Source organism: Streptococcus infantis (assembly GCF_019929665.1).
Taxonomy (GTDB): Bacteria; Bacillota; Bacilli; order Lactobacillales; family Streptococcaceae; genus Streptococcus; species Streptococcus infantis_H.
Genome location: NZ_JAHZPZ010000001.1, coordinates 1 through 115,343, shown reverse-complemented (window position 1 = coordinate 115,343; position 115,343 = coordinate 1). Strand labels below are relative to the sequence as shown.

The 115,343-nt window shown below is 41.5% G+C and carries 107 protein-coding genes, 2 tRNA genes, 1 pseudogene and 2 other annotated features (1 of these 112 running past the window's edge); of the genes and pseudogenes, 18 read left to right on the top strand and 92 right to left on the bottom strand.

All coding sequences use genetic code 11. The annotated features are described in order from the left end of the window. On the top strand, positions 1-765 hold the 3' portion of the coding sequence (locus tag K1I61_RS00555; RefSeq protein WP_223333176.1) for a DUF2974 domain-containing protein. The gene continues 312 nt to the left of window position 1, outside the view; only the last 765 of its 1,077 coding nucleotides appear in the window; its start codon lies off the left edge, out of view; its stop codon occupies positions 763-765. Positions 766-869: 104 nt separating this feature from the next. Then, positions 870-1,499 carry an MBL fold metallo-hydrolase gene (locus K1I61_RS00550; RefSeq protein WP_223332647.1) on the top strand — a complete coding sequence of 210 codons (630 nt, stop codon included), beginning with the start codon at positions 870-872 and terminating at the stop codon, positions 1,497-1,499. A 40-nt stretch (positions 1,500-1,539) separates the two neighbouring features. Here K1I61_RS00550 and K1I61_RS00545 read toward each other — a convergent pair whose 3' ends face one another. Then, on the bottom strand, positions 1,540-3,432 hold the full coding sequence (locus tag K1I61_RS00545) for a M13 family metallopeptidase (RefSeq protein ID WP_223332645.1): 1,893 nt from the start codon (positions 3,430-3,432) through the stop codon (positions 1,540-1,542). Between the two features lie 179 nt (positions 3,433-3,611). On the opposite strand from K1I61_RS00545, the gene K1I61_RS00540 reads away from it, so the two are divergent. The 5 genes from K1I61_RS00540 (at position 3,612) to K1I61_RS00520 (ending at position 7,485) form a co-directional block, all read left to right on the top strand. Beyond that, on the top strand, positions 3,612-4,334 hold the full coding sequence (locus K1I61_RS00540; RefSeq protein WP_006152594.1) for a metal ABC transporter ATP-binding protein: 723 nt from the start codon (positions 3,612-3,614) through the stop codon (positions 4,332-4,334). Beyond that, the gene (locus K1I61_RS00535) at positions 4,331-5,179 is read left to right on the top strand and encodes a metal ABC transporter permease (protein ID WP_004251242.1); all 849 of its coding nucleotides are present in this window, start codon (positions 4,331-4,333) and stop codon (positions 5,177-5,179) included. The genes K1I61_RS00540 and K1I61_RS00535 overlap by 4 nt, the downstream gene beginning before the upstream one ends. Before the next feature lie 26 nt (positions 5,180-5,205). Then, positions 5,206-6,138, top strand: a complete 933-nt coding sequence (locus K1I61_RS00530) for a metal ABC transporter substrate-binding protein (RefSeq protein ID WP_036754875.1) — start codon at positions 5,206-5,208, stop codon at positions 6,136-6,138. Between the two features lie 120 nt (positions 6,139-6,258). Next, complete coding sequence (gene tpx / locus K1I61_RS00525; RefSeq protein WP_000206542.1) at positions 6,259-6,753, top strand: thiol peroxidase; 495 nt, start codon at positions 6,259-6,261, stop codon at positions 6,751-6,753. Positions 6,754-6,834: 81 nt separating this feature from the next. Further along, entirely contained in the window at positions 6,835-7,485 is a 651-nt protein-coding gene (locus tag K1I61_RS00520) for a metal-dependent transcriptional regulator (RefSeq protein WP_223332643.1), read from the top strand. A gap of 40 nt (positions 7,486-7,525) precedes the next feature. On the opposite strand, the gene dtd is transcribed toward K1I61_RS00520, so the two are convergent. The 18 genes from dtd to K1I61_RS00430 form a co-directional block, all read right to left on the bottom strand. After that, complete coding sequence (dtd, locus tag K1I61_RS00515; protein WP_223332641.1) at positions 7,526-7,969, bottom strand: D-aminoacyl-tRNA deacylase; 444 nt, start codon at positions 7,967-7,969, stop codon at positions 7,526-7,528. A gap of 30 nt (positions 7,970-7,999) precedes the next feature. Further along, complete coding sequence (locus tag K1I61_RS00510; RefSeq protein ID WP_223332639.1) at positions 8,000-10,216, bottom strand: RelA/SpoT family protein; 2,217 nt, start codon at positions 10,214-10,216, stop codon at positions 8,000-8,002. A gap of 144 nt (positions 10,217-10,360) precedes the next feature. Further along, entirely contained in the window at positions 10,361-11,491 is a 1,131-nt protein-coding gene (locus K1I61_RS00505) for an ABC transporter ATP-binding protein (protein WP_004251267.1), read from the bottom strand. Between the two features lie 112 nt (positions 11,492-11,603). Continuing rightward, complete coding sequence (locus tag K1I61_RS00500; RefSeq protein WP_223332637.1) at positions 11,604-12,473, bottom strand: helix-turn-helix domain-containing protein; 870 nt, start codon at positions 12,471-12,473, stop codon at positions 11,604-11,606. A 3-nt stretch (positions 12,474-12,476) separates the two neighbouring features. Beyond that, positions 12,477-12,863, bottom strand: a complete 387-nt coding sequence (locus tag K1I61_RS00495) for a Mini-ribonuclease 3 (RefSeq protein ID WP_004251273.1) — start codon at positions 12,861-12,863, stop codon at positions 12,477-12,479. Next, positions 12,856-14,199 carry a cysteine--tRNA ligase gene (gene cysS / locus K1I61_RS00490; RefSeq protein ID WP_223332635.1) on the bottom strand — a complete coding sequence of 448 codons (1,344 nt, stop codon included), beginning with the start codon at positions 14,197-14,199 and terminating at the stop codon, positions 12,856-12,858. Before cysS ends, K1I61_RS00495 begins: the two co-directional genes overlap by 8 nt. 43 nt (positions 14,200-14,242) lie before the next feature. Continuing rightward, positions 14,243-15,004, bottom strand: a complete 762-nt coding sequence (locus K1I61_RS00485; protein ID WP_223332633.1) for a nucleoside phosphorylase — start codon at positions 15,002-15,004, stop codon at positions 14,243-14,245. Between the two features lie 34 nt (positions 15,005-15,038). After that, entirely contained in the window at positions 15,039-15,656 is a 618-nt protein-coding gene (gene cysE, locus K1I61_RS00480) for a serine O-acetyltransferase (RefSeq protein ID WP_004251281.1), read from the bottom strand. Positions 15,657-15,670: 14 nt separating this feature from the next. Then, positions 15,671-17,893: a polyribonucleotide nucleotidyltransferase gene (gene pnp, locus K1I61_RS00475; RefSeq protein WP_223332630.1), complete on the bottom strand. Its 2,223-nt coding sequence runs from the start codon at positions 17,891-17,893 to the stop codon at positions 15,671-15,673. A 340-nt stretch (positions 17,894-18,233) separates the two neighbouring features. Next, the gene (gene metF / locus K1I61_RS00470) at positions 18,234-19,094 is read right to left on the bottom strand and encodes a methylenetetrahydrofolate reductase [NAD(P)H] (protein ID WP_036753042.1); all 861 of its coding nucleotides are present in this window, start codon (positions 19,092-19,094) and stop codon (positions 18,234-18,236) included. Positions 19,095-19,156: 62 nt separating this feature from the next. Continuing rightward, positions 19,157-21,406 (bottom strand): 5-methyltetrahydropteroyltriglutamate--homocysteine S-methyltransferase, encoded by a 2,250-nt coding sequence (metE, locus tag K1I61_RS00465; protein ID WP_223332628.1) that lies wholly within the window; start codon positions 21,404-21,406, stop codon positions 19,157-19,159. A 243-nt stretch (positions 21,407-21,649) separates the two neighbouring features. Next, the gene (locus tag K1I61_RS00460; protein ID WP_223332626.1) at positions 21,650-22,012 is read right to left on the bottom strand and encodes a TIGR02328 family protein; all 363 of its coding nucleotides are present in this window, start codon (positions 22,010-22,012) and stop codon (positions 21,650-21,652) included. Then, positions 21,996-22,400, bottom strand: a complete 405-nt coding sequence (locus K1I61_RS00455) for a YbgA family protein (RefSeq protein ID WP_223332625.1) — start codon at positions 22,398-22,400, stop codon at positions 21,996-21,998. The genes K1I61_RS00460 and K1I61_RS00455 overlap by 17 nt, the downstream gene beginning before the upstream one ends. A gap of 68 nt (positions 22,401-22,468) precedes the next feature. Beyond that, a complete protein-coding gene (locus K1I61_RS00450) occupies positions 22,469-23,458 on the bottom strand; it encodes a Fic family protein (protein ID WP_223332623.1) in 990 nt (329 codons plus the stop codon). A gap of 186 nt (positions 23,459-23,644) precedes the next feature. Further along, on the bottom strand, positions 23,645-24,799 hold the full coding sequence (locus K1I61_RS00445) for a restriction endonuclease subunit S (RefSeq protein ID WP_223332622.1): 1,155 nt from the start codon (positions 24,797-24,799) through the stop codon (positions 23,645-23,647). Then, complete coding sequence (locus K1I61_RS00440) at positions 24,792-26,396, bottom strand: HsdM family class I SAM-dependent methyltransferase (RefSeq protein WP_223332621.1); 1,605 nt, start codon at positions 26,394-26,396, stop codon at positions 24,792-24,794. The genes K1I61_RS00445 and K1I61_RS00440 overlap by 8 nt, the downstream gene beginning before the upstream one ends. Further along, positions 26,396-29,458 (bottom strand): type I restriction endonuclease, encoded by a 3,063-nt coding sequence (locus tag K1I61_RS00435; protein ID WP_223332620.1) that lies wholly within the window; start codon positions 29,456-29,458, stop codon positions 26,396-26,398. The genes K1I61_RS00440 and K1I61_RS00435 overlap by 1 nt, the downstream gene beginning before the upstream one ends. 130 nt (positions 29,459-29,588) lie before the next feature. Then, complete coding sequence (locus tag K1I61_RS00430; protein WP_223332619.1) at positions 29,589-32,234, bottom strand: DEAD/DEAH box helicase family protein; 2,646 nt, start codon at positions 32,232-32,234, stop codon at positions 29,589-29,591. A 136-nt stretch (positions 32,235-32,370) separates the two neighbouring features. On the opposite strand from K1I61_RS00430, the gene K1I61_RS00425 reads away from it, so the two are divergent. Next, complete coding sequence (locus K1I61_RS00425) at positions 32,371-32,991, top strand: TVP38/TMEM64 family protein (protein WP_223332618.1); 621 nt, start codon at positions 32,371-32,373, stop codon at positions 32,989-32,991. A 41-nt stretch (positions 32,992-33,032) separates the two neighbouring features. Here K1I61_RS00425 and K1I61_RS00420 read toward each other — a convergent pair whose 3' ends face one another. The 14 genes from K1I61_RS00420 to K1I61_RS00350 all read right to left on the bottom strand — a co-directional run bounded on the left by K1I61_RS00420 (position 33,033) and on the right by K1I61_RS00350 (position 49,473). Further along, complete coding sequence (locus tag K1I61_RS00420; RefSeq protein WP_223332617.1) at positions 33,033-34,187, bottom strand: MFS transporter; 1,155 nt, start codon at positions 34,185-34,187, stop codon at positions 33,033-33,035. Positions 34,188-34,366: 179 nt separating this feature from the next. Continuing rightward, positions 34,367-35,293, bottom strand: coding sequence for a permease-like cell division protein FtsX (gene ftsX, locus K1I61_RS00415; protein ID WP_223332616.1), 927 nt, complete (start codon positions 35,291-35,293; stop codon positions 34,367-34,369). After that, positions 35,286-35,978, bottom strand: a complete 693-nt coding sequence (ftsE, locus tag K1I61_RS00410) for a cell division ATP-binding protein FtsE (RefSeq protein ID WP_004251332.1) — start codon at positions 35,976-35,978, stop codon at positions 35,286-35,288. Before ftsE ends, ftsX begins: the two co-directional genes overlap by 8 nt. Positions 35,979-35,993: 15 nt before the next feature. Beyond that, positions 35,994-37,089 (bottom strand): peptide chain release factor 2 gene (gene prfB, locus K1I61_RS00405; protein WP_100249482.1). Its coding sequence is split into 2 segments (ribosomal slippage): positions 35,994-37,016 and positions 37,018-37,089, totalling 1,095 coding nucleotides; the frame shifts between segments, so codons are not numbered across the junction. Between the two features lie 179 nt (positions 37,090-37,268). Beyond that, the gene (locus tag K1I61_RS00400) at positions 37,269-38,402 is read right to left on the bottom strand and encodes an amidohydrolase family protein (protein WP_223332614.1); all 1,134 of its coding nucleotides are present in this window, start codon (positions 38,400-38,402) and stop codon (positions 37,269-37,271) included. A 179-nt stretch (positions 38,403-38,581) separates the two neighbouring features. Beyond that, entirely contained in the window at positions 38,582-39,520 is a 939-nt protein-coding gene (msrB, locus tag K1I61_RS00395) for a peptide-methionine (R)-S-oxide reductase MsrB (RefSeq protein ID WP_223332613.1), read from the bottom strand. Between the two features lie 122 nt (positions 39,521-39,642). Continuing rightward, on the bottom strand, positions 39,643-40,512 hold the full coding sequence (gene thrB / locus K1I61_RS00390; RefSeq protein ID WP_223332612.1) for a homoserine kinase: 870 nt from the start codon (positions 40,510-40,512) through the stop codon (positions 39,643-39,645). 1 nt (position 40,513) lies between these two features. Further along, positions 40,514-41,800 (bottom strand): homoserine dehydrogenase, encoded by a 1,287-nt coding sequence (locus tag K1I61_RS00385; RefSeq protein WP_223332611.1) that lies wholly within the window; start codon positions 41,798-41,800, stop codon positions 40,514-40,516. A gap of 276 nt (positions 41,801-42,076) precedes the next feature. Continuing rightward, entirely contained in the window at positions 42,077-42,799 is a 723-nt protein-coding gene (gene yaaA, locus K1I61_RS00375) for a peroxide stress protein YaaA (protein ID WP_223332610.1), read from the bottom strand. A gap of 79 nt (positions 42,800-42,878) precedes the next feature. Continuing rightward, on the bottom strand, positions 42,879-43,043 hold the full coding sequence (locus K1I61_RS00370) for a DUF3953 domain-containing protein (protein WP_223333174.1): 165 nt from the start codon (positions 43,041-43,043) through the stop codon (positions 42,879-42,881). 119 nt (positions 43,044-43,162) lie between these two features. Further along, on the bottom strand, positions 43,163-43,573 hold the full coding sequence (locus K1I61_RS00365; RefSeq protein WP_006148926.1) for a peptide deformylase: 411 nt from the start codon (positions 43,571-43,573) through the stop codon (positions 43,163-43,165). 103 nt (positions 43,574-43,676) lie between these two features. Further along, positions 43,677-46,361, bottom strand: coding sequence for a cation-translocating P-type ATPase (locus K1I61_RS00360; protein WP_223332609.1), 2,685 nt, complete (start codon positions 46,359-46,361; stop codon positions 43,677-43,679). 161 nt (positions 46,362-46,522) lie between these two features. Next, positions 46,523-48,337: a DUF6020 family protein gene (locus K1I61_RS00355; protein ID WP_223332607.1), complete on the bottom strand. Its 1,815-nt coding sequence runs from the start codon at positions 48,335-48,337 to the stop codon at positions 46,523-46,525. A 68-nt stretch (positions 48,338-48,405) separates the two neighbouring features. Next, on the bottom strand, positions 48,406-49,473 hold the full coding sequence (locus K1I61_RS00350; RefSeq protein ID WP_223332605.1) for a glycosyltransferase: 1,068 nt from the start codon (positions 49,471-49,473) through the stop codon (positions 48,406-48,408). Between the two features lie 191 nt (positions 49,474-49,664). Between K1I61_RS00350 and K1I61_RS00345 the strand changes: the two genes are divergently transcribed. Beyond that, a complete protein-coding gene (locus tag K1I61_RS00345; protein WP_223332602.1) occupies positions 49,665-50,915 on the top strand; it encodes a cation diffusion facilitator family transporter in 1,251 nt (416 codons plus the stop codon). Between the two features lie 122 nt (positions 50,916-51,037). Here the strand turns inward: K1I61_RS00345 and scrK are convergent, their stop codons facing one another. Both scrK and K1I61_RS00335 read right to left on the bottom strand, forming a co-directional pair. After that, positions 51,038-51,925 carry a fructokinase ScrK gene (scrK, locus tag K1I61_RS00340; RefSeq protein WP_223332600.1) on the bottom strand — a complete coding sequence of 296 codons (888 nt, stop codon included), beginning with the start codon at positions 51,923-51,925 and terminating at the stop codon, positions 51,038-51,040. A gap of 139 nt (positions 51,926-52,064) precedes the next feature. Further along, positions 52,065-53,960 carry a sucrose-specific PTS transporter subunit IIBC gene (locus K1I61_RS00335; RefSeq protein WP_223332598.1) on the bottom strand — a complete coding sequence of 632 codons (1,896 nt, stop codon included), beginning with the start codon at positions 53,958-53,960 and terminating at the stop codon, positions 52,065-52,067. A gap of 363 nt (positions 53,961-54,323) precedes the next feature. On the opposite strand from K1I61_RS00335, the gene K1I61_RS00330 reads away from it, so the two are divergent. Both K1I61_RS00330 and K1I61_RS00325 read left to right on the top strand, forming a co-directional pair. Then, positions 54,324-55,778, top strand: a complete 1,455-nt coding sequence (locus tag K1I61_RS00330) for a sucrose-6-phosphate hydrolase (RefSeq protein ID WP_223332596.1) — start codon at positions 54,324-54,326, stop codon at positions 55,776-55,778. Then, positions 55,759-56,724, top strand: a complete 966-nt coding sequence (locus K1I61_RS00325; protein ID WP_223332594.1) for a LacI family DNA-binding transcriptional regulator — start codon at positions 55,759-55,761, stop codon at positions 56,722-56,724. The genes K1I61_RS00330 and K1I61_RS00325 overlap by 20 nt, the downstream gene beginning before the upstream one ends. Before the next feature lie 123 nt (positions 56,725-56,847). On the opposite strand, the gene K1I61_RS00320 is transcribed toward K1I61_RS00325, so the two are convergent. The 24 genes from K1I61_RS00320 to K1I61_RS00205 form a co-directional block, all read right to left on the bottom strand. Next, positions 56,848-58,122 (bottom strand): hydroxymethylglutaryl-CoA reductase, degradative, encoded by a 1,275-nt coding sequence (locus K1I61_RS00320; protein ID WP_223332592.1) that lies wholly within the window; start codon positions 58,120-58,122, stop codon positions 56,848-56,850. Next, positions 58,122-59,294, bottom strand: a complete 1,173-nt coding sequence (locus K1I61_RS00315; protein ID WP_036759237.1) for a hydroxymethylglutaryl-CoA synthase — start codon at positions 59,292-59,294, stop codon at positions 58,122-58,124. Before K1I61_RS00315 ends, K1I61_RS00320 begins: the two co-directional genes overlap by 1 nt. A gap of 162 nt (positions 59,295-59,456) precedes the next feature. After that, positions 59,457-59,906: a threonine/serine exporter family protein gene (locus K1I61_RS00310; RefSeq protein WP_006148936.1), complete on the bottom strand. Its 450-nt coding sequence runs from the start codon at positions 59,904-59,906 to the stop codon at positions 59,457-59,459. A gap of 1 nt (position 59,907) precedes the next feature. After that, the gene (locus tag K1I61_RS00305; RefSeq protein ID WP_223332591.1) at positions 59,908-60,666 is read right to left on the bottom strand and encodes a threonine/serine exporter family protein; all 759 of its coding nucleotides are present in this window, start codon (positions 60,664-60,666) and stop codon (positions 59,908-59,910) included. 102 nt (positions 60,667-60,768) lie between these two features. Then, on the bottom strand, positions 60,769-62,646 hold the full coding sequence (gene pknB / locus K1I61_RS00300) for a Stk1 family PASTA domain-containing Ser/Thr kinase (protein ID WP_223332590.1): 1,878 nt from the start codon (positions 62,644-62,646) through the stop codon (positions 60,769-60,771). Beyond that, positions 62,643-63,380 (bottom strand): Stp1/IreP family PP2C-type Ser/Thr phosphatase, encoded by a 738-nt coding sequence (locus K1I61_RS00295; protein ID WP_223332589.1) that lies wholly within the window; start codon positions 63,378-63,380, stop codon positions 62,643-62,645. The genes pknB and K1I61_RS00295 overlap by 4 nt, the downstream gene beginning before the upstream one ends. A 15-nt stretch (positions 63,381-63,395) precedes the next feature. After that, positions 63,396-64,709: a 16S rRNA (cytosine(967)-C(5))-methyltransferase RsmB gene (gene rsmB / locus K1I61_RS00290; RefSeq protein ID WP_223332588.1), complete on the bottom strand. Its 1,314-nt coding sequence runs from the start codon at positions 64,707-64,709 to the stop codon at positions 63,396-63,398. Next, positions 64,702-65,637 carry a methionyl-tRNA formyltransferase gene (fmt, locus tag K1I61_RS00285; protein WP_223332587.1) on the bottom strand — a complete coding sequence of 312 codons (936 nt, stop codon included), beginning with the start codon at positions 65,635-65,637 and terminating at the stop codon, positions 64,702-64,704. Before fmt ends, rsmB begins: the two co-directional genes overlap by 8 nt. Before the next feature lie 11 nt (positions 65,638-65,648). Next, complete coding sequence (locus K1I61_RS00280; RefSeq protein ID WP_223332586.1) at positions 65,649-68,039, bottom strand: primosomal protein N'; 2,391 nt, start codon at positions 68,037-68,039, stop codon at positions 65,649-65,651. A gap of 84 nt (positions 68,040-68,123) precedes the next feature. After that, the gene (gene rpoZ / locus K1I61_RS00275) at positions 68,124-68,438 is read right to left on the bottom strand and encodes a DNA-directed RNA polymerase subunit omega (RefSeq protein ID WP_004251389.1); all 315 of its coding nucleotides are present in this window, start codon (positions 68,436-68,438) and stop codon (positions 68,124-68,126) included. A gap of 24 nt (positions 68,439-68,462) precedes the next feature. Beyond that, entirely contained in the window at positions 68,463-69,089 is a 627-nt protein-coding gene (gmk, locus tag K1I61_RS00270) for a guanylate kinase (RefSeq protein WP_000775049.1), read from the bottom strand. Between the two features lie 136 nt (positions 69,090-69,225). Beyond that, on the bottom strand, positions 69,226-70,839 hold the full coding sequence (locus tag K1I61_RS00265; RefSeq protein ID WP_223332581.1) for a ribonuclease Y: 1,614 nt from the start codon (positions 70,837-70,839) through the stop codon (positions 69,226-69,228). A gap of 217 nt (positions 70,840-71,056) precedes the next feature. Further along, on the bottom strand, positions 71,057-72,154 hold the full coding sequence (locus K1I61_RS00260; RefSeq protein ID WP_223332578.1) for a nucleotidyltransferase: 1,098 nt from the start codon (positions 72,152-72,154) through the stop codon (positions 71,057-71,059). A gap of 14 nt (positions 72,155-72,168) precedes the next feature. Then, entirely contained in the window at positions 72,169-72,561 is a 393-nt protein-coding gene (locus tag K1I61_RS00255; RefSeq protein ID WP_223332577.1) for a hypothetical protein, read from the bottom strand. A gap of 9 nt (positions 72,562-72,570) precedes the next feature. Next, positions 72,571-73,311, bottom strand: a complete 741-nt coding sequence (locus tag K1I61_RS00250; protein WP_317627982.1) for a class I SAM-dependent DNA methyltransferase — start codon at positions 73,309-73,311, stop codon at positions 72,571-72,573. A 206-nt stretch (positions 73,312-73,517) separates the two neighbouring features. Further along, positions 73,518-73,871, bottom strand: a complete 354-nt coding sequence (rsfS, locus tag K1I61_RS00245) for a ribosome silencing factor (RefSeq protein ID WP_223332573.1) — start codon at positions 73,869-73,871, stop codon at positions 73,518-73,520. 12 nt (positions 73,872-73,883) lie between these two features. Further along, positions 73,884-74,384 (bottom strand): cysteine hydrolase family protein, encoded by a 501-nt coding sequence (locus K1I61_RS00240; protein ID WP_223332571.1) that lies wholly within the window; start codon positions 74,382-74,384, stop codon positions 73,884-73,886. Beyond that, entirely contained in the window at positions 74,385-74,978 is a 594-nt protein-coding gene (gene yqeK, locus K1I61_RS00235; protein ID WP_223332569.1) for a bis(5'-nucleosyl)-tetraphosphatase (symmetrical) YqeK, read from the bottom strand. After that, positions 74,978-75,607 (bottom strand): nicotinate-nucleotide adenylyltransferase, encoded by a 630-nt coding sequence (locus K1I61_RS00230; protein WP_004251404.1) that lies wholly within the window; start codon positions 75,605-75,607, stop codon positions 74,978-74,980. The genes yqeK and K1I61_RS00230 overlap by 1 nt, the downstream gene beginning before the upstream one ends. Positions 75,608-75,657: 50 nt before the next feature. Continuing rightward, positions 75,658-75,969 carry a ribosome assembly RNA-binding protein YhbY gene (gene yhbY / locus K1I61_RS00225; protein WP_000060171.1) on the bottom strand — a complete coding sequence of 104 codons (312 nt, stop codon included), beginning with the start codon at positions 75,967-75,969 and terminating at the stop codon, positions 75,658-75,660. Positions 75,970-76,180: 211 nt separating this feature from the next. Beyond that, positions 76,181-77,287, bottom strand: a complete 1,107-nt coding sequence (gene yqeH / locus K1I61_RS00220) for a ribosome biogenesis GTPase YqeH (RefSeq protein WP_223332567.1) — start codon at positions 77,285-77,287, stop codon at positions 76,181-76,183. Between the two features lie 2 nt (positions 77,288-77,289). Beyond that, complete coding sequence (locus K1I61_RS00215) at positions 77,290-77,817, bottom strand: YqeG family HAD IIIA-type phosphatase (RefSeq protein ID WP_223332565.1); 528 nt, start codon at positions 77,815-77,817, stop codon at positions 77,290-77,292. Positions 77,818-77,833: 16 nt separating this feature from the next. Next, positions 77,834-78,739: a magnesium transporter CorA family protein gene (locus K1I61_RS00210; RefSeq protein WP_223332563.1), complete on the bottom strand. Its 906-nt coding sequence runs from the start codon at positions 78,737-78,739 to the stop codon at positions 77,834-77,836. A gap of 51 nt (positions 78,740-78,790) precedes the next feature. Beyond that, entirely contained in the window at positions 78,791-79,357 is a 567-nt protein-coding gene (locus tag K1I61_RS00205; protein WP_223332561.1) for a mechanosensitive ion channel family protein, read from the bottom strand. A 229-nt stretch (positions 79,358-79,586) separates the two neighbouring features. Between K1I61_RS00205 and K1I61_RS00200 the strand changes: the two genes are divergently transcribed. Then, on the top strand, positions 79,587-80,555 hold the full coding sequence (locus K1I61_RS00200) for an aromatic acid exporter family protein (RefSeq protein ID WP_006152696.1): 969 nt from the start codon (positions 79,587-79,589) through the stop codon (positions 80,553-80,555). A 53-nt stretch (positions 80,556-80,608) separates the two neighbouring features. Here K1I61_RS00200 and K1I61_RS00195 read toward each other — a convergent pair whose 3' ends face one another. Continuing rightward, complete coding sequence (locus tag K1I61_RS00195) at positions 80,609-80,863, bottom strand: DUF3165 family protein (RefSeq protein WP_004251425.1); 255 nt, start codon at positions 80,861-80,863, stop codon at positions 80,609-80,611. Between the two features lie 19 nt (positions 80,864-80,882). Continuing rightward, positions 80,883-82,724 carry a translational GTPase TypA gene (typA, locus tag K1I61_RS00190; protein WP_004251427.1) on the bottom strand — a complete coding sequence of 614 codons (1,842 nt, stop codon included), beginning with the start codon at positions 82,722-82,724 and terminating at the stop codon, positions 80,883-80,885. Between the two features lie 161 nt (positions 82,725-82,885). On the opposite strand from typA, the gene K1I61_RS00185 reads away from it, so the two are divergent. Further along, positions 82,886-83,611 (top strand): 16S rRNA pseudouridine(516) synthase, encoded by a 726-nt coding sequence (locus K1I61_RS00185; protein ID WP_223332559.1) that lies wholly within the window; start codon positions 82,886-82,888, stop codon positions 83,609-83,611. A gap of 29 nt (positions 83,612-83,640) precedes the next feature. Here K1I61_RS00185 and K1I61_RS00180 read toward each other — a convergent pair whose 3' ends face one another. The 8 genes and pseudogenes from K1I61_RS00180 to K1I61_RS00145 form a co-directional block, all read right to left on the bottom strand. Further along, a complete protein-coding gene (locus K1I61_RS00180) occupies positions 83,641-83,886 on the bottom strand; it encodes a DUF4190 domain-containing protein (RefSeq protein ID WP_223332558.1) in 246 nt (81 codons plus the stop codon). A gap of 194 nt (positions 83,887-84,080) precedes the next feature. After that, on the bottom strand, positions 84,081-84,308 hold the full coding sequence (locus K1I61_RS00175) for a hypothetical protein (RefSeq protein WP_004251438.1): 228 nt from the start codon (positions 84,306-84,308) through the stop codon (positions 84,081-84,083). Positions 84,309-84,398: 90 nt separating this feature from the next. Then, positions 84,399-84,779 carry a rhodanese-like domain-containing protein gene (locus K1I61_RS00170; protein ID WP_045615282.1) on the bottom strand — a complete coding sequence of 127 codons (381 nt, stop codon included), beginning with the start codon at positions 84,777-84,779 and terminating at the stop codon, positions 84,399-84,401. Positions 84,780-84,784: 5 nt separating this feature from the next. Further along, complete coding sequence (locus K1I61_RS00165) at positions 84,785-85,009, bottom strand: YqgQ family protein (RefSeq protein ID WP_024053574.1); 225 nt, start codon at positions 85,007-85,009, stop codon at positions 84,785-84,787. Between the two features lie 56 nt (positions 85,010-85,065). Beyond that, a pseudogene (locus K1I61_RS00160) lies at positions 85,066-85,526 on the bottom strand (ECF transporter S component). Next, positions 85,504-86,277 carry a bifunctional hydroxymethylpyrimidine kinase/phosphomethylpyrimidine kinase gene (locus K1I61_RS00155; protein ID WP_223332557.1) on the bottom strand — a complete coding sequence of 258 codons (774 nt, stop codon included), beginning with the start codon at positions 86,275-86,277 and terminating at the stop codon, positions 85,504-85,506. The pseudogene K1I61_RS00160 and the gene K1I61_RS00155 overlap by 23 nt, the downstream one beginning before the upstream one ends. Continuing rightward, positions 86,267-87,016 carry a tRNA pseudouridine(38-40) synthase TruA gene (truA, locus tag K1I61_RS00150; protein WP_006148963.1) on the bottom strand — a complete coding sequence of 250 codons (750 nt, stop codon included), beginning with the start codon at positions 87,014-87,016 and terminating at the stop codon, positions 86,267-86,269. Before truA ends, K1I61_RS00155 begins: the two co-directional genes overlap by 11 nt. A gap of 85 nt (positions 87,017-87,101) precedes the next feature. After that, on the bottom strand, positions 87,102-87,557 hold the full coding sequence (locus K1I61_RS00145) for a GNAT family N-acetyltransferase (protein WP_006152739.1): 456 nt from the start codon (positions 87,555-87,557) through the stop codon (positions 87,102-87,104). Positions 87,558-87,627: 70 nt separating this feature from the next. Between K1I61_RS00145 and K1I61_RS00140 the strand changes: the two genes are divergently transcribed. Continuing rightward, positions 87,628-88,287, top strand: coding sequence for a prepilin peptidase (locus K1I61_RS00140; protein WP_223332556.1), 660 nt, complete (start codon positions 87,628-87,630; stop codon positions 88,285-88,287). Here the strand turns inward: K1I61_RS00140 and trpA are convergent. The 12 genes from trpA to K1I61_RS00080 all read right to left on the bottom strand — a co-directional run bounded on the left by trpA (position 88,259) and on the right by K1I61_RS00080 (position 101,892). After that, positions 88,259-89,041 carry a tryptophan synthase subunit alpha gene (trpA, locus tag K1I61_RS00135; RefSeq protein ID WP_223332554.1) on the bottom strand — a complete coding sequence of 261 codons (783 nt, stop codon included), beginning with the start codon at positions 89,039-89,041 and terminating at the stop codon, positions 88,259-88,261. The genes K1I61_RS00140 and trpA overlap by 29 nt on opposite strands. Further along, the gene (gene trpB, locus K1I61_RS00130) at positions 89,034-90,257 is read right to left on the bottom strand and encodes a tryptophan synthase subunit beta (protein WP_223332552.1); all 1,224 of its coding nucleotides are present in this window, start codon (positions 90,255-90,257) and stop codon (positions 89,034-89,036) included. Before trpB (K1I61_RS00130) ends, trpA begins: the two co-directional genes overlap by 8 nt. Further along, a complete protein-coding gene (locus tag K1I61_RS00125) occupies positions 90,235-90,834 on the bottom strand; it encodes a phosphoribosylanthranilate isomerase (RefSeq protein ID WP_223332550.1) in 600 nt (199 codons plus the stop codon). The genes trpB (K1I61_RS00130) and K1I61_RS00125 overlap by 23 nt, the downstream gene beginning before the upstream one ends. Beyond that, positions 90,821-91,588, bottom strand: coding sequence for an indole-3-glycerol phosphate synthase TrpC (gene trpC / locus K1I61_RS00120; protein WP_223332549.1), 768 nt, complete (start codon positions 91,586-91,588; stop codon positions 90,821-90,823). Before trpC ends, K1I61_RS00125 begins: the two co-directional genes overlap by 14 nt. After that, a complete protein-coding gene (gene trpD, locus K1I61_RS00115) occupies positions 91,585-92,589 on the bottom strand; it encodes an anthranilate phosphoribosyltransferase (protein ID WP_006146009.1) in 1,005 nt (334 codons plus the stop codon). Before trpD ends, trpC begins: the two co-directional genes overlap by 4 nt. A gap of 10 nt (positions 92,590-92,599) precedes the next feature. Beyond that, a complete protein-coding gene (locus K1I61_RS00110; protein ID WP_223332547.1) occupies positions 92,600-93,166 on the bottom strand; it encodes an aminodeoxychorismate/anthranilate synthase component II in 567 nt (188 codons plus the stop codon). After that, the gene (gene trpE, locus K1I61_RS00105) at positions 93,163-94,524 is read right to left on the bottom strand and encodes an anthranilate synthase component I (protein WP_223332546.1); all 1,362 of its coding nucleotides are present in this window, start codon (positions 94,522-94,524) and stop codon (positions 93,163-93,165) included. The genes K1I61_RS00110 and trpE overlap by 4 nt, the downstream gene beginning before the upstream one ends. Before the next feature lie 71 nt (positions 94,525-94,595). Next, positions 94,596-94,821 (bottom strand) — a binding site (T-box leader). Continuing rightward, positions 94,818-95,996 (bottom strand): tryptophan synthase subunit beta, encoded by a 1,179-nt coding sequence (trpB, locus tag K1I61_RS00100; protein WP_223332545.1) that lies wholly within the window; start codon positions 95,994-95,996, stop codon positions 94,818-94,820. (Overlaps the previous feature by 4 nt.) Before the next feature lie 63 nt (positions 95,997-96,059). Beyond that, positions 96,060-96,284, bottom strand: a binding site (T-box leader). 66 nt (positions 96,285-96,350) lie between these two features. Beyond that, a complete protein-coding gene (locus tag K1I61_RS00095; RefSeq protein ID WP_223332544.1) occupies positions 96,351-97,577 on the bottom strand; it encodes a DegT/DnrJ/EryC1/StrS family aminotransferase in 1,227 nt (408 codons plus the stop codon). A gap of 39 nt (positions 97,578-97,616) precedes the next feature. Beyond that, positions 97,617-98,309 carry a sugar transferase gene (locus tag K1I61_RS00090; RefSeq protein WP_004251491.1) on the bottom strand — a complete coding sequence of 231 codons (693 nt, stop codon included), beginning with the start codon at positions 98,307-98,309 and terminating at the stop codon, positions 97,617-97,619. Positions 98,310-98,414: 105 nt separating this feature from the next. Beyond that, positions 98,415-100,157 carry an ABC transporter ATP-binding protein gene (locus K1I61_RS00085; protein WP_223332542.1) on the bottom strand — a complete coding sequence of 581 codons (1,743 nt, stop codon included), beginning with the start codon at positions 100,155-100,157 and terminating at the stop codon, positions 98,415-98,417. Beyond that, positions 100,147-101,892, bottom strand: a complete 1,746-nt coding sequence (locus tag K1I61_RS00080; RefSeq protein ID WP_223332538.1) for an ABC transporter ATP-binding protein — start codon at positions 101,890-101,892, stop codon at positions 100,147-100,149. The genes K1I61_RS00085 and K1I61_RS00080 overlap by 11 nt, the downstream gene beginning before the upstream one ends. A 262-nt stretch (positions 101,893-102,154) precedes the next feature. On the opposite strand from K1I61_RS00080, the gene K1I61_RS00075 reads away from it, so the two are divergent. Both K1I61_RS00075 and K1I61_RS00070 read left to right on the top strand, forming a co-directional pair. After that, positions 102,155-102,982, top strand: a complete 828-nt coding sequence (locus K1I61_RS00075) for an exodeoxyribonuclease III (RefSeq protein ID WP_223332537.1) — start codon at positions 102,155-102,157, stop codon at positions 102,980-102,982. Between the two features lie 11 nt (positions 102,983-102,993). After that, positions 102,994-103,380, top strand: coding sequence for a bleomycin resistance protein (locus K1I61_RS00070; protein ID WP_223332536.1), 387 nt, complete (start codon positions 102,994-102,996; stop codon positions 103,378-103,380). Between the two features lie 62 nt (positions 103,381-103,442). On the opposite strand, the gene K1I61_RS00065 is transcribed toward K1I61_RS00070, so the two are convergent. The 4 genes from K1I61_RS00065 to K1I61_RS00050 all read right to left on the bottom strand — a co-directional run bounded on the left by K1I61_RS00065 (position 103,443) and on the right by K1I61_RS00050 (position 107,247). Continuing rightward, the gene (locus K1I61_RS00065) at positions 103,443-103,847 is read right to left on the bottom strand and encodes a PaaI family thioesterase (RefSeq protein ID WP_006152721.1); all 405 of its coding nucleotides are present in this window, start codon (positions 103,845-103,847) and stop codon (positions 103,443-103,445) included. A gap of 69 nt (positions 103,848-103,916) precedes the next feature. Beyond that, positions 103,917-105,398: a UDP-glucose--hexose-1-phosphate uridylyltransferase gene (locus K1I61_RS00060; protein ID WP_223332535.1), complete on the bottom strand. Its 1,482-nt coding sequence runs from the start codon at positions 105,396-105,398 to the stop codon at positions 103,917-103,919. Beyond that, positions 105,398-106,057: an HAD family hydrolase gene (locus K1I61_RS00055; RefSeq protein ID WP_223332534.1), complete on the bottom strand. Its 660-nt coding sequence runs from the start codon at positions 106,055-106,057 to the stop codon at positions 105,398-105,400. Before K1I61_RS00055 ends, K1I61_RS00060 begins: the two co-directional genes overlap by 1 nt. Before the next feature lie 11 nt (positions 106,058-106,068). After that, positions 106,069-107,247 (bottom strand): galactokinase, encoded by a 1,179-nt coding sequence (locus tag K1I61_RS00050; protein WP_223332533.1) that lies wholly within the window; start codon positions 107,245-107,247, stop codon positions 106,069-106,071. A gap of 168 nt (positions 107,248-107,415) precedes the next feature. Between K1I61_RS00050 and K1I61_RS00045 the strand changes: the two genes are divergently transcribed. Next, positions 107,416-108,417 carry a LacI family DNA-binding transcriptional regulator gene (locus K1I61_RS00045; protein WP_223332532.1) on the top strand — a complete coding sequence of 334 codons (1,002 nt, stop codon included), beginning with the start codon at positions 107,416-107,418 and terminating at the stop codon, positions 108,415-108,417. 221 nt (positions 108,418-108,638) lie between these two features. Here K1I61_RS00045 and K1I61_RS00040 read toward each other — a convergent pair whose 3' ends face one another. Both K1I61_RS00040 and K1I61_RS00035 read right to left on the bottom strand, forming a co-directional pair. Then, positions 108,639-109,676, bottom strand: coding sequence for a zinc-binding dehydrogenase (locus K1I61_RS00040; protein ID WP_223332531.1), 1,038 nt, complete (start codon positions 109,674-109,676; stop codon positions 108,639-108,641). 79 nt (positions 109,677-109,755) lie between these two features. Beyond that, complete coding sequence (locus tag K1I61_RS00035) at positions 109,756-110,652, bottom strand: cation diffusion facilitator family transporter (RefSeq protein WP_223332530.1); 897 nt, start codon at positions 110,650-110,652, stop codon at positions 109,756-109,758. 136 nt (positions 110,653-110,788) lie between these two features. Between K1I61_RS00035 and K1I61_RS00030 the strand changes: the two genes are divergently transcribed. Continuing rightward, complete coding sequence (locus tag K1I61_RS00030) at positions 110,789-111,340, top strand: TetR/AcrR family transcriptional regulator (RefSeq protein ID WP_223333171.1); 552 nt, start codon at positions 110,789-110,791, stop codon at positions 111,338-111,340. A gap of 145 nt (positions 111,341-111,485) precedes the next feature. Here K1I61_RS00030 and K1I61_RS00025 read toward each other — a convergent pair whose 3' ends face one another. From K1I61_RS00025 to K1I61_RS00005, 5 genes are all read right to left on the bottom strand, one after another. Beyond that, positions 111,486-113,006, bottom strand: a complete 1,521-nt coding sequence (locus tag K1I61_RS00025; RefSeq protein ID WP_223332528.1) for an ABC transporter permease/substrate-binding protein — start codon at positions 113,004-113,006, stop codon at positions 111,486-111,488. Beyond that, a complete protein-coding gene (locus K1I61_RS00020; protein WP_223332527.1) occupies positions 112,999-113,727 on the bottom strand; it encodes an ABC transporter ATP-binding protein in 729 nt (242 codons plus the stop codon). Before K1I61_RS00020 ends, K1I61_RS00025 begins: the two co-directional genes overlap by 8 nt. A 171-nt stretch (positions 113,728-113,898) precedes the next feature. Then, positions 113,899-115,044 (bottom strand): DUF4767 domain-containing protein, encoded by a 1,146-nt coding sequence (locus K1I61_RS00015; RefSeq protein WP_223332526.1) that lies wholly within the window; start codon positions 115,042-115,044, stop codon positions 113,899-113,901. Between the two features lie 130 nt (positions 115,045-115,174). Continuing rightward, positions 115,175-115,262: transfer RNA gene (locus tag K1I61_RS00010), tRNA-Ser, on the bottom strand. Between the two features lie 6 nt (positions 115,263-115,268). Next, a tRNA-Ile gene (locus K1I61_RS00005) sits at positions 115,269-115,342 on the bottom strand. Position 115,343 lies beyond the last annotated feature (1 nt).

Genomic DNA, 115,343 nt, shown 5'->3' with positions numbered 1-115,343 from the left:
TATCGTCTGAACCTAGATACCTATCTGATTGTCTTTCGTGGCACAGACGACAGTATTATTGGTTGGAAAGAAGATTTCCATATGACCTATATGAAGGAAATTCCAGCTCAAAAACATGCTCTCCAGTATTTACAGGACTTTTTTGCTCAACATCCTAACCAAAAGGTGGTCCTAGCAGGACACTCAAAAGGGGGCAATTTAGCTGTCTATGCTGCCAGTCAACTCGACCCACTTTTACAAAAAAACATTGTCGCCGTCTATACTTTTGATGCGCCTGGACTTCACAAGGAACTGACCGAAACAGCTGGCTATCAAAACATGATGGAAAGAACAAAAGTATTTGTCCCACAAGGTTCTATCATCGGGATGATGCTGGAAATCCCTGATAAGAAAATCGTCGTTCGAAGCACTGCTTTAGGCGGTCTTGCCCAGCATGACACCTTTAGTTGGCAGGTTGAAGACAAACACTTTGTCCAACTAGAGGAAATTAGTAGCGAAAGTCTCCAAATCAAAGACACTCTTAAAGAATGGGTGGACAGTGTGCCCGATGAAGAACTAGAGCTCTACTTTGATCTCTTTTTCGGAACCATCCTAGAATCTGGAATCACTTCCATCAATGATTTATCTTCTAGAAATGCTATCGACCATGTTCGACAACTTGTTTCTCAAGCCCAGACACTAGAGCCCGAGCAAGTTGAAATCTTAAAAAATCTGACACAACTCCTACTGGATGCACGTTTCCAAGCCTGGAAAAATCATTTTTAAAAAGTTAAAAGTCCCTTCCTTTATGGAGGGACTTTCTTGTTGATTCCTTATTTTATTCTTCTGTGTTATACTAGAAACTGTAAATCTATGAAAGAGGAAATCCTATGAAAATCCATAAAACTGTGAATCCTGTCGCCTATGAAAATACTTATTATCTTGAAGGGGAGCAACACCTGATTATAGTTGACCCTGGTAGCCATTGGGAGGCCATTCGCAAGACTATCGAAACCATCAATAAACCGGTCTGTGCGATTCTCCTGACCCACACCCACTACGATCATATTATGAGTCTGGACTTGGTCAGAGATACTTTTGGAAATCCTCCAGTGTATGTGGCAGAAAGTGAAGCATCTTGGCTCTATACTCCTGTTGATAATCTTTCTGGTCTTCCTCGACACGACGATATGGCAGATGTCGTATGTAAACCAGCTGAACATACCTTTGTCTTTCATGAGGAATATCAGATTGAGGACTTCCGCTTCACAGTCTTACCAACTCCAGGCCACTCTATCGGAGGAGTTTCATTTGTTTTTCCAGATGGGCACTTAGTATTAACGGGTGATGCACTCTTCCGAGAAACTATTGGACGAACAGACCTACCTACAGGTAGCATGGAACAACTCCTTCATAGTATCCAAACCCAGCTCTTCACCCTCCCTAACTACGACGTCTATCCAGGACATGGTACAGCTACGACCATTGCTCACGAAAAAACCTTTAATCCATTTTTCTAGCAAACTAAAAACCAAGGATCAAACATCCTTGGTTTTTTGATTACCAAATAATCACACGGTCTTCTGGTGAACGCCACATTCCGTCGCCTTCTTTGACATCATAAGTTGTAAAGAAATCATCAAAGTTTGGCACTTGGACATTGACACGGAGTTTAGCTGGCGCGTGCACATCGACACTGGCCATGAGTTTCATCAACTCTGGGCGGCCTTTCATACGCCAGATACGAGCAAAGTTATGGAAGAACTCTTCAGCTGAGAAATCTGGCTCTCTCTTAGCTGCTTCAAGGGCAGCAGCGATTCCTCCAAGGTCGGCAACGTTTTCGGATACAGTTAATTTACCATTAATTTTTGCACCGTAAGATTCTTGGCCATCAAACTGGTCGATAACCTTCTGTGTTTTTTCTTTAAAGGCTGCGTAGTCGCTCTCTGTCCACCAATCCTTGAGACTTCCATTTTCATCAAAGGAAGCTCCATTAGTATCAAAAGCGTGAGAAATTTCATGGGCAATAACCGCACCAATACCACCATAGTTGGCAGAAGATGACTGATGCAAGTCATAGAATGGAGCCTGTAAGATAGCAGCTGGGAAGACAATCAAGTTCTTTTGTGGATTGTAGTAGGCATTGACCATATGAGCAGGCATTCCCCACTCCTTGTAATCAACCGGCTGATTCCACTTGCTCCAACTGTGCTTAATTTCCACACGCGCAAAGGCTAGGGCATTCTCAAAGAGGCTAGCAGATTCATCTACAACCTTGTCCTTATAGCGAGCTGGCAGTTCTTCTGGATAACCGATATAAGGCTTGATGACATTGAGTTTGACGATGGCTTTTTCTCGAGTTTCAGGAGTCAGCCAGTCATTTTTAGCCAAACGTTCCTTATAAACGTCAATCATGGTCGCCACTTTTTTCTCTACGTCTGCCTTGGCTTCTGGAGAGAATTTTTCGTGGGCATACCAAAGGCCGAGAGCTTGTTTAAATGGTCCTTGAGCTAAATGGTAAGCAGCCTTGCGCTTGTCTTGAGCCTCTGGAACTCCTGAAAGAGCACGGCCATAAGCACCTGACAAGATACGAATCTCATCTGTCAAATAGCTCGTTGAAAGGTTGACCACACTCAAGATCAAGCTTGCCTTGAGCAAAGGCCAAGCTTCTTCACTATAGAATTGCTCTGCCGCTTGCCAGAAACGTTCCTCATCTACGATAACCTTATCTGGAGTTTGACCAATCACTGCTTGGAAGAAGTCATCTAGAGGTAAGGCAGGCGCAAACTTTTTGAAATCTTCATAAGCATATGGATGATAGAGTTTGGCATATTCTGAACTTTCTTCGTTAGAAAGCACCACAGCTGCGATGCGACTGTCCAATTCCAATCGTTTCTCTAGCAAGTCTTCGATTTCTTCATCTGAGAAGTTATAGGCTTTGAGGAGATTAGAAGTACTTTCTTTCCAAAGGTTCAATAATTCCTCACGCTGAGGATGGTCTTCCGCATAGTAGGTTGTATCAGGCAAAATAGTTCCTGGAGCACTAGCCCAGAGAACATTGGTTCTAGCATCCATAAAGTCTGGTGATACTCCAAATGGAAGGAAGTTTGGTTTGCCAGCTAATTCAAATGCTGCTAGTTTACTTGCGAAGTCCGCGAAGCTCTCCAAATCTTGGTATTCCTTAAGCATAAGAAGGACTGGCTTGATGCCATCAGCTTCTCGCTTGTCGAAATCTCTGACCATACGATGGTATTTGACAAAGTTTGCTAGGATGGGATCTTCAGGAACATCTTCTCCAGCCAACCACTTGTCAGTTGTTGTTAGCATCAAGTCTTCGATTTCTTCATCAAGGTCGATAAAACCACCTGTTCGCGATTTGTCAGCTGGAATGACCGCAGTCTTTTCCCACTCACCATTTATAGCATCATAAAAATCATCTTGATATCGTGTCATCTTGTTCTCGCTTTCATTTTTCACTTATTCTTAGCTTAGCAAAAATCCCTGGGGAATGCAATTAAAAATGCCGTCTCTTACTGATCGATTTCATCATTAATATTTTAAATTTTTACCAAAATTAACTTGACTTAAAAATAAAATTAAGGTATATTAAAATCCAGGAGGAATACAACTGTATGATACGTATCGAAAACCTCAGTGTCTCCTACAAAGAAACGTTGGCACTTAAGGATATTTCACTAGTGCTCCAAGGACCAACGATTACCGGAATTATTGGTCCAAACGGCGCCGGGAAATCAACATTATTAAAAGGTATGCTGGGCATTATCCCACATGAAGGACATGCTTTTATCGAAGATAAAGAAATGAAAAAATCTCTTAAGAAAGTTGCCTATGTCGAGCAAAAAATTCATATCGACTACAACTTCCCTATCAAGGTAAAAGAGTGTGTCTCTCTGGGACTCTATCCATCCATTCCACTCTTTCACACTTTAAAAGCAAACCACTGGCAAAAGGTGGCTGAAGCACTAGAAATTGTTGGACTTTCTGACTACGCAGATCGTCAGATTAGTCAACTCTCTGGTGGCCAATTCCAGCGTGTCTTGATTGCCCGTTGTCTAGTTCAAGATGCTGATTATATTCTCTTAGACGAGCCCTTTGTGGGGATTGACTCTGTCAGTGAAGAGATCATCATGAACACGCTGAGAGAACTTAAAAAAGCTGGCAAGACTGTCCTTATCGTTCACCATGACCTCGGCAAGGTTGCCCATTATTTTGACCAGGTACTCCTTCTCAACAAGGAGCTAATTGCCTTTGGTCCAACAAAGGAGACCTTCACCCAAGCCAATCTCAAACAAGCTTATGGTGACCGACTCTTTTTCAATGGAGGTGACCTATGATTGCAGAATTTATAGATGGATTGCAGAACTTCCACTTTCTCCAAAATGCCTTGATTACAGCTGTTGTGATTGGTATTGTTGCTGGAGCGGTCGGATGCTTTATCATTCTCCGTGGTATGTCCCTTATGGGAGATGCTATCTCGCACGCTGTCTTACCAGGTGTAGCTCTTTCTTTTATTTTAGGAATTGACTTCTTTATTGGTGCTATCATCTTTGGACTGCTTGCCTCTGTCATCATCACCTACATCAAGGGGAACTCTATTATCAAGAGTGACACTGCCATTGGGATTACCTTTTCATCTTTATTGGCTCTGGGCATTATCTTGATTAGTGTGGCTAAAAGCTCGACTGACCTCTTCCATATTCTCTTTGGGAATATCTTAGCTGTGCAAGACATAGACATGTATATTACCATCGGTATGGGAGCTCTCATTCTATTGATTATCGGGATTTTCTTCAAGCAACTCTTGATTACATCCTTTGATGAACTCCTAGCCAAAGCTATGGGCATGCCAGTTAATTTCTACCACTATCTACTCATGATACTCTTGACTTTGGTGTCAGTGACTGCTATGCAAAGTGTCGGAACCATCCTTATCGTAGCCATGCTGATTACTCCAGCCGCGACAGCTTATCTTTACGCCAATAGTCTAAAGACCATGATTTTTCTTTCATCAGGCTTGGGAGCTCTAGCTTCTGTCTTGGGACTTTTTATCGGTTATAGCTTTAACCTGGCTGCAGGTTCAAGTATCGTGCTGACATCTGCAAGTTTCTTTCTCATCAGTTTCTTTATCGCACCAAAACAACGTTATCTGAAGCTGAAAAATAAAAAAATCAAACAATAATGAGGGAGCCCCTCTGGAGGAATATAATGAAAAAATTAGGTACATTGCTTGTTCTTTTTCTTGCTATCATTGGATTAGCTGCCTGTGCTAGCGGAAAAAAAGACACAGCATCTACAAACCAAAAACTAAAGGTTGTAGCAACTAACTCTATCATCGCTGATATTACTAAAAATATCGCAGGAGACAAGATTGATCTTCATAGTATCGTGCCTGTAGGACAAGATCCACACGAGTACGAGCCACTACCAGAAGACGTCAAGAAAACTTCGCAAGCCGACTTAATTTTCTACAATGGTATCAACCTTGAAACAGGTGGAAATGCCTGGTTTACAAAATTAGTTGAGAATGCTAAGAAAACTGAAAACAAAGACTACTTTGCAGTTAGTGAAGGCGTTGATGTCATCTACCTAGAAGGGGAAAATGAAAAAGGGAAAGAAGACCCACACGCTTGGCTCAATCTTGAAAATGGGATCATCTATGCTCAAAATATTGCTAAGCAACTCATCGCCAAAGACCCTAGCAACAAGGAATTCTACGAAAAGAATCTCAAAGAATACACTGAAAAACTAGACAAGCTTGACAAGGAAGCCAAAGAGAAATTTAACGCTATTGATGCGGACAAGAAACTCATCGTAACCAGCGAAGGATGCTTCAAATACTTCTCTAAAGCTTACGGTGTCCCAAGTGCCTACATCTGGGAAATCAATACTGAAGAAGAAGGAACACCTGACCAAATCAAGACTTTGGTTGAAAAACTTCGCCAAATGAAAGTTCCATCACTATTTGTTGAATCCAGTGTCGATGATCGTCCAATGAAGACTGTTTCACAAGACACAAATATTCCAATTTACGCACAAATCTTTACTGACTCAATCGCTGAAGAAGGTAAAGAAGGTGACAGCTACTACAACATGATGAAATACAACCTTGAAAAGATTGCTGAAGGATTGGCAAAATAAACATTTAAAAAACGTCATTCTCCTTGTATTGGCGTTTTTTGTCTAATCAATTTTCGGTCAAACTATTGGAAAAGTCTGAACGTTTAATGTAAAATGAAAGAAAAAAGATTGGAGTAGCTTATGACTACATTCCTTGGAAATCCTGTGACATTCACAGGAAAACAACTACAAGTAGGTGATAAGGCGCTTGACTTCTCGCTCACAACGACTGACCTCTCTAAAAAAACACTGGCTGACTTTGAAGGCAAGAAAAAGATCTTGAGTGTCATCCCTTCTATCGATACAGGCATCTGCTCGCTACAGACTCGTCGCTTTAACCAAGAATTGGCTAGCTTAGACAACACTGTTGTCCTAACGGTATCTATGGACCTCCCCTTCGCTCAAAAACGCTGGTGTGGTGCTGAGGGAATTGAGAATGCCATCATGCTTTCAGACTACTTCGACCACTCCTTTGGACGCGATTACGCCCTCTTAATCAATGAATGGCATCTGCTTGCACGCGCAGTTTTTGTTCTCGATACCGATAATACCATCCGCTACGTTGAATACGTAGACAATATCAACAGCGAACCAGACTTTGAAGCCGCTATTGCTGCTGCAAAAGAACTCAACTAAGTCAAGCTCTTGTAGCAAGAAGCTAGAGAAATCTAGCTTTTTTTGGTATACTAGATGGAGATAATAAACAAGGAAATGCGAATGACACCAAATAAAGAAGACTACTTAAAATGTATTTATGAGATTGGCATGGATGTTCCTAAGATTACAAATAAGGAAATTGCTGCTCGGATGCAGGTATCTCCTCCAGCTGTAACTGAAATGATTAAGCGCATGCAGTCTGAAAATCTCATCTTAAAAGATAAGAAAAAAGGATACTTGCTAACCAATATTGGTCTAACACTTGTATCAGAACTTTATCGTAAACATCGTCTGATTGAGGTTTTTCTGGTTCACCATCTAGACTATACCAGTGACCAAATTCATGAGGAAGCTGAAGTATTAGAACATACCGTTTCAGACTTTTTTGTAGAGAGATTAGAAAGTATGCTAGGTTTCCCAAAAACTTGCCCTCACGGTGGTACCATTCCTGCTAAGGGAGAGCTTTTGGTTGAAATCAACAACCTACCACTATCAGAAACCAAAGAAGCTGGAACCTATCTCCTAACTCGGGTTCACGATAGCTTTGATCTCCTAAAATATCTGGAAAAACATGCCATCAATATCGGAGACAAACTCCAAGTTCAACAGTTTGATGATTTCTCTAATACCTTTACTTTGATTCACAAGAATGAAGAACTCTTGGTAAGTCTAGAAATCGCCAAACAGCTCTATGTTGAAAAAATGAACTAAATACGTCACAAAAAAACCAAGCTAACAAGCATGGTTTTTCTTATCTATTTTTTGTATCAAGGATGATAGTTACCGGCCCATCATTGACCAGTTGAACCTGCATATCTGCTCCAAAGGCTCCTGTCTCAACAGGAACTTCCTTGGCTAGTTCCTTGTTAAAATCTTGATAGAAGGCCTCAGCCATATCTGGTTTAGCGGCGCCTGTAAAGGCTGGACGATTGCCTTTTTTGGTATCAGCAAACAGAGTGAATTGAGAGATGGAGAGAATTTCTCCTTGGATATCCTTAACAGATAGGTTCATCTTGCCTTCGTCATCCGAAAAGATCCGCATATTGACCAGTTTTCTAACTGCATACTCCAAATCCTCTTGCTGATCCTCAGGTCCAACACCCACTAGGAGCAAGAGGCCTTGTTTGATTTGAGCATGAATCTGCCCCTCAATAGAAACCTGAGCTTGCTTGACTCGCTGAACGATGATTTTCATAGAAATCCTTTCTGACTGTATCGAGCTAACTTAACCATTGGTCCGTTTGACTGAGTAGACTTCTGGTACACTCTTAATCTTATCAACTACCGTTGTCAACATTGAAAGGTTAGAAATTCCAAAGGATACATGGATATTGGCAAATTTCATGTCCTTGGTCGGTTGGGCATTAACCGAAGAAATATTCTTAGTTGTGTTTGATAGGACTTGCAAGATATCATTCAAAAGACCAGAACGGTTGAGTCCATAGATATCGATATGAGCCATATATTCCTTGGTTGAAAATTGGTCTTCCCATTCAACATCTAGCAGACGTTGCTCATAGTTTTCCTGTGAACGAAGGTTCATACAGTCCACACGGTGGATGGCAACTCCGCGACCTTTGGTAATATAACCAACGATATCATCTCCTGGAACAGGGTTACAACATTTGGCAATCCGGACCAAGAGCCCAGAAGCACCTTGGATGACAACTCCACCCTCATGCTTCACCTTAAGCGTGTCCTTGTTCTCTACCTTGACTTCGCCACCCTTGACCAGTTCTTCTGCTTCTGCCTTAGCCTTGGCACGTTCTTCTTCACGACGTTCTTTTTCCGTCAAACGGTTGAAGACGGTAATGGCTCCGATTTCTCCAAAACCAATGGCTGCAAAAAGGGCTTCTTCTGTCTTGTAGCTGGTTTTTTGAAGGACTTCATCCATGTGGCGCTTGTCCATAAATTTATTGGCCACATAGCCGTTTTCTTGGAGCTGACTAATCAGCATTTCACGGCCTTTATTGATGGACAATTCTTTATCTTGGTTTTTAAAGAATTGACGAATTTTGTTGCGAGCCTTACTGGTCTTAACCATGTTGAGCCAGTCGCGGCTTGGTCCAAATGAATTTGGATTGGTGATGATTTCAACCTGGTCCCCTGTTTTCAGCTTGGTAGTCAAGGGTACCATACGGCCATTGACCTTGGCACCAGTTGCTTTTTCCCCGATCTTGGTATGAATCTCATAGGCAAAGTCAATCGGTCCCGAATCCTTTGGAAGAGAACGAACCGCCCCATCTGGAGTAAAGACATAAATCTCTTCTGCCAGATAGTTTTCTTTGACAGTATCTACAAATTCCTTGGCATCATCCGCCTGGTCTTGGAGCTCCATCATCTCCTTGATCCAGTTCATCCCAATCGCAGATTCTTTACTATTAACTTGGCCTTTCATTCCTTTTTTGTAGGCCCAGTGAGCCGCAACCCCGTACTCAGCAACCTCGTGCATTTCCTTGGTACGAATCTGGAACTCGATCGGTCCTTTTGGTCCATAAACAGTCGTATGGATAGACTGGTAACCATTGGCCTTACGATTGGCAATATAATCCTTGAAACGGCCTGGCATTGGTTTCCATAGCTCATGAACGTAACCCAACATGGCATAGACATCGCTTTGAGTGTCTAAAATACAGCGAATGGCAATCAGGTCATAGATTTCCTCAAATCGTTTTTTCTTGTCCTGCATTTTACGGTAAATAGAGTAGATATGCTTAGGACGACCATAGATTTTTCCTGTAAGATTGCGCTCAGATGAATACTCCTCAAGTTTTGTCACAACTTCATCGACCAAGGCTTCACGTTCTTGACGTTTCTCCTTCATCATGTGAGTTATCTTGTAAAACTCTGTCGGATTGAGGTAACGGAAGGAAAGATCCTCTAGTTCCCACTTAACACTTGAAATCCCCAGACGGTGAGCAAGTGGTGCGTAGATTTCCATAGTTTCTCGGGAAATACGTTCTTGCTTGTCCTTACGAAGATGCGTGAGGGTACGCATATTGTGCAGGCGGTCAGAGAGTTTTACCAAGATAACGCGAATATCCTCTGACATGGCCATAAGCATCTTGCGGTGATTCTCAGCCAACTGCTCTTCTATAGACTTGTATTCGACCTTACCAAGCTTGGTAACACCGTCTACAATCACTCGAACATCATGGCCAAACTCGCGCTCTAAGTCATCCAAAGTAGCATCTGTGTCCTCTACCACGTCATGCAAAAAACCACAAGCAACAGTGACAGCGTCTAGCTTGAGCTTGGCTAAAATACCTGCTACCTGAATAGGGTGGATGATGTAAGGCTCACCTGATTTACGATACTGCCCACTATGACATTCTACAGCGTAAACCAAGGCCTTGTGTACAAAAGCCACATCTTCTTTCGATAAATATTGTTGCGTTAAAGCGACGACTTCATCGCCAGAATAAATTACTTCTTTTGGCATGCATACTCTCCAGTTCTTCCTACCATTTTAACACTTTTTAGTCAATAAGAAAACTAGTAAAGTCTCCTTCTATCCGAGTTTCTGAACTTTATAAAAAAACACTACTAGAAAAACTCTAGTAGTGTTGTTTTATTCAAATCTATCTTAGTAAACTGTCTTTTCAGTTTCTACGTCAAAGAAGTGAGCTTTGTTCAAGTCAAATCCAAGTTCCACAGTTGCACCAGCTTGCAAGTAGTCACGTGCGTCAACCTTAGCAACGAATTCATCTTTACCAACTTGGCAGTATAGGTGAGATTCTGAACCAAGCAATTCTGATACAGAGATAGTTGCTTTCACAACTGATTCTGGGAATGTTTCAAGGAAAGCAGGTTCTGCGTTCACGTCTTCTGGACGGATACCGAAGATCAATTCTTTACCTTCGTAACCTTTATCGCGAAGAACTTTCAAAGCACCTTCTGGAACTTTCAAGTTAAAGGCGTCACCAACGATGTGGTCACCGATCAATTTAACGTTGATGAAGTTCATAGCTGGGCTTCCGATGAATCCTGCTACGAATTTGTTAACTGGGTTTTTGTAAACTTCTTGAGGAGTACCGATTTGTTCAACACGTCCGATAGTACCAGTACCAGCAGGGTTTTTAGTAGCTGACATGATAACGATACGGTCTGCAAGTGTCATCGCTTCTGTTTGGTCGTGAGTTACGTAGATAGTTGTAGCTCCGATACGACGGTGGATTTTAGCGATTTCAGCACGCATAGATACACGAAGTTTTGCATCCAAGTTTGACAAAGGTTCGTCCATCAAGAATACTTTTGCATCACGGACGATCGCACGACCCATGGCAACACGTTGACGTTGACCACCTGAAAGGTCAGCTGGTTTACGATCCAAGAATTCTTTCAATCCAAGAATTTCTGCTGCTTCTTGTACACGTTTGTCGATGTCTTCTTTGCTGTATTTACGCAATTTCAAACCGAAAGCCATGTTATCGTACACAGTCATGTGTGGGTAAAGAGCGTAGTTTTGGAATACCATGGCGATGTCACGGTCTTTTGGAGCTACGTCATTGACAACAACGCCGTCGATAGATGCAGTACCTTCTGTGATGTCTTCAAGACCTGCAATCATACGGAGAGTAGTTGATTTACCACATCCTGAAGGTCCTACGAAAACGATAAATTCTTTGTCTTTGATGTCCAAGTTGAAGTCTTCAACTGAGTAGTGTTCGCTGTTTGGATATTTTTTGTAAATGTTTTTAAGATTTAATTCTACCATTTCGGTGAACTCCTTTAATTTTTGATAGTTTTATTATAAATGAAAACGCTTTACATTTCTATGGCAAGGTGACCAAAAAAATAAAAAAGTTCTGTGCAACTTGCACAAAACTTTAAATAATATCTGGTAAAATCAACTGATAACACAAGGTCAAGTCAGTCAATTCTTTCAACTGAAGCCCTGTCAATTCTTCCCATTTATCAATCTTGTATTGGAGAGAATTGCGGTGTAGATAGAGTTGCTGGGCTGTTTTAGTCAGGACTGCACTGTTTTCCCATAGAGAGAGAATGATTTCCTGAATCTGATCCTGATCCAAAATCATTTGGTGTAGATATTCTTTGATAAGACCTAAATCCACCATTCTTTCACCCATACTCCAAAGGTAGAGCTGAGAAAAAGTATGGAATCCTTGGTGACCTTGACGCCACCAGTTTTTAAACAAGTCACGTTCTGCTTTGATGAGATCTGTCAAACTCTGATTTCCTGTTTGTGACCATACCTGACCAAGCATGATGGACAAACGCACCCCAAAGTCGTATTCTACAGCTTCCAAGGTATCTGTCAAGATTGAGCGAACCGAGGTATACTTGTCCTGCTGGAGAACAAAAAGGTAATCCTGAGCTCCAACCTGAAGCACTGTCTCGCAATTAGGAAAGAGGGTTCTCATCATATCCAACCAAGAAGTCAAGTTTTCCTGTTGGTAATAGGAAAGATGACAATAGACAACTTGTAGCTTTTTAAAGCTCTGCGGTGCTTGTCCCTTGCCTTCAATCAAATAGCTATACCATGGATTGAGAGAGATGGTTTGTTCCTGCTGGGTTAAGAGAGCCACCAACTGTTTCTCACGTTCACTAAGTCCAGCTTCTTCCAGTAAAACCCACTGTTGGGAGGAAACTGGTAGCGTAAGAAAACCTTCCTTATCAATTGGCTGGTCTACGATTTGAGCTTGTGGAAACCAATCTAGTAGTTCTTTTGCAATCATTTCCTAGCCCTCCACTTTTTGGATACACCAAGAAATCAAGGTTTCTAGGCGCTCCACATTTTCAGTCATATGAAGATAACCCATAACCGCTTCAAAACCTGTAGACATACGATAGGTAACTACATCTGCGTTCTTTGCCTTGGTATGACTATTGGTATTGCGACCACGTTTATAGATTTCTTCTTCCTTTTCCGTTAGGACTTCTTCTTCCAGCATGAGGGAAATCAAACGTGCCTGAGCCTTGGCCGACACATACTTGGTTGCCTCTTGGTGGAGTTTGTTGGGCTTGGTCATACCTTTAAGGATGAGGTGACGGCGAATATACATAGAGTATACTGCATCTCCTTCAAAGGCTAGAGCAATCCCGTTAATGAGATTGACATCAATCACGTGTCCACCTCACTCCATCCTTGGTATCCAGTAGCTTAATTCCTTGAGCAGCTAGTTGGTCACGGATTTGGTCAGCTGTCGCAAAATCACGATTGGCACGCGCTTCTTGACGTTTTTGAATCAAGGCTTCAATCTCTTCATCCAAAACTTCCTCGACAAAGACAATACCAAAGACCTCTAACATAGCCATAAGAGCTTCCTTAACCGATGCATCATAGTTGCCTGAATTGATCCACTTGGCCATTTCAAAGACGACTGTGATACCATTTGCTGTATTGAAATCTTCATCCATGGCAGCTACGAACTTATCTTTAAAAACTTGCAACTCCCCCGCATCTACAGTTCCAGTAAATGGTTGCTCATAAGTGTTCTTGAGATACTTGAGATTGGTCTCGGCATCACGCACAGCCTTTTCCGTAAAGTTGATAGGTTTGCGGTAATGCTGAGTCGCAAAGAAGAAACGAAGCACTTGGCCATCAATGGTCTTGAGGGCATCATGTACTGTGATGAAATTCCCCAAGGACTTAGACATCTTGACATTGTCGATATTGACAAAGCCATTGTGCATCCAGTAGTTAGCAAAGGTCTTACCTGTCTTGGCTTCTGACTGGGCAATTTCGTTGGTGTGGTGTGGAAACTCAAGGTCAGCTCCACCACCGTGAATATCGATAGTATCACCCAAAATCTCCGTTGACATAACCGAACATTCGATATGCCAGCCTGGACGACCAGGACCCCAAGGGCTTTCCCAAGAAATCTCACCTGGTTTAGCAGATTTCCAAAGAGCAAAATCTACCGGATTTTCCTTGCGAGCTGTTTCTTCGTCTGTCCGACCTGAAGCTCCTAGCTCCAAGTCTTCTAGGGTTTTATTGGCTAACTTAGCATAGTTGTGGGATTTTTCCACACGGAAGTAAACATCCCCTTGACTCTCATAGGCATAGCCTTTTTCAATCAAGTCAGAGACAAATCGGATGATATCAGCCATAAACTCGACTACACGAGGATGACGAGTCGCAGGCTTAACACCAAGAGCCGTCACGTCTTCACGGAAGGCAGCGATGTACTTATCCGCGACTTCTTGAGGTGTGATGCCTTCTTCCTTAGCACGGTTGATAATCTTATCATCCACATCCGTGAAGTTAGAAATATAGGCAACCTCATAGCTACGGTACTCAAAGTAGCGACGAATCGTGTCAAAAGCTACTGTCGAACGGGCATTCCCTACGTGAATGTAGTTGTATACAGTTGGCCCACAGACATACATCTTAACCTTGCCGTCCTCGATTGGGACAAAATCTCGCAAATCACGAGACATGGTGTCATAGATTTTAATCACTCACTGACTCCTTTCTGTGTCTTGTTTATCGTAAAGAGTTGTTTCAATCCAACTCTCTAGCAATTACTAATGCTATCTCAAAGAAAGTCATAGCATCTGCTTTTCTTTCTTCGTATCTTGCATCCCACTCATGATTATGATGGTCAACATAATCAGCTGTATAAAAAAATTGATAAACTTTTGCTTGTCGAAATTGTGCCCAAGCCATGATTGCTGAGGCTTCCATATCTACAACAGTCGCACCTGCTGCAAGTCTACGTTTGACCTTATCAGCTGTTTCACGATAGAAAGCATCTGTGGTCCAAGCCTTTGTTCGAATGTGCTCAATATCAGATTTGTTTAAAGCTTCTTCTATGGTTAAGAGTAGAGTTTCATCATAAGCTATTTCATCACTTGCAGGAGCGTAATGGTAACTTGTACCTTCATCACGTAGAGCTGAACTTGGTAGGATAATCTTATCTGCCTGAATAGACTTATCTAGAACTCCGCAAGAACCCAAAACAATAAAGTTCTTAAATCCTCTTGCTTTGAGTTCTTCTAAGAGTCCAACAACCATCGGGGCTCCAATCGTAGCTATAGCAACTGCTACCTTACTCCCATCTTTTTCATAGATATACCATGGAAATCTACCATTTAGATTGGTTAGATAGCCACCTTCGTAAACATCTTCAAACTGCTTTACTCGTTCAACGATTTCTCCATTAAAAGATAAAATAATCGTATCACAGATTTCTCCGCCACCACGAATACTTCGATCAGTTGGTTCTATAACAGCAGGTACATTTTCGAATTCTTCTAATAGCATCGGCCTAACCTCCTAATTAAAGAGTCACTTCTCATTACAAACCAGACGACCTGTGACTGGCTTCTCTAGCATGCTCAAGTTTATTGACGTAGTATTCACGTTTTTCTTCGACTTCGTGAATGGTTGGTTCATCCTTTTGCCCGTGAACTCGGACAATCTTAGCAGGAATGCCGACAACCGTCACATCACTAGGAACATCTGCTACAACAACCGCAGCGGCACCGACTTTGGCATTTTCACCGATTTCTACAGGTCCGATAACTTGGGCATGAGCAGAGATAAGAGCTCCTTTACGAACGGTCGGATGGCGTTTGCCACTATCCTTACCTGTCCCACCGAGAGTCACTCCGTGGTAGAGAAGAACACCTTTTTCAACGATAGCTGTCTCCCCAATCACAAGTCCTGCTCCATGGTCAATAAAGACACCTGATTCGATCTGAGCACCAGGGTGAATCTCTATCTGCGTCCAAAAACGCCAAAACTGGCTGTGCATACGAGCTAAAAGCTTAAAGCCATGTTTCCAGAGAAAATGAGAGAGACGGTGAGCAGCCAAGGCTTTGACACCCGGATAGGTCAGCAAGACTTCCAAGGTAGTGCGAGCCGCTGGATCATTTTCTTTTACGATATCAATGGTTTCACGCCACCATCCCATACATTTCTCCTTTCTTATTCTGAGTCTTTTGGTGTTTCTGTAGTTTCTTTCTTAGGTTTGTGGTCCTTGTGGTGGTGACGAGGACGATCGCCATGACGATGACCTTTATCCCCTTTTTCTTCTGAACGTTCAGGTTTTGGCGGACGTGGCAAGAGTGCCTTCATAGAAGCATCTACACGACCTTTTTCATCGATCTTAATAACCTTCACATCTACAAAATCACCAATTTGAACTAAATCTTCTACATTATTAGTACGAGTCCAAGCCATTTCAGAGATGTGTACGAGGGCATCTGTCTTGTCAAAGAGGTTGACAAAGGCACCAAATTTCTCGATACGAACAACTTTGGCATGGTAGACTTCGTCCACTTTGGCTTCACGAACCAAACCAGCAATGATTTCTTTAGCACGGTTGATGGCATCTTGGTCGCTAGAGTAGATAGATACGTTACCTTCTTCGTCGATATCAATCTTAACGCCCGTTTCAGCGATGATCTTATCGATGGTTTCTCCACCTTTACCGATGACAATCTTGATCTTATCCACATCAATCTTGATGGTATCAATTTTCGGTGCAGTTGGAGCCAATTCTGGACGAACTTCTGGAATAGTTGCTTCGATCACATCAAGGATTTCAAAACGAGCTTTCTTGGCTTGAGCAAGAGCTTCTGTCAAGATTTCTGCAGTAATCCCTTGAATCTTGATATCCATTTGAAGGGCTGTAATCCCATCACGAGTACCTGCAACCTTAAAGTCCATGTCTCCAAAGTGGTCTTCCAAACCTTGGATATCTGTCAATACTGTATAGTTGTTACCATCTGAGATGAGACCCATAGCAATCCCTGCTACTGGTGCCTTGATTGGCACACCACCAGCCATAAGGGCAAGAGTGCCGGCACAGATAGAGGCTTGAGATGAAGAACCGTTTGATTCCAAGACTTCTGCTACTAGGCGGATAGCGTATGGGAATTCTTCCAAGCTTGGCAATACTTGAGCAAGAGCACGCTCACCAAGAGCACCGTGACCAATTTCACGACGACCTGGTGCACCGTAACGTCCAGTTTCCCCTACAGAGTATTGTGGGAAGTTATAGTGGTGCATAAAGCGTTTCTTGTACTCTGGATCCAAACCATCGATGATTTGAGTTTCACCCATTGGCGCCAAAGTCAAGATAGAAAGAGCCTGAGTTTGTCCACGAGTAAAGAGACCTGAACCGTGCACACGGGGAACGAAGTCAACAACCGCATCCAAAGGACGGATTTCATCGACCTTACGACCATCAGGACGAACCTTGTCTTCTGTGATCAAACGGCGCACTTCTGCGTGTTCCATTTGTTCCAAGATTTCAGCCACATCACGCATGATACGGTCAAATTCTTCGTGGTCTGCATATTTTTCTTCGTAGACTGCTGTTACTTGGTCTTTTACTGCTTGAGTTGCAGCTTCACGAGCCAATTTTTCTTCTACTTGGACCGCTTTTTGAAGGTCGCTGTTGTAGGCTGCGATGATTTCAGCTTGCAAGTCAGCATCGACATGAAGCAATTCAACTTCTGCTTTTTCTTTACCAACTGCTGCAACGATTTCTTCTTGGAAGGCAATCAATTCTTTAACAGCTTCGTGTCCTTTAAGAAGAGCTTCCAACATGATTTCTTCTGATAATTCTTTGGCACCAGACTCTACCATGTTGATAGCGTGCTTAGTACCTGCTACTGTCAATTCAAGAAGCGATTGCTCTGCTTGTTCTTGAGTTGGGTTGATGATGATTTCACCATCTACATAACCTACTTGTACCCCAGCGATTGGTCCGTCAAATGGAATATCTGAGATAGACAAGGCCAATGATGAACCAAACATAGCTGCCATTGGTGCAGATGCATTTTCATCGTAAGAAAGAACTGTATTGATGACTTGTACTTCATTACGGAAACCTTCCGCAAACATGGGACGAATTGGACGGTCAATCAAACGGGCAGTCAAAGTCGCGTCTGTCGAAGGACGTCCTTCACGTTTCATAAAGCCACCTGGAAACTTCCCAGCTGCGTACATTTTTTCTTCGTAGTTAACTTGGAGTGGGAAGAAATCCCCAGTTGCCATCTTCTTAGACATAACGGCAGCAGTCAAGACAGTTGACTCACCGTAACGAACGACAACAGAGCCATTTGCTTGCTTAGCAACCTGACCAGTCTCTACGATCAACTCACGACCCGCAAAAGTCGTTTGAAACACTTGTTTTGTCATTTTAATCCCCTTTGGATTGATAAAATTATACGCCTTGCCTACAAAAATCAAGATACTAAGCCGTTAAGCAACTCAAAGGAAAATAGGAAATCGAACGACGGAGCGAATGCTCCTAGGTAGATTTATCTTTTTCCACAGAGTTGTAGGCGTGTTCAATTACTCATGATATTTTGGACATTTAGAGTTGAGTTTTTGCAACCTTAATAACCTAAATACCCTCATCTTTGTATCAAGTACGTACAGAGTCTATTTTATCATATTTTTCTTAAAAAGTACGGTCTTTTCTATAAAAAAGGAACCATTCTGCTATGAAAAGAAGAATGGTTTGCTTTTGATTATTTTAAGGTTGGTGATTGAACAAGGCATGGGTTGCTTGGTGGATGTACTGAGCAGTGTCTGCATTGTTCATGGTGTAGAGATGCACGCCTGCTACGTCTTGCGTTACCAAGTCAACGATTTGGTCTACGGCATAGGCAAGTCCTGCTGCTCTGAGTGACTCAGGGTCATTCTCATACTTGTCCAAGATAGCCTTAAATTTACGTGGGAGATGGATATTCTCACAAGTCTTCAAGAGACGAAGCGCTTGGTTACGATTGAGGATTGGCATAATCCCTGCATGAATAGGAACATCAATCCCTGCCAAGGTACACTTGTCTTGGAAATCGTAGAAACGCTCATTGTCAAAGAATAGCTGAGTGACAAGACTTGAACAGCCTGCATCCACTTTTTTCTTGAGATTTTGGATATCTGAGATTTGGTTTGGCGAATCCGGGTGCCCTTCTGGGTAACAAGCTCCAATAATATCAAAGTGTGGCGCCTGTTCAGTGATAAACTCAATCAAGTCTGTGGCGTAACGGAAATCCTTCTGTGGCTCAACACCTGGAATGATATCCCCACGAAGAGCCAAGATTTTCTGAACACCAACTTTATCCAAATCCGCAATGGTCTCAGCCACCTTATCCTTAGTCAAATAGATAGCTGGCAAGTGAGCAATGGTTGGGATCTCCAAGTCATTTTGGATATAGTCTGCCAAACGAACCGTCGTCTCTTTGATATTAAATTTATTATTACTAGCAGTTACACTGATGAAGTGTGGTGCCAAGCCCTGCATGTCTTTCAGGGCTGCAATAATTTTGTCATTGCCTACTTCTGGGTTTGGAGGGAAAACTTCAAATGAGAGGGACGGTGTTTGACGTGACATATGTATGAACCTTTTCTAGTTGATTTCTTACTGATCAACCGTGTAGAGAGAATTGTCTTTTCTTACAATTTCTCACGTGCAGCTTTCGCAGCGTCTACAAGGCGGATCAAGCTTTCTTTCGTTTCTGGGATACCACGTGTTTTCAAACCACAGTCAGGGTTGATCCATACTTTCTTGCTTGGTACTTTGGCAAGGATGGCTTCGATGGTGTGGTCGATTTCGCCTTCGTTAGGCACACGAGGAGAGTGGATATCGTAAACTCCAGGACCCACTTCTGTCTGGAAGTTTTGAGCTTTGAGTTCGTCCAAGATTTCAAGATTTGAACGGCTAGCTTCAAATGAGATAACGTCTGCATCCATGTTGTCGATAGCTGGGATGATATCTGTAAATTCTGAGTAACACATGTGAGTGTGGATTTGTGTATCTGGTGCTACTGTTGAGTGTACCAAGCGGAAGGCTGGAATAGCCCAGTCAAGGTAGTCTTCGTACCAGTCGCTACGACGGAGTGGCAATTTCTCACGAAGAGCAGCCTCGTCGATTTGGATGATTTTCACGCCTGCAGCTTCAAGGTCAAGAACTTCATCCTTGATTGCAAGAGCGATTTGAAGAGTAGAATCCTTGATAGAGATGTCTTCACGTGGGAATGACCAGTTAAGGATGGTAACAGGTCCAGTCAACATACCTTTAACAGGTTTATCAGTACGGCTTTGTGCATAGCTAGACCATTTTACAGTGATTGGGTTGAGACGAGTCACATCTCCCCAGATGATTGGTGGTTTAACCCCACGCATACCGTATGATTGTACCCAACCATTCTTAGAGAAGAGGTAACCTGACAAGTTTTGACCGAAGTACTCAACCATGTCATTACGTTCGAATTCACCGTGTACAAGCACGTCAAATCCAACTTCTTCTTGCCATTTGATCCATTCGTCGATAGTTTCAGCAAGGAAGGCATCGTATTCTTCTTGTGACAATTCAGCCTTACGGAAGGCCAAACGTTTAGCACGAACTTCCTTAGTTTGAGGGAATGAACCGATTGTTGTTGTTGGAAGAGCTGGAAGTTTGAAGGCATCTTCTTGGATAGCTTCACGTTCAGCAAAGGCTGGCAAACGAGTGTAGTCTGCGTCTGTCAATCCAGCGATACGAGCACGAAGTTCAGCATTTTTACCAACACGTTCAGTCGCAAAGAGTTCTTTGTTTGCTGCAAGAGCTTCTGCCCCTTGACCGTTGCGGATAGCATCCAAGTCACGGATTTCATCCAATTTTTCAACTGCAAATGCAAAATGGTTCAAGATAGCTGGTTCAAATTCTTCGTTAGCAGTTGTAAATGGCACATGAAGAAGTGAGCATGAGCTTGTCAAAACAATGTTTTCAGCAGGGATTTGCTCAAGAACAGCCAAGCTCTTTTCGTAGTTGTTACGCCAGATGTTCTTACCATTGACAATACCTGCATAAAGAGTCTTGTCAGCTGGGAATCCACCTTTAACGAGTTCAAGAGTTTTCTTACCTTCAACGAAGTCAAGACCGATCGCATCTACTGGCAATTTCACAAGGTCAGCGTAAACGTCACGAACGTCACCGAAGTATGTTTGAAGCAAGACTTCAAGGCCTTTCTTGTCAGCCAACAATTTGTTGTAAAGGTTCAAGAAGAGAGCTTTTTCTTCTTCTGTCAAATCTTTGACAAGAGCAGCTTCATCGAGTTGGATACGAGTTGCACCAAGTTCAGCCAATTTAGCAAAAACATCTTGGTAAGCAGCTACTAAGCTATCTACGAAGTCTTCTGCTTTCACGCCTTCTTCATAGTCTGACAATTGAAGGAAAGTGAATGGACCTACAAGGACAGGACGAGTGTTAAGACCAAGTTCTTTAGCTTCTTGGAACTCATCAAAGATCTTGTGACCTGCTAATTTTACTTGAGTGTCTTTTTCAAATTTAGGAACGATGTAGTGATAGTTGGTGTTGAACCATTTCTTCATCGGAAGGGCACGAACATCCCCTTTTTCCCCTTGGTAACCACGTCCTAATGCAAAGTAACGTTCAAGATCAGACAATTCCAAGTTTTGAACAGATGCAGGAACTACGTTGAAAAGGAAAGCAGCATCTAGGAAGTTGTCATAGTGAGAAAAGTCATTTGATGGGATTTCAGTGATGCCTTTTTCTTTGACGATATTCCAGTGTTTAGCGCGCAATTCTTTAGCAGCAGCCAAGAGTTCTTCTTCTGAGATTTCTTTTCTAAAGTATTTTTCAGTTGTAAATTTTAATTCGCGGAATTCACCCAAACGAGGGAAACCGATAATTGTAGTTGACATGTTTTGTCCTCCAAAAATTGTTGTTGAAACTATCTTAACAGAAAAGAAACTGTCTGTATAATTGTAAAAAATTAGGCTTTGATATAGTTTGAAACTATATCTCGATTTAAAAGACAAAAAAAGATTTGGAGAAGATTCCCCAAATCCTTTGATAGATAAAGATTAGTAGGCTTTCAAGGTTGCTGTGTTCTGCGCAAAAAAATATTGAATTGAAAGCTACCTATGGCTTGGTATTAGAAAAGACTATAGGTTGATCCCCTTTTCACGGAGATTAGCCAGACACTCCTCATAGTAGGCATGGTCATGCTCGCTATAGATAGGACTGTTCAGCTTTTCCTCTGCTAAGTCTTGATAAGGAGGGCAGGTCTTGCCCCGGTAGTTCTTGTCCAGCCACTCCGGACTGACATTGTAGCCACGACGCTCCATCTCCCCCATGATCAAGTCATGATAGGCATAGAGACGATAGGGCGAGTGGGTAAAAACATAGTCCACCGTCGCATGTTTTCTGCCCCAACCATTGCCACGAAGGGCACAGCACTCTCGATGCTGCCCCAAGAGCTGAGGACGGGGAAGCTGTGAAATCAAAGCCTCATGCCAAAGTCTCATGGGAGTCTCCTTCCAGCAAGGTAGAATGTTGCAGATATGCATTTGGGTATCGTTCAAGCAAATCTTTCGTCTGAGCAATCAAGTCTTCCTTGGAAGCTTGACCAAAGCGGTAGCGATCCAACAAGAGCATATAATCTCTGCGCTCGTTAAGGCTGGCTTGCTTTTTAAAATAGCCCCAAATATGCTGAAAAGCGTTGCAAACCTGACCCCTGTGTTCTGGAATCTGGCAGGCACGGTCAATCATCTCTTGAACCTGACTCAGCTCCACCACTTCTTGCTTGAGATACTGGCGAATGTCCTTGTAAATATTGCTGGAATGGCTCAAAACAAGGTACTTATTTTCCGCCCAGAGTTGCTGACAAAGGGCACGTTGGCTGTTGTTTTCCATATTTCTCCTAACTTTCTACTAGTTCCCAGGAAATACGGAAACAAAGTTATATCTATAAAATGAGCGAATTATGAGCGGAATATGAGCGAATAAATAGTGTTTTTTGTAGTTCCTGATTTTTCTAATAAACCTTGATTTACAAATAGTTGGAGATAACGACGCATGGTTGCCGCACTTAAACCTGTTAGTTCTTGTGCAATTGCATTTGTTATCTGATAATGCTCTATAAGATAAGACTCTATTTTTTCAAAAATAGCTAACTCACGTGGTTTCAAAAGCACTTTAACCGACTTGTTCCTACTATCAATTTTTTGCTGACCATAATCAAGCAAGGTTTCTAAAATCGCTTCAAGCATAAATTGGATAAATCTAGTAGAATCATTGGCTTCATTACTCTCTGTTAAGGCTTGGTAATATCCTGACTGATGTCGGTAAATAACAGACTCGACAGGAAGCCACTCAAATAACGGATTCCATCTACTCAAAATTAGGCTTTGCCACATCCGACCCATACGACCGTTCCCATCCTCAAAAGGATGAATAATTTCTAACTCAAAATGCACGATACAAGATTTGACAATATCAGATATATGGCTGGACTCAGCCCAAGCAAATAAATCCGATACCAGATTAGGAACAAACTGGGGTCTCGCTCCAAGGTGAACAACTTTCCCTGCTCCATCAAAAACACCAACATCTCCTAATCGAAATTGTCCTGGATGCTTGACCAAATCCTGGGTCAACAATCGATGAGCTAATAAAAAATCATCTATACTATATGGATTTAAGCGAAAAACCTTCTCATAAGCTTCATAAGCATTTTGGACCTCATGGATATCCTTAAGAGGGCCTAAAACTCTTTTTCCCTCTATAACATCTGTCACCTGCTCCAAAGAAAGACTATTATTCTCAATGGCAAGGGAAGACTGGATGGAGCGAATCCGATTTTCCTTGCGTAGGTGTAATTCCCTCGTTTCGAAAGAAAGCTGAGTCGCCAACTCAGAAATCTTCTGCACGAGATTCAATATTTCTTCTGTTATTTTATAGTTGGGGGTCATGCTCTTCCTTTCTAAGTAAATCTTCAAGTAAAATCTTTACATTCTATCTATTCTACCACATTAAACTAGTTAGGATTCCCTGTCAATTGTCGTTTCTTACAAAGCTATAAAACCTGTTGGAATAGATATAGACTCTAGCAGAAATTTATTTTCCAAACATGCAAATCTCTTTTAGTTTAGATTCCTCTACTCCACCTTCACCTGTCCATTCATCAGCATTGGCAAGAGCCAATCGCGCAGTTGGGTGAGTTCTTGGTTTTGTTGTTGATTGATGATTATATTCTTTAATATATTTTCAAACCTTTCAAAAATTGGAGATAAATACTTCTCTTTAGGTAGAATAACATTGATTGCTTTTAAGTCTTTATCACTTAAATGACCTACTGTTGTTCTTGAGACTGATTTTTCTCTCAATTTGATAAAAGGTTCAATCTGATATTTAAGTACCATATTAGGTAATTTATCACTATTTACTTTTACAACTCGTTGATTAAGATAACAATCCTCTTTAATCCAATAATTCATATGGAAATTCCCATCCATACCAATTAAAACATCACCAACATTAATTTTATATTTATCTTCTACTTCTTCTGTAGAATAATTAGTGGTATCATTTCCAAGAATGTCTCTAATTCTAATCACCGGAACACCTTCGCCGGTACTATTAAAATAATCAGTACTAAAAGGATAGCCATACTGAACTTCTGCGACATTAAAAAGATTCTCAACTCCCCACCCCTCTGGGATTTCGCGTTTGAGTTCTGGGTTATAGACCATCTTTCCGCCTGATGATTTGTAGGGTTTGCCATTCTGGTCTGGGAAATCAAACTGCACAAACCAGTAGTCATAGAGGGTCTTTGCCATGGCTTCCAACTCTTGGTTGATTTGGTTGTTGATTTGGATTTTTTGGTCAATATTTTTTAAAACAGATGATATCTTAATTTGATTATCTAAACTAATATTCTTAATTACAAAATCATTAAGAATTTTCATTGTAAGAAATTTTGTCTGCGAACCCTGAGCCTTTTTTGAAAAAGATAAAAGATTCATTTTTAAATAATAATAGATATAATCTATATTAAAGTTATTTTTTGCTGTAATGACATAAGTTCGTTGATAAGCATCAAATTTCCCTGTATATCTTTGACAGTGAAACTTTCCAGAGGCATTATTACCAGCAAGAAGAATAACATCATCATCAAAACTGTAAGTATTGATAGATAAGGGATTAGGTGCACAAGTAAAAAATGGATACTTTCCCCCATTAACCATCGCATTCGAATCTAATTTCCCAGTCGTAATTTCACAAGTCTTTAATAAACTAACAAACTCACTCATACTTAATCCCCTTCATTTGCTCTTCAATCTCCTGCTCCAGTGCATGCGATTGCTGGAAGAGGTCAGAGAGTTTGTTTTGAAAGGCGGTCATTTTGGCGTCAAACTCTTCTGCTGTGATATCTACATAGTCAATCTTGATGTCAAAGTATTGGCCTGCGCTGAGAGAGTAGTTTTTCTCCTTGATGTCCTCATAAGAGACGGTGACAGAAAAGTCCTCGACGGCTTCTTTCTTGATAAAGGTCTCGACGATCTTCTGCTCTTCTTCAGGAGAAAGGACAGTCTTTTGGTTCTTGCCTTCCTTGACCTTAGTTCCGAGGTTTGAGGCGTCGATCAGGACGACATCCCCCTTGTTTTTCTTATCGATAAAGAGAATAGAGACGTTGGTACCTGTCGTCGCAAAGATATTGGACGGCATGGAAACGACACCTGCCAGCATTTGGTTGTCCACCAAGTGTTGGCGGATGGTCTTGTCAATCCCTGACTGGGCTGTGATAAAACCTGTCGGCAAGACAACAGCTGCTTGACCATCTGGCTTCAAGGAGTAGATGATATGCTGGACAAAGAGCTCATAAATCGCCATCTTGTCCTTAGACTTAGCTGGAACCTTTGGCACACCTGCAAAGAAGCGTTCACTAGCCTCTGGCAAGGTCTCCACTTGGTCACGCCACTCTGAAAAGTCCAGCTTGAAAGGAGGGTTGGACACGATATAGTCCATCTTTTCAGAATGACGGTTGGCGATGATAGTATTTCCCTGTACGATATTGTGAATGGAGTGTTGAAGGCCATTCAAGATCAGATTGAGACGGAGGAGATTCGATGATTTTTGCGAGATATCCTGACTATAGACAGTGGTCTTGTCTACACCGATACGACTAGCCAAGTTCATAAGCAAGGTTCCAGAACCAGCTGATGGGTCATAGATGCGCACGTTTTGAGGCTTATCATCTCCCACCAAGATATCCGCGATAATCTTAGCCACAGAGTGAGGCGTGTAGTACTCAGCATACTTGCCACCACCATCTTTGTTGTAGTCCTTGATCATGTACTCAAAGAGGGTTGAGAAAAAGTCAAAACCTTGTGAAAAAATGCTCTCATCAAACTTAACGCGTGCAAGAAGATTGATGATGGCCTTTGCGACTTCATTACGCTTACTGCTATCTGAGATGGTATCCGTAATCAAACGTTCATCAAAAAGACGAATGGCAGTATCCCCATCCGTATGCACTGAGAAGATATCGTTATTGTCAATAGCGATTTGGTTGAGTGTGTTCTCAAAAGTTTCGTAGAAACTCGACTCATTTTGCTGACGGTGGAGGGTCTCGATCAACTGGTTAGGCTTGAGCCAAGCCGTGCTAGTACCAATATCCTCCAAAAGCCAGTCATAATCTTCCTCACTCATAGCCAACAAGTTTTCATAGGTGTTGGATTCATCTAGGACCTTGGCTTGATACAAAAACTTGTCGTTTAAAAATTTGTAGAGGAAGGACTGGGTGAGGAGTTTGTATTCACCCGCTTCTCCTCCTAATCCCGCGTGGGTAAAGACGGCTTTCAAATCATCTACCAAGCCTTGGACTTGGACTTTGTATGTTTCATTCATTAGTGTTGGTATTCCTCTTCATATCCTTCAAATAGTGACTCGACGATATAATTAAAATCCTCTCTTGTCAAACTACTTGCAGATTGGTTGGTTTTCATTTCAATCCGAGCTTCTTCTCGAATCATCTTCTTAAGAAAGTCCTCATTATCGAGCACTCCTTGGTTTTGACCGATTTTACGGTCTAGTCTGACTTTAGAACCCTTGATGACATGGTAAATAGCAGGAAACTCGCTGACCATAGTCGAGTTAGTCACGTGTTTGTAGGAACGAGCTGCCATCTCATCTCCATTAAAGTTCATGGTTAGGCGTCTCATACGAGTATGATAGTCCTCCACGGACTTAAAGAGTTCTTCATAGTCTTTTTGGGTTTCTTTGATATTCTCCATGGTGAAGCCTTCTTGGCCATGGATCAGGTGTTTTTTCATGATGCGCTGGAATTCTTCGTAGAGAGAGACCCACTCAGGATCTTTCTCATCACGTTGGTTCTTAATACCACTTGCAACTCGACGTTTCAAGTCTTCCAGGTCATTGGCTGCTAGACGAAGTTCTTCTTCTGCAATCTTGACAAAGCTAAAGCTAGTTTCAGACATGGCAAGATTTAAGAGAGTCCTACTGGAGAAATCGTCTGGTTTATCGATCAGAGATAGCGTCAGCATCCGTCTAGAGAGGACATTGAGCAGGGTTGCAATCTGAGCAATGTCAATCTGCTGGAGTAGGTGTTGGTAGCCGAGGAGACGGGCGATATTATAGTACTGCTTGATAGACTCCAAGGCCTTACGAAGATCGATTAACTGCTTCTTATCCTTGATGTCGTTGATGGCTTGGGAGAAGTACTCTAGATTGTCCGTTGGATAGTCGATGAGGATATGCTCGGTCTTGCTCAACTCTTGCGAAATCTCATCTGCTGACACAAAGAGAGAACCAAAAACATCCTCGCCATTTTCTCCTGTTAGCGCCGTATCATATTCTTGATTGAGCTCTTCCAGATAGGCACGATTGGTCTTGTCAAACTCCTTGGAAATATCCGCAAAGTCAATGACATAGCCAAAGAGGTAGTCCTTGTAAGGACGATTGACACGGGTTAGTGTTTGCAAAAGATTGTGAGCCTTGATCTTGCGCCCTAGGTAGAGGCGTTTTAGACGAGGTGCATCAAAACCTGTCAGGAGCATAGAGTAGACGATGATAAGGTCAATCTTACCTTCCTTGTAGGCATCTACCTTGTCCTTCTTCTCTTCCTTGTCTCCCTCATCATGGAGGATGAGAGCGGAAGTCAAGGTGGTTGAGCCTGCTTGACGTCGTTCTTCTAATTGCTTTTCAAGCTCACGCGCCTGCTTGGACGAATCACAGACAATCATACCACCGATGGTCTGATCATCAAAGACCAGATCACGAGCACGATTAAAGTCCTCGATGATAAAGTCCAACATAGGCTCAACATAATGCGGATGGGCAAAGATATCTTCCTTGGACAAGCCTCCACGTTGAATTTCTTCGTTGATAGATCTAAGATTATCTTTATACGAAGTCTCGATATCTTCTCGCATCAAGCGAAGGGTAAAGCCGTCATCGATAGACTGGTTGTAGTAATATTTGTGGATATAGTCCCCAAAGATATCACGTGTAGTCGCATGACTTTCCTTGGTCTTGCCATCTTTCTTATAGGTGATCAATGGCGTTCCAGTCAAGGCAATCTTAATAGCTTTGGTATCTGCCTGATAGAGATTTGGCAGGTAGGAACCACGTTCATTGTATGAACGGTGGGCTTCATCGATAAAGTAAATATTTTGACGATTGAGATCATAGCCAGAACGGTCGGTCAGGTCTGAATCATCCTTAAACTTCTGGATATTAACAACAGCCACATCATATCCGTCTTGTTTTTGATTGAGTTCTTGAGGATTGTTGATGCGCTTAACCTTGAGACCACGTTTGGTAAATTCCTTAAAGGCTTGGTCTGCCAAGTCCAGACGATCGACGACAAAGTAAAACTGAGGGACGATTCCCTGTTTTGAGAAATAGTCGGTCAGATAGCGGATATTGAAGAAAGCCAAGGCAGTCTTACCTGAACCTTGGGTATGCCAGATAACCCCTTTCTTAACACCTTTTGCAATTGTTTCTTCGATAGCACGTGTTGCAAAATACTGAGGATAGCGCATGACGTGCTTCTGCAGTTGCATCTGACCGTCCTTACTCTCTTCTTCTACATAGACAAGACCAAAACGAAGCATAAAGAGCAAGCGTTCCTTCTGGTACAAAGAAGACAAAAAGGTATTGCAAGGTGTATCAGGTTTTAGGTTTGTTGTAAACTCTGGCTGGGACTTGAGGGCAAAGCGCTTCATGTCTTCTAGGACAAAGTCGATTTGGTCCTCGGTTAGAGGGGAAAGGGAATGAAGGAAATCTTCTTCTCTTTCTTCCTTGAAAGCATTAAATTTAGTTTTTGAATAGGCGTTTGAACCGTAATAAGAACCCTGTTTTTGCTGACCTTGTCCACTGATATACGCTAAGTTATCAGATAAGGATATCAACTGGGTGATATTGTTAAAACGACGGAACTTACGATTTTCAAAACGGTATCTGGTTCTGTCCTGCTCTGACTGAATTCCAGTCTTGCCATCACGAATCGCATTTGGCTGTTTCACTTCGATATAAGAAAGAGGCAGACCATTGACAAAAATAACGATATCCGGACGAAATTCATCCTGACCATTTTGACAAGTAACTTCAAGCGCCAGATGGAAGGTATTAGCTTCAGGATGCTCCCAGTCAATATAAATGGCATCTTCCTGACCTTGCAGACTTTTAAAGAAAGAACGCCCCAAGTCGTTTTGATCCAGTTCCAACTTGATATTGGCCAGTTCTCTCTCAAAGTCATACTCTGTCAAGTAGTTGTTAAATTTTAAAAATTGCTCCTTAAAAACAGATACAAGTATGTTGGTATCTGGATCTCTTTCTGCAATCTCCTTCCCATTGCGAGGAAGATAGGTATAGCCCATACGCATGAGATGCAAGGCTGCTGGGATTTGAACCCTGGTTAGTTCAGAAAAATCTTTTCTCTTTGCCATAAAACTTCCTTTTGCTAGTCAGAACTGTCTATTTTTACTAACAATATCTTTCAGACTATCTCTCCAATTTATCGAATTCTTAATTATCTATTATTATATCATATCCCAGACAGAAAACGCTCACTTCCTTCTATTTCAAAGCACTTTTAACCTTTTTCTTAGTGATGATGCGGTCGTTTTTGTTGGCTAGGGATTTGAGTCTGGCTTCAAGCAGGATTTTTCGGCCTGCTTCGTTGCGGGTGTAGACGAGTTGGTAGTTGCCTATGTGCGGTGCGACGGCATTTTGGAAGAGCTGGGCATCTTCCTTGCGTTTTTCAAAGAGGCTAGGCACTACAAAATACTTGGACTGACCTGCTGGTGCTTTTTGAGCGACTAAGAGGTAGCGTTGATTGTCCACTGGGGCAAAGAATTCTCCTAAGACCTTGGAAAAAAGTTCCTTGTCTCGCATACTGCCACCTTTTAGATAGGCAAAGACGTTAAAGCTTTCCTTGTCCTCATCGACCTGCACGCGCGACTGATCATCAGACAAATGCCCTGCAGTCACCATAACCTTACGAATAGCTTCACCAATCTGGCGCAAGCGTTTATAAGGACTCTTGTAGCTGTAATAGCGAAAGGCTGTGATAGCTAGGAAGAGGACACAAAGAGCTGTCAACCATGGCAAGGCAAATAAGGTTAGTCTAAAGACATAGGTTAGGAGACTAATGGCAAATACCATCAGAGCATAGCGAAGCCACTTTTCAGCATCTGCTAGGGCAAGCAGAGGGATTCGTTTGCTGTCTGTCGCCACTTCATTGACAATCTCAATCTTGTCAGCAACGATGAGAGATTCCTGCCATTTTTTACGAAGGGAAGCGCGATCCTTGGATAGTTCCATGATCTTCGCGTTATAGTCCTCGAGTTTCTTTTTCTTAAATGGGAACTCAGGAAAGTTCAAGCGATCCAGACCTGTTTCGATGGTATCTTCCTTATAGGACAAGCCAAGGAAATGGTCCATCCGACGGGCAAGGGTTTGCAGGTCCTGATATGGATTGAGGTCTTGTTCTTCTTGATTTTCATTTGAAAAGGCTGGATTTTTGTATGGTTTGATGGCTACTAGGTGCCAGATATTGCTGGTCTTATCTGGATGTCCTGGCCAGATACGGATAGCACGGCCCCGCATCTGATTACTCAGCATAAAGCTTCCGACAAAACTTCCTAGGATGAGAGAGTTGACGCAAGGCGCATCCCATCCTTCTCCCAAGAGTGACTTGGTTCCGACCAAGACCTGGATAGAACCACGTTGGAAGAGCTCGGTCACTGCTGCGACCATCCCCTTAAAGCTGGATGGGAAGCCTACTTGGAGATAAGAACCTTGGTCGAGTTTTCCGATGGCAGAGAAGCTTAAGCTAGTATTTGGGATGAGTGCTTCGAGTTCTGCCTTGACACTGGCAGGTATGATCACGACACTACCAGAAAGGACTGCTATGGGGACAGACAAGCCTTGCTTTTGTGCACTTCTGCGAATAGTTTCAAAATAAGGGAGGACACCTAATTGCGTGATTGGGGCTTGGTCATCTCCCAGATAACTGGCAAAGTCCTTACGGATATAGTCCGCCAAGACCAACTGCCTCAAGTCCTTTCCTAGACTGGCATACTCGGTTTCAAAAATAGATGCGATGCCAGCCAATTTTCCTAGAGATTGGTTGAGGATTTGGTCATTGGCCTTGGATTTGACCAAGAAAACCTGACGTTTTTCGATTAGCCCTCTTGATTTCAGTTCTGCTTCTATCTTTTTCTTTGTCTCCTGCGGATCCTCATACCAGTCAGGAGTCTGATAGAGAAGGCCTTGCAAGAGAACTTCTAGCCAGTAGTAATTAAGAGAAGGCAAGCCTTCAGCACCTAGTAAATCTCGTAGATACTTGGGGATTTCCAGCTTTTGAGCCTGTAGATAAATGAGGAGTGCTGAGAGGTACTTGGGATCCTCAAGGAGCATATCCGCAGAGATTTCCCCTTTGAGAACTTTGGAACTCCGAATCAAGTCTTGGAAGTCAGGATCAACGACTAGTTGGCTGACATACTGCCACTTGGTATCCTCAAACTCTTCCAAGCGCTTGTCCTCTTCCTTAGTCGGAAAACAGATATAGACAAAGTCCTGATGAGGGCAAAGAGTGTCTTCCTTGACCAGTTCCGGCACCGTGATTTCTTGGTCAATCTCGCCACACATCTGGAGATAGCGATCCCAGAGTTCTGGTTCACTGTCATAAGGCGGTGTCGCAGTGAGAGAGATGACTTGCAGTTGCGGATAGTTTTTACGGAAGTCTTCTAAGCTTTTCCACCATTCATTTCTCAAGTGATGGCATTCGTCCAGACAGAGGGTTTCCACACCCCTATCCTTGAGTCTGGCAAGTAGGTCAAAGCCTACAAAGTCCTCAACCTCGCCGTTATCTTCTTGAGATTGTACCTGTTGCATAGCACTGTGAAAAGCTTGGTAGGTGGCGATGGTGATTTGCTTCATGTCCTTGAGATTTTGAGACACGAGACTTGTGACCTGGTTCTCATCCTCTAAAAAGGCTTGGCGAATCCTATCCACCCATTGTTCCCGGATGGTCACCGTCGGTACCAAAACGAGGGCAGGCCTATCAAAGCGAGCAATCAACTCGATTCCTATGGTTGTTTTCCCTGAACCTGGCGCTGCAACCAAGTGGACATGACCATCTGCTTGGTATTCTTGGAAATTGTCCAATACCTGTTTTTGGTAGTTGCGCCAAGTGCCATTAAACTTCAATCCTAACATGATTTTCCTCATTCTAAGCTGTCATTTTCTTATTCCCATTTTACCATACTTGAGGCAAAGTCACACGAAGTATCCCATGTAGTCTTTCTCTCTAAAATATGGTATAGTAGAATCATACTATTCGCGAGGAGTTTACATGTCATCCGATAAACAAATGAAAGCTGTCTCTCCCCTGCTGCAGCAAGTTATCAATATTTCATCTATAGCAGGCGGTGTCGGTACTTTGATTTTCTGTATCTGGGCCTATCAGGCGGGAATCTTGCAATCAAAAGAGACCCTATCTGAATTTATCCAACAGGCTGGTATCTGGGGGCCACCACTCTTTATCTTTTTACAGATTTTGCAGACGGTTGTTCCTATCATTCCAGGAGCTCTAACCTCCGTTGCAGGTGTCTTTATCTACGGGCATATCATCGGGACCATTTACAACTATATCGGTATTGTCATTGGTTGTGCTATTATCTTTTATCTGGTGCGTCTCTACGGAGCACCCTTTGTCCAATCCATGGTCAGCAAGCGCACCTATGACAAGTATATCGGTTGGCTGGATGAGGGCAATCGCTTTGATCGATTCTTTATCTTTATGATGATTTGGCCAGTTAGTCCAGCTGATTTTCTCTGCATGTTGGCTGCTTTGACCAAGATGAGCTTCAAGCGGTATATGACCATTATCATCCTGACCAAACCCTTTACCCTGGTCGTTTACACTTATGGCTTGACCTATATCATCGATTACTTTTGGCAGATGTTTGGCTAATACACAAAAAACTCAAGGATTCATCCTTGAGTTTTTCTTTGTTAGGCTTCTTTTTTCAATAAAAGGGAAACAAGCACTGATGTAGCAATCATCCATGCTCCTAGAATGATGAAGGTCATTCGACCATCTGTAGTCACCAAGCCAATCCCTGAAAGAACGAAGGGTGTTAATGATGCTCCAAAAGAACATCCCAAAACAGCATAGGAAGTTGCTTTGTTGAGGAGTTTTGCAGGAATTCGTTCAGATATCAACTGAAAGACTGTCGTCAGAGCGATACTGTAGGCAAATCCTCCCAGGATAGAACCTGCAACCACCACCCAGAGTGATGGGGAAAGAGCAATGATGATTTGCCCGATACCAAAAGTGACACCAGCGACCAATAGAAGTCTTTCCTTGAAGGTCGAAATCAAGAAAGAAAAGCTGATTCCAGCTAGAATCCCAATCAACTGCATGGCACTAAGTACCAAACTGGACAACTGAGCATCTCCAAACCCTGCCTCAATCATAAGACTAGGGATGCGGAAGGTGATAGCAGTATTGGTACATACAATCACTGCGGCTGCAATAGCAAGGAAGAAAATCAATTGGAGCATGGAACGAGTCAGTTTCGTTGCTTCTTCTGTCTGATGCTTGGACTCGTGAATTTCTTCCTTGTTGTAAGGGACAAAGAGAAGGAAGAGTACGAGAACTACTAGACCAGCTGCATAGGCTAGGAAGGTTGCTGTCCAGCCAAAGGCTAAGAGCTGACCAACTGCCAAAGTCAAGATGGATGCTCCTACGACTTCGGCAGACCCACGAAAACCAAGCATTTGGATACGAGTTTTGCCGTGGTAACGTTCACTGATGATTGAAATAGCCTTGGCATTGAGCATTCCTACTCCAAGCCCAAATAGCAAGCGTGTCGCAAAGACAAAGTAATAGCCCTGATACCAGAAAGGTGCAGTTCCACTGATGGATAAAATCAAGAGTCCCAAGGTCAACTGGAGACGTTCAGGAAAAATACGCTCTAGAACTCCGTTTAATAAAAGCATGGCCATAATCCCAAAGGATGGGAGGCTGACCAAGAGTTCGACCTGACCAGTCGAATAGCCCTGATAATAGTCAAACATGGCGGGTAGGGCACTAGAAATTGAAAACGATGTGATCAATACTAACGATAGGGATAGTATGCTCACTTTTTCCAAAAATTGTTTCATCTTTTCCTCATTCATTGTTCATTTTTCATATTAGTAAAAAGGTCCTTCCCTATCATACACTCTTTAGCCAAAATTGGCAAGCGACTGAGCACCAAGACCAAAAGAAAAAGCGGGGCATCAAGAGCTGTGAAGTCTTGATGACATCCCACTTTTTTATGTGTTTTATCCAGTTATGTGACTTAGATTTTCAAGAATCGACGCATTGAGATTCCTGAACCTAGTGAACCGATACAGATTCCGATGAGGAACAAGAGACCAATCATCAATGGAATAAAGGTATTCGGTGTAATCAAAGATAGGTTTTGACCAACCAAGGATGGGTTGACAGATTGGAACACTCGGTTATAGATAAAGTAAACCAATGCTGATGGAAGAGCTGCTCCCAACAATCCGATAAAGGCACCTTCTAGCAAGAATGGGCCACGGATATAACCGTTTTTTGCACCAACCAAACGCATGATTTGGATTTCACGGCTACGTGAAATGATAGTAATACGGATGGTATTTGAAATCAAGAAGACTGCGATGAAGATCAAGAGTCCTGCGATGACCAATCCCCATACACGGATGAAGGAAGCCAACTTGAAGAGACGTTCGGTATTGGCACCACCGTCTTGAACTTCAGAGACACCTTCGATTTTCTTAGCTTCTTCAGCTACAGGTTTTACATCACTTGGTGAATTGGTATCTACGATGTAGGCATCATGAAGAGGGTTTGCATCTCCTTCAAATACCTTCCACTCATCACCCATCGTTTCAGTCAGCTTTTGGTACTGCTCTTCTTTACTTGAGAAAGTTACATTTTTTACAGCTGGCAGAGCTTTAAGGGCGTTATAGACCTTGTGGTAGTCATTGTTCGTGACTGTTTGGCCTTCTTTTACAATGGTTTCACTGTTGTCTTCAACGTCTTTACGAACATAAACCATGACGCGGACGTTGTTTTCAATATCAGTTGCTAATTTCGCAGTGTTAAAAATAACTGAAGCAAAGATAGCAACCAAGGTCAAGGTAATCATTACTGAACTGATGGCAGCAATGGTCATCCATCCATTACGCTTTAAACTCTTTAAAGCTTCGAACAGATGGCGGAAAAATCTACTAATCATCGTATCCGTACTCTCCTTTCGCTTCATCACGTACCACGCGACCATTCTCGATGGCAATAACGCGGTGGCGCAAGGTATTTACGATTTGGCTGTTGTGGGTCGCCATCAAAACAGTTGTTCCTTGAAGATTGATACGTTCCAAGAGGTTCATGATTTCCCATGAGTTATCTGGGTCCAAGTTTCCTGTTGGTTCGTCGGCAATCAAAACCTTAGGATTGTTTACGATAGCACGCGCAATGGCGATACGTTGTTGCTCACCACCTGAAAGTTCATTCGGGAATGAACGAACCTTGTGCTTCAAACCGACAAGGTCCAAGACTTCCATAACACGTTTTTTGATGTTGCGACGACTTTCACCAACAACCTCCATGGCGTAAGCAATGTTCTCATAAACGGTTTTCTTTGGCAAAAGTTTGTAATCCTGAAAGACTACTCCAACGTTTCTACGCAAGAACGGAATATCTTTCTTTTTAATCTTAACGAGGTTATAACCTGCAACTTGCAAGCTTCCTTTGTCGATTTTGACCTCACGATACAAGGCACGGATAAAAGTTGATTTACCAGCACCTGAAGGTCCTACGATGTAGGCAAATTCTCCTGCATCGATATTTACAGTGATGCCACGTAGGGCTGTTGTCCCGTTGTCGTATTTTTTGACAACATCTCTCATTTCAATGATTGACATGTGACTTCCTTTCTTTTAACTGATACGCCATTTCAGATAAGCATCGATGAAACCATCTAGGTCTCCATCCATTACCTTATCTACTTGCGCTACTTCAAAGTTGGTACGATGGTCTTTTACCATTGTATAAGGCGTAAATACATAGGAGCGGATTTGGCTTCCCCATGTAATTTCCTTTTTCTCACCCTTGAGCGAGTCTACCTCAGCAGCTTTCTTTTCCTGCTCCATCTGGTAGAGTTTTGCCTGAAGCATCTTCATAGCACGGTCACGGTTTCCGTACTGAGTACGGTCGACGGTTGATGCTACGACGATTCCTGTCGGAATGTGAGTCAAGCGGACACCTGTTGAAACCTTGTTGACGTTTTGTCCACCTGCTCCACCTGAACGGAAGGTATCCATCTTGATATCATCCTCACGGATGTCAACTTCGATGGTATCATCCAACTCTGGCATAACTTCTACAGAAGTAAATGAGGTGTGGCGACGTTTAGCAGAGTCAAATGGTGAAATACGGACCAAACGGTGAACTCCCATCTCTGACTTGAGAAGACCATAGGCATTTGGTCCTTCAAAAGACAAGGTTACTGACTTGATTCCTGCCTCATCACCTGCTTGGTAGTCCAAGACCTCAACCTTGAAGCCTTTGGCATTTCCATAGCGAGTATACATACGAAGGAGCATATCGCCCCAGTCTTGAGCCTCTGTCCCCCCAGAACCAGGATGGATTTCAAGGATGGCGTTGTTGTGATCGTAAGGCTCTGACAAGAGAAGGGTCATTTCGTAGCTAGTCATCATCTGATCTAACTCATCGAGTTTTTCAACCAACTCATCCTTAACGGATTCATCCTCTGCCAAAAAGTCCAATAAAATCTCAACTTCATCCTGCAACTCATCCATCTTGTGGAAGGTATTATAGGTATTTTTGAGTTCGTTTAATTCTTGCGACGTTTTTTGGGCCGCAATATTATCGTTCCAAAAATCAGGTTCTGTCATTTTGTTTTCCAAAATGGCAATCTCTTCCTCTAAACCTTCGAGGTCAAAGAGACCCCCTGAAAGAAGCTAATTTTTCACGATTTGCGTCAATTTTTTGACGAATTTCTGAAATGTCCATAGATACTCCTTTTTTTGCATTTTATTATTATACCATAATTTTTTTTATTTATCTAATCGGTGTTTTTCTAATTTAGTATCAATATATTTCTGCAAGACATCTACTCGCCTGATTTCTAGCAAAATTTTAAAAATCTCACAAGAAATTTCTCATGAGATTGTGATTGTTTATGCTTATTTTTACAGTGTAACTGTCAAAACTTGTCCGTCCTTGACGACTTGTTCCCCTCCGATATAGACATCATTAACATCACTGGATTTGACGGCATAAACGAGGTGAGATAGCATGTTTTCTTGGGGTTGGAGATGGATTTTGCCTTGGGGCTGAATAACGAGAAAATCAGCTTGCTTGCCAACTTCTAGACTACCAATCTCATCTTCCATTCCTAACACCTTGGCTCCTTCAATGGTCAGGGCCTTGAGGGCAGTTTCGATTGGAAATTGGCTAGCATCACCACTCTTCATTTTCTGTAAGAGTGCTGCAGTCCGCCCTTCCTCAAACATATCCAGGTTATTGTTAGAAGCAACTGAGTCCGTCGCAATACCAACTGCTACTCCTGCCTTTTGAAGTTGGACGACTGGTGCAATTCCTGAGGCTAGTTTGAGGTTGCTGATAGGATTGTGAGCGATAGCGACTTGCGAATCTGCCAAGCGGGTAATTTCTGCAACATGGATATGAAGAGGAATGTTTTCTTCTTTTGCTAGCTCAAGACTTGCCTCCAACAAATCTCGACTACAACTGTAGGGCGAATGAGGAGCCACCATCACCTTGAAATTTGGGTCTTGATATCCTCTGATTGTCTCGATAACCGCTCGAGTTCTGGCTATAGTTTCAGCCGTCGTCTCCACATCTGAAGAAAAGAGGGTTGGAGAAAAATAGCACCGCATCTTGGACTCCTTGACTGCCTCATAAATCTCAGCTATATCCACTCCATTAGGATTGTACATATCATTGAAAGTTGTCGTTCCTGACTGGAGCATCTCTGTTAGTGCCTCTTTGACGGCCTTTGTAGTCATCTCTGGTGTGAATTCTGCTTCTGCTGGCCAGATATAGTCCTCTAGCCATTCGTGGAGATTGCTATCATCACGAATGCCTCTCAAGCCTGTCATGGCAGAGTGAGTATGGCAGTTAACCAAGCCAGGCATAATCCAGGCACCATGATAGTCTATGATTTGATCTGCTTGTTTAAGAATCTCTTGATTTTCCTGACCGACATAGACGATTTGGGATTCTTTGACAGCCAAAATCCCATCTAGATAGACGTGGAAATCTTGGTCACAAGTCACGATATTTACATGCTGAAAGACTTTCATCCCTAGGCTCCTTTTCTATATAAGTATTCATACGGGATAATTTTTCTAGCTATTGTAACAAAAAAGTCACCCGAAGGCAACTTTTCTTATTGTTTATGGGGTTTAAAGTAAGAAAGTAAGTATTTCATAAGCCCCTTCTATTTCCAAAATGAAGAAGGTGGAAAAACCACCATCTTTTTTTATTTGTTCAAATATGGAAGTAGGTAGCCATAACCAGACTCTTCCATTTCATCCTTAGCAATGAATCGTAAGGATGCAGAATTGATACAGTAACGGAGACCACCTAGTTCACGAGGGCCGTCTGTAAAGACATGTCCCAAGTGAGCATTCCCTGAACGTGAACGAACTTCGATACGCTCCATACCGTGACTCAAGTCCTGGTAATAATGAATAAGTTCCTTGGAAATAGGACGGATAAAACTTGGCCAACCACAGCCTGAGGCAAACTTATCCTTGGCAAAGAAGAGAGGCTCACCAGTCGTGATATCGACATAAATTCCTTCCTCAAAAGTTTGGTCATAAGCATTGCTAAAGGGAGCTTCCGTCGCTGCCTCTTGCGTTACTCTATAGGACTCTTCAGACAGTTGTTCTCGTAAAACTGCCTGACTCGGTTTTTCATAGTTAGCGGCATCTATCAGTGGTTTCTCAGCATCTCTCACATCAATGTGGCAATAGCCTCCAGGATTTTTCTTGAGGTAGTCTTGGTGATAGTCTTCAGCCAAGATATAGTGGCGAAGCTTCTCCACTTCCACTGCAATTTTACGACCGATGAGTAGTTCTTGTTCGCGAACTACTGTATTGATAGTCGGTAAATCCTCTTCATCTTTGTAATAAATCCCTGTGCGGTATTGACGACCACGGTCATTCCCTTGTTGGTTGACAGATAGTGGATCAATGACACGGAAATAATAGAGCAAGATCTCACGAAACGATACCACCTTTTCATCGTAGACGACTTGCACTGTCTCTGCGTGATCTGTTTCTTTGATTAATTGATAATTGGTAGTTTCAACTTGACCATTGGCATAACCAACACTTGTTTGCAGCACTCCAGAAATACGTGAAAAGTATTCTTCCAAGCCCCAAAAACAACCACCTGCTAAATATATTTCTGCCATTTCATCCTCCTTGACCGTCCAGCGGCCGACAAAACTGGGAATCATTTCATATCCCATGTTTCATTTTCAAAAAAAGGACAGGAAGCCCTCTAATAGAGAGTTTCCCAATCCTATTGTTCTGTTTATTTTGCTTCGACGCGAACGCCTTGTGTATCTACTTGCAAATCATGAAGCTTGCCTTTGAAAGGTTGCTTTTCAAGCTCAGCCTTAATCTTAGGCATCTTGTCAGGATCAGCCAAGACCATAACAGTCGGACCAGCACCAGACAGATAGGTCGCATAAGCACCATTTCTCTTGGCAACTTTCTTGATCGTCGCAAATTCTCTCACCAGTTCTTGACGGTAACGCTCATGGAAGAGATCGTTCTCGATGGCTTGGCCTGCTTTGACCATGTCTCCAGTCAGTAGGGCTGCGATAGCCACATTGGCGATAGAACTTGCCGCAACAGCTTCCTTGTAGGAGAGTTTCTTAGGCAAGACACCACGACTATCTCGAGTACGCAATTCATAGTTTGGAATATAAGCTAGAAAAGCACACTCTGGGAAAGGCGCCACAACAGCAGAAACCTGACCTTCTACCGAACTAGCAATGACGAGATTTCCATAGATAGCAGGTGCAACATTATCAGGGTGTCCCTCAATCTTAGTCGCCAACTGTAATTTTTCATGTTTGCTTAGCTTCAAGTTTCCTAGTTGATTTGCCAGCTCAATCCCTGCAACGATGACTGAACTAGAAGAACCTAGTCCACGTGCAAGCGGAATATCACTGACCATTTTCAGACGTCTTGGTTGTAAATCTGGAACAATTTGTAGAGCAATCTTCAGCAAAAGATTACGTTCATCACGTGGAATCCATTTGCCTAATTGGTGCTCAATCATCCATTCTTCACGTTCCTCACAAACCTGAATTTCTAGATACTTAGTTACAGCTACACCAACAGAGTCAAAACCTGGACCCACATTAGCACTTGTAGCAGGTACAATAATCTTCATCTTAGTCTCCTAAAACCTTGAAGGTGTTGAGAAGTTCAAATTCAGCTACACCTTTCAAAGCGTATGTAATATTTTCAAGTTGCGCCTTGTTGATTTTATGAGTGATGATGACAACACGAGCCTTGCCTTCTTGCTTACCATCTTGAAGGATTTGCTTGAAGGAAATATCTTCTGCGTTAAAGAGTTCAGCCAATTTCAAGACTTGCCCTTTTGAGTCTGGAGCCAAGATTGAGAAATAGTAGTTGGCTTTGACGTCTTCTGGTTTAGCCAAGACCACTGGACGGCTGTATTCATTAAAGGCTTTTCCAATTGTTCCGTCATTCAAACGACGAACGATGCGGGCAATATCAGCCACAACACTTGTTGCAGTTGGTTTTTGACCAGCACCTGGTCCATAGTACATAGACTCGCCAATACCGATAGACTCCACAAAGACAGCATTCATAACACCGTTAACACTTGCAAGTGGGTGAGCTTTAGGAAGGAAGGTTGGCGTAACCTCAGCAGCGATTCCAGAAGCTGTTTCTTCGATAGAACCAACTAGTTTTACAACATAACCAAGTTCTTGAGCTACTGCCACATCTTCTGGAGTGATGTTGCGAATTCCTTGGTGACCCACATCTTCAAACTTGACATTCATCCCAAAAGCGAACTGACTGAGGATGACCATCTTGTAGGCCGCATCAATCCCATCAACGTCATTGGTAGGGTCGCTTTCAGCAAAGCCGAGTCGTTGGGCTTCTGCCAAAGCATCTTCATAAGACCAGCCTTCTGTAACCATTTTGGTCATCATGAAGTTAGATGTTCCGTTCACAACACCAAGAACACGTGTGATTTTGTCTGATGCAAGTGAGTTGACCAAGGTACGAAGGATTGGGATTCCTCCTGCAACAGCTGCTTCATAGTATAGGGCAACATTGTGAGCTTTGGCTACCTCAAGCAATTCTTCACCATGGACTGCCAAAAGATCCTTGTTAGCTGTCACGACGTGTTTCCCTGCTTCTAAAGCACGAGTGATAAAGGTTTTAGCAGGTTCGATACGTCCCATCAACTCGACAATGATCGTAATGTCTTTGTCTGACAAAATTTCATCGATATTTGTTACAAAATTAAAATCATTTCCTGCTTCAAGCAAGCGGTCTTTCTCTTGATCGTCTTTGACCAAAACTTTAGCTACTTCAATTTCTGACTGGGCTGCTTGAACAATTTTTTCTCTATTTTCCTTTAGCAAGAATGGCACACCACTGGCTACTGTACCAAATCCAAGTAAAGCAATCTTAACTGACATGTTTGTCTCCTCGAAATTTTCTAATAGTCCTATTATACCAAAATTGTGAGAAAATTCCTACCATTCTAAACTAAAAATAGGAGCACCAAATCACAAAAAAAGGGCTGGGACAAAAGTCCTAGCCTCTCATTTGTCTATGGATTGTCGAGCAAGACGCAGTGGTTGAGTGGGCTCCACTACGCTGATTTCATCAGCTTTTACAGCCCTACTCAACTGTGCGGAGGTGGGACGACGAAATCGAATTCTAACGAATTACCGATTTCTGTCCCACTCTCTCTATTTTACAAAAGCCAATTCCTTGTCACTAGACAAGTCTTCTCGATAATTGAAACCCGCAAAGTTAAGCTTTTTAATCTCTTCAACCGAAGTTACCTGACCTTCCATCAAGGCTGTCAAAAAGGCTCCTCGGGATTTTTTTGAAATGATTGAATGGATTTTTAGTTTACCATCTCGCTCTTCCATAAACTTAAAGGTCACCATTTTCTCACGGATTTCTTTAGGGAAGACAGTTTCAAACTCCGAAGACAAGAGAGAAAAGATTAACTCCTGGTCTTTCATTGACTCCTCATAGGCCACCTTCCAATGACTTTTCAAGCTTTTTCCAGCGACTTTGAGTTTCATCAAAAAGTCCAGTCTGTGAGGCGCAATCGGTTCAAAGGCTGGAATCACACCATAGAGAGCTGACGTTATCATGAGGTGTTTCTCCAGATAGGTTTGCTCCTCTTTGGTGAGATCGTCCCGTTTGATGTTGCGATACATGAGTCCATCAAAGAGGTGCAAGGCTGGATAGTTTGTCGCAGTTTCATTTTTCAAGGCCTGGATATGGTCATACTCCTCTTGCGCTTTTTCGGCAGATATTTTGTAAAAACTCTCCAGCTCTTGGGCAGAATATCTAGCCAATTCATCCAGCACTTCCTGACTTTCAGGACACAAGGGTTTAGCCTCTAAACTAGGGATTTCGGTGTTCATTTCTTTTGCGGTTGGGATTAGAATTTTCATAGTGTTAGTGTAGCATATTTTTTTAGGACTACCAAGGATTTGAGCCTAAAAACCTCGGTGAATACCGAGGCTTCTTTCCTTATTTTGGCGATCCTAACCAGATTGCAAAGAGAACTAGTGCTGTCCCAAGGCAGCTTGCCAAGATAGATGACAGATTAAACTTTTTCTCCTTTAGATGAGAAAATCCTATCTTCAAAGCGAAAAGACCAAGCAACATCGAACCAATCATCAGATAAAACCCCATTTGACTGTCCTCCATTTATTATTCTTTCATTTATTATCACAAATTTCAAACAAGAGTGCAAGAAAAACGAGGTTGTTTCCTTAAGCTTAAAGGATGTACCCTGATCTGGGATACAAGGCCTATATGATAATCCCTTCCAAATGATCCAATTCGTGTTGACAAATCTGAGCCGGAAAACCTGTCAGGGTAATGGTCTGCTCTTGCCAATGGATATCTCTGTAGCTTACTGTAATCTTCTCATACCTAGTTGTCGGTCTTACACCCGTCAAAGACAAACAACCTTCCTCTGTCTCGTATGATCCTTCAAAAGATTGGAGAACTGGATTAAACATAACCATGGGAATCATTCCGATATTAAAAATAATGACGCGTTTTTGTACCCCAATCATATTGGCCGCTAGTCCAACACAGCTTTCTCGGTTAGCCAATAGGGTATCCTGCAAATCCTTTGCTAGGGGTAAATCTTCCTGACTAGCAGGCTGAGATACCTGCGACAAAAACAAGATATCTTTTACAATTTTCTTTTCCAACTACTATTCCTCCATCTTTTTCTCAACTTGATTATAGCATAAAATCTATCTCTGTTTACCATATATAAAAGCAAAAAGCCATCCGAAGATGACTTTTCAATGCTTAAATAGCGTTTTTATCTTTTCCAAGTGCTCGTTGAACTGCTTTGACAATTTCAACAAGGACTACAATCATAAGTGCTCCTACAGCGACCACCATCCATTGAGTCAAGCTCAAGTTTGAAACGTGGAAGAGATTATTAAATCCAGGAACCAAAATTGTCACCACAAAGAGGACGAAGGCAACTGGGATAGACCAGTTAAAGGTCTTGTTCGTAAAGAGTCCCACTTTAAAGATTGATTGGTAAACTGACTTAACGTTAAAGGCATGGAGCAATTGGATCAGACCGAGAGTTGCAAAAGCCATGGTAAGGGCATCCGCATGGATTTCAGTATGACCTTGGTGCTCTGGGAAGAGAAGAGCCCAACCATAAACACCCAAAACTAGCATGGTTTGGAAGATCCCTTGATAAATGATTGCTCCGAAGACACCACCATCAAAGAAGTTAGACTTACGCCCACGAGGTTTGTGAGTCATGACGCCTGGCTCAGCTGGTTCCACACCAAGGGCGATGGCTGGTAGCGTATCTGTTACCAGGTTAATCCAGAGAAGATGCACTGGTTGAAGCACATCCCAACCTAACAATGTTGCAAAGAAGATGGTGAAAACTTCAGCCATATTAGCAGACAAGAGGTATTGGATTGATTTTTGGATATTTGAGAAGACCTTACGTCCTTCTTCTACCGCTACGATAATGGTTGCAAAGTTATCATCAGCAAGGACCATATCAGAAGCTCCTTTAGAAACTTCTGTACCTGTAATTCCCATACCGATACCAATATCAGCTGTCTTAAGTGAAGGCGCATCGTTGACCCCATCACCCGTCATAGCGACAACCTTACCTTCATTTTGCCAAGCTTTAACGATACGAACCTTGTGCTCAGGTGATACACGTGCATAAACAGAGTATTGCTTAAAGACTTTTTGGAATTCTTCATCAGTGAGTTCATTCAACTCAGCACCAGTGAAGACATGGTCTTCTGTGTCATTTGGATCGATGATTCCGAGACGTTTGGCAATAGCTTCCGCTGTATCTTGGTGGTCACCAGTGATCATAATCGGACGGATACCTGCTTCTTTAGCGACACGTACAGCTTCTGCAGCTTCTGGACGTTCAGGGTCAATCATTCCGACCAAACCAGAGAAGATGAGGTCAGACTCAACGATTTCAGATTCCAAGGTTGGGATTTCGTTGCTTGTCTTATAAGCCATCATCAAAACACGAAGGGCTTGTTTAGCCAAATCTTTGTTGGTTGCAAGGATGGCATTTTTATCCTCTTCTGTGATTGGGCGAACTTCCCCATTGACTTCAATACGAGTCACACGCTTGAGCAATTGATCAGGTGCACCCTTGACAGCGATAAAGTAAGAACCGTCAGATCCCTTATGGATAGTCGACATAAGCTTACGGTCTGAGTCAAATGGTAATTCAGCAACACGTGGCTCATCCTTCAAGACTTCACGAACATCAAAGTTGTGGTCCAAACCAAACTGTACAAGAGCTGTCTCCGTTGGATCACCAATCAGCTTGCCAGATGGGTCCACCTTGGTGTCATTGGCAAAGTTCATGATACGTAGGGTATTGTTGCTAGCAGCAATTTCAGATGCCGAGCTTTGCAATTGACCGTTGGTATAAACCTTTTCAACAGTCATTTGGTTCATAGTCAAGGTACCTGTTTTATCAGATGCAATGATTTCTGTTGAACCGAGAGTCTCAACCGCTGGCAATTTACGGACGATTGAATTCCGTTTTGCAAGGGTTGTAGTTCCCAATGATAGAACGATGGTTACAATGGCAGGGAGACCTTCTGGAATCGCAGCAACCGCAAGAGCAACCGCCACCATCAAGCCTTCCAACGGATGTTCACCACGAACGAATACACCAACCAAGAAAGTAATAACGGCAATCACAATAATCAAGTAAGTCAAGGCCTTAGATAATTGTTCCAAGCTTTGCTTCAATGGTGTCTCTGTCTCGTCAGCATTAGCCAACATATCTGCAATCTTACCAACTTCTGTATACATACCAGTGTTGGTCACGACACCAATACCACGACCGTATGTTACGTTTGAGTTTTGGTAACCCATGTTAACACGATCTCCGATACCAGCATCTGCTTCTACCATTTGAGTAATATCCTTTTCAACCGGTACAGACTCACCAGTAAGAGCAGCTTCTTCGATTTTAAGAGACGCCGCTTCAAGCAAACGCATATCGGCAGGCACCACATCTCCCGCTTCAAGCAAGACGATATCTCCAGGCACCAATTCTTTTGAGTCAATTTCAATAACATGACCATCACGACGAACCCGAGCCATCGGGCTAGACATATTTTTCAGAGCTTCAATGGCTGCTTCTGCTTGCCCTTCTTGGTAAACCCCAAAGGCAGCATTCAAGACAACAACGGCCAAGATGATAATGGCATCTGTTAAACCATCCATCCCTTCTGTAACCACAGAAAGTGCCGCTGCCGCGAGCAAGATGATAATCATCAAATCCTTAAATTGATCAAGGAATTTAGCTAATAGGCTACGTTTCTCTCCCTCTTCTAACTCATTTCGACCATAAGTCGCTAAGCGTTCTTGAGCTTGGGCAGTTGACAAACCTTCGATCGATGAGTCCAAGTTCTTTAGGACTTCTTCTGAGGTTTGTGTGTAAAACAAGTCTTTATTTTGTTCTTTTGACAAAACAGTCTCCTCCTTTTTGGCCTCTTTTTACAAAAAAGAGACCTGTTTTTTAAAAAAACAAGTCTCGCTGTTTAATATAGTGCCGGAAATAATTCGTAATGACGACACTATCGCGGTAAACCGCCAGCTACTCCCTTGAGTAGTTCTATTATATCAGAATTTCAAAAGTTTTCAAAGAACAAACCATCATTTTCATCCTGCAATTCCTCAGAATTTTTTAAAAACAATAAAGGTAATAGTAACGGAATAATCATCATATAAGCATAAGAATATCTAAAATAATTTACAACTGGTGAATAAATGCATGTTAAAATAATAGATAAAACAAAAAATACTATTGGCAAAAGTCTTCTATCTCGTTTTAAGATAGCTAGCATTAGTATCAGTAGTAATACGATTGTGTATAAACCTGCTCTATAAAACATACCAAAAACTGCCAGTTTACCAAAGTTCCAATGTACTTCATAAGCATTGTCATAGAATTTACTATTTGTACTATCTGATAGTGGCAAAGAAAATCCTTTATCATATATAGTTTTATCCCCAAACCAGTTGTACTTTCCTTTGTACATATTATGGTAGTAATTCGATATATAGGCTCTGTCTGGTGTATCATATATATACCAATAGGAAACTGATAAGTTTAATATTGCATCAATATATGTTTTAGGATGAGTTTTATAGCCTTTCCACCAGATTTTAAAGAACTCCTTTTCTTTTCCCTGAAATTGTTCGTTTTTCATCAAATCTTTTATAGGATCAGCTTCATAATACAAAAAATTTTTATTGTTCTCCAATCCTAGGGTTGAATCATAAAATTCCAATTCGTCTTTAGTAAAACTATCAGGATGATAGTAAACCGCTGCTGCTAATTGCTGAAACCGTGATGATAAGTAGTCGTACTTCTTCTTTGATGCTTCTGGTCTTAATGCGAATGTTCCCAATGCATTGAATAGCAAAGTTACCAAAATTGAAATAATTACATATTTTGCAATTTGTTTCTTATACAATTTACTATATAAAAAAAGTACAATAACACCTACTAATACGTAAATAACTGCTTTTCTATGTAACATATAAACCCCTAAAAAGGATAATACAAATAAGGGTAAACTATAAATACTGGAGAAAAAGCGACCAGGCAAATAGATTATAAAAACCATTGATATGAAAAACAGGAGCAAAAAATCAACTAAATAAACATCTTTATATAAAGTAAAACTTATTACAATAAAATTAGAGAAAAAAGCATAAAAAATAAATAATCCAATTTTTAAATACTTATTGATATTGAAGATTTCGAAAAATTTATAAAGAACAAAAACTACAATAATAGATGTCACAACTAATGTGAGAAAGTTAAAGATTGAAATTCCTATTCCTACGCTTCCAAATAGCTTAATACCTAATTTTGAAAATAAACTTACGATCCATGTATATATATATGGGTGTGAGTTCGTTAATGGCCAGTATCCTAACCCTTCCTTAATAATATACATACTATCCCAAGTCGTAGAGCCTGGAAAAAAAATAAAGAAAAATAGTACACGTATCGCTACAAATGGTAAAAACATTAACAGATATCGTTTTTTTCTAAAACCTGTCTGCTTCATATTAGTTGAATTTAATTCTTGGTGATGAAACCAATTCACTAATATCTTTAATAAGGTATTAATTGCAAAAAACGAAATTCCCACTAATATCAAAAAAGCTACAATCGAAAATTTATTTACTGCCCCTCTTAACGTAGATTGCGTGTATGTAACATCGCTCCCAACGATATGAAGAATCGAGAGGAACAATCCAAATACACTCACTATTCTATTTTCTCTTGTTTTTAATTTTGGTATCTTTATTTTTGAGAAAAAATATAATGAAAATATAAATATTGTTACAGAAATTGTTGCATCTGTTTGAAATAACTCCAAAAACGTTTTTAAGCTAGTAATGGGGATAGTTCTATTAAAAGTTAACATTAGAGTTAAGCAATATGCATTGATTAGACTTAAAAACAAATCACTATGATTCTTGAATATTTTTAACACTATTTAAACACCCATCTTCTCTGAATTTGATAACTAGCAAGGAACAAAATTGTATCAACTACTATTTTTATGGCAGTTTCAGATCCTGATAACATATTCCAAATAGCTGCCACCATTGCTGCGGATAACAACATTTGAAAAGCAGCCAAACTATAATATTTCATAATCGTTCTCTGAATTCTTTTTTCACCATTAAAGACAAAGTTCTTATTCATTGTAAAATTAAAATAAGATGATATTACTCTTGCCAAAATAGTCGATAGTAAGATTAATAATGCTCCTCTATGAATTCCTACAGCTAAAGAACTCCAAAGGAAGAACTGAAATAATCCAATATCTAAAAGAAATGAAGAAAGAGAAGATAATAAATACTTAAAAAATGAAGCAAAGATTACTTTGTAAATTCTCAAAGAATCTTTAATAGGATTAAAATGAGTTTCTGCATTACCGTCAAAATAAATTGTTTCAATCGTTATTTCTTGTATCGGAATAGCTTTATCAAACGTATGAATGAGCATTTTAGTTTCATATTCAAAGCGTTCACCTTGAATTTCCAACATTTCATTTATGATCGCTTTGGGAAAGCCTCGTAATCCTGTTTGAGTATCTGTTATTTTTCTCCCATAGAGCAGTTTAAATACTAATTTAGTAAGTTTATTCCCAAATTTACTTTTTGGTGGAACATTTTCAGAATCAAAATCCCGACAACCTAGAATTAAAGAATCAGGATAATTAGAAATCGTATCTACCATAGATAAGACATCCTCAACTCTATGTTGACCATCTGAATCTGCAGTAACAATTCCATTAAACTCTTCTACATCTGGCATGGTCAGGAAATAGTTAAAGGCATTTTTTAGTGCGCGACCTTTACCTAAATTTTTTGCATGAGTTAATATCCTACAATTTTGTTCATCTCTTAACTGTTCAAAAATATATTTAAACTCTCTCCTACTTCCATCATCTACTATTAAAATGTTTTCTAATCCTGCTTCTCTCAGTTTAACTATATAATTACACAAGTCTGAAGGTGGATTGAGTGCTGGTATAACAACTAATGTTTTCATGGAATCTCCTTTATTACCTACTAATATCCCCTAATAAAAAGCACAAACTTCCGAATAACATTTTATCATTTTTCTTAATAAAAAAAAAGCATTTTCTGATTTGTATCCCCTCTATAACAACCCCTCCATTTGAATTTTCCTTGGAAAACCAGTATAATGAAAGAATACTAAAATGCTAGAAGGGGAGTTAGATGAATCAATCGGTTTCAAACTTAAAATTAGCTGAGCGTGGTGCCATTATCAGCATCTTGACCTATCTATTCTTGTCTGCAGCTAAGCTAGCGACCGGACACCTCCTCCATTCATCCAGTTTGGTGGCAGATGGTTTTAACAACGTTTCAGATATCGTTGGAAATGTAGCCCTTCTCATCGGGATTCGTTTGGCTCGCCAACCGGCAGATAGAGATCATCGCTTCGGCCACTGGAAAATAGAGGATTTGGCAAGTCTCATCACTTCCATCATCATGTTTTACGTTGGCTTTGATGTTCTACGTGACACCATTCAAAAGATACTCAGCCGAGAACAAACGGTCATTGACCCACTTGGTGCGACTCTGGGAGTCATCTCTGCTATCATCATGTTTGCCGTTTATCTCTACAATACCCATCTGAGTAAGCAAGCTAAATCAAAGGCTCTCAAGGCAGCCGCTAAGGATAATTTATCAGATGCCGTGACATCTCTTGGAACTTCTATTGCTATCCTGGCTAGCAGCTTCAACTATCCAATCGTGGATAAGTTAGTCGCGATTATCATTACCTTCTTTATCCTTAAAACAGCTTATGACATCTTTATCGAGTCATCCTTCAGCCTTTCTGATGGTTTTGACGAACACTTGCTAGAAGATTATCAAAAAGCTATCATGGAAATTCCTAAGATTAGCAAGGTTAAATCACAACGCGGTCGTACCTACGGAAGCAATATTTATCTGGATATCACACTTGAGATGAACCCAGACCTGTCTGTTTTTGAAAGTCACGAAATTGCAGACCAAGTCGAATCCATGTTATCAGAACGATTTGGTGTCTTTGATACAGACATTCATATCGAACCAGCACCAATCCCTGAGGATGAAATCCTAGATAATGTATATAAAAAATTGCTCATGAGAGAGCAACTGATTGACCAAGGAAATCAACTGGAGGAATTACTTGCAGAAGATTTCATTTATATCCGCCAGGACGGACAAGAACTGGACAAGGGTGCCTATAAGGCTGAAAAAGAACTAACCTCTGCTATCAAGGAGCTTCATTTAACTTCTATCAGTCAAAAGACTAAACTCATCCGCTACCAAGTCGGTGATACCATTCATACCAGCATCTGGCGTCGCCACGAAACTTGGCAAAATATTTTCCATCAGGAAACGAAAATAGAAAAAGAGAGTGGGACAGAAATCGGTAATTCGTTAGAATTCGATTTCGTCGTCCCACCTCCGCACAGTTGAGTAGGGCTGTAAAAGTAGATGAAATCAGCGTAGTAGAGCCCACTCAACCACTGCGTCTTGCTCGACAATCCAACATCAAAAAGAGGCTAGGACTTTTTGTCCCAGCCTCTAATTTTATATTCTTATTTTGCAACGCTCTTAGCAAGAACGAAGTTTCCTAGTGTAGCTGAACCATTGCCAGCAACAGCTGGAGTCACGATATAGTCACGTACATCTGGAACTGGGAGGTAGCCATTGAGTAGGGCTGTGAATTTCTCACGTACACGGTCAAGCATATGTTGTTGAGCCATAACCCCACCACCAAAGACGATGACATCTGGACGGAAAGTTACAGTCGCATTCACTGCGGCTTGAGCAATGTAATAGGCTTGAACATCCCAAACAGAGTTGTTGAGTTCAATGTTTTCCCCACGAACACCTGTACGAGCTTCCAAACTTGGACCAGCCGCATAACCTTCCAAACATCCATTATGGAAAGGACAAACACCTTTAAATTCTTTTTCAATATCCATTGGGTGTCTAGCCACATAATAATGGCCCATCTCAGGGTGACCAACACCGCCAATAAACTCGCCACGTTGGATAACACCTGCACCGATACCTGTACCGATTGTGTAATAAATCAAGTTTTCGATACGACCGCCGGCATTATTACGAGCAACCACTTCACCGTAGGCAGAACTGTTTACGTCTGTCGTGAAATACATAGGCACGTTTAGAGCGCGACGAAGAGCACCAAGCAAGTCTACATTTGCCCAGTTAGGTTTTGGAGTTGTTGTGATAAATCCGTAAGTTTTTGAGTTTTTATCGATATCGATTGGACCAAATGAACCAATGGCAAGTCCTGCAAGATTCTCAAATTTTGAGAAGAACTCAATGGTTTTATCGATTGTTTCAATAGGTGTTGTTGTAGGAAATTGTACCTTTTCTACAACGTTATAGTTTTCATCTCCGACAGCACAGACAAATTTTGTACCGCCCGCTTCCAAACTTCCGTATAGTTTTGTCATGATAAACCTCTTGTATTTATTTTCTCTATTATAGCATATTTCCAGACTGAAACTTGCTCAATATTTTAGATTTTCCTCTGTAAATTTTACCATTCAAGCAAAAACGAACAAACATGACATTTGTTCGTTTTTTGATTTATTAAGCTTTAACTTCAATGACTGCGTCACCCTTAGCAACTGATCCAGAAGCAACTGGATTTACTGAAGCAAAGTCTGCAGTGTTTGTTACGATAACCATAGTTGTGTTATCCAGACCTGCAGCAGCAATCTTAGCTGAGTCAAATGTTCCAAGAACATCTCCAGCTTTAACCTTGTCACCTTGAGCAACTTTATGGTTGAAGCCTTCACCGTTCATTGAAACAGTATCGATACCAACGTGAATTAAGATTTCAGCACCGTTAGCTGTTCTCAATCCATAAGCATGGCCAGTTGGGAAGACGATTGTTACTTCAGCATCAGCTGGTGCATAAACAACATCTTGACTAGGTTTCACGGCGATACCTTGTCCCATAGCTCCACTTGAGAAGACTGGATCATTCACATTTGAAAGAGCAACGACATCACCAACGATTGGTGTTTGGATAACACCTTCGCTAGGTGAAACCACAGTACCAGTTACTGCTTCTTCTGTTAAACGGTCAGTTTCAGCTTCAGAAATTGCTCCTGAAACTTCTTCTACTTCATCTTCGTAACCAAACATGTAAGTAAGAGCAAAACCAAGTACAAATGATACAGCTACCATAAGAAGGTATTGTAGAAGTTGTCCGTTACCAATGTAAAGCATTGTACCAGGGATGACTGTGATACCATTACCAGTACCAGCAAGTCCAAGGATAGATGCCAATCCACCACCGATTGCACCAGCAATCAATGAAAGGAAGAATGGTTTACGGAAACGCAAGTTAACCCCGAAGATAGCAGGCTCAGTAATACCTAGGAAGGCAGAAAGAGCAGCTGGGAAAGCAAGAGTTTTAAGTTTAGGATTTTTAGTTTTCACACCAACGGCAACAGTTGCAGCACCTTGAGCAGTCATAGCTGCAGTAATGATAGCGTTGAATGGGTTAGCGTGGTCAGCAGCAAGCAATTGAACTTCAAGCAAGTTGAAGATGTGGTGAACACCTGATACGACGATTAATTGGTGAACTCCACCAATCAAGAAACCACCAAGTCCGAATGGCAAGTTAAGAATAGCTTTTGTTCCAATGAGAATGTAGTTTTCAACAACGTGAAAGACTGGTCCGATAACAAACAATCCAAGGATTGACATTACAAGGAGTGTTACAAACGGTGTTACCAAGAGGTCAAGTACATCTGGAACAACCTTACGAACTGCTTTTTCAAACTTAGCTCCGACAACCCCGATGATGAAGGCTGGAAGAACTGAACCTTGCAAACCTACAACTGGGATAAATCCGAAGAACTGCATTGCAGTTACTTCACCACCAGACGCAACAGCCCAGGCATTTGGAAGTGAATCAGATACGAGCATCATACCAAGAACGATACCAACAGCTGGGTTACCACCGAATACACGGAAAGTTGACCAAACAACCAAACCTGGCAAGATAATAAAGGCAGTGTCTGTCAAGATCTGAGTATAAGTTGTCACATCTTCTGGAAGTGTCATTCCAAGAGCAGTCAAGAGACCACGAACACCCATGAAGAGACCAGTTGCTACGATAACTGGAATGATTGGAACGAAGACGTCACCGAAAGTACGGATGGCACGTTGGAACCAATTTCCTTGTTTAGCAGCTTCTGCTTTCATTTCAGATTTTGTAGAAGTTGGCAAACCAAGAGCTACGACTTCATCGTACATCTTGTTTACTGTACCAGTACCAAAGATGATTTGGTATTGACCTGAGTTAAAGAAAGCACCTTGAACTTTTTCCAAGTTCTCGATAGCATCTTTGTTAATTTTCGCTTCATCTTTAACCATCACACGGAGGCGAGTCGCACAGTGCGCAACACTGTTAACGTTCTCACGTCCACCTAAGGCTTCGATGACTTTTTTTGCAATTTCTGTATTCGTCATTTGCAAAAATCTCCTTATAAAAAAATTTGTTCTTGTTTGAAAGCGATTTTACTCGCCTCACGAATATTATTCTATCACGTTTAAAAAATATGTCAAGCGTTTTGCAGAAAAAATTTTAGCATTTTGATTTTTTTGATTGTTTTTGATGTTTTTTAAATAAAACAAGCAATATTTTACCTATTATTGTGAGGTTTTTAAAGATTTTTTGCAAATTCTTTCATTTTTTCATTTATTTTCATAAATTTCTTCAAACTGTTTCTGCCAATCGTTTGACATTTTTTTCTTAATTTTATGATAAAAGACTTGCTTTTTTATAAGGAAACGTTTACTATAAAGATAGTAGAATTTATGGAGGGAATATAAATGGAATGGACTACCGAGCGTCGTTATAGACGCTACGAAGATTGGACACAAGAAGAAAGAAAAGAAATCCAAGAAAAGATGGCACAGTCACCATGGCATGTTGCCTATCACGTCGAACCAAAGCAAGGACTCCTTAATGATCCAAATGGCTTTTCTTATTTTGATGGCAAGTGGATTCTCTTTTATCAGAACTTTCCCTTTGGTGCAGCTCATGGTTTAAAATCTTGGGTTCAACTTGAAAGTGACGATTTGGTTCACTTTACTGAAACTGGTGTTAAAATCTTACCTGATACTCCACTTGATAGCCACGGCGCTTACTCTGGATCTGCTATGCAGTTTGGCGATCAACTGTTCTTATTTTATACAGGAAATGTTCGTGACGAAAATTGGGTACGTCACCCTTATCAAATCGGTGCTTTGATGGATACGGATGGAAAAATCGAAAAGATTGATAAAATCTTGATTGATCAACCAGCTGATGCTACTGACCACTTCCGTGATCCACAAATTTTTAACTTTAAAGGACAATACTATGCTATCGTCGGCGGTCAGGACTTGGAGAAAAAAGGATTTGTCCGTCTCTACAAAGCGGTCGATAACGATTATACAAACTGGCAAGCAGTCGGAGACCTTGACTTCAACAATGACCGTACTGCCTATATGATGGAGTGCCCGAATCTTGTCTTTGTCGGAGAACACCCTGTCCTTCTCTACTGCCCACAAGGTTTGGATAAAAAGGTTCTTGACTATGACAATATCTATCCAAATATGTATAAAATTGGTGCTTCCTTCGATCCTGAAAATGCACGTATGGTAGATGTGTCTGAACTACACAATCTAGACTATGGTTTCGAAGCCTATGCCACTCAGGCCTTCAATGCTCCTGATGGACGTGCCTTAGCAGTAAGTTGGCTTGGTTTACCAGATGTTTCTTATCCATCTGATCGCTTTGATCACCAAGGAACTTTCTCATTGGTCAAAGAATTAACCATTAAAGATGGCAAACTCTATCAGTATCCTGTAGCTGCTATCCAGGACCTCCGAGCTTCAAAAGAGGAATTTTCAAATCGTTCTGAAACTAAGAACACCTACGAACTTGAACTAAACTTAGAGGCTAATAGCCAAAGTGAAATCATCCTTCTTGCTGATAAAGACGGCAAGGGGCTCTCTATTAACTTTGACCTTGTCAATGGCCAAGTAACCGTTGATCGTAGTCAAGCAGGTGAGCAATATGCTCAAGAATTTGGAACTACTCGCTCTTGCTCAGTTACTAATCAAGCAACTACTGTCAATATCTTCATCGACAATTCAGTCTTTGAAATTTTCATCAATAAAGGAGAAAAGGTATTTTCTGGTCGTGTCTTCCCTCACAAAGATCAAAATGGAATCCTCATTAAATCTGGAAACCCAACTGGAACATACTACGAATTAGAATATGGTCGCAAAACTAACTGATGTCGCAAAATTAGCTGGCGTCAGCCCTACTACTGTTTCACGTGTCATCAACAAAAAGGGTTATCTGTCAGAAAAAACCATTCAAAAGGTTAATGATGCTATGCGTGAGCTGGGCTATAAACCCAACAACCTAGCTCGAAGTCTTCAAGGAAAATCAGCCAAGTTAATCGGTTTGATCTTCCCTAAAATCAGCCATGTTTTCTATGCTGAATTGATTGATAAATTGGAACACGAACTCTTCAAAAAAGGTTACAAGACCATCATCTGTAATAGTGAGCATGATTCAGAAAAAGAACGCGAATACATCGAAATGCTAGAAGCCAACCAGGTGGACGGCATCATTTCGGGAAGTCATAACCTTGGGATTGAGGATTACAATCGCGTAACCGCTCCGATCATTTCATTTGACCGTAACCTATCACCAGACATACCTGTCGTTTCTTCTGACAACTATGCTGGTGGTGTCCTAGCCGCTCAGACTCTGGCTAAAACTGGAGCCAAATCTATTATCATGATTACAGGAAATGACAACTCCAATTCACCAACTGGACTTCGTCATGCTGGTTTTGCTTCTATCTTACCAAAGGCTCCTATTATCAATGTTTCCAGTGATTTTTCACCCCTTCGAAAAGAAATGGAAATCAAAAATATCTTGACTAAGCAAAAACCAGATGCTATTTTCGCTTCTGATGATTTGACTGCTATTTTGGTTATTAAGATTGCCCAGGAGCTTGGTCTCTCTGTTCCTGAACAACTCAAGGTGATCGGATATGACGGGACTTATTTCATTGAAAATTACTACCCTCACCTCACTACCATTAAACAACCCTTGGAAGAGATTGCTCGCCTAACAGTTGATTTGCTCTTAAAAAAAATTGAAGGCAAAGAGGTTGCTACCACTGGTTATTTCTTGCCAGTCTCCCTTTTACCAGGTAAAAGTATTTAATACTCTTCGAAAATCTCTTCAAAACACTGTTTTGAGTAACCTATGGCTAGCTTCCTAGTTTGTTCTTTGATTTTCATTGAATATAAACAAAAAAACTCGGACTGAATCAGTCTGAGTTTTTTCTTATGATCTAAATTTTTTCAAGAGTGTTTGGGCTTTTTCTAAGTTAAAGGTTTTTTCAGCAATCAAGCTTTCTACCAACTTAGGCACTTCAGCCTCTGTGGCTCCTGCAAGGAGGGCTAGTGATTTCGCTTGAAGTTTCATGTGTCCATGCTGAATTCCTGTGCTAACAAGAGCTTTAAGAGCTGCAAAGTTTTGTGCAAGACCAATTGACACGATAATTTGAGCCAATTCCTTAGCTGATGGATGACCTAGCAACTCATGGCTGAGAACTACACGAGGATTAAGACCAATTGATCCACCCTTGGTAGCAACTGGCATCGGCATAGTTAGCTCTCCTATTAGCTCTTCTGTTTCCAAATCCATAGTCCAACGACTGAGACCTCGATAAGCACCATCATGACTGGCATAGGCATGCGCTCCTGCTTCGATGGCCCGCCAATCATTTCCAGTAGCAATCAAGAGAGCATCGATTCCATTAAAGATTCCCTTATTGTGAGTAGCTGCTCGATAAGGATCTGCTTGAGCAAACTGGCTGGCTAAAACCATTTTTTCTGCTAGTTCACGCGCTTCATCCTTCTGGCGACTCAAATAACGAAAGGCAATCCGACAAGTTGCAGTTACTAGAGAATCTGTTGCGTAGTTGGATAGAATTCCCATTAAACTTTGCCCTTGACTTAGAGCCTCTAGACTTGGTTTTAAAGCTTCAAGCATGGTATTGAGCATATTAGCTCCCATGGCTTCCTGAGTATCGACATGGAGATAAACCACTAAAAAGTCAGCCTCACCAGAAATTTTCTCAACTGTTAGCTCTCTGGCTCCACCACCACGTTTGACAATAGATGGATAGGCTTGGTTTGCTTGTTCGAGTAGCTCTGCCTTCTGACTCAAAATAGCCTGACATGCTTTATCCCTATCTGGAACCTGATAAAGAGCTACCTGACCAATCATTTGGCGTTGATGAACCTGAGCAGTAAAACCACCCGCACGTTTGATAATCTTACTAGCAAAACTAGCCGCAGCAACGACGGATGGTTCTTCTGTTACATAAGGAACTGTGTACTCTTGACCATTTACCAACACTTCTGGAACTACTGAGTATGGAAGTGAGAAGGTCCCCACTACATTTTCACTCAGTTGGTCCGCAACTGCTATACTAAGATTTTCATTTTGCTCAAGACTTTCTTGGGCTTCCATAGAAGTAAGCGCCTGAGACTTAACGAACTCAAGGCGCTCTTGAATTGATTTTTTAGCAAATCCATTCCAATTTTTTTTCATTATTTTTCAACCTTGCTGTAGCGACGTTGGTGTTCTACAATCTCAACCAGAGCATAGTCCTGTCCTTCATAGCCTGACATGGTTGCAGAACCTGACTCATCCAAGTTTGCTTCCTCAAAGAAGATTCGTTCATAATCAGCTACGCTCAATGCTTGACGCTGGTCTAGCAATTCTAAGCGATTTTTCTGCAATTGCTGTTCATAGCCTTCAACCAATTCCACACTGAAGAACTCAGATACAGCACCACTTCCGTAGCTATAGAGAGCTAGCTTGTCCCCTGCTTTGAGACTATCAGAATTTTCAAGAAGAGACAAGAGTCCTAAAAAGAGTGAACCTGTATAGATATTCCCAACCTTTTGGCTGTAAATAATGGACTCATCAAAGTGTTTTTGAAGTAAATCCTTTTTCTCTTGAAGTAGAGATTTATCAAGAATTTTTTTCAATCCCTTGAGAGCTAGCTTTGGATATGGCAAATGGAAACAAATAGCTTCAAAATCATTCAAGTCGCAATCATAACGCTTTTGGTACTCTTCCCAAGTCGTTTTTAAGCTATCCAAATACTGCTGTGTTGAGTAGACTCCATTTACAAATGGGGTCGTTGAATAATTTGGACGCCAAAAGTCCATGATATCACGAGTCTGCGCAACGTTATCGTTGTTGAAGACCATAACACGTGGATTTTGACTAATCAACATGGCAACACAACCTGCTCCTTGAGTTGGTTCCCCAGGAGTTTCGACACCATATTTTGCAATATCACTAGCTAGTACCAAAACTTTTGATTTAGGAGAATTTTCTACGTGTAACTTAGCATAGTGAAGGGCCGCAGTTGCACCATAGCAAGCTTCTTTGATTTCAAAACTACGAGCAAAAGGTTGAATTCCAAGTAGACCGTGTACAAAAACCGCAGCCGCCTTACTTTGATCGACTCCAGATTCTGTCGCTACGATAACCATATCAATCTCTTGCTTCTCTTCTTCAGTCAGGATAGAATTTCCTGCACTGGCAGCCAAGGTAACAATATCCTCTGTTAAAGGAGCGATACTCAATTCTTTTAAAAGGAGTCCTTTACTCAATTTTTCAGGATCAGTCCCTCGAGCTTCTGCTAAATCTTGTAATTTCAAAACGTATTGACTGGTCGCAAAACCAATCTTATCAATACCGATTGTCATATTTACCTCTATTTTTATCATTCATTGTAAAAATTCGTTCACCTCTATTTTATCATAATTGAGGTCAAATGAGCGAAAAAAGACTTGATTCCCCAAATCAAGTTCATTTCTATCGTCGTTCTCATGTTCTTTCAGCCACTCTACCCACGAAAAAATCGAGACTTAGCTAGCTCGATTCTTTTTGAGATAGTGATACAACTTCAGTACAACTGTCCCACTTGCCATTCCTATAGAGATAACAAGGGCCAACATCATCACCAACATTGCACTGGCAATGGCGTTTCTATAGTCGCCTGTCACAAAAAATGAAGTCGTTCGATAAGAGAGATAACCTGGTACCAGCGGAGCCAAGATGGCCAAAGCAAACACAACGGCTGGTGTTTTGTAGAGAATACTCATAATCTGGCTGATACAAGAACCAATTACAGCGGCAATAAAGGTCGCCAAAATAACATTAGTTGGCTCCTTGAGTATTAGATAGAGGAGCCATATTGACATTCCCAAAACTCCACCAGGAATCAGCATGGAACGTTGGACGTTTAAAACGATTAAAAAAGTGATAATTGCTAGCAGACTAGCTAGAGCCTGCAATAAAAATGTTGTTAGAGTCATATTAGTTCATGAGTACGAGGGCGACAGAGGTGCCTGCCCCTAAGGCAAGGGTAACCAGCAAAGATTCAAACATCTTGCTCATACCAGAGTTAATGTGATTGGTCATGATATCTCTAACAGCATTAGTCAGGGCAATTCCTGGTACAAATGGCATGACCGCACCTGCAATGACCAAATCAGCTGTAGAGGGTAATCCAGAATAGCGCGCCCAAAATTGTGCAATCAAGCCAAAAACAAGAGCACCTGCAAAAGCTGTCATAAAGGGAATTCGAATAAATTTTTCTACGTAAAGGGAAAAGGTGAAAGCGAATATGGTCGCTACTCCTGCACCAATGGCATCGTAGACATTCCCCCCGAACATGATAGAGAAGAAGGGAGCACTAAGGGTCGCTGCAGCGGTTAGCTGAACATTGGTGTAGGGAGATGCCTTGACATTTAATTGCTTGAGTTGAATAAAGGCTGTCTCCAAATCAAGCTGTCCTGATACAAGCTGCCGTGAAATCTGATTGACATCACACACCTTCTCAATATTATAAGCAGAGGAGGTTACTCGTTTCATTCGAGAGATATTTGTATTTTCAATGGAGAAAAAAATAGCTGCAGGCATGGCCAAAACATTACAATCCATAATGCCTTGTGAATGAGCAATTCGAATCATGGTGTCTTCGACACGATAGATTTCAGATCCATTGCGAAGCAGAATTGTTCCTGCTAACATAATGACATCAATGACTGCATTCAGTTTTTTTGATTCGTCCATGTTCCCCTCCTTTTTAAACTCCTTTTATTTTATCATAAATTTGAAGGAAAAAAAATCTTTGTCACAAAAACTGTGACAAAGATTGGATTATGTATATGGAGTCTATTGATTTCGTTGACTTCCATTTCCATCTTGTGTAGGTGTTGTTGGATGATTGTCTTGTGTTGAGCTTGTAGTATCAGTTTGACCAGAATTATGTTCTGACGAAGGTTGACTAATTGATGGTGAAGTTTTTTTAGGTTTATAAATATATAGTTTAACTATCGGATTGCTTAAATCTAGTTTTTCATCTGGTGCAGGACTTTGTTTCGCAATCTCACCTTCTTTAATTCCTTCTTGTGCTATCTCCACCTCTTTAATTTCAATTCTATCTTCATTAATACCTAAACTTTTAAGATTATTTTTTGCAAATTCAAGAGTATATCCAGCATAGTTTGGCATGGTCACAGTTGTCACCTTTTTCTTTTTAGCAACTGTCAAAACGATAGAAGTGGCCTTAGTAAGATCATAGGTCGTACCTTCTGAAAGGCTCTGTTTCAAAACCACACCGGGTTCCCATTCACTAGACTCTTCTTCCTCAATCTTAATAAGATTTCCAGGAACTTTTTTCCCTTTCAACTCTGCAATGACGTCTGTAGAATTGCGTCCAATATAATTTCCAATCTTAAATGATTGCTGACCTGAAGAGATAATAAGATTAACTTTTGTTCCTTCTTTTCGTGCCGAGCCAGCATCTGGATCTGTTCGAATCACTCGACCTTCTTCGACAGTATCACTAGCTTCGGTCTTCTCCTCACCAATCTCAAAATTCGCTTTTTTAAGGTTTTCCTTAGCTTCAGCTACAGTTTGACCTGCAACTTTTGGAATCTCAACAGTAGCTGGTGTTTTGGATACTATCCAAAAGAGAGAAGCCAAAACAAGTATAAAGCTAGCTAGAAGCACCAAATACCTTGCTTTGAAACGGCGTTTCTTGACTGGTTTTGCAACAGTTTCTTTACTAGTTGCCTTTTGGACCGGCTTTTGGCTCTGAGGACTTTCTTCCTTTGGTTGCACCTTAGGAATCGCTGTTAAAGTAGATTGTGAAATTTTCGGTAAGGTTTTTGTGTCAACTTTACTTGTATCTTCAAATACCAGCTTTGGTTCATTGCGACGGTTATAAGAAAGACTGCTCAATAAGTCAACATACATCTCTGAAACCGTTTGGTAACGGTCTGTTAACTTTTTAGCTGTCGCTTTTATAACCACGTTTTCCAAGGATTGTGGCACAAATGGGTTTTCTGCAATGACCGAAGGAAGTGGTTTTTGGAAATGCTGAAGTGCAATCGTAACAGCACTATCTCCATCATATGGAATATGACCCGTCAACATTTCAAAGAAAATAATTCCCATTGCATAAATATCACTCTGTATGGTCGCCTTAGAACCACGCGCCTGCTCAGGTGATAGATAGTGAACAGAACCCAACATGGAGTTGGTCTGTGTCAAACTGGTTTCTGCAAAGGCCACTGCAATCCCAAAGTCAGTAACTTTTGCGGTTCCATCAGGAGTCAAGAGTATATTTTGAGGTTTTAAATCACGGTGAATAATCCCCTTCGCATGCGCCAAACGCATAGCCAAGAGAATTTGACCCATGATACGAACAGCTTCCTCGTTTGATAGAGGGTGGTGTTCTTTAATATAACGTTTGAGGTCAAGCCCAGCTACATATTCCATAGCTAGATATTGTTGACCGTCTTCTTCACCGATATCCGTAATTCGAACGATATGAGGATGATCTAGGTCCGCCATCGCACGTGCTTCACGCTGAAAACGTGCAACAGCGATTGGGTCCGTTTGGTAGTTGGTCCTCAGAACCTTCACCGCTACCTCTTCCCCATCCAGAATCAAATCTTTGGCCAGGTAGACATCTGCCATCCCACCACGGCCAATTTGTTTGATAATCCGATATCGTCCGGCAAATATCTTGCCGATCTGGATCATTTTGATTCCTCCTCAATCGCAATCAAGGCAACAGTAATGTTGTCAAGCCCTCCGGCATTGTTTGCAAATCGCACTAAGGTTGCCGCCTTGTCTTCAAGTGAAATATCACTTGTCACGATGTCATAGATTTCACTTCCTGAAATCATATTCGTGAGACCATCACTGTTCATAACGATATAGTCACCAGGTTCCAAGCTTACAATCCCTAAATCAGGTTGAATCTCATCTTTTTGTCCAATAGACTGGGTAATGATATTTTTTTGTGGATGCGCTTCAGCTTCTTCAGGTGTTAATTGACCTGCCTTGAGTAACTCATTGACTAATGAATGATCACTCGTTAATTGGTGGTACTCTTCTCCACGAACTAAGCCGATACGAGAATCCCCAATATGAGCATAGATGGCTTGGTTATCAATGATTGCAAGGGCTTCTAGAGTTGTACCCATTCCTTTATATGCTTCATCACGCCCCAATTGATAAATCTTTTGATTTTCAATTTCTAGGTGTTCTGCAAACCATTCACGAACTTCATTCACGGTATCGATCTGAGTATCTACCCAGGAAACACCTAAATCCGTTACTGCCATCTCACTGGCAATATTACCTGCTCGGTGTCCTCCCATCCCGTCAGCCAAGATAATCATCGTACGACCGGCACGGTTGACAAAAAGATTGACATAGTCTTGATTATTTGTACGTTTCTGACCCACATCTGTTAATAATGAAATCTCCATTGTGTCAGTTCCTTCCTAATTGGATATCTTACGAAATTGGCTGATAAAGAATCCATCACTTCCGTACAATTCTGGAGTAATGAGGATGCAGCCATCTTTTAGGATATCCTTGCATTCGTGTTCTAGTTTAACCTGCTCGAACTCTGGATGACTTTCTAAAAATGCTTGAACAACTTGAAAGTTCTCCTCGGAGACAATAGTGCAGGTACTATAAGTTATTATACCACCTTTACGTAGCGTTTGACAAACACTACCTAATATTTCCAACTGAATTTCCTGTAATGACGCGAAATCAGCAGTGTCTTTGTTATATTTGATATCTGGTTTCCGACGTAAAAGTCCAATCCCTGAACAAGGGGCATCGACTAGAATCTTATCAAATTGATTCTTGCCAAAAAACTCATGCACTTTTCGAGCATCCAGTTTTTGCGTTTGCACACAATCTGCTACACCTAGACGCTCCGCATTTTCTCGAATCAAAGTGAGTTTATGGTCGTAGAAATCCAGAGCTGTTACCTGACCTGTCGTTAGATAAGACGCCATATGGGCTGTCTTGCCACCAGGAGCCGCACAGGCATCCAGGACCTGTTCATCACCTTGTAGATCAAGAGTCGGAGCAACCAATTGACTGGACTCGTCTTGGATGGTTATAGCCCCTTCTGCGAACAAATCATGTCCTGCAAAGTGGCCTTGCTCCTTGACCAGACCAGTATTTGATAAAACAGAATCACTTGCTCCAAGCAATTTTTTGATTTCTTCTTTTCGACTTAAATCGGTCACTCGAATACTGGCTTTGTTACGCTTGAGTAGACTTTCAAAAATCGCTTGCGCTCTCTCTTCTCCGTACTCTTCCTTTATCTTAGAAACCAACCACACTGGTAAAGAGTATGCGATGGAATCACGCTTGTTCTTACGCTTGATACTGGCAATATCTGGCAAACCTTCTCGCAAGATACGGCGAAGGACTGCATTGACCAATTTTTCGCTACCCTTTTTACGAAGTTTTGCAATTTCTACCGCTTCATTGACCACTGCATGATCAGGAAGCTTATCCAAGTATTGGAGTTGATAGACGCTCATGAGAAGCAAAACATAGAGCCAGCTGTCTAGCTTGTCTCTATCCTCAATAAAGTGAGACAAATACCATTCCAAAGTTAGTTTACGAGCTACGGTTCCATAAACAAGCTCTGTCACCAAACCTTTGTCAGTTGCTGACAGTTGACTTCCCTTGAGGTGTTTATTTAAGGCGATATTGGAGTAGGCTTGATTGACAAAGACATCCTCTAGCACCTTTAAGGCTGAGTTTCTAGCCGTTTCTACTTTAGTCACCAAATCGTTCTCCTACAGCCAAACTTCGTCCAACACCGTTGAGGAAGGAAGCAATGTCCATTTTAGGTTTTCCTGCTGGTTGAACCTGTTTGAGAGATAGAGCTCCTTCTGCTGTTGCGACAATCAATTCTTTCTTTCCGATGGAGAGTATCTCACCCGGATTCCCCTGACCTTCTACAGGTAGGGCTTCATAGATTTTGAAGCGTTCTCCCTTGAGGAAGGTATGAGCAACTGGCCATGGATTCATCCCACGGATTTGGTTGAAAAGTTGACGGTTGGTCTTGTTCCAGTCCAGTTTCTCCTCCTCTGGTTTGATATTTGGTGAGAAAGTTACTTGGCTTGGGTCTTGCGGTTGAGGCTGAATTTCACCAGCTATATAAGCAGGTAGAGTTTCCAAAAGCAAATCACGCCCAACAATGGCCAATTTTTCAAACAAAGTTCCTACATTGTCCTCATCAGTAATGGGAATACTGCGACGGGAAATCATGTCCCCTGCATCCAATTCCTTGACCATTTCCATAATGGTTACTCCTGCTTCTTCATCACCTTGAATCAAGGCATAATGGATAGGAGCTCCACCACGGTGTTTGGGAAGGAGGGAGGCGTGAACATTGACTGCAAAATCCATGCTATCAAGGAGTTTACTTGGGAGAAATTGTCCAAAAGCTGCAGTCACAATGCCGTCAGCTCCCAAATTCATGATAGCTTCCATCTCTGGACTACCCGATAATTTTTCTGGTTGGTAGATAGGCAGACCTGCCTCTTTGGCAGCTTGTTTCACTGGGGTCTCCTGGATAACTTTTTTACGGCCGACCGCACGATCTGGCTGAGTTACAACCGCTACAATCTCGTAGCGGTCATCTGACAAAAGCCCCTTTAAAACAGTTGCTGAAAAATTGGGAGTTCCCATAAAGATTAGTTTTGTCATCTTTTCTCCTTCTATAAAAATTGTTGCGGTTCGTTGTCAATACTGAGACGAAGTTCGCTATTTTCACGTTCTTGAGTTAGGGCTAAGACCTGATTAAGGGTTGAAGCTAACTCATCTTCTAAACGGTATTTAATCAAAATTTGGTAATGATAGAGGTTATGAGTACGAGCGATAGGTTTTGGCGTTGGTCCAAGGATAATACTAGCATCCGACAAACCTGACCGCAAAATATCCATGACTTGATAAGCACGTCTAAGAACCTCTTCTTCTTTTTTATGAGATAAGGTGATTCCAATAGTGAAATAATAAGGTGGATAACCCAACTGACGTCTGATACCCATTTCATAGGTATAGAAACCTTCGTAGTCCTGATCCTTGGCAAATCGAATGGCATAGTGTTGTGGATTATAGGACTGAATCAAGACCTGACCTGCCTTTTCAGCACGACCGGCGCGACCTGCCACCTGGGTCAAGAGTTGGAAGGTTCTCTCAGAAGAACGAAAATCAGGCAGGTTCAAGGCTGTGTCCGCATTGAGAACACCAACCAAGGTCACATTTGGAAAATCCAAGCCCTTGGCAATCATCTGGGTTCCTAGCAATATGTCCGCTTCACCATTGCCAAATTGTTCAAGTAAAGCTTGGTGACTGCCTTTTTTACGAGTGGTATCCACATCCATGCGTAGAATGCGTGCCTCTGGAAAGAGTTCCGCTAGCTCATCGTAAGCCTTCTGTGTCCCCGTTCCATAATAGCGAATACTACGACTCTGACAGTTAGGACAGACATGGGGGATTTCTTTAGAAAATCCACAATAATGACAGTTCATAGTCTTAGTATCCATATGTAGCGTCAAGGAAATATCGCAGTTTGGACAGGTATCAACAGTCCCACATTCTCGGCACATGACAAAGCTAGAATAACCACGACGATTGAGCATGAGAACAACCTGCTCTTTTTTATCCAGTCGATCTTGAATGGCCTCAATCAGTGGTGGTGTAAAGTTTGATGTTTCATTCTGCCCAATGTAATCACGGAAGTCAATGAGTTGAACTTCAGGAATACTTGCTAAAGGATTGGCACGTTGAGTCAGACGTAGATGTTGATAAACACCCTTACCAGCACGCGCACGGCTTTCTAGACTCGGTGTTGCAGAACCAAGGACTAGGGCAGCTTGATTGTACTGGGCACGTAAAAGAGCCACATCTCTAGCATGGTAGCGAGGATTGCTATCTTGCTTATAACTAGCCTCATGCTCTTCATCAATAATGATAACACCTAAATTTTTCAAAGGTGCAAAAATAGCAGACCTGGCCCCAACAACTACCTGAGCATCTCCACGCTCCACCTTGCGCCACTCATCATACTTTTCACCATTGGACAACCCAGAGTGGAGGATGGCGACTTTATCGCCAAACCGAGCAATAAAGCGCTCTGTCATTTGAGGTGTCAGAGAGATTTCCGGAACTAGAACAATCGCTGTTTTTCCCATATCCAAGGCACCTTGGATAATCTGTAGGTAAACCTCGGTTTTCCCACTTCCTGTGATTCCTTGAAGGAGAAATGGAGGGTGTTTCTTCCCAATCGCTCCAACAACCGCCTCACAGGCTAGTTTTTGCTCTGGGTTTAACTCTAAGGCTTGATTTGACTCGATTCCTTCAAAGTAGGCAGCTGAACGTTGTACTTCTTTTTGAAGGATCGTCAAAGCACCCTGTTCCACAAAGAAATTGATTTGTTGCCGAGAGTAATGTTCTAACAAAGCAGCCAAAGGAGTACTTTCTGGATGTGCTAATAAATAATCTCGCAGTTCCAATTTCTTCTTGGCACGGTTTGAGATTTCTAGCTTTTCTAATTTGTCAAGATTCACTTGAATCCAAGACTGTGTTTTAACCTTCTTCTGGTCTATAGCCTGATACTCGAGTTTCAAGAGCCCTTTGCGAGTCAATCGCATCATCTCCGCCTGCTTTTTCAAATCAAGTGATGAAAATGCTAAGGACTCTTGCGAACCGAATAAGCGTTCCTTTTCCTCCTGACTCAAGCCTTCCAGAGGATAGAGGATTTTATCATAGCTAGAATTCAAAAATCCTGGAAGCATAGCTTTTAGAATAGAAATCTTGTATGAAAAAACTGACTTACGTAGTTCTTCGGCTAGCCAGAGTTGTTCCTCCGTTAAGACAGGAGAAAAGTCCAGCACCTCAGCAATTTCTTTCAAGTCCTCATCTGCCATTTCCGATTCTTGTTCCATTCCAAGAACAATCCCTTGAATCAAGCGATTGGCCTTCCCAAAAGGCACATGAACTCGCATACCAACTTCCAGCATTCCTTCAAATTCCTCTGGAATCTTGTAGCTATAGGGCTGGTCTGTCTGCATCAAAGGAACATCCACAATGATTTTTGCAATAGCCATATCCTCACCTCCTTCTTTACTTAAATCGTTTTAATTGATTGAGTATTCTTGCAATAGAAAAAATAAGATTGAGTCCCCCCAACCTTAAATTTTTTCACCTTCTTCTTTTTCTTTCGCGATTTGCTCTTTAATTTTCTTTTCTTCTTCTTCTCTCAATCGTCTTTCTTCTTCGATACGACGACGAACAGCTTCGCGTTTTCCTTCTGGATCTGGGTGGATGGTTACATTCCCTGATTCAATTTCTTCCAAGGCACGAAGTGTAGATTTTTCAGATTTGAATTCTTGTGTTGGAGTTGCTCCAGCTTCTAATTCGTGAGCACGTTTTGCTTCCAAGATGACGAGTGAATATTTTGATGGTACCTTGTCAAGCAAGGTATCAATAGAGGGTTTAAGCATCATTTGTTTGTACCTGTTTTCTATAGTTTATCGAATAGTCGGAGACTTTGGTAGCATATCCTGGTAGTGACCGATGACACGATCGACGCGGAAATGTTCTGCTTCAATCACACGTTTGACACGTTCTGCGGCAAGAGGAACATGATCATTGACAATAGCATAGTCGTACTCACGCATCAAAGCAATTTCTTCTTTGGCTTTTTCGATACGCTGGGCGATCACTTCTGCACTATCGGTACCACGGCCTACGAGACGATCTTGCAATTCTTCCAAATCTGGTGGTGTCAAAAAGATAAAGACCGCATCTGGAACTTTTTTCTTGACCTGAAGAGCTCCCTGCACTTCAATTTCAAGGAAGACGTCAATCCCCTTATCAAGGGTTTCATTGACATAGGTCAGAGGAGTTCCGTAGTAGTTACCTACATACTCTGCATACTCTAACATCTGTCCTTGACGGATCAATTCTTCAAATTCTTCACGCGTACGGAAGAAATAGTCAACTCCGTCTACTTCACCTGGACGTTGCGCCCGCGTTGTCATAGATACAGAATATTGGAATTGGTTTTCAGAACTCTCAAAAATTTCTCGTCTAACCGTTCCTTTCCCAACTCCCGAAGGACCTGAAAAAACGATTAGTAAGCCACGGTCTGCCATGATGTCTCCTTTGGATAGTTTGTGAAATGCCTTGAAAATTCATTCAGAATTCTCTTTGTGAAGGCATTTCTGCTTACTACAATCTTTCTATCTAGTGTAACAAAAAAGCAGTAATTTTTCAACTGCTCTTTCTTATTTATTTTGCATAATCAACTGCTCGAAGTTCACGAATCACGGTTACCTTGATATTTCCTGGGTAATCGAGATTGTTTTCGATTTTCTCACGAACTTTGTGAGCTAAGATTGTGACCTTATCGTCCTTGATTTGACCTGGATTTACCATGATTCGGATTTCACGACCTGCTTGAAGGGCAAAGCTATTTTGAACTCCTTCAAAGCTATTAGCGATTTCTTCTAAATCATGGAGACGTTTGATGTAGCTTTCAAGTGATTCGCTACGAGCTCCTGGACGGGCTGCACTTAAGGCATCCGCTGCAGCAACGAGAACTGCAATCACACTTTCAGGCTCTACATCTCCGTGGTGACTAGCAATCGTGTTAATCACAACTGGATGCTCTTTGTACTTGCGAGCTAATTCAGTACCAATCTCAACGTGACTACCTTCTACTTCTCGGTCAATGGCTTTACCAATATCGTGAAGGAATCCTGCACGGCGGGCAAGAGCTGCATTTTCACCAAGTTCGCTAGCCATGATACCAGCTAACTTAGCCACTTCGATTGAGTGTCGCAAGACATTTTGTCCGTATGAAGTACGGAACTGCAAGCGACCCATGATCTTCATCAAGTCTGGGTGAAGGTTTGGTGCACCGATTTCATAGGCTGCAGCTTCACCATATTCACGAATTCTGTTATCAATTTCTTGACGGTTTTTCTCAACCAACTCTTCGATACGAGCTGGGTGAATTCGTCCATCCTTAAGCAAGGTTTCCATCGTCATACGGGCAATCTCACGTCGGATAGGATCGAAACCTGACAAGGTTACCACTTCTGGCGTATCATCAATGATGACATCAACCCCTGTCAAACTTTCAAAAGTACGGATATTGCGACCTTCACGACCAATGATACGACCTTTCATAGTATCATCAGGCAGATGAACTGTCGAGTTGGTAGACTCAGCTACATACTCACCAGCAATTCTCTGCATCGCTTGGGATAAAATATCCTTAGCAAGCTTATCTGAACGTTCCTTGACTTCTTGCTCCGCCTCACGAATGCGGCTAGCAATTTCCTTGGTCAAGTCTTCTTCTGTTTGAGCTAAGATAATATCTTTTGCCTCTGACTGAGTCAGACTTCCGACACGCTCAAGTTCAGCTTGCTTTTGCTTTTCAATTTCCTCTAGTTGCTCTTCACGTGCATCAAGGTTTTTTGCTCTATCAGAAATACTTTGTTCTTTTTGTTCAAGTGTTTTTTCTTTGTTCGTCAAATTATCGTCTTTACGGTCAAGGCTCGTAGCTCTCTCCGTCAAACGACTTTCGATTTGCTTGAGTTCTTGACGCTCCGACTTAAATTCAGCGTCCACTTCTTCGCGGTATTTTCTGGCTTCCTCTTTAGCCTCCAATAGTGCTTCTTTTTTAAGGGATTTGCTTTCGCTCTTGGCTTCATTTAGTAATAAATCCGCTTCGCGCTCAGCTTGTCCTCGTAAATTAGTTGCTTCTTGTTCAGCATTTAAAAGCATCAACTCTGCAGCCTCTTGTGATGATTTCATCTTGACTGAGATGCTGACATATCCAATGACTAAACCAATGATGACGGCAAAAACAACTATAACAATTGTCATAATTTCCATGTTTTTACCTCAATTTATTTGTTTATCTGAATGACATGCATTCTTATACATTTTACCACAAAAAAATATTTTTAACAAACCTTAAATAGAAGTTGTTTTAGTTATTTTTAGGAGCATTATCTTCATTTTCCTTAGTAAAATAAGCTTCTTAAACCTAACTATTTTTTAAAAGAATTTTTTTGCAAAAAATAAGAAAAAAGTCCACCTCAAAGTAGACTTAGTTCGATTCGATTCTGATTGGCACTCGGCCGAAATTCTGTTCTGCTATACTAGGGTGTCCCAGTTGATAGATTTGGTCTGCCTTTTGGGTTATGGCATCCCAAGGTTCTTTACCGATTCGGCTAACTAGATTGACCTGCTCCTTGAAAGCTTTAAGGTGTTGTCTACCTTTTTCGGTAAAACCTAGGACATGAATGGCTTCTGGCAAGTCACTTTCTCTAGCCTGGACCAAGATATAGGTCAAGAGGCGTCGCACACGCGCCTTGGTGTAGCGTTTGGTAGCCACTAACTCAACCAATTCCTCAATAGATTTTGCTATTTTGATGGCTTCCTTAATACGTACAGCCATCTCTTGATTGACCTGATAAATAGTACTTAAATCTGGATTTGACAAGATTTGATAGCGTAAAAGTGAAAAATAATCTTCCCAGCTCACCTTACTAGCATTTTCAAAGAGATTAACAGAAGGCATAAAGCGTTCTAAGAAATCTGAGTCTGATTGATGCTGACGGATGGCTGTCGCCGAAGCAAAGTCCACATCCTTGTCCACAGAATGATATCCTGCTCCCTGACGTTGAATTGGATGAAGTTTGATATTTCTTCCAGCAACTGCCTTGGCGTAGGCAAGAGCTAAGACATGATTGGGCGTATCACCCGAAAAATCAAGACCTGCAAATTCCTTCCACATGGCTTGGGTTTTCTGAGGGTAGGAGAGGGAATCAGGTAGATTGTCCACAAAATTCTCCATCTCTTGACTACGCTCTGCATATAAGTTAGCAATTTTCTGGTAATCTAGAACTTCCTCTGTCCCAAAGGAAAGGGTATCTATGCCCAAACGAGCCAAAACAGCCACTGCACCTTGACCGAAAAAATCCGCCGCTTGAACACTGACTAAAAATGGCAATTCTACTACCAAGTCTGCTCCATTCTCTAGTGCCATCTGGGCCCGAGTCCACTTGTCCACGATAGCAGGCTCTCCACGCTGCATGAAATTCCCAGACATGGCAACGATTTTCAGCCCATCCGCCTGTTCTAGCAGGTATTTATGGCCATTATGAAAAGGATTGAACTCCGCTATAATACCTGTAATGGTCATGATGTTCTCCCTTTCTAATGACGAAATCTACGATACCACTCAGGCAATCTCCCTCTCCAGTTAAGCCATTGTTTTTCTCCTACTGGAAGGATTTCTGCTAGTTGTTCATTACTATAATTCTTTTGCAGTTCAGGATAAGCTATCAACATCGTTGGTCTATGGCATCCGGCAACCGTCATTGGCCATGTTCCATACATTAGCATATGTCGGATATCATCCTCCGATTTTATTTCATTTACTAACATATCAAAAAGTTTCTTAGACATATCGTAAACAACTAACTCTGAAAATACGGTTCCTTCTTCCTGAACATAAAAATATTGCCCATCTTTTTCCCAAAGCGTTCCATTTTGACGGATACGATTAAACTGCGATACTTCTTCCCAAGAATATTTTGATCGAACCATATCAACCTCCTACTTCTGTGCCACAAAAAACCAACGAGTACTGGTTTCTGTAGGCTCCTTATCCTCAAAGTCAGCATAAATCTTGAAGGACTTAAAACCAGCTTGTTCTAGCAGAATATCATAGGTCAAGACCTCATAAGTCCGCTCCTCATGAACTTCGTCGTGACGACTAAAGGAACCATCCGCTTCCTTGATAAAAAAGGTCAACTCATGCACGATAGAATGTAGCGCTGCATCCTCGTAGGTATCCCAAAGCATGGCAAAGTCTTCTGCATTTTCATGGTAAGAATAGCCTGGAAAAACCTCATCTGTCTGGTAGGTCGAATGCACATCAAAGATGAAGACCCCATCTTCATTAAGGGCATTATAAACTTCCTTAAAGACATCCCCTACTTCCACCTCATCCTGCATGTAGCAGATTGAGTCCGAGTAACATGTGACAAAATCGAATTTCCCTGCCTTGGATAAATCCAGCATATTGCCTTCCATAAAATCAATCTTTTGCTTGGCTGATGCCGCTCTCTTCTCAGCAATCTTCAACATGTCCGCGCTCAAGTCCAGTCCAGTCACATCAAAACCTGCTTGAGAAAAGCGAACGGACTGGATTCCTGTACCACAAGCCAGCTCCAAGAGTTTCTTTCTCTCCTTAGTCTTGGGCAAATGCCGGAGGGAAAAATCCGTCCATTTATCGTATAAACTATCATCCATGACTGCATCATAAACAGCCGCAAAAGTCTCGTATGTTGCCATTATTAAGATACAAAGAGCGTTTAAAACGAAGAGAAAATAGGTATCTTTCTGCCGTATCATCAGATACAAAGGAAGTAATTCTCTTTCTCTCAGTTTTTAGCTCGTGTTCAGTTTCAACATTACCAAACACGACGCCCTTACCTTTCTAACGATTTTCTTCTAAAATAAGCAAATAAAACCCAGTTGATTACAACTGAGTTCATCTACTAGGCTAAAGCTTCAGATAAATCTACTGAATTTGCCTCATGCCATAGTTTTTCTAGGTTATAGTGGGCACGCATTTCTTCTGAGAAGATATGCACAACGATTCCACCAAGGTCTAGCAAGACCCAGCCTCCAGCTGCATCGCCTTCAACATGGCTACCTTTAAAGCCAGCTTGAGCTACTTTTTCACGGATATTTTCAGCGATAGCATCCAACTGACGGCTATTCATTGAGCTCGTGATAACAAAATAGTCTGTCACACTGGTCAATTCTTGTACGTCAAGTGCGAGGATATCCTCCGCACGTTTCTCATCAGCCGCTTTCACGACTAGTTCTAGTAATTCTTTTTCGTTCATTTATTCCTCTTTCTAGAAAATATGTTTGTAATCTACGACATCTGCAAAGCGCCCCTCCCAAATGCCCTCATAAAATTCATTTATCGTTTCTGCTGGAATATCTTTCCCATCAAACGTTGTGCAAGTTTCTTCTGGAATAATAAGCTTATAGCCATATTCAAAAGCAACCTTGACAGAGGTATCCACACAATATTCTGTCTGCATACCACATAAAACTAATTTTTTAATCCCCTGTTTATCCAAGTATTCTTTTAAACCAGTTTCTTTGAAAATACTATTATACTTCTTCTGAAAGACCTTTTCATCAGGTTTTCGATTTAAAAGAGCAGATAACTGCCAATCTTCTGATGCTTGGGCTTCAGGGTTCTCAATATGTTGAACATAGATAATTTCGATATTCTTACTTCTAGCTTGGTTTTGTAAATAAGAAATTTTTTCCAATAGACCTTTTGTCTGAAACCCCGTTTCCACTAAAATATTTTGTACATCAATAATGATAAAAGCCGTCTTCATTTAGTCCTCTTTCAAATAGTGCACATAGGCGTTATAGGTTTCAAGGGTTTGGGGATAGATAGGAAATCCCTGGTGAGCCAAATGCTCTACAGTACGAGCTGTTTCATAGGCTACTGCCTTATTGAGTGACAAACTTGCAATCTCACGCGCCTGGTCCACCCCTGGAAAGGCACGATTATGCTCGATGTAGTCTGCGACGTAGATAACCTTATCAAGGTCCGTCATCTGACCAGCTCCAACTGTATGAATTTCTATTGCACGCAAAATTTCAGGATCTTTCAAATCCAAATCTTCCTGAATCTTGTAGATACCGACCATGCCATGCCAGACATTATTGCCCCAGTTTTTAAGATCAGGGTCCAGTTGATAACGGTCTATCAAATCTAAAAATTCTTGATCTGATAGCTTTTTAGCATAGTCATGAAGGAGACCTGCCAAACCAGCTTTCTCAACATCCACACCAAAGCGCTGAGCTAATTCTATGGCTGCACGCTCTACACCCAAACAATGGGTTAGACGTTTTTCAGGTAGGAGCTCTGTCATTTTTTCCAACAATTGTTCACGCGAACAGTTGATATAGTCTTGGTATGCCATCAGTAAAGCCCTTCTTTCTCGATATAGTCTAGCACTGGTTTTGGCAAGAGAAAGTTAGGTGTACGACCTTGGGCAATAAAATCACGTACCATACTGGATGAAATATCCATGAGAGGCACATCCACCCAGATGACTGGATAAGAAGTCCCAGCCTTGTATCGTGGTCGCTGAACTCCTACAAACTGAACGAGGTCGACCAGTTCGTCAATTCTATACCATTTAGGTAAATAGTCTACCATGTCAGCGCCGATGATAAAGTAATAATCTGTATCTGGATTCTTCTCTGTCAAAATCTTCATGGTGTCGTAGGTGTAGGAAATGCCCTTGCGCTCTAGCTCAATGGTCTCAATAGCTAAACCTTCGATTCCATCGATAGCCAATTCAAGCATCTTGAGGCGGTGGTGTTCAGAAATGGTTTCCTTTTTGTCTACGTGAGGTGGTTGGTATTCAGGCATGAGCAGAACTTGATCCAATCCCAACTGTTGGCGCACTTGGTCTGCCACGATAAGGTGGGCGTTGTGAACAGGGTTAAAATTTCCCCCTAAGATTCCAACTTGCTTACGTTTTTTATCCTTGATTTCTGGCTCTAACTCCACTTTTGTAAAGGGAGTTAACAGTTCGATTGCCATAGGCTAATCTCCTTTAGTCTTCTGTAAAAACAGTTTTTGGAGTATCATTCTTAGATTTCTTTAACTTTTTTAGAAATCTTGCGATTTTCCTTCTTGCTTGATTGTTTATACAAAATCAAGATACGTCCGATTTTTTGGACTGTATCCACGCCGATTTCTTCTTCCAAGATTTCAGCTACTTCGTGGATATTCTCATCTGTGTTTTGTAAGAGAGTAACCTTGATCAATTCACGAGCGTCAAGAGCCTGACGAACACTTGTTTTGATTTGGTCGTTGAGACCATTTTTCCCGATTTGGATGATGGGTTTGAGGGTATGTGCCTGGCTGTTTAGGAAGGCACGTTGTTTCGATGTTAATGACATATTCTTTCTTCCTTTTTTGATAGTTATTTTAGGTGGTGAGGGACGGTCGGAACTAATTTTCCAAAGATATCATCTTTGAAAAATGGATTTCCTGACCTCACAATTGAGCCTAAGTCTCAATTGTGCCCCTTGCCAATCTATGGATTGGCAATCACACCACGGCAATAACTATCTTTTTATGAGCTCACTTTGTTCGCTCGGTGATTTTATTTTATATAATGGCTTTTCGTGTGACGACGGCGACGCCTTCTGGTGCCCAAACGGCGACTTTAGCAGCCCCTGTTACACGAATCCAGCCTAGTCCTGAAATAACTAGGTCTGTCTTGTCTTTGATAGTAAAGACATGTTGGACCAGTTTTGGAAAATCTTCTTTTTCCTTGCTATTTGGCGGTGTGAGGAGAGTTCCCAGGTGCTTGTCGTAAAAGGCACTGGCTCCTTCTAGCTTGGTGCGGTGAAGTTTGAGTTCATTGTCAAAGAAAGCTGTGAAACCTTGCTTTTCTCCTGCAATAAAGTCAAAGCGTCCCAGTCCACCTAAAAACAAGGTTTGTTCAGGATTGAGCTGGTATGTTTTAGGTTTGATTTCCTTTTTAGGGCTGACATACTTGAGGTTTTTAGCAGTCAAGTAGTGAGCCATCTGGTGACGGTGGATAATCCCCGGTGTATCATAGATATAAGATCCGTCATCAAGCGGAATCTCAATCTTGTCCAAGGTTGTTCCTGGGAAACGTGAAGTAGTGATGACATTTTGATCACCCGTGATTTCCTGGATGATGGCATTGATAAGGGTTGATTTCCCAACATTGGTCACGCCGACCACATAGACGTCACGTCCCTTACGGTAGTGCTCAATCTTGTCGATTACTTCTCTGATGGCATGCTTGTTTTGTGCTGAAGTCAAGACGACATCAACAGGACGCAAACCTTCCTCGTGAGCGCGCTCCATCAGCCAGTGGGTTACCTTGCTATCCTTAACAGACTTAGGCAAGATGTCTTTTTTATTTCCAACCAAAAGCACATCATTACCTGAGACAAAGCGTGGCAAACCTGGGATAACAGAGCCATTGAAGTCAAAAATATCAATGACATTGACCACCAAGGCATCACTATCTCCTACCTCGTGCAAGAGTTTGAGGAAATCATCATCCGTCAACTGCACATCTGTAATTTCATTATAATGACGAAGACGGAAACAACGTTGGCAATATACTTCTCCAGTTTCCAAACCTTTTTCCAATGCTGACTGAGGTGTAAAACCCAACCCAGTCTTATCTTCCGTCTGAATGGTTGCTCCACAACCAATACAGAGAATTTCTTCCATAGTTAAATTCCTTTTTTATAAGTAATAGGTCCGTACTTCTCAGTGATTTGCTTCATAACACGACGTTCACGAGCTCGGTTGATTTGCGTTTTGATGGAATCGTGCTGCACCAAGGGTTTAACCAAAATCGAGCGAATTCCTGCACGGTGAGCTGCACGAATATCTGTCATGAGCTGATCCCCAACCATGACCACTTCATTTTTCTCATAGTGGAATTCTTTCATCGCTCGATCAATCCCGAAAGTAAAAGGCTTCAAAGCCCAGTAAACATAATCAATTCCAAATTTTTCAACTGCTCGTTGAACACGTTTTTTAGAATTGTTTGAGACTACGATAATGCGAATCCCTGCATCACGAAGATCATGCAACCATCGTTTCATCTCTGGAGTCCCGTCAGGGTTATTCCAAGCAATGAGAGTGTTATCTAAATCTACCAAAACAGCTTTTATTCCCTGTTTTTGCAGGCTTTCTACTGTCAAATCATAAACTGCTTCCACAGCAAAATCTGGCATGTAATGTTCAATCGCCATTCTGGCTCCTTCTCTTTTATTTCCTAGTAATTTTCTTCAGCCATTGAGATAAGGCTGCCCATAAAATCAAGCTAGCCATTAAGATATAAATCCAAGCATTTGGCTCTTCTGTAAATGGTAGAGGAACATTCATTCCGAAGAAACCTGTAATAACCGCAAGTACTGCTAGTAAGACGGAGATAATGGTCAAAATTGTCAAACTATCATTCAGGTTATTGTTTAGGATGTTGTTGTAAGAAGCGGAGAGTTGTTGCAAGACTTGAGAAATCAAATCTGTCATAGACACCAACTGATGGGCTTCAATCATCGCATCATCAAACTGCTCTCGTTCGACATCGTTAAATCTCCGATAAAGAGCATGACCTTGGATATGTTCCAATAAAAGTCGATTTTGTTTTGCCGCTGCTGTTAAGTAAACCATACCAGTCTCCAAGTCAGAGAGGGCGAAGAGATTTTTCTTTGTTGTTCTCTGACGAAGTAAGCTGTTGACTTCATCTTTACTCTTATCCATCTTTTCAATGATTGGATAATAGGCGTTACTAATGATTTCTAGACTAGCAAAAAGAAATTTGTAAATAGAAAGCAACTCATGGCTATCCAGATAAGCTAACATCTGATCAATGACATAAGCATTCTTATGGTTGCTGATGGTAATCATTCGTTTGTTTTCAACGATAAAGGTCATGGGAATCGCTTCATAGTAATCCTTGTCCTTTTCTAAGTCCAGAACATTGTAGATAAAGGTCACAGTCCCATTCTCACGGTTGTAATCCATATGGGCACGTTCGTTTTTATCCAGCGCATATTCGATGGTTTCCTTATCCAATCCGTAGATTTCAGATAAATCTTCAAGATTTTTAATTTTTTCTACATCTAGATTGATCCAAACACAACCATTTCCTAATTGCTCATCTAAAAACATCGTTTCTCCTTTACCAAACTCTTTCTATTGTACCATAAAAGAGGTAAAATTTCAGTTCTCTTCTTTCCTTGAAAAATTGCTAACCACAGTAATATTACGGTTGGGAACAAAGTGGAGAGCCTGGTCTTCACCTCTTAGTTGAGTGGTTCGAATTCCGACACTAACTACTTTTCCCGATACAGTAATGGGACCATTTGTCAAAATAACTTCATCTCCTACATCCAACTGGCGTTCAAAGAGAATAAAGAAGCCATTGATAACATCTGATAAGAAGCCCTGCGCCCCCATACCAATTGCAACTCCGGCAATCCCAGCACCAGCTAGTAAACTGGATACAGGAAGTCCTAGGATAGACAAAATGCAGTAAACTAAAAAGAAATAAAGGGTGTAATTAAAAATATTTTCTAATAAACGCGATATTGTCTTTTGTCGTCCTGCATCACGATTTGAATACTTAAGTGAAGGCTTGACAATTTTCTTGACAGCTGCGTGGAGAAGCTGTTTAGCTATGTAAAATAGCACAAATAAAATTAAAAGAGAAATCACTTTCGTTAAAAGATTCTCAAATACCGTTGTTAAATCTAGCTTATTAAAATAACTTTTAAAAAATTCTTGCATGTAAAACTCCTTTCTAATTATTATACCACAAAACGAAGTTGTGTCTGGCTTCATAAATATTCATTCTGCCTATACTATTATTAGATTCACTTGATTTCAAAACATATTTATACTATAATCAAACCACTACATGGAGAACAAATTATTTTCTCAATAACTCTCTTGGAATAGACCTTTCTACCTTACCTACTACTAAAACTTTAAAGCATTTATCTCAAGGAAGTATCCTATGTCTATCACACAACGCACTCTTAAACTAGTCCTGGCAACCTGTTTTGCTTGTTTACTAGCCTACTTTTTTGATTTGTCATCAGCTGTTTCAGCTGGTATCATTGCTATCTTGAGTCTTTCTGATACTCGAAGAAGCACGATCAAGCTAGCCCGCAATAGACTTTTTTCAACTCTTCTAGCTCTCTTAGTTGGTGTTATTGCCTTTCAACTAACTGGTTATCATATCTGGAGCTTTGGACTTTACTTAGCAATCTATGTTCCTCTAGCCTATAAACTGGGTTGGGAAATTGGAATCACTCCTAGTAGCGTTCTGGTCAGCCATCTCTTAATCCAACAATCAACAACACCAGCACTTTTACTGAATGAGCTCTTACTCTTCCTAATCGGTACTGGATTTGCACTTCTGGTCAATCTCTACATGCCTTCACGTGAAAAAGAAATTCAACATTATCATACGCTTGTTGAAGAAAAACTCAGAGATGTTCTTCTACGGCTTTCTTACTATCTGAAAAGAGGAGATGGCCGTAATCAGGCTCAACTTGTAAATGAACTTGATCAACTGCTTGAGGATGCTCTTAAGCTAGTTTACCTCGATCACTCTGACCATCTCTTTCACCAGACAGATTATCATATCCACTACTTTGAGATGCGGCAAAGACAAACGCGTATCTTAAGAAATATGGCTCAACAGATTAACACATGCCAACTAGCCGCTAGTGAGAGTTTGATTGTCGCTCAGCTCTTTTCAAAAACAGCTAGCCAACTGAGTCAAACCAATCCAGCCTACGACTTATTGAATGATATCGAGAGCTACCTAGAGGTGTTTCGCAATCGATCTCTCCCTAAAACTAGAGAAGAGTTTGAGACACGGGCTACGCTTCTACAACTCTTTCGTGAATTAGAACATTTTATCCAGATAAAAGTAGATTTCTACAACCGTTATTCTGACAAAAACAGTAACAAATAAAAACTTCTATCGGCAACTGAGTTGCTGATAGAAGTTTTTTGTTATGAATAGATTTAATTTTCGCGCTTCTTTCGAATCGACATGAGACTGATATCTCTCAAACTAAAGTAAGTAAGAGCCAGCATTCCCAATGTAATAAAGATTTCTGCTGGAAGTTGGAAAATCTGTAGGGCAGACAAGAGCAACAAGATTACGAGGGCAACAAGTCCAAAGACTAATATTACAACGTTGACCGTCCCCTTGATACTTTGAGGTGTCGCAAATACATAGAGTAGTAATAAGAGTATCCCTATGATTAAATAGACCATCTTTATCTCTTTCTAGCTCTTATTCAGCTGATTTTTTCTTTTTGTTTGCTTTCTCACGCTCTGCCTTGTTGAGGATTTGCTTACGCAAACGAATCGATTCAGGCGTTACTTCCATGTACTCATCGTCGTTCAAGAACTCAAGTGATTCTTCAAGTGTCAAGATACGAGGAGTTTTGATAACCGCTGTTTGGTCCTTAGTAGCAGAACGAACGTTAGTCATTTGTTTTGCCTTCGTGATATTAACAGTCAAGTCATTTTCACGAGAGTTTTCACCGATGATCATTCCTTCGTAAACCTCAGTACCTGGGTTGACAAAGATAGTACCACGTTCTTCGATAGACATGATAGAGTAGGTTGTAGCCTTACCAGCATCGATCGAAACAAGGGCACCACGGTGACGTCCGCCAATTTCCCCTGGAATCAATGGCAAGTATTGGTCGAAGGTATGGTTCATGATCCCGTAACCACGAGTCATTGACAAGAACTCAGTTGAATATCCAATCAAACCACGCGCAGGAACTAGGAAGACCAAACGAGTTTGACCATTACCAGTTGAAATCATATCCAACATTTCACCCTTACGTTCAGAAAGGCTTTGGATAACAGATCCTTGGTATTCTTCTGGAGTATCGATTTGCACGCGCTCAAATGGCTCACACTTCACACCATCGATTTCTTTGACGATAACTTCTGGACGAGATACTTGAAGCTCATAACCTTCACGACGCATAGTCTCGATGAGGATTGACAAGTGCAATTCCCCACGTCCTGAAACTGTCCATTTATCTGGTGAGTCTGTTGGATCTACACGAAGAGATACGTCTGTTTGCAATTCTGCTTGAAGACGCTCTTCAACCTTACGAGAAGTGACCCATTTACCTTCACGACCAGCAAATGGTGAGTTGTTAACCAAGAAGGTCATTTGAAGAGTAGGTTCGTCGATGTGAAGAACTGGAAGAGCTTCAACTGCATCTGTTGGAGTGATTGTTTCCCCAACGAAGATGTCTTCCATACCTGATACGGCAATCAAGTCACCAGCCTTAGCTTCTTGGATTTCACGACGTTCCAAACCAAAGAAACCAAAGAGTTTTGTAACACGGAAGTTCTTGGTTGTACCATCAAGTTTAGAAAGAGTAACTTGGTCTCCGACCTTAACAGTACCACGGAAGACACGTCCGATACCGATACGACCAACGAAATCATTGTAGTCCAAGAGTGACACTTGGAATTGAAGTGGCTCATCTGAGTTATCGATTGGAGCTGGAATGTGGTCAATAATGGTATCAAAGATTGGCGCCATAGTCTTTTCTTGGTCTGCTGGATCATCTGACAATGAAGATGTTCCGTTGATTGCTGAAGCATAGACTACTGGGAAGTCAAGCTGATCATCATCTGCACCAAGCTCGATGAAGAGTTCCAAAACTTCATCCACTACTTCTGCTGGACGAGCTGATGGTTTGTCAATTTTATTGATAACAACGATTGGGACAAGGTCTTGTTCCAAAGCTTTTTTCAATACGAAACGAGTTTGAGGCATAGTACCTTCGTAAGAATCCACTACCAAGACTACACCGTCAACCATTTTCATGATACGTTCAACTTCTCCACCGAAGTCCGCGTGTCCTGGTGTGTCCATGATATTGATACGAGTTCCGTTGTAGGCAACTGCTGTATTCTTCGCAAGGATGGTAATTCCACGCTCTTTTTCAATATCGTTTGAATCCATTGCACGTTCAGCTAATTCTGTACGCGCATCAAGAGTTTCAGATTGTTTTAATAATTCGTCAACGAGGGTTGTTTTACCGTGGTCGACGTGGGCGATAATCGCGATATTACGGATATCTTCTCTTAATTTTGTCATGATTTCCTCTGTTATATTCAAAATTTTATTTTCTAACTGAGCAATTATACCACAATTTTAAGCAAATGACTTAACTCAAGTAAGTGTAAATGTTTTCAAAAGAAAATTCATGACTTATCTTTTCTTTTCAAAAATCCCGACTTGTGATAAGATAGGCTGGTATGCGTTTAGATAATTTATTAGCCAAGAAAAAAATCAGTCGAAAAACCATGAAACAGGCTCTCCTAAAAAAAGAAATCTTAGTAGATGGACAAGTTGCAATTTCCCTTGCACAGAATGTTGATACGGGATTGCAAGAGTTGATTTTTCAGGGTAGAAAAATCCAAGGATATGAGCACACCTATCTCATGCTTCACAAACCAAGTGGTGTCGTGACAGCAAGCAAGGACAAGAAGCTCCCAACGGTTATGGACTTACTACCTCAACACCTCCAATCAGACCAACACTATGCTATCGGTCGGCTAGATCGAGATACGACAGGGCTCCTCCTCTTAACGGACAATGGCCCTCTAGGTTTTCAACTTCTCCACCCTCAATATCATGTCGATAAAACTTATCAAGTTGAGGTGAACGGCTTGCTCACACCAGATCACATCCAGCAGTTCAAAAACGGGATTGTCTTTCTTGATGGAACTATTTGTAAACCTGCTCAGCTTGAGATTCTATCTTCAAGCCCTAGTCTCAGCCGAGGCACCATCACCATCTCTGAAGGGAAATTTCATCAGGTCAAGAAAATGTTCCTCTCAGTTGGTGTCAAGGTCACTGCCCTCAAACGAGTTCAGTTCGGAGATTTTCTATTAGATCCTGATCTAGCAGAAGGTCAATACCGACCCTTGAATAAAGAGGAGTTGAAAATTATTAAAAACTACTTAGAGAAAAGTGGATAAAACAAAAAAGCTTTAAAACTAAAGCTTTTTTAGATTCTTGCTAAGCTATAAAATAAAGCGATGTCCAAAATCCAGCTAAGGACAGAAACTACGATCCCCACGATACTTAGGATTCTTTCTCTTTTAAAGTCTAGACCAGATTCTTTTTGACTTGAATTAGCTATGACTAGTCCAACGATACCTAGAATCAGTCCTACTATTGGAGATGGCAATCCAAGGACGATAGATAGGATACCTAAAACAAGTGATGCTTTTTTCTTTTGCTGCGCATTCATTTTATAAAAACTCCTTAATTTTGATACTCATTAATAATACCATAAAAACCGGCTTTATCTATTAGGTAACAAGTTTTAGAACTATACAAACCTGTCCCTGAGCCAGAAAGAATTGAAAATCATTAAAAACCACTTAACGAAAAGTGAATCAAACAAAAAAAGCTTTAAACATAAAGCTTTTTTTTGTTTTTTGATTAGCCAAAAATCATTACGAGGGCTGCAATCCAGTTAAGTACAGAGATGACAATACCTACGATATTGAGAATTTTTTCTGTTTTATACACTAGTCCAGATTGTTTTTCGTGCGAATTAGCCAAGACAAGACCAATGATACCCAAAATAAGACCTACGATTGGAGATAACAAACCAAGGACGATAGATAGGATACCTAAAACAAGCGATGCTTTTTTCTTTTCTTGCATAATAAAAACTCCTTAAAATTTATATTACTATTATACCATAAAAAATCGGTTTTCTATATTAAACATATGTGACAAGTTTTTTTCACATTGTTAATTAGATTTCACCTTCCCTGTCCAAGAATCCAATCCGTAAGAAAGGATATAGATTTCTGAGAAACCTTGTTTTTTCAAAAACAGTGCTGCATTTGTAACACGTTGCGCACGTTGGTTTTCATATAGAAGGACAGGTTTATCCTTGCGAAGAGCTGCAAGACTTGTCTTCAATTGATTAGAAGGAATATTACGAGCTCCGAGGATATGTTTTCTGTGGAAGTCAGCTGGATCACGCAAGTCAATCAACTGACCTATACGAATCAAAGACTCAAACTCTGCATTGTCTACGATTTTCGCTGCTCGACGAATGCGAAGATAGTTGTACCCCATCCATGCCAACATTGCTACGACAAGTCCCCATAATACCCAAGTTACCATAATACTTAATCTCCATTTTTTTCTAAATAGTCTAATTCTAGTTTGTGCTCTCTACGAAGAACAGCTTCCGCTTCTAGATAATCCAGCTTGTCCATCAAGCCTGCATCATAGATTCGAGAAAGTTCAATCTTCATCAGTTCAATGTCATAGAGACGTTTACCCATATAGACAAGAATACCGAACTGTTTGAGAAATTGTTGCACATCGTAGAGTGTTTTCATAGCTTTCATTTTAGCAAATAATCAGAGTTTTTTCAATAGTTCCCTTAAGGATTCCTTTTTCACTATTATCTGAATCTCTTCACACTATGACAAAGGAGAAAGCCTAGAGTCATTCCAACGATATTTTGCAAGAGATTTGGGATGATTTCCGGTATGGCTGCTCCCCAACCATTCATCCAAGCTGATGCCAAGGCATAACCAGCTACCATGAAAATAGTCGCCAAGACTAATCCTAGCCATTGCCATTTCCCTTTAACACCTGCCAAATATCCCTGCGAACCATGGAAAATCAAGCTGAAAACATCCACTGAGGATAACCTGAAATGAGGTCAATTAAGAATCCTGCTAAACCTCCGACAACGGCTCCTTCACGGCTACCAAAGTAAAAGGCTGTAAAGAAGACTCCAACGTCCAAAAGTGTAAAAATTCCGGTTGGGGTCGGGATTTTAATAAAATAACCTAATACAACCGAACTGGCTGCTAAGATGGATACTAGGGCGATTTTAGTTGTTTTGGTTTGCTTCATATTGTCTCACTCCATATTGATCTGCTTGTGCAATAGCTCGGTAAACAAAGGCTTTGGAACTTTCAATTGCTGGTAAGAGTTCCTCTCCCTTGACTAACTGGCTGGCAATGCTTGACGCAAAGGTACATCCTGCACCAGCATTTTGTCCTTGAATGACTGGATTTTCAAGAATGGTAAAATTCTCTCCATCATAAAAGACATCCACAGCCTTATCCTGACTGAGACGATTTCCACCCTTGATAATCACTGCTGGCGCACCCAAATCATGAAGTTTTTTGGCTGCATTTTTCATATCTTCCAGACTTTCAATCTTTTGATCTGCAAGCAACTCTGCCTCAGGAAGATTAGGTGTAATCACAGTCACATAAGGGAAAAAGCGAATCAACTCTTGACAAAGCTCGCTGACAGCAACATCATGAGTCTCCTTACAAACGAGAACAGGGTCCAAGACAACAGGAACACCTGTGCGCTCCTTGATAAAGTTGAGGGCTTTTTCAGCAACACCGACCGTTGGTAATAGACCAATCTTAATCCCTCCAAAGTCTACACTCTTGAGGCTATCCAACTGTTGTTGGAAAATAGTCTCATCAGTTGGAAAGACTTCAAAGCCATTTTCTGTCAAAGCAGTCAAGCAAGTCATGGTTACAAATCCATGCAAACCATTCAAAGTATAGGTCGCAAGGTCAGCAGCTAATCCACCACCACTAAAAATATCATTTCCTGAAAGTGCTAAAATACGATTATTCTTCATAACGAATCTCCTTCAAATACAAACCATTGGGTGCTGCAGTTGGACCTGCCAACTGTCTGTCTTTTTTCTCCAAAATCAGGTCAATCTGCTCAATTGGCATACGATTGTTGCCAATTTTCAGCAAGGTCCCAACCATATTTCGAATCTGCTTATAGAGGAAACCATTGCCTGAGAATGTAAAGGTCAAAAACTGACCTGTTTCGTCAACCCTAAGACTGGCTTCCGTGATCGTTCTTACCTTGTCCTCCACACTTGTTCCGGCAGCAGTAAAACCGGTGAAATCATGGGTTCCTTCTAATTTCTTCACAGCCTTTTGCATGCGTTCCACATCAAGTGGATAGGGATAGTGGGTGGCATAATGACGTCTCATAGGATTTTTAGGACGACCCCTATCCACGATAAACTCGTAGGTCTTGCTATGCTTGGCATAACGGCAATGAAAATCATCAGCCACTACCTCAATCGAAATGACATCTATATCTTCAGGACTTTGAGTATCGAGAGCAAAGCGAAGCTTTTCCTCATCCATCTGATAGGGAAGATCAAAGTGGATAACCTGCCCTAGCGCATGAACACCACTATCCGTTCGCCCTGCACCATGGATGGTAATGGCCTGCCCTTTATTTAATTTGGTTAAAGTTTTTTCAATTTCCTCTTGGACACTACGCGCGTGTGGTTGCCGTTGAAAGCCAGCAAAGGCGTAGCCATCATAGGAAATGATTGCTTTATATCTAGTCATGTATCTATTTTATCAAGAAAATTTCTCTGCAACAAGTTTGAAAACCAAAAATTGTACGGGTGCAGTTTTAGATATCAACTAGTCCTTACCTCGATTTTCTCATTATATATTTTCGTACAGGTACTTCAACCATTTGAACGATTTCAAATCCTTCTTTTTGGTAAAGATTGTAAGCTGTTTGATTTGCCTCGTAGACATTTAGAGAAATAGTATCTATGTCTTCATTTTCAAAGGCCAAACTAACAAATTTCCTTAAAGCCTGGCTACCTAATCCCTGCCCCTGTTTCTGAGGATTGATAAAAAATCTCCCGATATGAAGATTCCTGTCTTCTAGCCTGATTTTCTGGATAAGCCCCACAAACTCTTGTCCTTCAAATATTGAAAAAATTCCTTCCAGTTTTTGTAAGGATTGGACAATCAAGGGATAAGAAATTTTGGGTCCCATCCATTGCTTCTGAAAACTCTCTCCCAAAGCATTAGACCAGCGACAAATGAGTTGGGCATTTTCTATCTGAAGTCCTTTTTCAAAGTGAATTTTCATATTTGCTCCTAAAATTTCTCCTTTATCCAACTATTATACTCTTTCTCTTATTTTTTCCGAATTAATAAGTATGATTCATCTTTACTTTTTTCTTGTTGGAGCTATTCTTGCTTCCTTTCTAGGCTTAGTCATTGATCGTTTCCCTGAGCAATCCATTGTTTTCCCTGCTAGTCACTGTGATTCTTGTCAGACTCGCTTGAGACCACTGGATTTGATTCCATTTCTCTCACAGGTATTCAATCGCTTTCGCTGTCGCTATTGCAAGTCAAGCTATCCTGTCTGGTATGCTTTCTTTGAGTTGTCCTTGGGACTGCTCTTTCTAGCTGAGTCTGTGGGATTTTTAACTTTGGGGCAAGTCATCTTGATAACTGCCGGCTTGACTTTGGGCATCTACGACGTTCGTCATCAGGAATATCCCTTGATCGTCTGGCTAATTTTTCACTTAATCCTCATGTTTTTCTGTAGTTGGAATCTGGTTATGATTTTCTTTCTTATCTTGGGAATTTTGGCTCACTTCATCGATATCCGCATAGGTGCAGGGGATTTTCTCTTTCTGGCCTCTTGTGCACTTATTTTTAGCCTAACTGAAATGCTGATTTTAATTCAATTTTCTTCCACAACTGGCATTCTAGCCTTTCTCCTACTAAAGAAAAAGGAAAGACTACCTTTTGTACCTTTCCTCTTGCTTGCTGCTTGTATGATTATTTTTGGTAAGCTACTGCTTGCATGATAAAGTCAGCGATTTCTGCTACTTGTCCTTCATGTAGAGCCTTAACAATCTTGGATCCGACGATGACGCCGTCTGATACTGCATTAAAGCGTTCTACATCATCCTGTGTAGATACACCAAATCCTGTCAAGACTGGAATATCTGCTACTTGATGCAGTTGAGCCAAGTGCTTGTCCAAATCATCTCGGTAGTTTCCTGATTTCCCTGTGATCCCATTGATAGCAACGGCATAGACAAAACCTTCAGCTCCCTCAATGAGTTCCTTTTGACGCTCCATTCCTGTCGTCAAGCTGACAAGTGGAATCAGAGCAATGTCTGTACCTGCCAAGAAGGGCTTTACAAAATTAGCATGTTCATGAGGTAGGTCTGGAATAATCAAACCTTTAACCGCTGTATCAGAAAGGTCTTTAACCAATTTCTCCACACCGTACTGAAAGAGGGGGTTAAAATAGGTCATGATAACAAGTGGAACTTCTGTTTCAATAGTCTTCAAAGTTTCAACCAAAGCCTGGGTAGAGGTTCCGCAAGCTAGACTGCGCAAGCCTGCTTCTTCGATAACTGGACCGTCTGCAACAGGGTCTGAAAAGGGAACTCCTATCTCAATGGCAGACACACCCAAGTCTTCTAAAAAGTGGATTGTTTCAGCAAGTCCATTTAATCCTTTTTCATGGTCTCCAGCCATGATATAGGGAACAAAAATTCCCTTTTTTGCTGCTTTAAGAGTTGTCAATTTTTCGGTTAAGGTCTTAGGCATGAGCTTCTCCCTTCTTTGCTGCATCTGCTTCCAAGCGGTCTTTGACTTGAACCACATCCTTGTCTCCACGACCTGATAGACAGACGATCATAGACTTATCTGGTCCAAGTTCTTTGGCTAATTTCACCGCAAAGGCGATGGCATGGCTAGATTCCAAAGCAGGGATAATTCCTTCTACACGAGACAAGAGTTGGAATCCTTCCAAGGCCTCTTCATCTGTCACTGGTACATAGGTCGCACGTTTGATATCGTGGTAATGAGAATGTTCTGGACCGATACCAGGATAGTCCAAACCTGCTGAGATTGAGAAAGCTTCTAAGATTTGACCATGAGCATCTTGGAGCACATCCATAAGCGAACCGTGAAGAACACCTGGACGACCCTTGGTCAAGGTAGCTGCGTGGTGCTCTGTATCCACACCGAGTCCTGCTGCTTCAGCACCATACATAGCTACTGTCTCATCTTCCACAAATGGATGGAAGAGCCCGATAGCATTCGAACCACCACCAACACAGGCTACTAGGGCATCTGGCAGATTTTCACCTGTCAAATCACGGTACTGTTGCTTGGCTTCTCGACCGATAACACTTTGGAAGTCACGAACAATTTCTGGGAAAGGATGAGGCCCCAAGGCAGAACCAAGGATATAGTGGGTATCATCGATATTTGCAACCCAAGAACGAAGGGCTGCATTGACCGCATCCTTGAGCACGCGAGATCCATCTGTCACAGCCTCTACCTTAGCTCCTAAAAGCTCCATGCGGAAAACGTTGAGGGCTTGGCGTTTGACATCTTCCTCGCCCATGTAGATGGTACATTCCATGTTAAAGAGTGCCGCAGCTGTTGCAGTTGCCACACCATGCTGACCGGCTCCTGTTTCAGCGATAATTTTCTTCTTGCCCATGCGTTTAGCCAGTAAAACTTGTCCTAAGGCATTGTTAATCTTGTGGGCGCCTGTATGGTTGAGGTCTTCACGTTTAAGGTAAATCTTGGCTCCGCCGATATGCTGGGTCAAGTTTTTTGCGTAGTAAAGAGGAGTTTCACGACCTACATACTGGCGCAAAAGTTGGTTTAACTCCTCTTGAAAACTTGGATCTGCCTGACTTTCACGATAAGCCTCTTCCAATTCCAATACTGCTGTCATCAACGTTTCTGGGACAAAACGTCCACCGAATTTTCCGTAAAATCCATCTTTATTTGGTTCTTGATATGCCATTATTTACCCTCTCTATAAATCTTCTAATCTTTTCATGATCTTTTTGTCCGTTTGTTTCTACTCCGCTTGATACATCTACTGCAAAGGGAGAGAAATGCTGAATTGCTCTTGCTACATTGTCCTCATTTAGCCCGCCTGCGATGAAGAAAGGTTGGGCTAGTTCTGTCGTATCCAGTCGACCCCAGTCAAATGTTTGTCCACTCCCTGCGACAGGTGCATCAAAGAGTAGATAATCTGCCTGAGAATTGGGTACATGCCCCCTTTCATCGACCTGAACAGCCTGAATGCTGCCACAAGGTAAATTTTCAAATAGTTTATCTACTACCTGACCATGAACCTGCACCAAGTCTAAGCCAACCTTTTCAATCGCTTCTAGTAAGTCCTCCCGACTGGGTGAAACAAATACACCAACTTTATTCACATTTGTAGGAATGATCTTAGCCAGCTCTGCTGCTTGTTCCAAGGTCACCTGTCTTTTGCTAGGAGCAAAGACAAAACCAATGTAGTCTGCTCCAGCTGAAACAGCTGTTTTTACGGCTTCTTTGGTCGATAGTCCACAAATCTTAACCTTTGTCAATCTGCAACTCCTTGATTCTCTGGGCTACATCTTCTGCTTGCATGAGGGCTGTTCCTACTAAAATTCCGTTAAAGTATGGTGCTACTCGTTTTGCATCCTCCTCTGTAAAAATAGCAGATTCGGAAATGTAGAAGCAATCATCCTTAAAGTGTTTGGCCAACTCTACGCTGGTCTGCAAGTCGACTTCAAAGGTTGTTAAATTGCGATTGTTAACACCAATAATTTGAGCTCCAAGTCTATGAGCCACTTCCAGTTCAGCAAGATTATGAGTTTCCACCAAAACTTCTAGACCAAGATCTGTCGCGTAGTCGTAAAGCTCCTTGAGTCGTTTTTCAGATAAGGCCGCTACGATGAGTAAGATAACTGTTGCACCTGCATTGCGAGCACGGATGATTTGCTTTTCATCGATGATAAAGTCCTTGTTGAGCGTCGGAATCTCTACCTGACTGGAAATTTCCCGCAAATAATCCAAATGCCCTTTAAAGAAAACCTCATCTGTCAGAACAGAAATCATAACCGCGCCGTTAGCCTCGTAAGTCAGGGCCTGTTGTACGATATCCACATCAAGATTGATATCACCTAGACTTGGGCTTGCCTTTTTGACCTCAGCAATGATTTGCAAACGGTCTTGATGATTTTTTAAATATTCACTCAATCGATAAGTTTGACGCAAGGATTGAAGCTCCTCTCGCTCCATCTTTTCAACTTCACGCGCCTTTTGCTCTAGGATACGTGATAAAAATTCCTGACTCATCTTTGATACTCCTGTAATAGTCTGAGTTTTTCAAGGGCCTTACCACTGGCAATCACTTGACGTGCCAATTCAACTCCGTCCTTGATACTATCTGCTTTACCATTGGCGTAGAATCCTAGACCTGCATTTAAGACTGTTGTTTCCAAGAATGGACTTGGTTCGTTATTAAGAACACTGACAAGGATGGCTGCATTCTCATGCGCATTTCCCCCACGAATGTCCTCAATGGCAATACGTTCCATTCCCAAATCTTCTGGGGTAAAGGTTGACAAAGTGATTTCACCATTTTCAAGAAGGGCAATGCTGGTAGTACCATTCAAACCAGCTTCATCCAATCCTTCTGGACCAGCTACTACGATAGCACGTTTGCGGCCCATGTTTTTCAAAACCTGAGCTGTACTTTCTAGAAGTTCTGGACGACTAATTCCTAGAAGCTGTGTTTCCAAGACCATTGGGTGAATGAGTGGACCTGTCAAATTCATGATGGTTGGAATTCCCAATTCCAAGCGTGCTGGCATGATATATTTCATAGCTGGGTGCATGTTTTTGGCAAAGAGAAAGACGATTCCTGTTTGGTCAAATACCTTACCTAATTGTGCTGGTTTGAGGTCAATATTGATTCCCAAAGCTTGCAAGACATCTGCTGAACCAGATTTAGAAGAGATAGAACGATTTCCATGTTTGGCCATGTGGATGCCACCACCTGCTAAGACAAAGGCTGCAGTTGTTGAGATGTTAAAGCTAAATGACTTATCTCCACCCGTACCACAGTTATCCATAGCATCTTGAATGTTGGTTGGAATGTGTTGAGCATGTCCTCTCATAACTTGGGCGAGGGCTGTTCTTTCCTCAGGTGTTTCTCCCTTCATCTTGAGGGCTAAAAGGAGTGAAGCGATTTGTGCTTCTGTCACTCGCCCTGTTACGATGCGTTCGATCACATCTGTCATCTCAACACTTGATAAATCTTCAAAGTTCGCTAATTTTTCAATAATCTCTTTCATCCTAGTTTCCTCACTTTACAACCTTCTCGATAAAATTCCGAATAGAAGACAAGCCATCTGGCGTTCCGATACTTTCTGGATGGTACTGGAAGCCATAAATCGGCAGGCTTTTGTGTTGAATTCCCATAATAGCTTGGTCATCAGTCGAACGAGCTGTCACTTCAAACTCTTCTGGCATTTCTTCAATCAAAATGCTGTGATAGCGCATGACTGGACGACCATCCTCAATGCCTTGATAGAGAACAGATGGCGCTTCAAAGCTGATATGGCTCTGTTTCCCATGCATGACTTTTGGAGCCAAGCCTAGCTTCCCACCAAAGACTTCTGCGATAGCTTGGTGACCCAAACAAATCCCAAGAATTGGCTTCTTACCTGCAAAATCACGAATCATGTCTTCCATCTTTCCGGCATCCACTGGCCAACCAGGACCGGGAGAAAAGACCAGACCGTCTGCTTTTTCAGCTTCTTCATACAGCTTGGAATCATCATTTCTCAAAACCTGCACTTCTGCGAAATTCCCAATGTATTGAGCCAAGTTATAGGTAAAAGAATCATAGTTGTCAATCAATAAAATCATGGTCTTAGTTCTCCAATTCTAGTCATAGATTTAGCCTTGTTAATGGTTTCTTGGTATTCATTTTGAGCAATGGAATCATAAACAATCCCTGCACCAGCCTGTACGTAGGCTTTTTTATTTTTAAGAATCATGGTTCGAATTGCAATAGCGAAATCCATGTCTCCAGTTGCTGATAGGTAACCGATAGCCCCTGCATAGACGCCTCGTTTCTCTGTTTCTAATTCATAGATGCGTTTCATGGCCCGAATCTTTGGTGCCCCCGATACTGTTCCTGCAGGAAGAGTCGCCTTCAAGGCATCCATGGCAGTCAGTTCTGGTAACAAACGTCCTTTAACTACGCTGGTCAAATGCATGACATATCGGAAAAGTTCGACTTCCATATACTTGGTTACTTGGACACTTGCTGTTTCAGCAATTCTACCAATATCATTACGTCCCAAGTCTACTAGCATTCGGTGTTCTGCCGTTTCCTTTTCATCAGAAAGTAGGTCATTTGCTAAAGCTGCATCATCTTCATCATTGGCACCTCTAGGTCGCGTACCTGCAATCGGATTTGTTGTTACAATGCCGTTTTTTACGGAAACCAAACTCTCAGGACTGGCACCGATGATTTGATAATCTCCAAAGTTATAAAAGTAGAGGTAATTTGATGGATTTGTTACTCGGAGATTTCTGTAGAAGTCAAAAGGATTTCCAGTTACTTCTGCTGAGAAACGCTGACTGAGCACACATTGGAACATATCTCCATTGCGAATCAAGTCGCGCGCTGTTTCTACCATTTCTTCAAATTTCTGAGGTGCAATATGTGATCTAAACTGAAGTGGAGAAACGTCCAAGTCTTCAAATTCATTTGGAGCAGGGATTTTTAAATCCTCTAAAACCTGATCTAAAGCAACTTCTAGCTCATCATTGCTACGATTACTGTAGAGAGCATCCTCGATGATATGAATTTTTTCTTTCTTGTGGTCAAAAACTATGTAACTCTCATATACGAAGAAATGCATATCTGGTGTCCCAATCGTATCCTCCGGAAGCTGGCCAATTTCTTCATAGAGAGAAATCATATCATAGCCAACAAAGCCGATGGCTCCACCACCAAAAGGTAGGTCTGAATGGTGCTGGCTCTTATGAGTCACCTCATAGAGGAAATCCAAGGGTTCACGATCAATCACTTGACCATTTTGATAAAGAACTCCATTCTCAAACTTAATTTCAAAAACTGGGTTGTAGGCTAAGATAGAAAATCGAGCATTTTCCTTTTCTCTTGGGATACTTTCAAGTATGACCTTGTGTTCTCCGTTCAAGCGCATATACGCCAAGATTGGTGATAAAACATCTCCGTGAATGATTCGTTCCATTGTAATTTCCCTTTCAGTTCTTCTTAAATCCCGTGTTTATTCTACAAAAAATCCCCACGCAAAATAACTTGCGTGAGGACGAAATTCGCGGTGCCACCTCAATTATAGGATTTCTCCTATCTCTCATTCCTGTCTCAGAACCTTCTTGTAACAGGCTGTGCGATAAAGGGCACTCCCTTGAGAATCATGTTTTCTTCTCTCATTTCAGACGGACCCAACCTTACAGCTTTCTCTGCTTGTTTTCAGCAACCACAAGCTCTCTGTGAGAGAAATCTCTGTATCTTTTCCATCTTTTATTTTTTATCTTCAAGGTAGTCTGCAATAGCAGCTACGTCCTTGTCTCCACGACCAGAGACATTAATGACGATAATCTCGTCTTTACTTAGTTTTGGTGCTCGTTTGACTGCTTCTGCGATAGCATGGGAGCTTTCAATAGCTGGGATAATTCCTTCAGTCTTGCTAAGTAGAAGCAAGGCTTGGACAGCCTCTTCATCAGTCGCTGCAACATACTCTACACGACCAGAGTCTTTAAAGAAGGCGTGTTCTGGTCCAACCCCTGGATAGTCTAAACCAGCAGAGATAGAGTAAACAGGTGCAACATTTCCATCTTCGCCAAAGACTGCATAGGTTTTCATTCCATCGACAATTCCTACACTACCCTTGGTCATTGTTGCCGCGTGTTTGTCGGTATCTAAACCGTGACCAGCAGCTTCTACCCCAACCAATTTAACTTCTTCATCAGCTACATACTGCGAGAAGGCACCGATGGCATTAGAACCACCACCCACACAGGCAATGACGTAGTCTGGCAAACGTCCTTCTTTTTCCAAGATCTGACGTCGAGACTCTTCACTAATAACTTTTTGGAATTCATGAACAATCGTTGGATAAGGGTGAGGTCCTACAGCTGAACCTAAAACGTAGAAAGCTTCAAGGTCATTCATCCACGCACCAAAGGCTGCATCGACCGCATCCTTCAGAGTACGTGTTCCCGTTTCAACTGCATGAACAGTTGCTCCCATCATCTCCATACGGAAGACGTTAAGACGTTGACGTTCCACATCTTCTGCCCCCATGTAGACATCACAGGCCATACCAAATTTGGCTGCAGCTGCAGCTGTCGCAACACCGTGCTGGCCAGCTCCTGTCTCTGCAATCACACGTTTTTTACCCATGCGTTTGGCAAGAAGGATCTGCCCTAAAACGTTGTTAAGCTTGTGAGAACCCAGGTGGTTAAGGTCTTCGCGCTTGAGATAAATCTTAGCGCCACCTAAGTAATCTGTCAAACTCTCCGCAAAATAAAGCGGTGTTTCACGACCTGAATAATCCTTCAAGTAATGGCGAAATTCTGCCAAAAATTCTGGATCATCCTTGTATTTATCAAAAGTCACTTCCAACTCATCTAATAAAGCCTGAATTGGTTCTGGTACAAAACTACCACCAAACTGTCCAAAATAACCTTTAGTTGTCATAAATTTTTCCTCTTTTCCATTGTTCCAAAATATGAAAAAGCCCACACACGGAATTTACTTCCATGTGAGGGCGTTTGTAACGCGGTACCACCTCATTTGTAAAGAGAATATCTCCTTTACATCTCTGCCTTGTCTAACAACAAGTTGCACTGTAAGGTGTGCCTACCGAATTTTCATTGTTTCAAATTCACTTTTAAAATCAGCCCAATTTCACTAGTTTCAAACACCTGTTCACAGTAACCACAGGCTCCCTGAAGATCAAAAATAACTACTTTTCTGATTTGTTGAGTTAATTATATGTTATTGTTTTTTCTTTGTCAATCGTTTTCATTCATTTTTTACTAATTTTTTTAATTATTTTTGTGAAGTACCTAGAATTTCTTCAGAAACTCTGACAAAAGTCTCAATGATATAATCTACTTCTTCGTCCGTTAATTTCGTGTGAAGTGGTAGTGTAATCTCGTTTACAAAGAAGGCATAAGCTCGCGGATAATCTGCCATATCAAAGCCAAGATTCTTATAGGCTGTCAAAAGCGGAAGTGGTTTGTAGTGGACGTTACTTGCGATTCCTGCCTTGGCTAATTCTTGAATAATTTGGTTGCGTTGTTCGAGATTTGCTCCTTCTACATGGGTGATGTAGAGGTGACGACAAGATTCAACTGCATCTGTCTCATGAGCCAATGGGTGAATCCGAGTTCCTGTAAATCCACGGTCATAGCGAGTTACGATTTCTTTACGACGTTGAAGCAAGTCAGGATAACGATCCAATTGTACCAAACCAATTGAAGCCATGATATCCGTCATGTTGCACTTGTAGGCAGGAGTTACGATATCGTATTCCCATGAACCTAGTTGCATCTTAGCTAGCGCATCCTTCGTTTGACCATGAAGAGATAAGATTTGGAATTCCTTGTACATTTCTTCATCATCAATAGCTAGATTAGCTTTCCAAGTAGCACTTCCTCCTTCAGCAGTTGTAAAGTTCTTGACAGCGTGGAAAGAGAATGACGTAAAGTCTGCAATAGAACCAGCTGGTTGTCCCTTGTAGGTTGAACCTAAAGCATGGGCACTATCAGAGACAATCACAATACGGTTAAAGGCCTTTTGCCACTTGCTAGCCGCTGTAAAGAGGTCGCGTTTCTTTTCTACAACTTGGAACAAACGGTCATAGTCACAGATAATCCCTGCTAGTTCTACCGGGATGATGACTTTAGTCTTCTGAGTAATAGCTTGCTCAAGCTTGTCATAGTCCATTTCAAAGGTATCACCTTGGATATCAACCATAACTGGTGTCGCACCTACGTGAGTGATAACGCTACATGATGCTGTATAAGTCATAGCTGGAACGATAACTTCATCACCAGGCCCCACTTCAAGCACGCGCAAAATCAATTCAAGAGCTGCTGTTGCAGAGTTGAGGCAGACTGTCTTAGGCGTTTGAGTATAGACGGACAGACGACGCTCTAGTTCTTTTGTCTTTGGACCTGTTGTGATCCAACCAGAACGAAGGGTATCGGCTACTTCAGCAATTTCAGCTTCGGTAATATCGGGTGGTGAAAATGGAATATTATACTTTGTCATTGATTTACTCCTTTTACTGTATTCACTCTTGTGACTACTTTATTTTAAAACTTCAACTACAGTCTGGAACATGATCTTGATATCTCCGAAGAAATTAAAATCACGTAGGTAGGCTAGGTTAAAGTGCATTTTCTCTGGAAGGACTCTTTCCACATAAGCCTGGTCAACTGTCATACCTTTTGCAGTCATTTGACTGATGATGGCATCCTCATCCTTATAGTTAATGCTGGCAAGCGATGTAATCCCCGCAGGTAAGAGCAAGGTAGCCATCATTTCAGGGCTATACTGCTCTGTGTAGCGTGGTACTTCTGGGCGTGTTCCTACAAAAGACATCTCTCCTTTGAGGACATTGACCAATTGCGGCAATTCATCCAAACGAACACGTCGAATGAAATTTCCAACTTTTGTAATACGACTGTCATTTGCAGAAGTTACTAAACTTCCTTTCTTGTCCGCATCGGTTACCATAGTCCGGAATTTCCAAATTTTGAAATGACGGTTGTACTGGGTTACCCGCACTTGCTTGTAAATAACTGGACCCTTGCTATCTAGCTTGATCCAGATGCTTAGAATAAGAAATAAGGGGGAGGTCAAGATTAACAAGACTACGGCTAGAAACAAATCTAGACAACGCTTGAAAATCAGTGAGCCTTTTCTTCTAGACACAAGCTGGTAGTATGGTTTTACCTCGCTCAATTGCATTTCTTGAGGTAGTTCATCCCATTTCAGCATGCACATTCTCCTCTGTTTTTATATATAATCTTTATTAACATTCTACATTATACCACAAAATGAAAGAGGCAGTGCAAGAAATCTGTGTTTTAAAGGAATTCTTCCCTAGGAAAGAGCCCCTGCCTGCAAACTATACATCTTGTGATAGGTTCCACCTAATGCTAGGAGTTCCTCGTGGGTTCCACTTTCGATGATACGTCCCTTATCAAGAACATAGATACAATTAGCATCTTGAATGGTAGAAAGGCGATGGGCGATGGCAATGGTTGTCCGACCTTGTCTCATCTTGGCTAGTGAATTTTGGACCAGAGCTTCTGTTTCAGAGTCGATATTGGCTGTCGCTTCATCCAAAATCAGAATTTTAGGTTGACTGGCAACAGTTCTAGCAAAGGCAAGAAGCTGACGTTGACCACTTGAAAAACTCGAACCACGCTCAGATACAGGGGCATCATAACCTAAAGGAAGATCCTGAATGAAGGAATCTGCATCAACAAATTCTGCTGCAGCCTTGACTTGGTCATCGCTGATATCTTGGTACATAGCGATATTGGACTTAATGGTCCCATGATAGAGGAAGGGCTCCTGTAGAACCAAACCGATGTTTTTTCTCAGCTCATCTTGACTATACTCTCGAATATCCACACCATCTAGTAGTACCCGACCTGACTGGAATTCATAAAAGCGCATCAGAACATTGATAATAGAAGATTTTCCCGATCCCGTATGACCGACAAAAGCAATGGTTTCTCCTTTATTGACGGTAAAGGAAATATCATCTAGAATTTGGTGTTGCCCATCATAAGAGAAGGACACATGCTCAAAGCGAATATTTCCTTCTTGAATCTCGGCTTGTCCATTTTCTTGGACCGGTTCATAGTTTGACTCATCAATCAGCGCAAAAACACGTCCTGCTGACACCATGGAGGTCTGAAGAGTAGAAAAGTTTTGCGTTACCTCGATGAGAGGATCAAAGAGACGGTTGATGTACTGGATAAAGGCATACATAGTTCCTGCCGTTATTCCTAGATAAAGACCGCGATAGCCAAAGTAAGCCATCAAAACTGCATATCCCAACAGCTTCAACAAACTCATAGCTGGACGTAAAAAGAGAGAATCCAAGGCTACTGAACGATTAGCGTAGACTAGGTGTTCCTGGTTTATCTCATCAAACTCATCTTGCAGGCGTTTTTCTTGGTTAAAGGCTTGAATAATACGAATTCCTTCGATATTTTCGGTCAGCTTACTGTTAATATCTGACAGTAGACTTCTGGTTTTTTCAATGACCTTGACAGATTTTTTACGGTAGAGATTGACCAAAAGGAAAATCAAAGGCAGAAAGAGCAAGACTAAAGCAGTCAGACGATAGTCCAGAACTAACATGGTATAAAGGGTCGTCACGAATATAAAGACTGCCGAGATAAAGCTAGATAAGATCCCTGAGAACATATCACTGATAGTCTCGGTGTCATTTGTCAAACGAGAGACAATAGAGCCTGCAGGCGTTTTATCAAAGTAAGACATGCCTAGCTTCTCCATATTGTCAAAGGCATCACGTCGGATATCTCTAACGATGCTGTAGGACACGCGCGCAAAAAGGAGATTCCCCACATATTGGACAATAGTTTGAAGAATGTAGAGACCATAGTAAACTAGCAAAACTGTAACAGCAAGCTGATTAAGGTTGTTTAGATACTGGTCGATAAAGTGCGAAGCTACCAGGGGGATAATACTCTTAACAACAGTCGTCGCAAGGAGAAAAGCTAAGGCTAAAAAGGTGAGGAGCCCATAAGGCTTAAGATAAGACAACAAACGCTTTAATACAGCCCATTGTTCTTGTTTATTCCGCATCTTCTTCTCCTTTCATTTCTAACTGTTGAGACTGGTAGGTTTGGGCATACCAACCATCCAAGGCTAGTAAGTCCTCATGAGTCCCACGTTCGATAATCTGTCCATTTTGCATAACCAAGATCAAATCAGCATGAACAACTGCACTGAGACGATGGGCAGTGATGATAGTCGTTTTATCTTTGCGAGTTTCCTTGAGATTATCGATGATCGCGAACTCTGTCTTAGCATCCACAGCTGACAAGGAATCATCTAAAATCAAGATATCAGGATTTAAAATCATAGCCCGACTCATAGCCAGACGTTGCTTTTGCCCACCAGATAGACTGACACCTTTTTCCCCGATAACTGTATCAAACCCCTCAGGCATGGCTTGAATGTCTTGATAGACTTGAGCCAACTGAGTCGCTTCTTCTACTGCTGAGAAAGGTAGATCAGGATTCCCAAAACAAATATTCTCTAAGATAGAACTAGCAAAGAGAAATTGGTCCTGTGGGACGTATCCCATCAAACTTCGTAAGTCAGCTAGTCGATAGTCACGAATGTCATGACCATTTAGATAAATAGCTCCTTGGTCAACGTCATACTCACGTAGGAGCAATTTAATCAAAGCTGTTTTCCCTGAACCAGTCTGTCCAACCAAGCCCAAGGTTTGCCCTTTTTCGAGACTAAAATGTATATCTCTCAGCGTCTCTTCGTCTTCAAAGGCAAAACGATCAATGGCATAGTCTAAGCGCCCATTTTCAATCCCGTCAAGTGGAGATTCTGGGTCCTTGACAGGTGACTCTTGGGACAAAAGACTCTCGATTCGTTGATAAGAAACCTTCCCTCTTTGAGTAATATTAAAGAGAAAACCAATCGCCATCAAAGGCCATACCAACATATCCAAGTAAGAGATAAAGGTGACCAGATTACCAACGGTTACTTGTCCTGCTTGCACCATAAAGGCACCCACTAAGAGAGTTAAGGCATAGGAAGAACCAACAAAGAGTAGAACCATGGGGTCAAAGAGACTATCATATTTCATGGTTTGCAGATTCTTTTGGAAGGTCAAATCATTGACCTCCTGGAAAGATGCCAATTCATCAGACTGATAGCCAAAGGACTTGGTTACCTTGATACCTGATACAGATTCTTGAACCTTATTGTTGAGTTCAGAAAAGGCTGCTTGTGATTCTCCGAAAGCTTTATGGGTCTTTCTCCCCAGACGACTAGTCGCATAGGCCATAAATGGCAAAGGTAGAATGGCAACCAAGGTCATCTGCCACGAGATGCTAAAGAGCATGGTCAAGAGAGTCACTAAGGCCGTGATAGAGGCATCCACCGCCGACATGACACCACCACCTGCTAGACGAGTCAGAGCATTGATATCATTGGTTGCGTGAGCCATCAAATCCCCAGTTCGATAATTCTGGTAAAAAGCAGGCGACATTTTTGTAAAATGCTCAAATAGTCTTGAACGCATAATTTGTCCAAGTCGGTAGGAGGTCCCTAGGATATACATGCGCCAAACATAACGCAGGTAGTACATCCCGAAAGCTGCCAGCAGGAGATAAAAGAGATGAAGCAGGAGCTCATCTTGTGTTAATCGTCCCGAAGTAATGGCATCGATCACGCGCCCCATGACCATAGGTGGGATGAGGTTTAGTACAGAAACCAAAACCAAAGCTACGATTCCGATGAGGTAACGGCGTTTTTCTAATTTAAAAAACCACCAGAGTTTTTGGATGATGGACATAAAATTCCTTTCTAATGACAAATGGAAACCTGAGGCGACTGCCTCAGGTTTTTCCTATTCTTAGGTGATGACACTAACTTAAACTTTGTCATATTCAGCGATAAAGATACTCAAAGGAGTAACATTTCATTTATTTTCAATCTTTTACATAAATCATTCTTTATTATATAGGAATGACCTGGATTTTTCAAACCATACGCTGGGGAAATACTTCTTTTTCTGGTATAATATTGTCTATAATCTGAATGAAAAGGTACACACTATGAAACTTATCTCATGGAATATTGATTCCCTAAACGCTGCACTCACGAGTGACTCTGCGCGTGCGAAATTGTCACAAGACGTCCTCCAAACATTGGTAGCCGAAGATGCTGATATCATCGCTATCCAGGAAACCAAGCTTTCAGCTACAGGGCCTACTAAAAAACATCTCGAGGTGTTAGAAGAACTCTTCCCTGGATATGAAAATACTTGGCGTTCCTCTCAAGAACCTGCTCGTAAAGGCTATGCTGGAACTATGTTTCTCTATAAGAAAGAACTGACTCCAACTATTAGCTTCCCAGAAATCGGTGCCCCTTCTACTATGGACTCGGAAGGACGCATCATTACCCTAGAATTTGATACATTTTTCGTGACTCAAGTTTACACTCCTAATGCTGGAGATGGCCTCAAACGCTTGGAAGAACGTCAAGTCTGGGATGTCAAATATGCTGAATACTTGGCTGAATTAGATAAGCAAAAACCTGTCCTTGCTACAGGTGACTATAACGTTGCCCACAAGGAAATTGACCTTGCCAACCCAGCCAGCAACCGCCGTTCACCAGGATTTACAGACGAAGAACGTGAAGGATTTACAAACCTTTTAGCCAAAGGATTTACAGACACCTTCCGTCATGTCCATGGAGATGTGCCAGAACGCTATACTTGGTGGGCACAACGCAGCAAGACTTCAAAAATCAACAACACAGGCTGGAGAATCGACTACTGGCTCACAAGTAACCGTGTAGCAGACAAAGTTACCAAGTCAGACATGATTGACTCAGGCGCACGCCAAGACCATACACCGATTGTCTTGGAGATTGATTTCTAAGGAGAAAACGAATGGACTATCAAGCTGTCATCCCTGAATTTGTCGTATCGGATATCGAGAAATCGCGTCACTTCTACTGCGACTTATTGGGATTCTCTGTCGAATACGAGCGTCCAGAGGAAAAATTTCTCTTCCTTTCGCTTGAAAACTGCCAACTTATGCTAGAAGAAGGCAACGCAGAAGAATTATCCCAACTGACTTATCCTTTCGGGCGTGGTGTCAATATTTCCTTTGGTATCAAGGATGTCCCTAGGCTCCATCAGAAATTGTTAGAATCCAACTATCCTATTCATCGTCCTTTGACTAAAAGAGAATTTCGTGTTGGTGAACAATATATCTACCCTCATGAATTTGCAGTTTTAGACCCAGATGGCTATTTTTTAAGATTTAGCGAATAGAATGATAAATCATTAGAGTGGAAAAGTAATAAAAAAGAGGCATGTGCCTCTTTTTTTGTTTCCTATATCCTCACCTGTCTATCTTCAGATCGTTGTCCTGTGACAAACATGGTGAAGGTTGCCTTGCAGACATTTCGGCCATCTTGGTTGATGATGTCAACATCGACGACACAAGTGGTACGTCCTTGATGGACACATTCTCCTTTGATAGTGAGAACATCTCCTAGATTTCCAGCTTTCAGATAGTTGATGGAAGACTGGAGTGTCACCCCGTCTAATCCTAGCGAAATCACCACAAGTCCACTGATTTGGTCACATAGGGTAAAGAGATAGCCTCCATGAGCATTTCCATAGTAGTTGAGTGAAGAGTCCACTACTTTTGTTGTCACCACAACGTGACCGTCTCTCATTTTTTCAATTTCGTAATTTTCAAAGGCAGATATAGCGTCAAAGTGAAAATCTTTCATACGTTCCTCCTGATATTTCAAACGACACTATGATACTACTTTTCAAGACTCTACGCAAGAGACAAGCACTTATTCGGGCAAAATACCAACCTGCTCCACAAAGCGCATAAAGGCTGCTTGTCCTTCTTCGGTTTGCTTATAAACTCCTGCATCTTCCAACACCCGAGTAAAGATTTCACCCACAGATTCTTGGACAATTTCGAGAGCTTGGTCTTTATCAGTCAATCCAGGATGACTTCCCTTCAACTCATCTGCCCATTCTTGGTGATAATCCGCAATAGAAACATCCTCTCCGACTAGGTAAGCTGCTACTTGCTCCACTTCTTCCTTCAAGCGTGGTGGCAAGATAGCCAATCCCATAACCTCTATCAAGCCGATATTTTCCTTCTTGATATGTTGGACATCCTTGTGGGGATGATAGATACCATCTGGATGCTCTGGGGATGTTTGATTATCCCTCAAGACCAAATCCAACTCAAACTGTCCATCTCGTTTACGGGCTATTGGAGTAATGGTATGGTGCGGTGTTCCATCACTTTCTGCCAAGACCTGTACACTTGGATCAGAGTATTGACGCCAAGCTAGTAAGATTTTATCCGCTAGTTCTGTCAAATCCTCTTTAGAATCTGAAGTTAGTCGAATGACGGACATAGGCCATTGAACAATCCCTGCTTTAACCGTTTTAAAACCTACAAAGGTAACGCTTTTCTGAATAGGAGCCACTTCCATTGGGAATACATGGCGCCCACCTTGATAATGATCATGGGTCAGGATGGAGCCACCCACGATTGGCAAATCAGCATTTGAACCAGCAAAGTAGCCTGGAAACTGCTCCACAATTGCTAACAAACGCTCGAAGCTTTGGCGACTAATAGCCATAGGACGATGCTTGCTGTCTAGGAAAATACAGTGCTCATTAAAGTAAGCGTAAGGCGAATACTGGAAGCCCCACTCCTGCCCAGAAATATCAAAACGAATGATGCGATGATTGCTTCTAGCAGGATGATTGACACGACCATGGTAGCCTTCATTTTCCATACAAAGCTGACATTGAGGATAGTTACTAGATTTGACTAACTTGGCTGCCGCAATCTCCTTTGGATCCTTTTCAGGCTTAGAGAGATTGATGGTAATCTCCAGTTCACCGTAGTCAGACGGTACACGATAAGCAATATTCTTTGCGATGGCCTTTAGTTTGATGTAGTCATTCTTCTGACTGAGTTGGTAGAAGTCCGCAATTGCCTGCTCTGGTGACTGGGCATAAGTAGCCCAAAAATCACGATTAACCTGACTTGGACACGGCGTTACCAAGTCCATGAGGTCAGCTCCAAGAATTTCACGCGCAGCCAGACTATCTTCAATCTTCCCTAATCGAACGGCTTCCTCGACAAGCTGATCTTTAAGGTCAATCAACTTATCTTGGTCAGTCTTGACTTCGAGAACTTCATCTCCAACCAAAGCCAAGACACGATTGGTCAGATATATACGATCCAACTCTTCAAAGGTGCTTTCTGCAATGACTTTGGTAACAAATTTTTCTACTAAGGTCACTAGAAAACCTCCTTCTGACTTTCTAAATAGTCTCTAACAGCATCCAAATCCTGAAAAACTTGTTCTGTTTTATTTAAGAAAGACTGTGCTGGTATTTTTAAATCTGGAATACAAATAACTGGAATCCCAGCTCTAGATGCCGCTTCAATCCCTGCTTCACTATCCTCTAGTACCAAGCAATTCTCTGGTAAAACGTTCAAATCACTGCAGCCCTTTAAAAATATATCAGGGTATGGTTTACTTCGCTTCACATCTTTTGCAAAAACTAGATGGTCAAATAGGGATAGTATACCATTACTATCCAAGATCATTCTAGCTCGAGATTCAACACTTGATGTTGCTAAAGCGATTGGAACGCCTTCTCTTTGCAAATAAGTAAGCAAATTTTTAGCACCTTTTTTTAAATTTACACCTTGAGCTAAGATTTGAGCTTCCAGTTCATAAACTTTAGCCAAGGTTTGGTCAAAGTTCCAGGGTAAATCATAGGTATCCAAAAATCGTTGAACATTCTCCTCTTCCCTATGTCCACTGTAGTCTCTAGAATAAGTTTCTTCTGTGAAAGGAATTCCAAAATCTCTAAGCAATTCTTGATAAACTTTTAGAGAAATGATTTCAGTATCGGCTAATAAGCCATCTAAATCAAATATTACAGCTTCCATATCCTTCTCTCCTAATCTAAGACGCGAGTCCCACCTGCAACTTCAGCGATATAGAAGTTTGGTGCATAGCCAACAATTTCTTCGTAGTGCTTACCAACAGCTTCTTTAAAGGCCTCAACCACATCTTTTTGAACCAGGGCAATGGCACAACCACCAAAACCTGCTCCTGTCATACGAGCACCAAGAACACCTTCTTGAGCCCAAGCCGTATGAACAAGGGTATCCAATTCCAAACCAGTCACTTCGTAGTCATGTTCCAAAGAAACGTGAGACGCATTCATCAAACGACCAAACTTATCCAAATCTCCCGCTTGAAGTGCTGCTTGCGCTTTAAGGGTACGTTGGTTTTCAAGAACTGCGTGGCGAGCACGTTTCAAACGATTTTCGTCTTTGATCAGGTAGCTATATTCATCAAAAGCCCACTCGTCCAATTCACCTAAAGTCTGGATATCCAAGGCAACTTGAAGTTCTTCCACTGCTTTTTCACACTCAGCACGGCGTTCATTGTACTTAGAATCTGCTAGCTCACGGCGTTTGTTGGTATTCATAATCACAACGACATTGTCCTTCAAATCAAGAGGAACCAAGTCGTATTCTAGAGTGTTAGTATCTAGGTAAATAGCACGTTGGTCTGCACCCATACCGATAGCAAATTGGTCCATGATACCAGAGTTAACACCGATAAAGTTATTTTCTGTCAATTTTCCGATTTTAACTAAGTCTAGACGGTCCAATTTTAGGTCAAAGAGGTATTCTGCCACGACACCTGTCAAAAGCTCCAAGGATGCAGAAGAAGACAAGCCCGCACCATTTGGGATATTCCCAAAGACATAGAAATCAAAACCTTTGTCAATCACATGCCCAGCTTCTTGCAAGAAATGAAGGACACCTTTTGGATAGTTGGTCCAGTTGTGCTCTTTCTCAAACTTAAGGTCAGCTAGAGGAACTTCGATAATTCCTTTATCCTCAAAGTTTGCTGAGTAGAAACGCAAGACTTGGTCATCACGCTTGCGTGCGGCCCCATAAGTTCCTAGTGAGATAGCTGCTGGGAAAACATGGCCACCGTTATAGTCAGTATGTTCCCCGATCAAGTTGATGCGCCCTGGTGAGAAGAAGGTTTGGTCTGCTTCTTGACCAAAAACAGCAAGAAAATCCTTGCGAAGTGCATCAGCAGTAAGATGTTGTGTCATATGAATTCTCCTTTGACAATTTGTTAGGTAAAAAAGTTTACCTTGTAATCGTTTTCTTCTATTGTACCCAAGGGTTTTGCTTTGGTCAACATTTTTACCGATATTTTACTAAACTATGAGTAAAAAGTAAGAAAAATATGCTATAATAACCTAAAAAGGAGGGGAATTATGGCTACACTCAAAGATATCGCTCAGCTAGCCTCTGTTTCAATCGCAACTGTATCCCGTGTCCTCAATCGCGATCAGAGTCTATCTGTCACAGAAGAAACCCGACATCGTATTTTAACTGTCGCCGAAGAACTAGGCTACACCAAACATCTCAAAACAGGTGAATCACATAAACTCAAACAGAAAATCGCCATAATCCAATGGGTCAGTGAACAAGGAGAGTTAGAAGACCTCTACTACTATCAGATTCGACTAGGAATCGAAAATAGAGCCCAAGAGTTAGATTACGAAATCTTGCGTTATTTCAACGATCAACCTTTCACGCTTAGCGAAGAAGTCATTGGAATTCTTTGTATTGGAAAATTCAGCCAAGCACAGATTGCCTCATTTGAGGAATATCACAAACCCCTAGTATTTTTAGATAGTAATACAATTGCCCTTGGCCATACCTGTGTCATTACAGATTTTAATAATGCTGTTAGACAGGTGGTTGATTACTTTACAGACCACGGGATTAAGAAGATTGGTATCTTATCCGGTCTTGAAACTACTACTGACCAAGAAGAAGTCATCGCAGACAAACGCTTAGGTTACTTTAAATCCTATACACAAGAAAAAGGAATTTATAACGATAAATTCATTTTCCAAGGACTATTTACTGCCCAATCTGGATATGACTTGATGAAAGAGGCTATCGAAAAATTAGGAGATAAACTTCCACAAGCCTTTTTTGCAGCCAGTGATAGTTTGGCAATCGGTGCTCTTCGCGCCCTTCAAGAAGCCAGCATCAGCATCCCAGAGCGCGTCAGCATTATTTCCTTTAATGATACTATTCTAACCAAGCAAGTGTTCCCACCCCTTTCCAGTATCTCAGTCTACACCGAAGAAATGGGACGCACAGGAATGGATATTTTGAACAGAGAAGTTCTTCATGGGCGTAAAATTCCAAGTCTCACTATGCTTGGAACCAAACTGACGTTAAGAGAAAGCACCTTGCATTAAGCACAACACTTGAACATAAAAAAACCTAATAGAGATTCTCAAATCCTATTAGGTTTTTCTTTTTATACTCAATGAAAATCAAAGAGCAAACTAGGAAGCTAGCCGCAGGTTGCTCAAAGCACTGCTTTGAGGTTGTGGATAAGACTGACGAAGTCAGCTCAAAACACTGTTTTGAGGTTGCAGATAGAGTTGACGTGGTTTGAAGAGATTTTCGAAGAGTATTAATCCATCACAATCATAGACTTGATAGTCTTGCGTTCATCCATAGCCTTATAAGCTTGGTCGATATCTTTCAGTTTATAGCTTGAAGTAAAGACACGGCCTGGATTGATATCTCCATCAAGAACAGCTTTGAGCAAGAATTGCTTATTGTATGTTGTTGCAGAAGCTGCTCCACCCGCAACAGAAATATTCTGAGCAAAGGTCGAACCAAGGGCACGGTTATTATAGTGAGGCACACCAACAATTCCCATACGACCGCCATTATGAAGGACACCCAGAGCCTGTTCAACAGCCGCCTCAGTACCAACACACTCAAGTGATGCATCTGCTCCTCCTCCGAGGATTTCACGCACCTTTGCAATGCCCTCTTCACCACGTTCGGCCACAACAGCTGTCGCTCCTGACTCCAAGGCCATTTGTTGTCGATCTTCGTGACGACTCATAAGGATAATTTGTGAAGCTCCACGCATCTTAGCCGCAATGACAGCACATTGGCCAACAGCCCCATCCCCAATAACGACAACCTTGTCGCCTTTTTGCACATTAGCCACACGCGCTGCATGATAGCCAGTCGGCATGACATCAGCCAGAGTCAAGAGGGATTTAAGCATCCCTTCTGTATAATCGGACGGTTGTCCAGGGATTTTTACAAGTGCCCAATTGGCAAAATGGAAACGGATATACTCAGCCTGGACACCACCTGACCAGTTGGTGCCAATATGGCGGTCACAAGTCCCATCATAACCAGCACGACAGGCATCACACTCTCCACAACCATGAGTGAAAGGCGCGATGACAAAGTCACCTGGCTTGACCGTTGTGATGGCTTCTCCAGTTTCTTCAACGATTCCAATCGCTTCGTGTCCACTATTTTTATGTCCCGCTTTAATATCTGGATTTCGGTAACTCCATAAGTCTGAACCACATACGCAGGCACGAACCACACGGATAATCACATCATCCGCTTCTTGAATGCTTGGACGTTTGATTACCTCAATGCCAACCTGACCTGCTTTTGTGTAAACTGCTGATTTCATAAACATTTACCTCTCTGTATCTAACTTACTTCAAGTATACACTTTTTATGAATCTTTTGCTCACTTATACTACGCCTCATCAATGATGATGATCGTGATCATAGCTTCCTTCTAGCTCTGCCATATTGCGCTTATGGATTTGGTGACTTGCTAAGTCTGCATCTACCTCAATGGTAATATTTTGAAAACCACAATCTTTGAGTAAGTCTCGAATGGATTCTTTACAAACTTCCATATGTTTGACATTCTCGAGACAAACATGGATAATGGCATTTTTCTCCAAACCATCCATAGTCCAGAGATTGAGCTGATTGACACTAGCAACATATTCCAATTGCTCTAGGCGACTCTTGACTTGCTTGATATCTACTCCTTCTGGCACAGCATCCAAGAAAATCTTGAGAGTAGACCAAAAACGTGGAATGGCTTTTGATAGAATAAAGAAAGAAATGACAAGAGATAAGAGCGGATCTAAAATATACCAGTCTGTAAATCGGAGAATAATTGCCATCAGGATAACAGCCAGCCAGCCCAGAGTATCTTCTAGAAAATGCAGGCTAAGAATAGATTCATTCTTTGTTTTTCCTTTACGAACCACTAAACTTGCTAACACATTTATAGTAACCGCAATGATTCCAAGCCAGAGGATGCCCTTATCATTAACAGGTTGTGGATGAAACATTTTTGTGATATTTTCCAAAATGACAAGTACAGATCCTGTCATAAGAATCACAGCCGTTATCAAAGCTCCTAGGAGGCTAAATCGTTTGTAGCCCAAGGTGTAATGACTATCCTCTTCACGATTGGAGATTGTTTCTAGAAAGGCTGATAGCCCAATTGCGATTGCATCTCCCAAGTCATGAACAGAGTCAGCAAGAACAGCACTCGAACCAAATACTCCACCTGCGATAAATTCAACAATGGCAAAGCTTAGATTTAAGAAAAAAGCCAGCCAAACAGCACGATTTGTTGTCATTTTTTTATTCTCCTTTGGTATAATAGTAGTAGTATAATTATTATCTTTACTAGTATTATCTCTCATTCCAAAAAGAAAGGATAGGGGCTAACTGTTCGCTATGTACGTTACTGAACAGTTTGTTCAAATTGTCCATATGAGTACTCAAGATCGTCGCATTACCAAGACTCGAAAAGCCATCTATGCTGCTTTTTTGCAATTACTAAATCAAAAAAACTTTGAAACAATCACCGTTCAGGAGATAATAGACCTAGCAGATGTTGGTCGTTCCACCTTTTATAGCCATTATGAAAGTAAAGAATTACTCCTAGACGAGCTTTGCCGCTATCTCTTTCACCATCTTTTTGAACGCGAGGAAAATATTAACATCGAAGCATATTTGACACATATTTTTTTGCATTTTAAGAAAAATCAAGACCACGTGACCAGTCTTCTTTTCTCAAAAAATGACTACTTCCTCCGTCAATTACAGAAAGAACTGGAACACCATGTTTACCCTATGGTAGCAGAGGACTTGCAAGTTTCCTATCCTAACATTCCATCCTCCTTTCTCAAGCACTTTGTTGTAACTAACTTTATCGAGACATTGACCTGGTGGCTGAAAAAGGGGAAATCTTATAAAGAAGACCAAGTAGTGAGATTTTACTTAGACGTCATGGAAATGAAGTCTGAAAAAAAACTACTCTAGTTCTTACACTTTTAATTCTATTAGATTAGCTAATTGTATTTATTTCTTGACTTAAACTTACACAAAAACCCATCCTGCACAAAAGCAAGATGGGTTTATCATTCTAACTTATTTGAACAAGTTCGTAGCTAAAGCTAACTAGAGTTTACTTCTTCAACAATCCTTCCTGGACTAGAAAATCACGCGCCACTTCTTCAGCTGATTTACCTTCCACACCAACCTGATAGTTCATCTGACTCATCTGGCTCTCGGTGATTTTACCAGCTAGTTTATTAAGAATAACTTCCAACTCAGGATGTTTTTCGAGTAATTTAGCTTTCATGAGTGGAGCGCCCTGGTATGGAGGGAAGAGTTGTTTATCATCCTCCAAAACCACTAAATCATAGCGAGCAATTTCAGCATCTGTTGAGTAAGCATCTGTAATTTGAATGTCCCCTGACTGGATGGCTTGGTAGCGAAGAGCTGGCTCCATGGTTGCCACATTGAGATTCAATCCATAAACAGACTGCAAGCCCTTGTTTCCATCCTCACGGTCATTAAACTCTAGAGTGAATCCCGCCTTGAGCTGTCCTTCTACTTTTTTCAAGTCTGAAATCGTCTTAAGCCCATATTCTTGCGCAATTTTTTTGGGAACTGCTATAGCATAAGTATTTTGATAAGCCATGGGTTTAAGAAAGGCTAGTTGATCCTGTTTGGCAATGCCATCACGAGCCACCTCGTAAACCTTTTCTGGGTCATGCCCAATTTGTGGAGATGGTTGGAGGAGACTCTCTGTCACTGTTCCAGAAAATTCTGGATAGATATCGATATCGCCCTTTTTCAGCGCTTGATAAAGGAAATCTGTCTTCCCAAAGTTAGGCTTGACCGTCACCGTCATATCCGTATTTTCCTCGATGAGAAGTTTATACATATTCATAAGAATTTCTGGCTCAGGTCCCAACTTCCCAGCAATGACTAGATTTTCTTTTTCTTTCTGAGGAATCATGCTTGGAGCATAACTTGCTCCCAAACCAAGCACCATAACAGCAAAGGCTGCAACAATTGTACGCAACTTTGCCTTTTCCAACCATTTGAGAACAACATTAAAGAGAATGGCCAAAATAGCTGATGAGATTGCACCGATTAAAATCAGACTAGCATTCCGACGATCAATTCCCAAAAGGATAAATGAGCCCAATCCTCCAGCTCCCACAAGAGCGGCTAAAGTTGCTGTCCCAATGATCATAACAGTTGCTGTACGAACTCCCGATACAATGACAGGCATGGCAAGTGGAATTTCAAACTTCTTGAGTCGCTCCAACTTAGTCATTCCAAAAGCAATCCCTGCCTCCTCAAGACTAGGATCAATGCCGTTCAAGGCTGTAATCGTATTTTCTAAAATCGGAAAAATAGCGTAAATAACAAGGGCTGTGAGGGCTGGTAAGGTTCCAATTCCCATGAAAGGAATAAAGAGACCCAATAAAGCCATTGAGGGTATGGTCTGGAAGATACCCGCAACTTGTAGCACCCAATTCGCTACTTTTTTGTGACTATTTAGATAAACCGCAAGTGGGATGGTCAGAAAAATAGCGACCAATAAGGTCAAAAGAGATAATTGTAAGTGTTGTCCCAGAGCTATTACCCATTCACTAAATCGCTCCTGAAAGGTTGAAATGAAATTAGACATGAAGGCCACCTCCAAACAAGTTTGCTACAAAGTCTGTCGCAGGTGCTTGTAAAATTGTTTCAGGGTCAGCGACCTGGCAAATCTCCCCATCCTGTAAAACAGCAATTCGATCGCCTAATTTTAAGGCCTCGTCCGTATCATGAGTCACGAAAATAGTCGTCATACCAAACTCTTTGTGCAAGTCTTTGGTAAGAGACTGTAGCTGTTTGCGAGAAATAGCATCGAGAGCAGAGAAAGGCTCATCCATCAGTAAGATTTTTGGCTCTGCAATGATGGCCCGCACAATGCCAATCCGTTGTTGCTCCCCACCTGATAACTCACTAGGCATGCGCTCTGCATACTCTGCAGCAGGCAGACCCACCTTGTCCAAGAGTTCTTCTGTTTTAGAGGCTATTTGTTCCTTACTCCAGCCCTTCATCTCAGGAATCAATGCTATATTTTCAGCAACAGTCAAGTTAGGAAAGAGAGCAATGGCCTGCAAAACATAACCAGTAGAAAGACGTAATTCTCGTTCATCATAGTCCTTGATGCGTTTCCCATCCATATAAATATTGCCATCTGTCGGCTCCAAAAGACGGTTAATCATCTTGATCATGGTGGTCTTTCCAGACCCTGAAGGACCCACTAGCACCATGAATTCTCCATTTTCAATGCGGAGATTGACATCTTTTAAAATGTCCTTATCCGTGTAGCGCAAGGCTACATGTTTATATTCAATCATATTCTTCCTCACCATCTCCTTAAAAGCTAAGATCCTTATCTCACTTTTTATAAGAGTGTAATCGTTATCATAATATTGTAATACTAGAAATTACATCTGTCAACAATTTTGATTTGAAATCATATATAAGAAAAAGAGTTTGGCTAAGGCCAAACTCTCCATTATGATTGATTATTCTTCTTCCACCAAACGTTTAAACTCTGCTTGTATTTCTGTATTTTCGGTTGGTTTCAAGTACATAATCCCACCATTAGTTGTCGGTGAATGAAAAACAATCGCTTCTCCTGTATTGGTTATCGCAAAGAAGTAGCTGTGCACATCCGGATATTTATCCCAGTTACTATAGCGCTCCACGATTCTGTACTTAGCGTTCCCTAAACCTGTATCCGTGTATACAACATCCATTTTTTCGCTTGGTCCATTTCCAAAGGTATAGAGATTATCCGCACCAACATCTCCTCCTGAAATTCCCTTTTTGTAATTGGGTTGCCCAAGTCTTTCTCCCCATCCTTTAATAAAGGCTTCCAATTTCGCAGATTTATTGGTATTCCAAGGAGCCTTTTGTTTCTCACCAGAAATAGTCCTGCTAGTAGAAGTTTCGAATTTCTGCCAGTCAAGTTGCTTGAAATTCATTAAATCTGCCTCTGCTTTACCAAAGTCAGAATGCAAACTTTTGTTACCTGGTACACGAATGTCCTGTTCCTGGACTTTACTTGCTGCTTGCTGGCTAGAATTCAGATGATAAAGTACTCCCCTACCTTCACCTGTACCAGATGACCAGCTTAATTCTAAGATATCTCCATCCTTATAGATATTCATAGAATTTCTTGCCCCACCATGACCAGCTACAAATCCTTCTGCTAAAAGTATCGGTTTCTCATTTACGAGATAATAAAGACCGGAAATAAAATAATCACCATTAGATTGCTCAACGCCTATTAACAATTCCTCTACACCATCTTTATTAAGATCCGCATAAGCAAAACTCATCTTATCAGCTTGATAAACCGCATTTTCAACTGACCAACTATTGATCGGGCGTTCACCGCCTTGTAAAGTCTTATAGAGTTCAGCGATTGCATTTACATCCTTCGGTGTAGAAAGTATTTTTTGATAATTATCAAAAACTGGCTTGTAGAATTCTTTAAAATTTTTCTTAGCCTCTACGGATGTTTGTTCACTAGTATTTGATTGACTAACAGTTGTTGATAAACTAAGTCCCTGATTAGAATTTTCGGAACTATGATTACTACAAGCAAACATAAAAAGGCTTATAAATAGAACTAGTAAACCTCCTAAAATACTCTTTACTTCCATAACAAACTCCTTTATCGTTATCTAACTATTCTAGTAATGTCACTTACATTATATCAAATGTTTAAGAGTTATAAAAAGAATAATATAAGACTAAGGCAATAAAAAAAAGAGCTATAAAGCTCTTTAATTACGGAGAATAAGGGATTCGAACCCTTGCGCCGGTTACCCGACCTAACGATTTAGCAAACCGTCCTCTTCAGCCTCTTGAGTAATTCTCCTATTAATGGGCACGAGTGGACTCGAACCACCGACCTCACGCTTATCAGGCGTGCGCTCTAACCACCTGAGCTACGCGCCCA

Coding starts and splice junctions, on each gene's coding strand:
- K1I61_RS00550 (WP_223332647.1), top strand. CDS start 870: ATGAAAATCCATAAAACTGTGAATCCTGTCGCCTATGAAAATACTTAT.
- K1I61_RS00545 (WP_223332645.1), bottom strand. CDS start 3,432: ATGACACGATATCAAGATGATTTTTATGATGCTATAAATGGTGAGTGG.
- K1I61_RS00540 (WP_006152594.1), top strand. CDS start 3,612: ATGATACGTATCGAAAACCTCAGTGTCTCCTACAAAGAAACGTTGGCA.
- K1I61_RS00535 (WP_004251242.1), top strand. CDS start 4,331: ATGATTGCAGAATTTATAGATGGATTGCAGAACTTCCACTTTCTCCAA.
- K1I61_RS00530 (WP_036754875.1), top strand. CDS start 5,206: ATGAAAAAATTAGGTACATTGCTTGTTCTTTTTCTTGCTATCATTGGA.
- tpx (WP_000206542.1), top strand. CDS start 6,259: ATGACTACATTCCTTGGAAATCCTGTGACATTCACAGGAAAACAACTA.
- K1I61_RS00520 (WP_223332643.1), top strand. CDS start 6,835: ATGACACCAAATAAAGAAGACTACTTAAAATGTATTTATGAGATTGGC.
- dtd (WP_223332641.1), bottom strand. CDS start 7,969: ATGAAAATCATCGTTCAGCGAGTCAAGCAAGCTCAGGTTTCTATTGAG.
- K1I61_RS00510 (WP_223332639.1), bottom strand. CDS start 10,216: ATGCCAAAAGAAGTAATTTATTCTGGCGATGAAGTCGTCGCTTTAACG.
- K1I61_RS00505 (WP_004251267.1), bottom strand. CDS start 11,491: ATGGTAGAATTAAATCTTAAAAACATTTACAAAAAATATCCAAACAGC.
- K1I61_RS00500 (WP_223332637.1), bottom strand. CDS start 12,473: ATGATTGCAAAAGAACTACTAGATTGGTTTCCACAAGCTCAAATCGTA.
- K1I61_RS00485 (WP_223332633.1), bottom strand. CDS start 15,004: ATGCTATTAGAAGAATTCGAAAATGTACCTGCTGTTATAGAACCAACT.
- cysE (WP_004251281.1), bottom strand. CDS start 15,656: ATGGGATGGTGGCGTGAAACCATTGATATCGTAAAAGAAAATGATCCA.
- pnp (WP_223332630.1), bottom strand. CDS start 17,893: ATGACAAAACAAGTGTTTCAAACGACTTTTGCGGGTCGTGAGTTGATC.
- metF (WP_036753042.1), bottom strand. CDS start 19,094: ATGTCACGTCAAACACCGTCCCTCTCATTTGAAGTTTTCCCTCCAAAC.
- metE (WP_223332628.1), bottom strand. CDS start 21,406: ATGTCAACTACAATTATCGGTTTCCCTCGTTTGGGTGAATTCCGCGAA.
- K1I61_RS00460 (WP_223332626.1), bottom strand. CDS start 22,012: ATGAGACTTTGGCATGAGGCTTTGATTTCACAGCTTCCCCGTCCTCAG.
- K1I61_RS00455 (WP_223332625.1), bottom strand. CDS start 22,400: ATGGAAAACAACAGCCAACGTGCCCTTTGTCAGCAACTCTGGGCGGAA.
- K1I61_RS00450 (WP_223332623.1), bottom strand. CDS start 23,458: ATGACCCCCAACTATAAAATAACAGAAGAAATATTGAATCTCGTGCAG.
- K1I61_RS00445 (WP_223332622.1), bottom strand. CDS start 24,799: ATGAGTGAGTTTGTTAGTTTATTAAAGACTTGTGAAATTACGACTGGG.
- K1I61_RS00440 (WP_223332621.1), bottom strand. CDS start 26,396: ATGAATGAAACATACAAAGTCCAAGTCCAAGGCTTGGTAGATGATTTG.
- K1I61_RS00435 (WP_223332620.1), bottom strand. CDS start 29,458: ATGGCAAAGAGAAAAGATTTTTCTGAACTAACCAGGGTTCAAATCCCA.
- K1I61_RS00430 (WP_223332619.1), bottom strand. CDS start 32,234: ATGTTAGGATTGAAGTTTAATGGCACTTGGCGCAACTACCAAAAACAG.
- K1I61_RS00425 (WP_223332618.1), top strand. CDS start 32,371: ATGTCATCCGATAAACAAATGAAAGCTGTCTCTCCCCTGCTGCAGCAA.
- K1I61_RS00420 (WP_223332617.1), bottom strand. CDS start 34,187: ATGAAACAATTTTTGGAAAAAGTGAGCATACTATCCCTATCGTTAGTA.
- ftsX (WP_223332616.1), bottom strand. CDS start 35,293: ATGATTAGTAGATTTTTCCGCCATCTGTTCGAAGCTTTAAAGAGTTTA.
- ftsE (WP_004251332.1), bottom strand. CDS start 35,978: ATGTCAATCATTGAAATGAGAGATGTTGTCAAAAAATACGACAACGGG.
- K1I61_RS00400 (WP_223332614.1), bottom strand. CDS start 38,402: ATGAAAGTCTTTCAGCATGTAAATATCGTGACTTGTGACCAAGATTTC.
- msrB (WP_223332613.1), bottom strand. CDS start 39,520: ATGGCAGAAATATATTTAGCAGGTGGTTGTTTTTGGGGCTTGGAAGAA.
- thrB (WP_223332612.1), bottom strand. CDS start 40,512: ATGAAGATTATTGTACCTGCTACAAGTGCTAATGTGGGTCCAGGTTTT.
- K1I61_RS00385 (WP_223332611.1), bottom strand. CDS start 41,800: ATGTCAGTTAAGATTGCTTTACTTGGATTTGGTACAGTAGCCAGTGGT.
- yaaA (WP_223332610.1), bottom strand. CDS start 42,799: ATGAAAATTCTAATCCCAACCGCAAAAGAAATGAACACCGAAATCCCT.
- K1I61_RS00370 (WP_223333174.1), bottom strand. CDS start 43,043: ATGGGGTTTTATCTGATGATTGGTTCGATGTTGCTTGGTCTTTTCGCT.
- K1I61_RS00355 (WP_223332607.1), bottom strand. CDS start 48,337: ATGTTAACTTTTAATAGAACTATCCCCATTACTAGCTTAAAAACGTTT.
- K1I61_RS00350 (WP_223332605.1), bottom strand. CDS start 49,473: ATGAAAACATTAGTTGTTATACCAGCACTCAATCCACCTTCAGACTTG.
- K1I61_RS00345 (WP_223332602.1), top strand. CDS start 49,665: ATGAATCAATCGGTTTCAAACTTAAAATTAGCTGAGCGTGGTGCCATT.
- scrK (WP_223332600.1), bottom strand. CDS start 51,925: ATGACAAAACTATACGGAAGTTTGGAAGCGGGCGGTACAAAATTTGTC.
- K1I61_RS00335 (WP_223332598.1), bottom strand. CDS start 53,960: ATGACGAATACAGAAATTGCAAAAAAAGTCATCGAAGCCTTAGGTGGA.
- K1I61_RS00330 (WP_223332596.1), top strand. CDS start 54,324: ATGGAATGGACTACCGAGCGTCGTTATAGACGCTACGAAGATTGGACA.
- K1I61_RS00325 (WP_223332594.1), top strand. CDS start 55,759: ATGGTCGCAAAACTAACTGATGTCGCAAAATTAGCTGGCGTCAGCCCT.
- K1I61_RS00320 (WP_223332592.1), bottom strand. CDS start 58,122: ATGAAAAAAAATTGGAATGGATTTGCTAAAAAATCAATTCAAGAGCGC.
- K1I61_RS00315 (WP_036759237.1), bottom strand. CDS start 59,294: ATGACAATCGGTATTGATAAGATTGGTTTTGCGACCAGTCAATACGTT.
- K1I61_RS00310 (WP_006148936.1), bottom strand. CDS start 59,906: ATGACTCTAACAACATTTTTATTGCAGGCTCTAGCTAGTCTGCTAGCA.
- K1I61_RS00305 (WP_223332591.1), bottom strand. CDS start 60,666: ATGGACGAATCAAAAAAACTGAATGCAGTCATTGATGTCATTATGTTA.
- pknB (WP_223332590.1), bottom strand. CDS start 62,646: ATGATCCAGATCGGCAAGATATTTGCCGGACGATATCGGATTATCAAA.
- K1I61_RS00295 (WP_223332589.1), bottom strand. CDS start 63,380: ATGGAGATTTCATTATTAACAGATGTGGGTCAGAAACGTACAAATAAT.
- fmt (WP_223332587.1), bottom strand. CDS start 65,637: ATGACAAAACTAATCTTTATGGGAACTCCCAATTTTTCAGCAACTGTT.
- K1I61_RS00280 (WP_223332586.1), bottom strand. CDS start 68,039: ATGGCTATTGCAAAAATCATTGTGGATGTTCCTTTGATGCAGACAGAC.
- rpoZ (WP_004251389.1), bottom strand. CDS start 68,438: ATGATGCTTAAACCCTCTATTGATACCTTGCTTGACAAGGTACCATCA.
- gmk (WP_000775049.1), bottom strand. CDS start 69,089: ATGGCAGACCGTGGCTTACTAATCGTTTTTTCAGGTCCTTCGGGAGTT.
- K1I61_RS00265 (WP_223332581.1), bottom strand. CDS start 70,839: ATGGAAATTATGACAATTGTTATAGTTGTTTTTGCCGTCATCATTGGT.
- K1I61_RS00260 (WP_223332578.1), bottom strand. CDS start 72,154: ATGACCATTACAGGTATTATAGCGGAGTTCAATCCTTTTCATAATGGC.
- K1I61_RS00255 (WP_223332577.1), bottom strand. CDS start 72,561: ATGGTTCGATCAAAATATTCTTGGGAAGAAGTATCGCAGTTTAATCGT.
- K1I61_RS00250 (WP_317627982.1), bottom strand. CDS start 73,311: ATGGCAACATACGAGACTTTTGCGGCTGTTTATGATGCAGTCATGGAT.
- rsfS (WP_223332573.1), bottom strand. CDS start 73,871: ATGAACGAAAAAGAATTACTAGAACTAGTCGTGAAAGCGGCTGATGAG.
- K1I61_RS00240 (WP_223332571.1), bottom strand. CDS start 74,384: ATGAAGACGGCTTTTATCATTATTGATGTACAAAATATTTTAGTGGAA.
- yqeK (WP_223332569.1), bottom strand. CDS start 74,978: ATGGCATACCAAGACTATATCAACTGTTCGCGTGAACAATTGTTGGAA.
- K1I61_RS00230 (WP_004251404.1), bottom strand. CDS start 75,607: ATGGCAATCGAACTGTTAACTCCCTTTACAAAAGTGGAGTTAGAGCCA.
- yhbY (WP_000060171.1), bottom strand. CDS start 75,969: ATGTCATTAACATCGAAACAACGTGCCTTCCTAAACAGCCAGGCACAT.
- yqeH (WP_223332567.1), bottom strand. CDS start 77,287: ATGGAAGAAATTCTCTGTATTGGTTGTGGAGCAACCATTCAGACGGAA.
- K1I61_RS00215 (WP_223332565.1), bottom strand. CDS start 77,817: ATGGCGATTGAACATTACATGCCAGATTTTGCTGTGGAAGCAGTTTAT.
- K1I61_RS00210 (WP_223332563.1), bottom strand. CDS start 78,739: ATGTTTTTAGATGAGCAATTAGGAAATGGTTGTGTTTGGATCAATCTA.
- K1I61_RS00205 (WP_223332561.1), bottom strand. CDS start 79,357: ATGCAAGAATTTTTTAAAAGTTATTTTAATAAGCTAGATTTAACAACG.
- K1I61_RS00200 (WP_006152696.1), top strand. CDS start 79,587: ATGTCTATCACACAACGCACTCTTAAACTAGTCCTGGCAACCTGTTTT.
- K1I61_RS00195 (WP_004251425.1), bottom strand. CDS start 80,863: ATGGTCTATTTAATCATAGGGATACTCTTATTACTACTCTATGTATTT.
- typA (WP_004251427.1), bottom strand. CDS start 82,724: ATGACAAAATTAAGAGAAGATATCCGTAATATCGCGATTATCGCCCAC.
- K1I61_RS00185 (WP_223332559.1), top strand. CDS start 82,886: ATGCGTTTAGATAATTTATTAGCCAAGAAAAAAATCAGTCGAAAAACC.
- K1I61_RS00180 (WP_223332558.1), bottom strand. CDS start 83,886: ATGAATGCGCAGCAAAAGAAAAAAGCATCACTTGTTTTAGGTATCCTA.
- K1I61_RS00175 (WP_004251438.1), bottom strand. CDS start 84,308: ATGCAAGAAAAGAAAAAAGCATCGCTTGTTTTAGGTATCCTATCTATC.
- K1I61_RS00170 (WP_045615282.1), bottom strand. CDS start 84,779: ATGGTAACTTGGGTATTATGGGGACTTGTCGTAGCAATGTTGGCATGG.
- K1I61_RS00165 (WP_024053574.1), bottom strand. CDS start 85,009: ATGAAAGCTATGAAAACACTCTACGATGTGCAACAATTTCTCAAACAG.
- K1I61_RS00155 (WP_223332557.1), bottom strand. CDS start 86,277: ATGAAGAATAATCGTATTTTAGCACTTTCAGGAAATGATATTTTTAGT.
- truA (WP_006148963.1), bottom strand. CDS start 87,016: ATGACTAGATATAAAGCAATCATTTCCTATGATGGCTACGCCTTTGCT.
- K1I61_RS00145 (WP_006152739.1), bottom strand. CDS start 87,557: ATGAAAATTCACTTTGAAAAAGGACTTCAGATAGAAAATGCCCAACTC.
- K1I61_RS00140 (WP_223332556.1), top strand. CDS start 87,628: ATGATTCATCTTTACTTTTTTCTTGTTGGAGCTATTCTTGCTTCCTTT.
- trpA (WP_223332554.1), bottom strand. CDS start 89,041: ATGCCTAAGACCTTAACCGAAAAATTGACAACTCTTAAAGCAGCAAAA.
- trpB (WP_223332552.1), bottom strand. CDS start 90,257: ATGGCATATCAAGAACCAAATAAAGATGGATTTTACGGAAAATTCGGT.
- trpC (WP_223332549.1), bottom strand. CDS start 91,588: ATGAGTCAGGAATTTTTATCACGTATCCTAGAGCAAAAGGCGCGTGAA.
- trpD (WP_006146009.1), bottom strand. CDS start 92,589: ATGAAAGAGATTATTGAAAAATTAGCGAACTTTGAAGATTTATCAAGT.
- K1I61_RS00110 (WP_223332547.1), bottom strand. CDS start 93,166: ATGATTTTATTGATTGACAACTATGATTCTTTTACCTATAACTTGGCT.
- trpE (WP_223332546.1), bottom strand. CDS start 94,524: ATGGAACGAATCATTCACGGAGATGTTTTATCACCAATCTTGGCGTAT.
- trpB (WP_223332545.1), bottom strand. CDS start 95,996: ATGACAACTAAAGGTTATTTTGGACAGTTTGGTGGTAGTTTTGTACCA.
- K1I61_RS00095 (WP_223332544.1), bottom strand. CDS start 97,577: ATGACAAAGTATAATATTCCATTTTCACCACCCGATATTACCGAAGCT.
- K1I61_RS00090 (WP_004251491.1), bottom strand. CDS start 98,309: ATGCTGAAATGGGATGAACTACCTCAAGAAATGCAATTGAGCGAGGTA.
- K1I61_RS00085 (WP_223332542.1), bottom strand. CDS start 100,157: ATGCGGAATAAACAAGAACAATGGGCTGTATTAAAGCGTTTGTTGTCT.
- K1I61_RS00080 (WP_223332538.1), bottom strand. CDS start 101,892: ATGTCCATCATCCAAAAACTCTGGTGGTTTTTTAAATTAGAAAAACGC.
- K1I61_RS00075 (WP_223332537.1), top strand. CDS start 102,155: ATGAAACTTATCTCATGGAATATTGATTCCCTAAACGCTGCACTCACG.
- K1I61_RS00070 (WP_223332536.1), top strand. CDS start 102,994: ATGGACTATCAAGCTGTCATCCCTGAATTTGTCGTATCGGATATCGAG.
- K1I61_RS00065 (WP_006152721.1), bottom strand. CDS start 103,847: ATGAAAGATTTTCACTTTGACGCTATATCTGCCTTTGAAAATTACGAA.
- K1I61_RS00055 (WP_223332534.1), bottom strand. CDS start 106,057: ATGGAAGCTGTAATATTTGATTTAGATGGCTTATTAGCCGATACTGAA.
- K1I61_RS00050 (WP_223332533.1), bottom strand. CDS start 107,247: ATGACACAACATCTTACTGCTGATGCACTTCGCAAGGATTTTCTTGCT.
- K1I61_RS00045 (WP_223332532.1), top strand. CDS start 107,416: ATGGCTACACTCAAAGATATCGCTCAGCTAGCCTCTGTTTCAATCGCA.
- K1I61_RS00040 (WP_223332531.1), bottom strand. CDS start 109,676: ATGAAATCAGCAGTTTACACAAAAGCAGGTCAGGTTGGCATTGAGGTA.
- K1I61_RS00035 (WP_223332530.1), bottom strand. CDS start 110,652: ATGACAACAAATCGTGCTGTTTGGCTGGCTTTTTTCTTAAATCTAAGC.
- K1I61_RS00030 (WP_223333171.1), top strand. CDS start 110,789: ATGAGTACTCAAGATCGTCGCATTACCAAGACTCGAAAAGCCATCTAT.
- K1I61_RS00025 (WP_223332528.1), bottom strand. CDS start 113,006: ATGTCTAATTTCATTTCAACCTTTCAGGAGCGATTTAGTGAATGGGTA.
- K1I61_RS00020 (WP_223332527.1), bottom strand. CDS start 113,727: ATGATTGAATATAAACATGTAGCCTTGCGCTACACGGATAAGGACATT.
- K1I61_RS00015 (WP_223332526.1), bottom strand. CDS start 115,044: ATGGAAGTAAAGAGTATTTTAGGAGGTTTACTAGTTCTATTTATAAGC.